Source organism: Pseudomonas sp. KH_040 (assembly GCF_057839305.1).
In genome coordinates this window covers 57,074-172,416 of the sequence record NZ_CM174487.1, presented here as the reverse complement: position 1 = coordinate 172,416, position 115,343 = coordinate 57,074, and the positions used below count along the sequence as shown (strand labels likewise).

89 protein-coding genes, 2 tRNA genes and 4 rRNA genes (2 of these 95 running past the window's edge) are annotated in these 115,343 nt (G+C 59.5%); 55 read left to right on the top strand and 40 right to left on the bottom strand.

The annotated features are described in order from the left end of the window. The 3 genes in view from AC3IUF_RS00745 to AC3IUF_RS00735 are tightly spaced (at most 34 nt apart) and all read right to left on the bottom strand, a layout consistent with a single transcriptional unit that may run on beyond the window. On the bottom strand, positions 1–186 hold the beginning of the coding sequence (locus tag AC3IUF_RS00745) for an HlyD family type I secretion periplasmic adaptor subunit (protein WP_007918311.1). 1,182 nt of this gene lie to the left of the window's left edge; 186 of the gene's 1,368 nt are visible here — the first part of the coding sequence; its start codon is at positions 184–186; the stop codon falls past the left edge of the window. Further along, on the bottom strand, positions 176–2,332 hold the full coding sequence (locus tag AC3IUF_RS00740; protein ID WP_095113879.1) for a type I secretion system permease/ATPase: 2,157 nt from the start codon (positions 2,330–2,332) through the stop codon (positions 176–178). The genes AC3IUF_RS00745 and AC3IUF_RS00740 overlap by 11 nt, the downstream gene beginning before the upstream one ends. A 34-nt stretch (positions 2,333–2,366) precedes the next feature. Next, positions 2,367–3,716, bottom strand: a complete 1,350-nt coding sequence (locus tag AC3IUF_RS00735) for a TolC family outer membrane protein (protein WP_489280081.1) — start codon at positions 3,714–3,716, stop codon at positions 2,367–2,369. Positions 3,717–4,073: 357 nt separating this feature from the next. Between AC3IUF_RS00735 and AC3IUF_RS00730 the strand changes: the two genes are divergently transcribed. Then, positions 4,074–21,212 carry a LapA family giant adhesin gene (locus AC3IUF_RS00730; RefSeq protein WP_489280079.1) on the top strand — a complete coding sequence of 5,713 codons (17,139 nt, stop codon included), beginning with the start codon at positions 4,074–4,076 and terminating at the stop codon, positions 21,210–21,212. 148 nt (positions 21,213–21,360) lie between these two features. Continuing rightward, on the top strand, positions 21,361–21,699 hold the full coding sequence (locus AC3IUF_RS00725) for a hypothetical protein (protein ID WP_007918987.1): 339 nt from the start codon (positions 21,361–21,363) through the stop codon (positions 21,697–21,699). A 280-nt stretch (positions 21,700–21,979) separates the two neighbouring features. Here AC3IUF_RS00725 and lapD read toward each other — a convergent pair whose 3' ends face one another. Beyond that, positions 21,980–23,926 carry a cyclic di-GMP receptor LapD gene (gene lapD, locus AC3IUF_RS00720; RefSeq protein WP_007918985.1) on the bottom strand — a complete coding sequence of 649 codons (1,947 nt, stop codon included), beginning with the start codon at positions 23,924–23,926 and terminating at the stop codon, positions 21,980–21,982. 14 nt (positions 23,927–23,940) lie between these two features. Further along, the gene (gene lapG, locus AC3IUF_RS00715) at positions 23,941–24,633 is read right to left on the bottom strand and encodes a cysteine protease LapG (RefSeq protein ID WP_489280078.1); all 693 of its coding nucleotides are present in this window, start codon (positions 24,631–24,633) and stop codon (positions 23,941–23,943) included. A gap of 196 nt (positions 24,634–24,829) precedes the next feature. Between lapG and AC3IUF_RS00710 the strand changes: the two genes are divergently transcribed. The 5 genes from AC3IUF_RS00710 to AC3IUF_RS00690 all read left to right on the top strand — a co-directional run bounded on the left by AC3IUF_RS00710 (position 24,830) and on the right by AC3IUF_RS00690 (position 31,884). After that, a complete protein-coding gene (locus AC3IUF_RS00710; protein ID WP_007918983.1) occupies positions 24,830–25,540 on the top strand; it encodes a GntR family transcriptional regulator in 711 nt (236 codons plus the stop codon). Positions 25,541–26,289: 749 nt separating this feature from the next. After that, positions 26,290–27,063 carry a DUF3050 domain-containing protein gene (locus AC3IUF_RS00705; RefSeq protein WP_371857972.1) on the top strand — a complete coding sequence of 258 codons (774 nt, stop codon included), beginning with the start codon at positions 26,290–26,292 and terminating at the stop codon, positions 27,061–27,063. Next, positions 27,060–27,989 carry a diiron oxygenase gene (locus tag AC3IUF_RS00700; protein ID WP_007918981.1) on the top strand — a complete coding sequence of 310 codons (930 nt, stop codon included), beginning with the start codon at positions 27,060–27,062 and terminating at the stop codon, positions 27,987–27,989. Before AC3IUF_RS00705 ends, AC3IUF_RS00700 begins: the two co-directional genes overlap by 4 nt. A 13-nt stretch (positions 27,990–28,002) precedes the next feature. Beyond that, positions 28,003–31,395 (top strand): non-ribosomal peptide synthetase, encoded by a 3,393-nt coding sequence (locus tag AC3IUF_RS00695; protein WP_489280076.1) that lies wholly within the window; start codon positions 28,003–28,005, stop codon positions 31,393–31,395. 21 nt (positions 31,396–31,416) lie between these two features. After that, complete coding sequence (locus AC3IUF_RS00690; RefSeq protein ID WP_489280074.1) at positions 31,417–31,884, top strand: SRPBCC family protein; 468 nt, start codon at positions 31,417–31,419, stop codon at positions 31,882–31,884. A gap of 111 nt (positions 31,885–31,995) precedes the next feature. Here AC3IUF_RS00690 and AC3IUF_RS00685 read toward each other — a convergent pair whose 3' ends face one another. Further along, entirely contained in the window at positions 31,996–33,876 is a 1,881-nt protein-coding gene (locus tag AC3IUF_RS00685; protein ID WP_095113874.1) for a methyl-accepting chemotaxis protein, read from the bottom strand. Between the two features lie 304 nt (positions 33,877–34,180). On the opposite strand from AC3IUF_RS00685, the gene AC3IUF_RS00680 reads away from it, so the two are divergent. The 4 genes from AC3IUF_RS00680 to AC3IUF_RS00665 all read left to right on the top strand — a co-directional run bounded on the left by AC3IUF_RS00680 (position 34,181) and on the right by AC3IUF_RS00665 (position 39,532). Then, the gene (locus tag AC3IUF_RS00680; RefSeq protein ID WP_007918975.1) at positions 34,181–34,681 is read left to right on the top strand and encodes a sigma-70 family RNA polymerase sigma factor; all 501 of its coding nucleotides are present in this window, start codon (positions 34,181–34,183) and stop codon (positions 34,679–34,681) included. After that, positions 34,681–35,682 (top strand): FecR domain-containing protein, encoded by a 1,002-nt coding sequence (locus AC3IUF_RS00675; RefSeq protein ID WP_007918973.1) that lies wholly within the window; start codon positions 34,681–34,683, stop codon positions 35,680–35,682. Before AC3IUF_RS00680 ends, AC3IUF_RS00675 begins: the two co-directional genes overlap by 1 nt. Positions 35,683–35,770: 88 nt before the next feature. Further along, entirely contained in the window at positions 35,771–38,275 is a 2,505-nt protein-coding gene (locus AC3IUF_RS00670) for a TonB-dependent siderophore receptor (RefSeq protein WP_489280073.1), read from the top strand. A gap of 78 nt (positions 38,276–38,353) precedes the next feature. Next, positions 38,354–39,532, top strand: a complete 1,179-nt coding sequence (locus AC3IUF_RS00665) for a PepSY-associated TM helix domain-containing protein (RefSeq protein WP_463543926.1) — start codon at positions 38,354–38,356, stop codon at positions 39,530–39,532. Positions 39,533–39,603: 71 nt separating this feature from the next. On the opposite strand, the gene rrf (AC3IUF_RS00660) is transcribed toward AC3IUF_RS00665, so the two are convergent. The 8 genes from rrf (AC3IUF_RS00660) to AC3IUF_RS00625 form a co-directional block, all read right to left on the bottom strand. Next, positions 39,604–39,719 (bottom strand): 5S ribosomal RNA (rrf, locus tag AC3IUF_RS00660). Positions 39,720–39,824: 105 nt separating this feature from the next. Next, a 5S ribosomal RNA gene (gene rrf / locus AC3IUF_RS00655) occupies positions 39,825–39,940 on the bottom strand. A gap of 151 nt (positions 39,941–40,091) precedes the next feature. After that, positions 40,092–42,985 (bottom strand): 23S ribosomal RNA (locus AC3IUF_RS00650). A 247-nt stretch (positions 42,986–43,232) separates the two neighbouring features. Beyond that, a tRNA-Ala gene (locus AC3IUF_RS00645) sits at positions 43,233–43,308 on the bottom strand. A gap of 30 nt (positions 43,309–43,338) precedes the next feature. Further along, positions 43,339–43,415, bottom strand: a tRNA-Ile gene (locus tag AC3IUF_RS00640). Positions 43,416–43,496: 81 nt separating this feature from the next. Beyond that, positions 43,497–45,033, bottom strand: a 16S ribosomal RNA gene (locus AC3IUF_RS00635). The 16S, 23S and 5S rRNA genes sit together here with 2 tRNA genes alongside, the layout of an rRNA operon. Positions 45,034–45,620: 587 nt before the next feature. Next, on the bottom strand, positions 45,621–46,841 hold the full coding sequence (locus AC3IUF_RS00630) for a CaiB/BaiF CoA transferase family protein (protein ID WP_007911642.1): 1,221 nt from the start codon (positions 46,839–46,841) through the stop codon (positions 45,621–45,623). A 13-nt stretch (positions 46,842–46,854) separates the two neighbouring features. After that, on the bottom strand, positions 46,855–48,036 hold the full coding sequence (locus AC3IUF_RS00625) for an acyl-CoA dehydrogenase (protein WP_007911645.1): 1,182 nt from the start codon (positions 48,034–48,036) through the stop codon (positions 46,855–46,857). A 158-nt stretch (positions 48,037–48,194) separates the two neighbouring features. On the opposite strand from AC3IUF_RS00625, the gene AC3IUF_RS00620 reads away from it, so the two are divergent. From AC3IUF_RS00620 to AC3IUF_RS00570, 11 genes are all read left to right on the top strand, one after another. After that, on the top strand, positions 48,195–49,094 hold the full coding sequence (locus tag AC3IUF_RS00620) for a LysR family transcriptional regulator (protein WP_007949773.1): 900 nt from the start codon (positions 48,195–48,197) through the stop codon (positions 49,092–49,094). A 434-nt stretch (positions 49,095–49,528) separates the two neighbouring features. Next, positions 49,529–50,650, top strand: a complete 1,122-nt coding sequence (locus AC3IUF_RS00615) for a Re/Si-specific NAD(P)(+) transhydrogenase subunit alpha (RefSeq protein ID WP_007911649.1) — start codon at positions 49,529–49,531, stop codon at positions 50,648–50,650. A gap of 15 nt (positions 50,651–50,665) precedes the next feature. Continuing rightward, entirely contained in the window at positions 50,666–50,986 is a 321-nt protein-coding gene (locus tag AC3IUF_RS00610; protein WP_003187417.1) for an NAD(P) transhydrogenase subunit alpha part 2, read from the top strand. Further along, entirely contained in the window at positions 50,986–52,419 is a 1,434-nt protein-coding gene (locus AC3IUF_RS00605; RefSeq protein ID WP_008081130.1) for an NAD(P)(+) transhydrogenase (Re/Si-specific) subunit beta, read from the top strand. The genes AC3IUF_RS00610 and AC3IUF_RS00605 overlap by 1 nt, the downstream gene beginning before the upstream one ends. Before the next feature lie 213 nt (positions 52,420–52,632). Beyond that, positions 52,633–54,126 (top strand): succinyl-CoA:acetate CoA-transferase ScpC, encoded by a 1,494-nt coding sequence (gene scpC / locus AC3IUF_RS00600; RefSeq protein ID WP_414894467.1) that lies wholly within the window; start codon positions 52,633–52,635, stop codon positions 54,124–54,126. A gap of 322 nt (positions 54,127–54,448) precedes the next feature. Then, positions 54,449–54,664 (top strand): DUF1127 domain-containing protein, encoded by a 216-nt coding sequence (locus tag AC3IUF_RS00595; protein WP_007911656.1) that lies wholly within the window; start codon positions 54,449–54,451, stop codon positions 54,662–54,664. 257 nt (positions 54,665–54,921) lie between these two features. After that, positions 54,922–55,131 carry a DUF1127 domain-containing protein gene (locus AC3IUF_RS00590; RefSeq protein WP_123375991.1) on the top strand — a complete coding sequence of 70 codons (210 nt, stop codon included), beginning with the start codon at positions 54,922–54,924 and terminating at the stop codon, positions 55,129–55,131. A 135-nt stretch (positions 55,132–55,266) separates the two neighbouring features. Beyond that, the gene (locus tag AC3IUF_RS00585) at positions 55,267–55,584 is read left to right on the top strand and encodes a DUF2388 domain-containing protein (protein ID WP_007911658.1); all 318 of its coding nucleotides are present in this window, start codon (positions 55,267–55,269) and stop codon (positions 55,582–55,584) included. A gap of 107 nt (positions 55,585–55,691) precedes the next feature. Continuing rightward, on the top strand, positions 55,692–56,006 hold the full coding sequence (locus AC3IUF_RS00580; protein ID WP_123375992.1) for a DUF2388 domain-containing protein: 315 nt from the start codon (positions 55,692–55,694) through the stop codon (positions 56,004–56,006). 43 nt (positions 56,007–56,049) lie between these two features. Next, complete coding sequence (locus AC3IUF_RS00575; protein ID WP_122604763.1) at positions 56,050–56,370, top strand: DUF2388 domain-containing protein; 321 nt, start codon at positions 56,050–56,052, stop codon at positions 56,368–56,370. Then, positions 56,367–58,328 (top strand): DUF7844 domain-containing protein, encoded by a 1,962-nt coding sequence (locus AC3IUF_RS00570; protein WP_489280070.1) that lies wholly within the window; start codon positions 56,367–56,369, stop codon positions 58,326–58,328. The genes AC3IUF_RS00575 and AC3IUF_RS00570 overlap by 4 nt, the downstream gene beginning before the upstream one ends. Positions 58,329–58,373: 45 nt before the next feature. On the opposite strand, the gene AC3IUF_RS00565 is transcribed toward AC3IUF_RS00570, so the two are convergent. The 3 genes from AC3IUF_RS00565 to trpB all read right to left on the bottom strand — a co-directional run bounded on the left by AC3IUF_RS00565 (position 58,374) and on the right by trpB (position 60,996). Then, complete coding sequence (locus tag AC3IUF_RS00565; protein ID WP_007911666.1) at positions 58,374–58,829, bottom strand: anti-virulence regulator CigR family protein; 456 nt, start codon at positions 58,827–58,829, stop codon at positions 58,374–58,376. Between the two features lie 122 nt (positions 58,830–58,951). Next, positions 58,952–59,764 carry a tryptophan synthase subunit alpha gene (gene trpA / locus AC3IUF_RS00560; RefSeq protein ID WP_007911667.1) on the bottom strand — a complete coding sequence of 271 codons (813 nt, stop codon included), beginning with the start codon at positions 59,762–59,764 and terminating at the stop codon, positions 58,952–58,954. Beyond that, entirely contained in the window at positions 59,764–60,996 is a 1,233-nt protein-coding gene (gene trpB / locus AC3IUF_RS00555) for a tryptophan synthase subunit beta (RefSeq protein ID WP_038365117.1), read from the bottom strand. Before trpB ends, trpA begins: the two co-directional genes overlap by 1 nt. Positions 60,997–61,110: 114 nt before the next feature. Here trpB and AC3IUF_RS00550 point away from each other — a divergent pair, with 114 nt between their 5' ends. Beyond that, positions 61,111–62,028, top strand: coding sequence for a LysR family transcriptional regulator (locus AC3IUF_RS00550; RefSeq protein ID WP_489280069.1), 918 nt, complete (start codon positions 61,111–61,113; stop codon positions 62,026–62,028). Here the strand turns inward: AC3IUF_RS00550 and AC3IUF_RS00545 are convergent. Beyond that, positions 62,001–62,327, bottom strand: a complete 327-nt coding sequence (locus AC3IUF_RS00545) for an ElaB/YgaM/YqjD family protein (RefSeq protein WP_007911686.1) — start codon at positions 62,325–62,327, stop codon at positions 62,001–62,003. The genes AC3IUF_RS00550 and AC3IUF_RS00545 overlap by 28 nt on opposite strands. 157 nt (positions 62,328–62,484) lie before the next feature. Between AC3IUF_RS00545 and AC3IUF_RS00540 the strand changes: the two genes are divergently transcribed. Then, positions 62,485–62,700 carry a dodecin gene (locus AC3IUF_RS00540; RefSeq protein ID WP_007911688.1) on the top strand — a complete coding sequence of 72 codons (216 nt, stop codon included), beginning with the start codon at positions 62,485–62,487 and terminating at the stop codon, positions 62,698–62,700. 127 nt (positions 62,701–62,827) lie between these two features. Then, positions 62,828–63,052 (top strand): DUF1161 domain-containing protein, encoded by a 225-nt coding sequence (locus tag AC3IUF_RS00535; RefSeq protein ID WP_007911690.1) that lies wholly within the window; start codon positions 62,828–62,830, stop codon positions 63,050–63,052. A gap of 270 nt (positions 63,053–63,322) precedes the next feature. Here the strand turns inward: AC3IUF_RS00535 and AC3IUF_RS00530 are convergent, their stop codons facing one another. Beyond that, positions 63,323–64,324, bottom strand: coding sequence for an LLM class flavin-dependent oxidoreductase (locus AC3IUF_RS00530; RefSeq protein WP_489280068.1), 1,002 nt, complete (start codon positions 64,322–64,324; stop codon positions 63,323–63,325). Between the two features lie 241 nt (positions 64,325–64,565). Here AC3IUF_RS00530 and AC3IUF_RS00525 point away from each other — a divergent pair, with 241 nt between their 5' ends. Together AC3IUF_RS00525 and AC3IUF_RS00520 are read left to right on the top strand one after the other, a co-directional pair. Further along, positions 64,566–64,997 (top strand): OsmC family protein, encoded by a 432-nt coding sequence (locus AC3IUF_RS00525; RefSeq protein ID WP_007911695.1) that lies wholly within the window; start codon positions 64,566–64,568, stop codon positions 64,995–64,997. Between the two features lie 222 nt (positions 64,998–65,219). Next, positions 65,220–65,459: a DUF1161 domain-containing protein gene (locus tag AC3IUF_RS00520; protein WP_099757641.1), complete on the top strand. Its 240-nt coding sequence runs from the start codon at positions 65,220–65,222 to the stop codon at positions 65,457–65,459. 6 nt (positions 65,460–65,465) lie between these two features. On the opposite strand, the gene AC3IUF_RS00515 is transcribed toward AC3IUF_RS00520, so the two are convergent. Both AC3IUF_RS00515 and AC3IUF_RS00510 read right to left on the bottom strand, forming a co-directional pair. Further along, positions 65,466–65,885 (bottom strand): PA0061/PA0062 family lipoprotein, encoded by a 420-nt coding sequence (locus tag AC3IUF_RS00515; protein WP_489280067.1) that lies wholly within the window; start codon positions 65,883–65,885, stop codon positions 65,466–65,468. Between the two features lie 40 nt (positions 65,886–65,925). Continuing rightward, complete coding sequence (locus AC3IUF_RS00510; RefSeq protein ID WP_034152270.1) at positions 65,926–66,348, bottom strand: PA0061/PA0062 family lipoprotein; 423 nt, start codon at positions 66,346–66,348, stop codon at positions 65,926–65,928. 59 nt (positions 66,349–66,407) lie between these two features. Between AC3IUF_RS00510 and AC3IUF_RS00505 the strand changes: the two genes are divergently transcribed. Next, on the top strand, positions 66,408–67,499 hold the full coding sequence (locus tag AC3IUF_RS00505; protein WP_489280066.1) for an aminopeptidase: 1,092 nt from the start codon (positions 66,408–66,410) through the stop codon (positions 67,497–67,499). A 100-nt stretch (positions 67,500–67,599) separates the two neighbouring features. On the opposite strand, the gene AC3IUF_RS00500 is transcribed toward AC3IUF_RS00505, so the two are convergent. Beyond that, positions 67,600–68,250 (bottom strand): HAD family hydrolase, encoded by a 651-nt coding sequence (locus AC3IUF_RS00500; RefSeq protein WP_489280065.1) that lies wholly within the window; start codon positions 68,248–68,250, stop codon positions 67,600–67,602. A 28-nt stretch (positions 68,251–68,278) separates the two neighbouring features. Continuing rightward, positions 68,279–68,824, bottom strand: a complete 546-nt coding sequence (locus AC3IUF_RS00495) for a gamma carbonic anhydrase family protein (RefSeq protein ID WP_007911708.1) — start codon at positions 68,822–68,824, stop codon at positions 68,279–68,281. A gap of 88 nt (positions 68,825–68,912) precedes the next feature. Between AC3IUF_RS00495 and prlC the strand changes: the two genes are divergently transcribed. Together prlC and AC3IUF_RS00485 are read left to right on the top strand one after the other, a co-directional pair. Beyond that, positions 68,913–70,964, top strand: coding sequence for an oligopeptidase A (gene prlC, locus AC3IUF_RS00490; RefSeq protein WP_095113094.1), 2,052 nt, complete (start codon positions 68,913–68,915; stop codon positions 70,962–70,964). After that, positions 70,961–71,248: a YheV family putative zinc ribbon protein gene (locus AC3IUF_RS00485; RefSeq protein WP_007911710.1), complete on the top strand. Its 288-nt coding sequence runs from the start codon at positions 70,961–70,963 to the stop codon at positions 71,246–71,248. Before prlC ends, AC3IUF_RS00485 begins: the two co-directional genes overlap by 4 nt. A 49-nt stretch (positions 71,249–71,297) precedes the next feature. On the opposite strand, the gene AC3IUF_RS00480 is transcribed toward AC3IUF_RS00485, so the two are convergent. Continuing rightward, positions 71,298–71,942 (bottom strand): dual specificity protein phosphatase family protein, encoded by a 645-nt coding sequence (locus AC3IUF_RS00480; protein WP_123376003.1) that lies wholly within the window; start codon positions 71,940–71,942, stop codon positions 71,298–71,300. Positions 71,943–72,246: 304 nt separating this feature from the next. Between AC3IUF_RS00480 and AC3IUF_RS00475 the strand changes: the two genes are divergently transcribed. Genes AC3IUF_RS00475 through AC3IUF_RS00465 form a run of 3 tightly spaced genes read left to right on the top strand, consistent with a single transcriptional unit; the run spans position 72,247 to position 76,094 of the window. After that, complete coding sequence (locus AC3IUF_RS00475) at positions 72,247–72,993, top strand: gluconate 2-dehydrogenase subunit 3 family protein (protein WP_007911712.1); 747 nt, start codon at positions 72,247–72,249, stop codon at positions 72,991–72,993. 2 nt (positions 72,994–72,995) lie between these two features. Beyond that, positions 72,996–74,780 (top strand): GMC family oxidoreductase, encoded by a 1,785-nt coding sequence (locus tag AC3IUF_RS00470; RefSeq protein ID WP_007911713.1) that lies wholly within the window; start codon positions 72,996–72,998, stop codon positions 74,778–74,780. 12 nt (positions 74,781–74,792) lie between these two features. Next, positions 74,793–76,094: a c-type cytochrome gene (locus AC3IUF_RS00465; RefSeq protein WP_489280062.1), complete on the top strand. Its 1,302-nt coding sequence runs from the start codon at positions 74,793–74,795 to the stop codon at positions 76,092–76,094. A gap of 59 nt (positions 76,095–76,153) precedes the next feature. Here the strand turns inward: AC3IUF_RS00465 and AC3IUF_RS00460 are convergent, their stop codons facing one another. Next, on the bottom strand, positions 76,154–76,429 hold the full coding sequence (locus AC3IUF_RS00460; protein ID WP_007911717.1) for a hypothetical protein: 276 nt from the start codon (positions 76,427–76,429) through the stop codon (positions 76,154–76,156). A 206-nt stretch (positions 76,430–76,635) separates the two neighbouring features. After that, on the bottom strand, positions 76,636–76,938 hold the full coding sequence (locus tag AC3IUF_RS00455; RefSeq protein WP_123376007.1) for a hypothetical protein: 303 nt from the start codon (positions 76,936–76,938) through the stop codon (positions 76,636–76,638). A 222-nt stretch (positions 76,939–77,160) separates the two neighbouring features. On the opposite strand from AC3IUF_RS00455, the gene AC3IUF_RS00450 reads away from it, so the two are divergent. The 3 genes from AC3IUF_RS00450 (at position 77,161) to AC3IUF_RS00440 (ending at position 80,803) form a co-directional block, all read left to right on the top strand. Continuing rightward, positions 77,161–78,219, top strand: a complete 1,059-nt coding sequence (locus AC3IUF_RS00450) for a PA0069 family radical SAM protein (protein ID WP_489280060.1) — start codon at positions 77,161–77,163, stop codon at positions 78,217–78,219. 238 nt (positions 78,220–78,457) lie between these two features. Continuing rightward, a complete protein-coding gene (locus tag AC3IUF_RS00445; protein ID WP_007911720.1) occupies positions 78,458–79,186 on the top strand; it encodes a carbonic anhydrase in 729 nt (242 codons plus the stop codon). 90 nt (positions 79,187–79,276) lie between these two features. Then, on the top strand, positions 79,277–80,803 hold the full coding sequence (locus tag AC3IUF_RS00440; protein ID WP_007911721.1) for a SulP family inorganic anion transporter: 1,527 nt from the start codon (positions 79,277–79,279) through the stop codon (positions 80,801–80,803). Positions 80,804–80,939: 136 nt separating this feature from the next. On the opposite strand, the gene AC3IUF_RS00435 is transcribed toward AC3IUF_RS00440, so the two are convergent. After that, positions 80,940–81,590: a hypothetical protein gene (locus tag AC3IUF_RS00435; RefSeq protein WP_007911722.1), complete on the bottom strand. Its 651-nt coding sequence runs from the start codon at positions 81,588–81,590 to the stop codon at positions 80,940–80,942. A gap of 369 nt (positions 81,591–81,959) precedes the next feature. Here AC3IUF_RS00435 and coxB point away from each other — a divergent pair, with 369 nt between their 5' ends. The 4 genes from coxB to AC3IUF_RS00415 all read left to right on the top strand — a co-directional run bounded on the left by coxB (position 81,960) and on the right by AC3IUF_RS00415 (position 86,337). Further along, entirely contained in the window at positions 81,960–83,087 is a 1,128-nt protein-coding gene (gene coxB, locus AC3IUF_RS00430) for a cytochrome c oxidase subunit II (protein WP_414894480.1), read from the top strand. An 82-nt stretch (positions 83,088–83,169) separates the two neighbouring features. Then, positions 83,170–84,756, top strand: coding sequence for a cytochrome c oxidase subunit I (gene ctaD / locus AC3IUF_RS00425; protein ID WP_007911725.1), 1,587 nt, complete (start codon positions 83,170–83,172; stop codon positions 84,754–84,756). A 116-nt stretch (positions 84,757–84,872) separates the two neighbouring features. Next, a complete protein-coding gene (locus AC3IUF_RS00420) occupies positions 84,873–85,424 on the top strand; it encodes a cytochrome c oxidase assembly protein (protein ID WP_007911727.1) in 552 nt (183 codons plus the stop codon). A 25-nt stretch (positions 85,425–85,449) separates the two neighbouring features. Further along, positions 85,450–86,337 carry a cytochrome c oxidase subunit 3 gene (locus AC3IUF_RS00415; protein WP_489280057.1) on the top strand — a complete coding sequence of 296 codons (888 nt, stop codon included), beginning with the start codon at positions 85,450–85,452 and terminating at the stop codon, positions 86,335–86,337. Between the two features lie 9 nt (positions 86,338–86,346). Here the strand turns inward: AC3IUF_RS00415 and AC3IUF_RS00410 are convergent, their stop codons facing one another. Beyond that, on the bottom strand, positions 86,347–86,550 hold the full coding sequence (locus AC3IUF_RS00410; protein WP_007911731.1) for a twin transmembrane helix small protein: 204 nt from the start codon (positions 86,548–86,550) through the stop codon (positions 86,347–86,349). Between the two features lie 71 nt (positions 86,551–86,621). Between AC3IUF_RS00410 and AC3IUF_RS00405 the strand changes: the two genes are divergently transcribed. From AC3IUF_RS00405 to AC3IUF_RS00385, 5 genes are read left to right on the top strand one after another with little or no spacing between them, the layout of a single operon-like run. Then, entirely contained in the window at positions 86,622–87,362 is a 741-nt protein-coding gene (locus AC3IUF_RS00405) for an SURF1 family protein (RefSeq protein ID WP_489280055.1), read from the top strand. Further along, positions 87,328–87,921 (top strand): hypothetical protein, encoded by a 594-nt coding sequence (locus AC3IUF_RS00400; RefSeq protein ID WP_414894482.1) that lies wholly within the window; start codon positions 87,328–87,330, stop codon positions 87,919–87,921. The genes AC3IUF_RS00405 and AC3IUF_RS00400 overlap by 35 nt, the downstream gene beginning before the upstream one ends. Before the next feature lie 10 nt (positions 87,922–87,931). After that, the gene (locus AC3IUF_RS00395) at positions 87,932–89,011 is read left to right on the top strand and encodes a COX15/CtaA family protein (RefSeq protein ID WP_489280054.1); all 1,080 of its coding nucleotides are present in this window, start codon (positions 87,932–87,934) and stop codon (positions 89,009–89,011) included. Then, entirely contained in the window at positions 88,999–89,898 is a 900-nt protein-coding gene (gene cyoE, locus AC3IUF_RS00390) for a heme o synthase (protein WP_038365028.1), read from the top strand. Before AC3IUF_RS00395 ends, cyoE begins: the two co-directional genes overlap by 13 nt. Continuing rightward, positions 89,895–90,530, top strand: a complete 636-nt coding sequence (locus AC3IUF_RS00385) for an SCO family protein (protein ID WP_007911741.1) — start codon at positions 89,895–89,897, stop codon at positions 90,528–90,530. The genes cyoE and AC3IUF_RS00385 overlap by 4 nt, the downstream gene beginning before the upstream one ends. A gap of 289 nt (positions 90,531–90,819) precedes the next feature. Here the strand turns inward: AC3IUF_RS00385 and AC3IUF_RS00380 are convergent, their stop codons facing one another. The 3 genes from AC3IUF_RS00380 to AC3IUF_RS00370 form a co-directional block, all read right to left on the bottom strand. Then, positions 90,820–91,590, bottom strand: a complete 771-nt coding sequence (locus AC3IUF_RS00380; protein ID WP_007911743.1) for a MetQ/NlpA family ABC transporter substrate-binding protein — start codon at positions 91,588–91,590, stop codon at positions 90,820–90,822. 76 nt (positions 91,591–91,666) lie between these two features. After that, positions 91,667–92,377 carry a methionine ABC transporter permease gene (locus AC3IUF_RS00375; protein ID WP_172680176.1) on the bottom strand — a complete coding sequence of 237 codons (711 nt, stop codon included), beginning with the start codon at positions 92,375–92,377 and terminating at the stop codon, positions 91,667–91,669. Positions 92,378–92,382: 5 nt separating this feature from the next. Beyond that, the gene (locus tag AC3IUF_RS00370) at positions 92,383–93,390 is read right to left on the bottom strand and encodes a methionine ABC transporter ATP-binding protein (RefSeq protein WP_007911748.1); all 1,008 of its coding nucleotides are present in this window, start codon (positions 93,388–93,390) and stop codon (positions 92,383–92,385) included. 260 nt (positions 93,391–93,650) lie between these two features. Here AC3IUF_RS00370 and katE point away from each other — a divergent pair, with 260 nt between their 5' ends. Beyond that, complete coding sequence (gene katE / locus AC3IUF_RS00365) at positions 93,651–95,792, top strand: catalase HPII (protein ID WP_123376208.1); 2,142 nt, start codon at positions 93,651–93,653, stop codon at positions 95,790–95,792. Between the two features lie 82 nt (positions 95,793–95,874). Here katE and AC3IUF_RS00360 read toward each other — a convergent pair whose 3' ends face one another. Genes AC3IUF_RS00360 through AC3IUF_RS00345 form a run of 4 tightly spaced genes read right to left on the bottom strand, consistent with a single transcriptional unit; the run spans position 95,875 to position 98,674 of the window. Then, positions 95,875–96,588 carry a PA5502 family lipoprotein gene (locus tag AC3IUF_RS00360; RefSeq protein WP_489280052.1) on the bottom strand — a complete coding sequence of 238 codons (714 nt, stop codon included), beginning with the start codon at positions 96,586–96,588 and terminating at the stop codon, positions 95,875–95,877. Positions 96,589–96,625: 37 nt separating this feature from the next. After that, the gene (gene znuB, locus AC3IUF_RS00355; RefSeq protein WP_489280051.1) at positions 96,626–97,414 is read right to left on the bottom strand and encodes a zinc ABC transporter permease subunit ZnuB; all 789 of its coding nucleotides are present in this window, start codon (positions 97,412–97,414) and stop codon (positions 96,626–96,628) included. After that, positions 97,407–98,192, bottom strand: a complete 786-nt coding sequence (znuC, locus tag AC3IUF_RS00350) for a zinc ABC transporter ATP-binding protein ZnuC (RefSeq protein WP_007911759.1) — start codon at positions 98,190–98,192, stop codon at positions 97,407–97,409. Before znuC ends, znuB begins: the two co-directional genes overlap by 8 nt. Continuing rightward, positions 98,192–98,674 carry a Fur family transcriptional regulator gene (locus AC3IUF_RS00345; RefSeq protein ID WP_007911760.1) on the bottom strand — a complete coding sequence of 161 codons (483 nt, stop codon included), beginning with the start codon at positions 98,672–98,674 and terminating at the stop codon, positions 98,192–98,194. Before AC3IUF_RS00345 ends, znuC begins: the two co-directional genes overlap by 1 nt. A gap of 66 nt (positions 98,675–98,740) precedes the next feature. Between AC3IUF_RS00345 and AC3IUF_RS00340 the strand changes: the two genes are divergently transcribed. Then, on the top strand, positions 98,741–99,661 hold the full coding sequence (locus AC3IUF_RS00340) for a zinc ABC transporter substrate-binding protein ZnuA (RefSeq protein ID WP_095113240.1): 921 nt from the start codon (positions 98,741–98,743) through the stop codon (positions 99,659–99,661). A gap of 56 nt (positions 99,662–99,717) precedes the next feature. On the opposite strand, the gene AC3IUF_RS00335 is transcribed toward AC3IUF_RS00340, so the two are convergent. Further along, positions 99,718–100,671, bottom strand: a complete 954-nt coding sequence (locus AC3IUF_RS00335; protein WP_123376014.1) for a homoserine kinase — start codon at positions 100,669–100,671, stop codon at positions 99,718–99,720. Positions 100,672–100,732: 61 nt separating this feature from the next. Then, positions 100,733–101,029, bottom strand: a complete 297-nt coding sequence (locus AC3IUF_RS00330; RefSeq protein ID WP_008081231.1) for a DUF2782 domain-containing protein — start codon at positions 101,027–101,029, stop codon at positions 100,733–100,735. Between the two features lie 74 nt (positions 101,030–101,103). Between AC3IUF_RS00330 and polA the strand changes: the two genes are divergently transcribed. Beyond that, a complete protein-coding gene (gene polA / locus AC3IUF_RS00325) occupies positions 101,104–103,908 on the top strand; it encodes a DNA polymerase I (RefSeq protein WP_007911765.1) in 2,805 nt (934 codons plus the stop codon). Positions 103,909–104,319: 411 nt separating this feature from the next. On the opposite strand, the gene yihA is transcribed toward polA, so the two are convergent. After that, the gene (yihA, locus tag AC3IUF_RS00320) at positions 104,320–104,961 is read right to left on the bottom strand and encodes a ribosome biogenesis GTP-binding protein YihA/YsxC (protein WP_007911767.1); all 642 of its coding nucleotides are present in this window, start codon (positions 104,959–104,961) and stop codon (positions 104,320–104,322) included. Positions 104,962–105,152: 191 nt separating this feature from the next. On the opposite strand from yihA, the gene AC3IUF_RS00315 reads away from it, so the two are divergent. The 7 genes from AC3IUF_RS00315 (at position 105,153) to AC3IUF_RS00285 (ending at position 112,473) form a co-directional block, all read left to right on the top strand. Next, positions 105,153–105,443: a c-type cytochrome gene (locus AC3IUF_RS00315; RefSeq protein ID WP_038365005.1), complete on the top strand. Its 291-nt coding sequence runs from the start codon at positions 105,153–105,155 to the stop codon at positions 105,441–105,443. A 43-nt stretch (positions 105,444–105,486) separates the two neighbouring features. Beyond that, entirely contained in the window at positions 105,487–106,098 is a 612-nt protein-coding gene (locus AC3IUF_RS00310) for a c-type cytochrome (protein ID WP_095113107.1), read from the top strand. 200 nt (positions 106,099–106,298) lie between these two features. Next, entirely contained in the window at positions 106,299–106,940 is a 642-nt protein-coding gene (locus tag AC3IUF_RS00305) for a thiol:disulfide interchange protein DsbA/DsbL (protein WP_007911777.1), read from the top strand. Positions 106,941–106,954: 14 nt separating this feature from the next. Beyond that, positions 106,955–107,833 (top strand): endonuclease/exonuclease/phosphatase family protein, encoded by an 879-nt coding sequence (locus tag AC3IUF_RS00300; RefSeq protein ID WP_007911779.1) that lies wholly within the window; start codon positions 106,955–106,957, stop codon positions 107,831–107,833. After that, entirely contained in the window at positions 107,830–109,899 is a 2,070-nt protein-coding gene (locus AC3IUF_RS00295) for a GGDEF domain-containing protein (protein WP_489280047.1), read from the top strand. Before AC3IUF_RS00300 ends, AC3IUF_RS00295 begins: the two co-directional genes overlap by 4 nt. A 101-nt stretch (positions 109,900–110,000) precedes the next feature. After that, a complete protein-coding gene (locus AC3IUF_RS00290) occupies positions 110,001–110,783 on the top strand; it encodes an N-acetylmuramoyl-L-alanine amidase (protein WP_007911785.1) in 783 nt (260 codons plus the stop codon). Positions 110,784–110,859: 76 nt separating this feature from the next. After that, positions 110,860–112,473, top strand: a complete 1,614-nt coding sequence (locus tag AC3IUF_RS00285; protein ID WP_489280045.1) for an EAL domain-containing protein — start codon at positions 110,860–110,862, stop codon at positions 112,471–112,473. Here the strand turns inward: AC3IUF_RS00285 and AC3IUF_RS00280 are convergent. Then, complete coding sequence (locus tag AC3IUF_RS00280) at positions 112,470–114,260, bottom strand: ATP-binding protein (RefSeq protein ID WP_007911788.1); 1,791 nt, start codon at positions 114,258–114,260, stop codon at positions 112,470–112,472. The two genes, AC3IUF_RS00285 and AC3IUF_RS00280, sit on opposite strands and share 4 nt — an antisense overlap. Positions 114,261–114,270: 10 nt before the next feature. After that, positions 114,271–115,343, bottom strand: partial view of a sigma-54-dependent response regulator transcription factor AlgB gene (gene algB / locus AC3IUF_RS00275; RefSeq protein ID WP_007911789.1) — the 3' portion only. Its footprint extends 274 nt past the window's final position; 1,073 of the gene's 1,347 nt are visible here — the last part of the coding sequence; the start codon falls outside the window, past its right edge; it ends in the stop codon at positions 114,271–114,273.

The following is a 115,343-nucleotide window of genomic DNA, read 5'->3' as shown; positions in this document are numbered from 1 at the left end:
GGCGAAGTTGGCCCACAGCAGCAGAAAGATAAAGAAGCCGATGATCGCCCAGATGGTCAGGCGCACGACGCGCGGGGCGTCCTCGATCAGCGCTTTGTTGACCTCCGGCAGTGGCTGGCCCTGCAGTGATGCCGAGCCTTTGAAGTAGCGACGGATCGAATCCTTGAAACCCGACTTAAGCAACACTGATCTGCCCCTTCTTCAACGCTTCCATCACGGCGGCTTTCGGGCCATCGGCGAGAATTTGTCCACGGTCGATCACCAGCAGACGATCGACCAGCGACAACAGTGAAGCCCGGTGCGTCACCAGCACCACGGTCTTGTTTTCAATCACCGCGGCGAGGCGTTGCTTGAGGCGTTCTTCACCGGTGTTGTCCATCGCACTGGTCGGCTCGTCCATCAGCAGGATCGGCGGATTGAGCAACAGCGCCCTGGCCAGTGCGACGTTCTGCCGTTGACCACCGGAGAGGTTCTGCCCGCGCTCGCCGACTTGCAGCTCGTAACCTTGTGGATGCAGACGGGCGAATTCGTGGACGCCGGCCAGTTCGGCGGCTTGCAGGACGAGCTCGTCTTCTACATAACGGGCGCCGGAGACGAGGTTGTCACGCAGGGTGCCGGCCAGCAGTTGGATGTCTTGCGGCACGTAGCCAATGTTGTAGCGCAGTTCGCTGACGTCGATCTGACGGATATCCACACCGTCGACCAGCAGCGCGCCGTCGTCCGGCTGATACAGGCCGACCAGCAATTTCGCCAGCGAACTCTTGCCCGAGCCGCTGCGGCCGATGATGCCGATCTTCTCGCCGGGACGAATCACCAGATTGATGTTCTTCAGCGCCGGGTTCTGTTGTTCCGGGTAAGTGAAGCTGAGCTGGCGGCACTCGATCGCGCCTTGCAAAACCTTGCGGCTCAGCGGGCGCTCTTCAAAATTGCGCTCTTGCGGCAACTCCATCATCTGGTCGACCGAGGTCATGGTCACGCGGGCTTGCTGATAACGGGTCAACAGACCCGACAGCGAGGCCAACGGGCTCAGTGCGCGACCGCTGAGCATGTAGCAGGCAATCAGACCGCCCATGCTCAGGTTGCCGGCGATGATCTGGTACACGCCGAAGACGATCATGATCACCCCGGCCAATTGCTGGATCAGCAGGGTGATGTTCATCGCCAGGCCGGAGAGCATTTTCACCCGCAGCTCGAGGCGGCTGAGGGTGCCGATGGTCTGTTCCCACTGGTACTGGCGTTCGCTCTCCGCGTTATTGACCTTCACCGCGTCGAGACCGGCGAGGGTTTCGATCAGGCTCGACTGGCGCTCGGCGCCAAGGGCCATGGTGCGCTCCATGGTCGCCACCAGCGGCTTCTGCAAGGCGTAGCCGATCAGCAGGGCAATCGGGAACGCCAACACCGGAATCCACACCAGATGCCCGCCGAGAATGGCGATGACGATGAAGATCAGGATGGTGAACGGCAGGTCGATCAGGCTGGTCAGGGTCAGCGAGGCGAGGAAGTCGCGCAGGCTCTGAAATTCGTGGATGTTCTGCGCGAAGCTGCCGACTCGCGCCGGACGGTATTTCATCGCCATGCCGACGATGCGCTCGAACAGCGTCGCGGAGATGATCAGGTCGGTTTTCTTCCCGGCCAGATCCAGGCACAGGGCGCGCAGACTCTTGAGGATCAGGTCAAAGATGTAGGCGCCGGTGATGCCCAACGCCAGAACCCACAGGGTCGCTTCGGCCTGGTTCGGCACCACGCGATCGTAGACGTTCATCACGAACAGCGGCGCGGCCATGGCGATGATGTTGATCAGGAAACTCGCGGCAATCGCATCGGCGTACAGCCAGCGCGAACGCTTGAGGGTGTCGCGGAACCACGAGCGCGCACGCGGAATCAGCGTGCCGTGGTTGACGTCGAATTTGTGTTGCGGCTGGGCGAAGAAGACTTTGCCGGTGTAATCGTCGGTCAGCAATTCACGGCTGACAATCGACTCGCCGCCGTCGGTTTCGCTGAGCAGCACCCGGGCTTCATTGTCACCCTGCCAGCCGAGCAGGACGGCGCTGCGGCCATCCTTGAGCAGCAGCAACGCCGGCATGGCGATCGCCGGAATTTCTTCCAGTTTGCGCTGCAATACCCGACCTTGCAGGCCGGCGCGAGCTGCCGCGCGGGGCAGCAACTCGACACTCAGGCGTTGTTTGGGCAGCGGCAGTCCGGTGGTCAGCATCGCCGCGCTGGCGGGCTTCTGGTGCAGCATGCAAAGGGCGAGCAGACCGTCCAGTAACGGATCGTCGTGCAGCGCGCGTGGATCATGACTGAGTTGAACTCGACTGACTTCTGATTCCACGCTCGACACTCTTTGACAGTTGAAAAGGGATAACTCAATTCATCCCAGGCAGCTGGACCTTGGGCTTGACGTCGTTTTGCACAACGGATGCCAACGGTGCGACCACTCCCTGGCTTCTGAGCAACTCGCCCATGGTCGCCTTGATTCGGTACTGAGTAAATAACTGAATGTTTTTGATTTCAGCCAGACGCCGCGAAGCGGTGAACAACTCGTTTTCGCTGTCGAGCAAATCAAGCAGAGTTCGTTCACCGAGGCTGAACTGACGCTGGTAGGCGGTGCGCACCGAGGTGCTGTGATCGACGTATTGCTGCGCGATCGGCACCTGCGCGTTAGCGTTGTTCAAGGCGTTCCAGGCCAGGCCCAGCTCTTCGTTCAACTGACGCAGGGCGTTGTTGCGAATATCCAAAGCCTGGTTCGACAGGTACGACTTGGATTCCAGATCGGCCTTGTTGCTGCCACCGGAATAGAGGTTGAAGCGCATGCGCAGCATGGCTTGCCATTCGTTGTTGTGACCGTTCTGGCCGTCGAGATCGTTGTCGGCGGTGCGACCCAGTTCGGCGTCGAAACGTGGGTAGAAGGTCGACTTGGCGGTTTCGTATTGCTTCTCGGCGGCGGCGATGTCGGACTCGGCCGAACGCAGGATCGGGCTGTTTTCCAGCATCTGCTGGCGGGCTTCATTGAGGTTGGCCGGCATCATCGCCATGAACGGCGCCGGACGCTCGAGCTGATCGGGCATCTGGCCAACGGCGCTGAGGAAGTTGGTTTCCGAGTCGGCGAGGTTGGTCTGCTCGGTGATCAGGTTGTTGCGGGCCTGAGCCATTCGCGCTTCGGCCTGGTCGAGGTCGGCACCGCTGCCGACGCCGCGTTGGGTACGCAGCTGGATCTGGTCGTAGATGCGCTGGTGGCTCTTGAGGTTTTCTTCGGCCAGACGCACGAATTCGCGGCGGGTCAGCACGTCCAGATAGACCTGGGCGACGGTCAGCGCGGTGCGCTCGGAAGTACCGAGCAACGAGTAAGCGCGGGAGTTAACGGTGGCTTGTTGACGCCCGACCTCGCTGGACGTCGCAAAACCGTCAAAGACCATTTGCGAGAGACGTAAACTTGACTCGCTACGATTCAGGGTTTCGTAGTGGTTACCGGAATTGGCGCGGGTGGTGACGCTGTCGGTACCCTCACGGCCATAACCGCCGAGCAGATCGATCTTCGGTAGGTATCCACCTTTTGCCGCTCTTAACTGATAATCCGCAGCCAAACGACTGTTGACCCCTGCCTGGATTTCCGGATGGACATCCAGTGCCTGCTGCATGGCTTCTGGTAAGGATTGTGCTTGTACAAAAGAGGCGGCGAGGGCGAAGGGTACGGCGAAAAGCAGGGGCGAACGCATGATAGGAATTTCCCAGAACTTCTTGTCTTGAATCACAGCAAAACGTGGCGCTGCGTCGGATGATGGCAACCAGATTGACCGTATGTCGGAAAGTTCAAAACAGGAACTGGATCACACGCTGAAGGACAGGTCGCCGCGGAAATATCAATGTGACATTAGTGGGGCGATTGTTTAGGATGGCACCCAGAAGGTCAATAGTTTGGCATAAAGTTAATAGCGAAAGAATCTAGCCAAATTATTGACGAAAAGACGCGTCAAACTTGTTTCGCAAATTTTTAAAGTACGTCCAGACTGAATCGGCGCCCATGCCGTCAGGTCCATGGAAGTCAACTGAACGTGACACCCGGAGAGTCTTCAATGAGCAGTGTTGTTGCCATCGTCAAAAGCATTGTCGGTCAGGTATTCGTGGTGTCCCCAGAGGGCGTGCGTCGCGTACTCGTTGAAGGCGATCGTCTGTTTGTCGGCGACCAGATCGACACCGGCCTCTCCGGCGCCGTGTCGCTTGAATTGGCCGATGGCCGCACCCTTGATCTGGGCCGTGAAACTCAGTGGAGCGCCAACGCGCCCGACTCCAGCACTGATTTGGCCGAAGCCACCGCGCAGGCAGCGCCGTCGGTAGCCGAACTGCAGCAAGCCATCGCCGCCGGTGTCGACCCGACCACCGCGCTGGACGCTACTGCTGCCGGCCCAAGCGCCGCAGGCACGGGCGGTGCTGCCGGTGGCGGTCACAGCTTCGTGATGCTCGATGCCACCGCTGGCCGCGTTGACCCGACCATTGGCTTCCCGACCGCAGGCATCAACGCTGCCGGTCAAGCTGCGCAAAACATTACCGGCGGCCAGACCACCGATACCACCACCAACGCCCTGCGTGATTCGACCCTGAGCCTCAGCGCCACGCCGTCCATCACCGAAGCCGGCGGTGTGCTGGTGTACACCGCGACCCTGACCCAGGCGCCGCTGACCGACTTGACCATCACCCTGTCCAACGGCGCGGTGATCGTGATTCCGGCCGGTGCAACCACCGGCACCGTCAATGTGCCACTGGCGCCGAACGACACCGTTTATAACGACCCGACCCAGATCGACGTGACCGTCACCGGCACCACCGGCGGCAATGGCATCACCGTGACCCCGCCGACCACTCCGGCCACGACCCAGGTCACCGACACCATCGACACCACCACCGTCACCCTGACGGCCGGGCCGAGTGTCACCGAAGGCGGGCAGATCACGTACACCGCGACCCTGACCAACCCGGCGCAAACCCCGGTGACCGTCACCCTGTCGAACGGCTCGACCATCACCATCGGCGCCGGCCAGACCACCGGCACCGTCAACGTGCCGACCCCGGCCAACGACGTCTATAACAACGGCAGCACCGTCACCACCACCATCACCGGTGCGACTGGCGGCAACTTCGAAAACCTGGTGCCGAACCCGACGCCAGCGGTGACCACCATCACCGACTCGATCGACACCACCAACCTGACCCTGACTGCCACCGGCACAGTGGTCGAAGGCGGCCAGATCACCTACACCGCGACCCTGACCAACCCGGCGCAAACCCCGGTGACCGTCACCCTGTCGAACGGTTCGACCATCACCATTGAGGCTGGCCAGACCACCGGCACCGTCAACGTGCCGACGGCGGCCAATGACGTCTACAACAATGGCGGCACTGTCAGCACCACCATTACTGGCGCCAGCGGCGGCAACTTTGAAAACCTGGTGCCAAACACCACGCCAGCCACCACCACGGTTACCGACTCGGTCGACACCACCAGCGTGAGCCTCACCGCTACCGGCACCGTCGTCGAAGGCGGCCAGATCACCTACACCGCGACGCTGACCAACGCAGCGCAAACTCCGGTGACGATCACCCTGTCGAACGGTTCGACCATCACCATTGACGCCGGCAAAACCACCGGCAGCGTCAACGTGCCGACCGCGGCCAACGACGTTTACAACAATGGCAGCACCGTCAGCACCACTATCACCGGCGCTACCGGCGGCAATTTCGAAAACCTGGTGCCGAACACGACGCCAGCGACCACCACCATTACCGACTCGATCGACAACACCAACCTGTCGCTGACGGCCACCGGCACCGTGGCGGAAGGGGGTTCGATCGTTTACACCGCGACCCTGACCAATCCGGCCGGCACGCCGGTAACCGTGACCCTGAGCAACGGCTCGGTGATCACCATCGACGCGGGCAAAACCACTGGCACCGTGACCGTTCCGGCGCCGGCCGATGATGTCTATAAAGACGCAGGCAAAGTCGAAGTCACCATCAAGGATGCGACTGGCGGCAACTTCGAGAATCTGCTGCCGAGCACTGTCCCGGCCGTGACCGAAGTGACCGACACTATCGATACCTCGACCGTGAAACTGACGGCTGATACCTCGGTTGCTGAAGGTGGCACCGTCACCTACACCGCCACCGTTGGCGCCCCGGTGACCGGTTCGCCTGTCGTGGTAACCCTGGCCAACGGTCAGAGCATCACCATTGAAGTCGGTAAAACCACCGGCAGCGTGACCACCACCGCGCCAAATGACGCGTTGACCGGCAACGCACCGCTGACGAATTCGATCACTGGCGTTTCGGGTGGTAATTACGAAGATCTGGTCGCCGACAAGACCCCGGTATCGACCAGCGTTACCGATGTTGCCGACACCACCAACCTGTCGCTGAGCGCAACCGGTTCCGTGGCTGAGGGTGGTTCGATTGTTTACACCGCCACGCTGACCAATCCGGCCGGCACGCCAGTCACCGTGACCCTGAGCAACGGCTCGGTGATCACCATTGAGGCCGGCAAAACAACCGGCACCGTGACTGTTCCGGCACCAGCCGATGACGTTTACAAAGACGCCGGCAAGGTCGAAGTGACCATCAAGGACGCCACCGGCGGCAACTTCGAAAACCTCGTTCCGAGCACCGTTCCGGCCGTCACCGACGTGACCGATACCGTCGATACCACCACCGTCAAACTGACCGCCACCGAGTCGGCGGCTGAAGGTGGCACCGTCACTTACACCGCCACTGTCGGCGCGCCGGTGACCGGCTCGCCTGTGGTCGTGACCCTGGCCAACGGTCAGAACATCACCATCGAAGTCGGCAAAACCACCGGCACCGTGACCACCACTGCACCGAACGATGCGTTGACCGGCCACGCGCCGATCACCAACGCAATCACGGGCGTGAGCGGCGGCAATTACGAAGACCTCGTCGCCGACAAAACCCCGGTCAGCACCACGGTCACCGACACCACTGACACCACCGACCTGACGCTGAGCGCGACGGGCACCGTGGCTGAAGGCGGCCAGATCACTTACACCGCGACCCTGAGCAACCCTGCCGGCACGCCAGTCTCCGTGACCCTGAGCAACGGCTCGGTGATCACCATCGAGGCCGGCAAAACCACTGGCACCGTGACTGTTCCTGCGCCTGCCGATGACGTCTACAAGGACGCCGGCAAAGTCGAAGTGACCATCAAGGACGCCACCGGCGGCAACTTCGAGAACCTCGTTCCGAGCACCGTTCCGGCCGTCACCGACGTGACCGATACCGTCGATACCACTACCGTCAAACTGACCGCCACCGAGTCGGCGGCTGAAGGTGGCACCGTCACTTACACCGCCACTGTCGGCGCGCCGGTGACCGGCTCGCCTGTGGTCGTGACCCTGGCCAACGGTCAGAACATCACCATCGAAGTCGGCAAAACCACCGGCACCGTGACCACCACTGCACCGAACGATGCGTTGACCGGCCACGCGCCGATCACCAACGCAATCACGGGCGTGAGCGGCGGCAATTACGAAGACCTCGTCGCCGACAAAACCCCGGTCAGCACCACGGTCACCGACACCACTGACACCACCGACCTGACGCTGAGCGCGACGGGCAGCGTGGCGGAAGGCGGCCAGATCACTTACACCGCGACCCTGACCAACGCCGCCGGTTCGCCTGTCACCGTGGCCCTGAGCAACGGCTCGGTGATCACCATCGAGGCCGGCAAAACCACTGGCACCGTGACCGTTCCTGCGCCAGCCGATGACGTTTACAAAGACGCCGGCAAAGTCGAAGTGACCATCAAGGACGCCACCGGCGGCAACTTCGAGAACTTGGTGCCAAGCACCACGCCTGCCGTGACCGACGTCACTGATACCATCGACACCTCGACCGTGAAGCTGACGGCCGACACCACTGTGGCTGAAGGTGGCACTGTCACCTACACCGCCACCGTTGGCGCACCAGTCACCGGTTCGCCGGTTGTCGTGACCCTGGCCAACGGCCAGAACATCACCATCGAAGTCGGCAAAACCAGCGGCACCGTGACCACTACCGCGCCAAACGATGCGCTGACTGGCCACGCTCCGCTGACCAATGCGATCACCGACGTTTCCGGCGGCAATTACGAGAACCTCGTTGCCGACAAAACCCCGGTTTCGACCACTGTTACTGACACTGTCGACACCACCAACCTATCGCTGACTGCGACCGGCACCGTGGCGGAAGGGGGTTCGATTGTTTACACCGCGACCCTGACCAACCCGGCCGGCACCCCGGTGACTGTGACCCTGAGCAATGGCTCGGTGATCACCATCGAAGCGGGCAAGACTACCGGCACCGTGACCGTGGCGGCTCCAGCCGATGACGTCTACAAAGACGCCGGCAAGGTCGAAGTCACTATCAAGGATGCTACCGGCGGCAACTTCGAGAATCTGGTTCCGAGCACCACGCCAGCCGTTACCGATGTAACTGACACCATCGATACCTCGACGGTCAAACTGACCGCCACCGAGTCGGCCGCTGAAGGTGGCACCGTCACCTACACCGCCACTGTCGGCGCGCCGGTCACTGGTTCGCCGGTCGTGGTGACCCTGGCCAACGGTCAGAACATCACCATTGAAGTCGGCAAAACCACCGGCACCGTGACCACCATTGCGCCGAACGATGCGCTGACGGGCCACGCTCCTCTGACCAACGCGATCACCGGCGTTTCCGGCGGCAATTACGAAAACCTCGTGGCCGACAAAACCCCGGTCAGCACCACCGTCACCGACACCGTCGATACCACCAACCTGACGCTGAGCGCGACAGGAACCGTAGCTGAAGGCGGCCAGATCACCTACACCGCGACCCTGACCAATGCCGCTGGCAGCCCGGTCACCGTGACCCTGAGCAACGGCTCGGTGATCACCATCGAAGCGGGCAAAACCACCGGCACCGTGACTGTTCCTGCGCCTGCCGATGACGTCTACAAGGACGCCGGCAAAGTCGAAGTCACCATCAAGGACGCTACCGGCGGCAACTTCGAGAACCTGGTCCCGAGCACCACGCCAGCCGTGACCGAAGTCACTGACACCATCGACACCTCGACCGTGAAGCTGACGGCCGACACCACGGTCGCTGAAGGCGGCACCCTCACCTATACCGCCACTGTCGGCGCGCCGGTCACCGGTTCTCCTGTCGTGGTGACCCTGGCCAATGGTCAGAGCATCACCATTGAAGTGGGCAAGACCACCGGCACCGTAACCTTCACCGCGCCGAACGATGCGCTGACCGGTCAGGCCCCGCTGACCAACTCGATCACCGGCGTGAGCGGCGGCAATTACGAAAATCTGGTCGCCGACAAAACCCCGATCACCACCACAGTGACCGACAGCACCGACACCACCAATCTGTCGCTCAGCGCTACCGGTTCCGTGGCCGAGGGCGGTTCGATCATCTACACCGCGACCCTGACCAATGCGGCGGGCTCGCCTGTCACCGTGACCCTGTCGAACGGCTCGGTGATCACCATCGAGACAGGTAAAACCACTGGCACCGTGACCGTTCCGGCGCCGGCCGATGACGTCTACAAAGACGCCGGCAAGGTCGAAGTGACTATCAAGGATGCTACCGGCGGCAACTTCGAGAACCTGGTACCGAGCACTGTGCCGGCCGTGACCGACGTCACTGACACCATCGACACCTCGACGGTCAAACTGACTGCCACCGAGTCAGCGGCTGAAGGTGGCACCGTTACTTACACCGCCACCGTGGGTGCTCCAGTGACGGGTTCTCCGGTTGTAGTGACCCTGGCCAACGGCCAGAACATCACCATCGAGGTCGGCAAAACCAGCGGCACCGTGACCACCACCGCGCCAAACGATGCGCTGACTGGGCACACGCCGCTGACCAACGCGATTACTGATGTGAGCGGCGGTAACTACGAGAATCTGGTCGCCGACAAAACCCCGGTTTCGACCACTGTTACTGACACTGTCGACACCACCAACCTGTCGCTGACGGCGACCGGCACTGTGGCTGAAGGCGGTTCGATCGTTTACACCGCAACACTGACCAACCCGGCCGGCACGCCCGTAACCGTGACCCTGTCGAACGGGTCGGTCATCACCATTGAAGCAGGCAAAACCACCGGTACCGTGACCGTTCCTGCGCCAGCCGATGACGTCTACAAAGACGCCGGCAAGGTCGAAGTGACCATCAAGGACGCCACCGGCGGCAACTTCGAGAACCTCGTTCCGAGCACCACCCCAGCCGTTACCGACGTCTCTGACACCATCGACACCTCGACGGTCAAACTGACCGCCACCGAGTCTGCGGCTGAAGGTGGCACCGTCACCTACACCGCCACGGTCGGCGCGCCAGTCACCGGTTCGCCGGTTGTCGTGACCCTGGCCAATGGTCAGAACATCACCATCGAAGTGGGTAAAACCAGCGGCACCGTGACCACCACCGCGCCGAACGATGCGCTGACTGGCCATGCTCCGTTGACCAACTCGATCACCGGCGTTTCCGGCGGCAACTACGAAAACCTCGTGGCCGACAAAACCCCGGTCAACACCACCGTCACCGACACCGTCGACACCACCAACCTGTCGCTGACCGCGACCGGCTCGGTGAACGAGGGTGGCCAGATCACCTACACCGCGACCCTGACCAATGCTGCTGGCTCGCCAGTCACCGTGACCCTGAGCAACGGCTCGGTGATCACCATTGACGCTGGCAAAACCACTGGCACTGTCACCGTCGACGCACCGAAAGACGACGTCTACAAAGACGCCGGCACCGTTGAAGCGACCATCAAAGGCGCGACCGGTGGCGACTTCGAAAACCTCGTCACCAGCACTACTCCGGCCGTCACCACCGTCAACGACACCATCGACACCTCCACCGTGTCGCTGACCGCCACGGCGAACGTCGCTGAAGGCGAAACCGTGGTCTACACCGCGACCGTGACCGCGCCAGTAACCGGCTCGCCGGTTGTCGTGACCCTGTCCAACGGCCAGACCATCACCATCGCCGTCGGTGAAACCACCGGTTCGGTGAACTTCGTCGCGCCAAACAGCCCACTGGCCGGCGGCAGCTCGCTGAGCGTGACCATCGACGGCGCCACCGGCGGCAATTACGAAAAACTCGCGGTCGACGGCAAGTCCGCCGACACCGTGGTTTCGGACACCACCGACACCACCAACCTGAACCTGACCGCAACCGATTCTGTGGCTGAAGGCGGTTCGATCGTTTACACCGCGACGCTGACCAATCCGGCCGGCACCCCGGTGACCGTGACCCTGTCGAACGGTTCGGTGATCACCATCGAGGCTGGCAAAACTACCGGCACCGTGACCGTTGCGGCACCTGCCGATGACGTCTACAAAGACGCTGGCAAAGTCGAAGTGACGATCAAGGATGCAACGGGCGGTAACTTCGAGAATCTGGTGCCGAGCACCGTACCGGCGGTGACCAATGTCACCGACACCATCGACACCACCACCGTCAAACTCACCGCGACCGAGTCGGCGGCTGAAGGCGGCAGCGTGACTTACACCGCAACCGTCGGCGCGCCAGTCACTGGTTCACCTGTGGTCGTGACCCTGGCTAACGGTCAGACCATCACCATTGGTGTTGGCCAGACCACCGGCACCGCGACCACCACCGCGCCGAATGACGCACTGACCGGCCACGCGCCGATCACCAATGCGATCACCGAGGTGAGCGGCGGCAACTTCGAAAATCTGGTGGCGGACAAGACGCCGGTTTCGACCAATGTCACCGACACCGTCGACACCACCAATCTGTCGCTGACTGCGACCGGCACCGTTGCGGAAGGTGGTTCGATCATCTACACCGCAACCCTGACCAACGCTGCAGGCTCGCCAGTCACGGTGACCCTGTCGAACGGCGCGGTAATCACCATCGAAGCCGGTAAAACCACTGGCACCGTGACCGTTCCAGCTCCGGCCGATGATGTCTACAAAGACGCCGGCAAAGTCGAAGCGACGATTTCGACCGCTACCGGTGGCAACTTCGAAAACCTGGTGCCGAGCACTGTTCCGGCCGTGACCGAAGTCACCGATACCATCGACACCTCGACCGTGAAACTGACGGCGACCGAGACCGCCGCTGAAGGTGGCACCGTCACCTACACCGCCACTGTCGGTGCGCCAGTAACCGGCTCGCCTGTCGTCGTGACGCTGGCCAATGGTCAGAACATCACCATCGAAGTCGGTAAAACCACTGGCACCGTAACCTTCACCGCGCCGAACGATGCGCTGACCGGCCACGCGCCGATCACCAACTCGATCACCAGTGTCACTGGCGGCAACTACGAAAATCTGGTGGCCGACAAGACTCCGGTTTTGACCACGGTCACTGACACCGTCGACACCACCAACCTGTCGCTCAGTGCGACCGGTTCTGTGGCCGAAGGCGGTTCGATCATCTATACCGCGACATTGACCAACGCAGCTGGCTCGCCAGTCACCGTGACTCTGTCGAACGGTGCGGTGATTACCATCGAAGCCGGCAAAACCAGCGGCACCGTGTCTGTTCCAGCGCCAGCCGACGACGTCTACAAAGACGCAGGCAAAGTTGAAGCGACAATCTCGACGGCGACGGGTGGCAATTTCGAAAACCTGGTGCCGAGCACTGTCCCGGCCGTGACCGAAGTTACCGATACCATCGACACCTCGACCGTCAAACTGACGGCTGATACGTCGGTCGCTGAGGGCGGTACCGTCACTTACACGGCGACCGTTGGGGCACCAGTAACCGGTTCACCGGTCACCGTGACGCTGGCCAATGGTCAGAACATCACCATCGAAGTCGGCAAAACCACCGGCACCGTGACCTTCACCGCACCAAATGATGCGTTGACCGGCCATGCGCCACTGACCAACTCGATCACCAACGTGACCGGAGGCAACTACGAAAACCTTGTTGCCGACAAAACTCCGGTCAGCACCACCGTGACCGACACCGTCGACACCACTAACCTGTCGCTCAGCGCCACAGGGACAGTGGCCGAGGGTGGTTCGATTGTTTACACCGCAACGCTGACCAACGCGGCTGGCTCGCCAGTGACCGTGACGCTGAGCAACGGCGCCGTGATCACCATCGAGGCCGGCAAAACCACTGGCACCGTGACCGTTCCAGCCCCGGCCGACGACGTCTACAAAGACGCCGGCACCGTGCAGGCGACGATCAGCAATGCCACCGGTGGTAACTTCGAGAACCTGGTGCCGAGCACGACGCCGGCTGTGACCAGCGTCACCGACACCATCGACACCTCGACCGTAAAACTGACGGCTGATACGTCGGTCGCTGAAGGCGGCACCGTCACTTACACCGCCACTGTGGGCTCTCCAGTTACCGGTTCACCTGTCGTGGTGACTTTGGCCAACGGCCAGAACATCACCATCGAAGTCGGTAAAACCACCGGTACCGTGACCACCGCGGCACCTAACGATGCACTGACCGGTCAGGCACCACTGACCAACTCGATCACCGGTGTAACCGGCGGCAATTACGAAAACCTGGTGGCCGACAAGACCCCGGTTTCGACCACGGTCACCGATACCGTCGACACCACCCACCTGTCGCTGAGCGCGACGGGTTCGGTTGCCGAAGGTGGCTCGATCATCTACACCGCAACATTGACCAACGCCGCTGGCTCACCAGTGACCGTAACCCTGTCGAACGGCGCTGTGATCACCATCGACGCCGGCAAAACCACTGGCACCGTGACGGTTCCAGCGCCAGCGGATGACGTCTACAAAGACGCCGGCACCGTGCAGGCGACCATCAGCAACGCCACCGGTGGTAATTTCGAGAACCTGGTGCCGAGCACGACGCCGGCTGTGACCAGCGTCACCGACACCATCGACACCACCACCGTGAAGTTGACCGCCACTGAGTCGGCAGCTGAAGGCGGCAACGTTGTCTACACCGCTACCGTAGGCGCACCGGTTACCGGCTCGCCAGTTGTCGTGACTTTGGCCAATGGTCAAACCATCACCATCGGCGTCGGCCAGACCACTGGCACCGCCACTACCACCGCACCGAACGATGCGCTGACCGGCCACGCTCCGCTGACCAACGCGATCACCAACGTCACGGGCGGCAACTACGAAAATCTGGTGGCCGACAAAACCCCGGTCAGCACCAACGTGACCGACACCGTCGACACCACCAATCTGTCGCTCAGCGCGACCGGTTCGGTCGCTGAAGGCGGCTCGATCGTTTACACCGCGACCCTGACCAACGCCGCTGGCTCGCCAGTGACCGTCACCTTGTCGAACGGCGCAGTGATCACCATCGACGCCGGTAAAACCACTGGCACCGTGACGGTTCCAGCGCCAGCGGATGACGTCTACAAAGACGCCGGCACCGTGCAGGCGACCATCAGCACCGCCACCGGTGGCAACTTCGAAAATCTGGTGCCGAGCACGACGCCGGCTGTGACCAGCGTCACCGACACCATCGACACCACCACCGTGAAGTTGACCGCCACTGAGTCGGCGGCTGAAGGCGGCAACGTTGTCTACACCGCTACCGTAGGCGCACCGGTTACCGGCTCGCCGGTTGTCGTGACTTTGGCCAATGGTCAAACCATCACCATCGGTGTTGGCCAGACCACGGGCACTGCAACCACCGCAGCGCCAAACGATGCATTGACCGGTCATGCGCCACTGACCAACTCGATCACCAACGTGACCGGCGGCAACTACGAGAACCTTGTTGCCGACAAAACTCCGGTCAGCACCACCGTGACTGACACCGTCGACACCACCAATCTGTCGCTCAGTGCGACCGGTTCGGTCGCTGAAGGTGGCTCGATCATCTACACCGCAACATTGACCAACGCCGCTGGCTCGCCAGTGACCGTCACCTTGTCCAACGGCGCCGTGATCACCATCGACGCCGGCAAAACTACTGGCACCGTGACCGTTCCAGCCCCGGCCGATGACGTCTACAAAGACGCTGGCACCGTGCAGGCGACGATCAGCACCGCCACCGGTGGTAACTTCGAGAACCTGGTGCCGAGCACGACGCCGGCTGTGACCAGCGTCACCGACACCATCGACACCACCACGGTGAAACTGACCGCGACCGCCACTGCCGCTGAAGGCGGCAATGTCGTCTACACCGCAACCGTCGGCGCGCCAGTAACCGGTTCGCCAGTCGTGGTAACCCTGTCGAACGGTCAAACCATCACCATCGGTGTAGGCCAGACTACCGGCACCGCAACCACTACCGCGCCAAACGACGTTTTGACCGGTCATGCACCGCTGACCAACGCGATCACCAACGTGAGCGGCGGTAACTACGAGAACCTCGCGGCTGATAAAACGCCGGTCAGCACTACGGTGACCGACACTGTCGACACCACCAATCTGTCGCTCAGTGCGACCGGTTCGGTCGCTGAAGGCGGCTCGATCGTTTACACCGCGACATTGACCAACGCCGCTGGCTCGCCAGTGACCGTAACCCTGTCCAACGGCGCCGTGATCACCATCGACGCCGGCAAAACCACTGGCACCGTGACTGTTCCAGCGCCAGCGGATGACGTCTACAAAGACGCCGGCACCGTGCAGGCGACGATCAGCACCGCCACCGGTGGCAACTTCGAAAACCTGGTGCCGAGCACCGTACCGGCAGTGACCAACGTCACCGACACCATCGACACCACCACCGTCAAACTGACAGCAACAGAGTCGACAGCAGAAGGTGGCAACGTCACCTACACCGCGACTGTCGGCGCGCCAGTTACCGGTTCGCCGGTTGTCGTGACCCTGGCCAACGGTCAGACCATCACCATTGGCGTCGGCCAGACCACCGGTACCGCGACCACCACGGCGCCAAACGACGCATTGACTAGCCATGCTCCACTGACCAATGCGATCACTGACGTAACAGGTGGCAACTTCGAGAACCTGGTGGCCGACAAGTCCCCGGTATCGACCAATGTCACCGACACCGTAGACACCACCAATCTGTCGCTGAGCGCCACCGGCACCGTGGCCGAAGGCGGCTCGATCGTTTACACCGCAACCTTGACCAACGCCGCTGGCTCGCCAGTGACCGTAACCCTGTCCAACGGCGCCGTGATCACCATCGACGCCGGTAAAACCACTGGCACCGTGACTGTTCCAGCGCCAGCGGATGACGTCTACAAAGACGCCGGCACCGTGCAGGCGACGATCAGCACCGCCACCGGTGGCAACTTCGAAAACCTCGTGCCGAGCACGATTCCAGCCGTGACCAGCGTTACCGACACGATCGACACCACCACCGTAAAACTCACTGCAACCACAACTGCAGCCGAGGGCGGCAACGTTGTCTACACCGCGACTGTCGGCGCGCCAGTCACCGGTTCGCCGGTTGTCGTGACCCTGGCCAACGGTCAGACGATCACCATCGGCGTCGGCCAGACCACCGGTACGGCGACCACCACGGCGCCAAACGACGCATTGACTGGCCATGCGCCGCTGACCAACTCGATCACCAACGTGACGGGCGGTAACTACGAGAACCTCGTGGCTGACAAAACGCCGGTCAGCACGAACGTGACCGACACCGTCGACACCACCAACCTGTCGCTCAGCGCTACCAATTCGGTCGCTGAGGGCGGCTCGATCGTCTACACCGCAACCTTGACCAACGCCGCTGGCTCGCCAGTGACCGTCACCTTGTCCAACGGCGCCGTGATCACCATCGATGCCGGTAAAACCACTGGCACCGTGACCGTTCCAGCCCCGGCTGACGACGTCTACAAGGACGCCGGCACCGTGCAGGCCACGATCAGCAACGCCACCGGTGGCAACTTCGAAAACCTCGTGCCGAGCACGACGCCGGCCGTGACCAGCGTCACGGACACTATCGACACCACCACGGTGAAACTGACCGCGACCGGTACAGCGGCTGAAGGCGGCAACGTCGTCTACACCGCGACCGTAGGCGCACCGGTTACCGGCTCGCCGGTTGTCGTGACCCTGTCGAACGGTCAGACCATCACCATTGGCGTCGGCCAGACCACCGGCACCGCGACCACCACCGCACCGAACGATGCGCTAACCGGTCATGCGCCGCTGACCAACTCGATCACCAACGTGACGGGCGGCAACTACGAGAACCTCGTGGCCGACAAAACCCCGGTCAGCACCACCGTGACCGACACCGTCGACACCACCAACCTGTCGCTGTCCGCGACCGGCACCGTGGCCGAAGGTGGTCAGATCACTTACACCGCGACCCTGACCAATGCCGCAGGCTCGCCAGTCACCGTAACCCTGAGCAACGGCTCGGTAATCACCATCGACGCCGGCAAAACCACCGGCACCGTGACCGTTCCAGCACCAGCTGACGACGTCTACAAAGACGCCGGCACCGTGCAGGCGACCATCACCGGCACCAGCGGCGGCGGCTTCGAAAATCTGGTGACCAACACCACGCCAGCCGTGACCAACGTCACCGACACCATCGACACCACCACCGTCAGCATCACTGGCAGCAGCTCGGTGACCGAAGGCCAGACCGCCAGCTACACGGTCAGCCTGAACCACCCGGCGCAAACCGAAGTGACCCTGAAAATCGTCTACAGCGGTACCGCTGCCGACGGTTCGGACTTCACCGGTGTGTACACCGTGAAGATCCCGGCCGGTGCGAGCAGCGCGCAGTTCAACGTCGCCACCATCGATGACAAGATCACCGAAGGCACCGAGAACTTCGTGGTCAAGATCGATTCAGCCACTGGCGGCAACTTCGAGAACCTCGCGGTCAGCAGCACCAATGGCAGCGTCAGCACGTCGATCATCGACAACGACGCACCGCCGGTCATCGACCTGGATGCCAACAACTCCAGCGGCGCCACCGGTGCCGACTACAAGGTGACCTTTACCGAAAACACCCCGGGCGCGGGTGTGTCGATTGCCGACACCGACATCAGCATCACCGACCCGGACAGCACCATGCTCACCGGCGCCACCGTAATCCTGACCAACCGTCAGGACGGCGATGCGCTGAACCTGGGCAACAGCGTCAACGGCATCACCATCAATGCCAACAGCACCAACGGCACCGTCACGCTGACGCTGTCCGGTAACGCGACGCTGGCTGATTACATGCAGGCCATCAAGAACATCAGCTTCACCAACAGCAGTGAGAATCCGAGCACCGTGCCGCGCATCATCACCGTGACTGTGACCGATGGCGGCAACTACTCCAACACCGCGACCACCACGGTCAACGTGGTGGCGGTCAACGACGCACCGGTTGCTGCACCGAGCAACGTCACCGGCACCGAAGACACCCCGCTGGTGCTCGGCTGGTCGACTTTCGGCGTTACTGACGTCGACAGCCCGGCCGCCAGCCTCGGCATCAAAATTACCCAGCTGCCGGGCGAAGGCAAACTGCAGTACCTGGACGGCTCGACCTGGAAGGACGTCGCCAACAACCAGACCTTCAGCAAGGCTGACATCGACGCGGGCAAGCTGCGCTTCCTGCCGGATGCCAACGAGTCGGGCGTCAACGGTTACGGCGGCAGCGGTCTGGGCAACAACCAGGCTGACTACGCGCAAATCAAGTTCCAGCCAACCGACGGCCAACTGCTGGGCAACACCGGCACCGTGAAGATCGACATCACGCCAGTGGCGGATGCGCCGACCGTGAGCGTGGCCGACAACAGCGTGAAGTCCACCGGGCTGATCAAGGAAGTCTGGACCGGTCTGTCGGGCCTTGGCACCAACGGCAACGGCGCGGATTCGACCACGTTGAAAAACGTCATCGACGGTGCCGGCACTCCGAACACCAGCACCAACGTCAACAACGTGCAGTCCGACGGCAGCGTGACCGCCGGTACCGCGTCGAAAACCTCGGGGCTGATTTATCTGGAAGCCGGCAAGACCTACACCTTCAGCGGCATCGGCGATGACAGCCTGCTGGTGACCATTGGCGGCAAGAGCGTGGCATCGACCACGTGGGGCGCGGGCGGCAACCTCAACGGTTCATTCACCCCGACCACCAGCGGCTATTACACCCTGGACATCTACCACCACAACCAGAGCGGCCCGGGCAGCTACGACGTCAACCTGTCGGTCAACGGCAGCACGCCGATCGACCTGAGCAGCGCTGGCGTACCGATCTACACCGGCGTGCAGGATCTGGTGAATTCGGGCGTGACCGTCTCCGATCTGCACGGCAGCAACGGCGAAGGCTATTACGACGGCTACAAACTCAACACCGGCGCCGAAGGCACCACGGTGAAACTGTCGGCAATCACCACCGCACTGACTGACACCGACGGCTCGGAAACCCTGAGCGTGAAGATCAGCGGCGCGCCAGTCGGCTCGGTGCTCAGCGATGGCGCGGGCCATACCTTCACCGTCACCGCCAGCAGCGGCGACGCCAACGTCACCGGCTGGAACCTCGGCAGCCTGACCGTGACCCCGCCGCCGTACTACAACGGCCAGTTCAACCTGACCGTGACCTCGACCTCCACCGAGATGGTCGGCGGCTCGGCCAGCAGCACCGCGACCATTCCGGTCACCGTGGTGCCGGCGGTCTACAACGCCATTGTCGCCACGTCGGCCGATGACACCGTCAGCGGCACCGATGGCAACGACATCATCGTCGCCGACATCGGTGGCCTGACCGTGGTCCCGGGTACCAACTACAACATCGCCTTCATGGTCGACAGCTCCGGCAGTATGAGCAGCTCGTCGATCAATGCGGCCAAGGATTCGCTGACGTCGGTGTTCAACACCCTCAAGCAGAGCCTGGGCGGCAGCAACTCGGGTACGGTGAACATCTTCCTGGTGGACTTCGATACCCAGGTCAACAAGTCGGTGTCGGTGAACCTCAACGACCCGAATGCGCTGACCCTGCTCAAATCCGTACTCGACTCGATGAGTTCCGGCGGCGGCACCAACTATGAGGACGTGTTCAAAACCACGGCCAACTGGTTCCAGAGTGCCGACGCTGTGGCCAACACCGGGGCGAAAAACCTCACGTACTTCATCACCGACGGCCAGCCGACCTACTACCAGAGCGGCGAGCAGACCAACCCGACGCTGTACGGCAGCGTGAAGTTCGACAGCGTGGTGACCACCAGCAACTACAAGCTGGGCGACACCTTCAGCACCTACATCGACAACACGCATTACCTGAGCATCAACGCCAGCGGTTTTGCCCAGTTGCAGACCTACACCGCCCGTTATGGCTGGAGCACCACCAATCTGGGCACCGTTCACGCGCAGGGCGACGGCACTTACGAGTTGTCGAGTCTGGCCGGTAGCGGCAGCAGCACCACCTCGACCACCACCGACAACTCGACCAGCAGCTTCGCGTTGCTCAGTGGCCTGTCGAATGTCGAGGCCATCGGCCTGAACAGCGGCGTCAGCCTCAACGACCTGAAACCTTACGATTCGGATAAAACGCCGCAGACCAACATTGATCCGAAGGATCTGGCCAACTCGATTATCGGCCACACCGAAGCGACGATGCCGGGCAACGACACCGTCAGCGGTGGCGACGGCAATGACATCCTCTTTGGCGATCTGGTGAGTTTCAACGGCATTGCCGGTGAGGGTTATCAGGCTATGCAGGCGTTCGTTGCCAAGGAAACCGGCGTCGACGTCAGCAAGGTCACCACCAGCAACGTGCACCAATACATCACCGAGCACTATCAGGCGTTCGATGTGTCCGGTGCGCATGATGGCAATGACACGCTGTTGGGTGGCGCGGGCAATGACATCCTCTTCGGCTCGGGCGGCAACGACCTGCTCGATGGCGGCAAAGGCAATGACATCCTGCTCGGCGGCACCGGCAACGACACACTGATCGGTGGTCAGGGCAATGACATCCTCATCGGTGGTTCTGGCGCCGACACCTTTGTCTGGAAGGCGGGCGACACCGGCAACGACGTGATCAAGGACTTCAAGGCCGCCGACGGTGACCGTATCGATCTGCGTGATTTGCTGCAGGGCGAGACTGGCAGCACCATCGACAACTTCCTGAAGATCACCACGGTCGACGGCACGTCGTCGCTGCAAGTCAGCTCGGCGGGCAAGTTCAACTCCGGCGATGCCGCAGCGGCGACCCCGGACGTGACGATCAAACTGGAAGGCAACAACTGGTCGAGTGCCAACATTCACAACCTGATTGCCGGCAGCGACCCGACCATCAAAGTCGACCACAACAACAGCTGATCCGTGAACAAAACGGCCGCCCCAATGGGGCGGCCGTCACGTTTGTGCTGACCGGACCGGTGACGATCGCGTCGCCGCCCCGCATACTCGCGCGCAGTTGGCTATGCTGCTGACAGCATGACGCTGGTTCATTTCTGAGGGATGCTCAATGTTTTACGTGCAACGCGATGCGCAAGGTCTGTTGATTCGCGTGGAAGCCGCGGCCTACGCCGAGGCCACGGAAACGCTGCCGGCCGACAGCCATGAAATCCAGGCCTGGTTCGCCAATGAAGTGGTGGAAACCAGCCTCAAACAGCTCAAGCAGAGCGACTTTGAAATGATTCGGGTACTCGACGACCTGATTCAGGTGCTGACCCAGAAAGGCGTGATCCGCGTCACCGACCTGCCACCGGCGGCCCAGGCCAAACTGATGGACCGGACCCAGGCGCGGGAAGCGTTGGGCGGGTTGAGTCAGTTGATCGATGAGGATGAGGGCGGATTGATCTGATCCCCCCGTAATCAAAAGCCTACCCTCACCCCAGCCCTCTCCCCGAGGGAGAGGGGGCCGACCGAGGTGTCTGGCGTTATAGATCGACCTGAGAAATCGAATCGATTATGGATTCAGCCCCCTCTCCCGGAGGGAGAGCGGCCAACCGAGGTGTCTGGCGCTATAAGTCGATTATGGATTCAGCGGAGCTCTTTCACGTCGGCGTATTACATCAATATCGCACGGTCAGTCCCCTCTCCCTCCGGGAGAGGGCTAGGGTGAGGGTTGCTTTTGCAATGACTCACCGCCAAGGCTTCGGCTCACCCAACAACTGCCCCTGAACCCCATACAAACCCATCTCGCGAATCACCGCCAACTCCCCTTGCGTCTCGACCCGCTCAGCAATCAGCGGCAGATCAATGCTGTGCGCCGCGCGCTGGATAGCCTCGATGAACAGCCGCTTGTCACTCTCCTGATCAATCGCGCGAATGTAGCTGCCATCGATCTTCAGGTACGCCAGCCCCAGCCGCGCCAAATTACCGATCATGCTGAAACGACCACCAAAGCGCTGCAGGCTCAGTGAGAAGCCCAGTTCGCGCAGGCGCCGGGTCAACTGCTCGAGCACCGCTTGTTCCGGCAATTGCTCCTCGCCGATTTCCAGGGTCAGGCGCTCGCCGAGGTTGGAATGTGCGCGCAAAATCTCGAAGACTTTGTTCAACGCCTGCGGATCGGCCAGGGTCGCCGAAGACAGGTTCAGCGCCAGCGAATCTTCATGTTCTTTCATCTGCTCCAGCACGCGCTCAAGCATCAGGCGATCCAGCCGCGCGGTCCAGCCGAAGCGCTCCAGCCATGGCAGAAAACGCCCGGCCGGGATGGTCTGGCCCTGATCATCGAGCAAGCGCGAGAGCACTTTGTAATGCAGCACCAGTTGCGTGTCTGCGGCGGCGACCACCGGCTGGAAATACAGCTCGAAACGTTGCTGACTCAAGGCCTGATCGAGCAAACGATGCCAGGCGTGGTGATCGTCGCCGACATCCGCCGTCAGGCTCTGATCGATGCACGCCCAGTTCTGCTCGCCCTGCCCTTCGGCTTGCGCCAGCGCCTGATCACCGAGGGTCAGCACCTGTTGCGGCGAATCGCCGTGAGTGAAGGGCGCCAGGCCGATCGACGCCACGGCAGCGACGTCGGTCGCGCCGGTGGCGTGCAGACTGCTCAAGGCATTGTCGAGGTTCTGCGCCAGTTGCAGCGCTTCTTCTCGAACCAGCCCCGGCGCCAGCACAGCGAACTCACCGCCACGAATCCGCGTGACAAGGTTCTGGGTTTCCGGGTACTTGGCGCATTCGCGAGACAACTGTTCGCCGACTGCTTTCAACAGTTCATCGGTGCGCTGACCGCCCAGACGCTGGTTGAGCCCGGCCAGATCCTTGACCCGCAACAGCAGTAGATAACCAGAACTGGCCTGCTCCGGATTGCTCACCCGATTGTTCAACTGCATCTCGAAATAACGCCGGTTGGCCAACCCCGTCAGGTTGTCCTGATAAGACTCGGCACGCAGTTTTTCACTGCGCTCGGCCTGCTCCTGAAACAGCGCCTTGAGCTTCTCGACCATCTGGTTCATCGCCTGCACCACGCGACGCAACTCAGGCGTGCGCGGCAATTCAGGCAGGCTGAGAAACTCGCGACGGGCGATGGCGTGAGACTGCTTGACCATGTAATCCAGCGGCTTCAATTGCCGGCGCAGCAGCAATGCCCCGAGCACCGCACTCACTGCGCCGCAGATCAGCAACCAGCCAAGGCTGCCCAACGCGCTCTGCCACAGCTTGGCCACGGCAAACATCGGATGGCTGACCACTTCGACCCGCGCCGCCTGCTCCCAGCCACGGCTGACCAGCGCGTCGCCACCAGCCGGTTCCAGACCGATCAGCTTGACGAACCAGTCCGGCACATTGCTGACCGCCGGAATGCCATTGCGCTCGACGATAGTCTGATCGGTCTTCAGATCGACCACGCGGATGCTCGCGTAATAACCGCTGTCGAAAATCGAACTGACCAGCAACTCGACCATCGCCGGGTCGTCGATATTCGGCGTCAGCGACAAGGCCAGCGCCGTCGCAGCGTCCTGCGCGTGGGAACGCAACTGGTTGACGTACTGGGTGCGCGAGCTCTCCAGACTGACCATGAAGCTGCCGGTGAAGGCGACCACCAGGAACAGACAGATAGCGATCAACAGCTGTTTGAACAAAGACATCTGAGCGCGTGCTCCTAGTTAGTCGTCTCGACCGGGAAACCTTCGGCCTGCATTTTCTTCAAGACATCCTGCCAGCGTGACAGGCGTTTGGTATCACCGACCTTTTTGTTGCCCTTGGCGCCCGGCAAATACAGACCTTCGGCATTGAAAGAGTAGACCGGCAGCAAATCGGTTCGCTGCGATGCCGGCTGGATCGGATCGATGAGGCTGTCGAGCACCAGCGGCATGGCATCGGGGGTGGCATAGTAAGTCAGGACCATGTGCGCGCGGTTCTGGCGCAACGCTTTGACATAGGTGATGCGCAGCTTGTCACTGGAAACGCCGAGATGGCGCAGGCTGAAATACTTGGCGATCGCATAGTCTTCGCAATCGCCAGCGCCCTTCCACAGCGCCTCGATCGGTGTTTCCCAATAGTCGACCTCGTGCCACAGGTCGATGTCTTCGACGTAGCGCACCTGTTTGTTGAAAAACAGGTTCACCACTTTGAGCTTTTCCATCTCGCTAACCTGTTGCTGCGTAGCCAACAGATTCTGCCAGGCATCGATGCGCTGCTGCCCGACACCCAGCGGCCCATAGAGCGCCGTGGCTTTGCGGCTGATCGTGGAAAAATCCCAATCGGCATGCAGACCGCCCAGCATGACGCCGGCCAGCAGCAGTGCGCAGCCTAGCCAGCGCAGTGTCCGGGGGATCGCGAAACGTACCGCCACAGCAGAATTCCGGGGGGCAGGAAGGAAAGCGTTTGATGGTGAAGCTTAGCCCGGCAAAAAACAATGGCACCATGAGATCATCGGCGACACGCTAAACTTCAGTTGGCACCCAATGTTTTACAAGGTTTGACAACCTGTAGAGCAATCACTAGTGTCATTTGGATCCAAATCAGGCCGACATACAGGGTGCGTAGTCGTGACACAGAAGCCCAAACCGCTGCACAGCATTAAAGTCGATGGACCGATTCCTGCGCATCTGGCCCGGTCGGTGATCGAAGAAACCCTGCGCTCGGCAATCCTCGATGGGCGTCTGCCCTGCGGCACGGCGCTGCGCCAGCAGGATCTGGCCGATTTGTTCGGCGTCAGCCGCATGCCGGTGCGCGAAGCCTTGCGCCAGCTCGAAGCTCAGGAACTGCTGAGCGTTACCGCGCATAAAGGCGCAGTGGTTGCGCCGTTGATTCAAGGCGATGCCACCGAAACCTACGAGCTGCGCATCCTCCTCGAATCCGAAGCCATGCGCCAGTCGATTCCGCAGCTGACCTCGGCCGATCACACACGCGCCGCCGGTTACATCGAAGAGCTGGAAGCGCAACACGACTACACGGAAATCGGCCGGCTCAACCGTTTGTTCCACATGGCCCTGTACTGCAAAGCGCCCAATAAACGCTTGCTGCGACTGGTCGAAGACGGACTCAACGAAGAGGAACGTTTTCTGCGTTTCAACCTTGAGGCCATGGGCCTGGGCAAACTGTCCCAGGACGATCACCGGGCAATGCTGCAAGCCGTGCAGGATCGTGACGTTGAACTGTCAATCAAACTCCTCGAGCAGCACCTTAATCGGGGCGTCGAGGTGATTACCCGTTATCTCGCTACCCCCGCCGCGCAAAGCCGCAAAGCCGCTCGCTGAGCGCGCACCTCCCACGAATCACCCGCTTACAAATCCCCAAGCGATCTGCCCGCCCTCAGGTGGGCGGATCCGCGTGCCCGCTCTAACCTCCTCCGCGCCTATCAGTCTGCATTTGCAGCGTGCCGATGACGAATCGGTAATAGCCGTGGCGCTCATTTACCCGCACTCTTGAACGGCCAACCCCATAAAGAACGGGCGACGCGCCGCCCTGACGGCGCAGTCCCCGCACCAGGAACCTACGGAAGGAGCCTTGCCACGGGAAAAAGGAAGTCATGGCGCGGGGTCACGGCCAACTTCCGCCCCTTTTAAATCATTCAATTCTTATTGCTGGAAAGTTGCTTCGAGTGAGGCATTCACTCTTATCGATCAATTTTGGCCGTTATTCGCCGAAAGGAGCAACTACGCCCAAATAAAACTTTACCCACAAGTTTTATCGGAACAACTCAACTTCAAAAAACAGCAAACTTAAAAAAATTAAAAATATACTTGTTAACTACTTTGCCTGTGTATTAGCTTTTCTTCGCCAAGTTTGAACTTCGCCCTTCAACTCGGCGCCAGCCCAATGCCTGCGGTACCTCAGCAGCGCCTTATGGGCAGACATGAAGCCATGTCACAGGTATATCGATCCGCACTTATCCATCAGGAAAGAAGGCTGTCGTCCGTCGACAGAAAACAAGTAAGTCGTCGTTTCATTGATTGCGCAGTTTCCAGAGCAGTTCCATTACATATCAACGATAAAGGACATCATGATGCCCAATAAGAACCAACTCGCCCTGAAGAAAGCCGAACTTAGCATTCACCCGATCTTTTCCGAGATCACCTCGCTAACGGTCTTGCGTCGTTTCATGGAAACCCACGTGTTTGCCGTGTGGGATTTCATGTCGCTGACCAAACGCCTGCAGCAGGAGCTGACGTGCACCCGTTTGCCGTGGTTACCGCCGCGTGACCCTCACGCCGCCCGGTTGATCAACGAGATCGTTCTGGGTGAAGAATCGGATGATCGCCTGACGGAGGGTCATTACAGCCATTTCGAGTTGTACCTGGATGCGATGCGCGAAATCGGCGCGAGTACCACGGCCGTGGAGCGCTTTGTCGCCCTGCAACAGGAAGGGGTGAGCTATGACGTTGCGCTGCAAAGCGTCGAGGTGGATCCGGCCGCTGCGCAATTTGTCCGCGACACCTTGCGTACCGCCCTGCATGCACCAGGACACAGCGTGGCGGCGGCGTTTCTGCACGGTCGCGAGAGTGTGATCCCGACCATGTTCCAGCGCATTCTTGACGACTGGGGCATCGGCATCGAACAGGCACCGACCTTCCGTTACTACCTGGAACGGCACATCGAGGTCGACTCCGAAGACCACGGCCCGGCGGCAGAACACCTGCTCGAACGCCTGGTCGCCGGCGATCCGCAGCGCGAGGCCGAGGTCTACGCCAGCGCCATCGCCGCCGTGGAGAGTCGCATCGCCCTGTGGGACGGCCTGCGCCTGAGCATGCGCGAACCGTTGGCGGAGGTGGCCCAATGAACGCCGCCGACTATCAATCCTTTGCCGACGCCTGGGAGAACCGCGCCACCATCCGCACTCGCCCCCGACGCGTGCTGGAAGACGATGAACGCCTGATCTACCCGCTCAGCCGCCAACCACTGGTGCTCAGTGAAACCTTCCTGCGCGAGTGCCCGCAACAGCGTGATTTCGCCTTGGTGCAGACGCTGTACAAGTTCATCAACGACGTGGTGATTTTCGAAACCGAGATCGTCGACAAGACCGCACGCAGCATCGCCAAGAACCGCTTCGCCGTGGCCTTCCCGTTTGCCTGTCGTTACGACGCGATGACCGTGGTGGTCGATGAGGATTATCACGCGCTGGTGGCGATGGATTTCATGCAGCAAACGGTAGCGATGACCGGCATCGAGCCGATTCAGTTGCCCGATGAGATCGAGTTGAGCCGGGCGATTCCTGCGGCTGTAGCGCTAGCACCGGAGCACCTGCGCAGCGCGGTGGAATTGATCTGCGTGGCCATCGCCGAAAACACCGTGACCGGCGATGTCGCAGCGTTCGCCCGCGATGACACGGTCAAGCCGTCGATCAAAGGTCTGATGGCCGATCACTTGCTCGACGAAGGTCGTCATTCGAGTTTCTGGGCGCGGATGGTGCGTATCTATTGGCACACCGCCAACGCGGCGGATCGCGAAACCATCGCGCAGATTCTGCCGGTGTTCATCGGCCACTACCTGACCAACGACATCCAGAAAGCCTTCGATCTGCGCCTGATCGACGCACTGCCGGTCAGCGAGGCGACGCGCCGTTCGCTCAGGGATGAAATGGCCGGGCTGGCCTTTCCGATCAATCGCCACCATCCGCTGGTGGGCAACATCGTCAAGTTCTTCCACAACAGCTCGCTGCTCGACACGCCCTGCGTGCAGCACGCCTTGCGCGATTACCTGGTTTGACAAGGAGGCCGACATGAAACGTCTCGACATTTTGCTGATTGGCGCCAGCCAGGCCATGACCGACCTGGCGCAGGAACTGGAACAACACGGTCACTCCTTGCAGCGCAGCGGCGTTGCGGCATCGACGGTGGATTTGATCATCGACGATGGCTTCATTGGCGCTGGCGACTTCTGCGCCATCCCGCATCTGCATCTGCGTCTGGGTGTTGGCGTGCAGAGCCTTGGCGGTTTGCCGTCACTCGATTTGCTGTGTTTTCTTGGCTCGTCACTGATCAGCCGCGTGCCGATTGCCGATGAGCCATCGGGAAACGGTCAGGCATTGCGACAGCGGGTGCTGACCCAAGTGGTGGACGAAGTGGCGTTGCTGGTCAGCCGCTTCTCCCGTGACGCTGAGTATCTTCAGCAGGCCGGATCTGTGCCGGCGCCGGATTTCGAGCGGATGGAAAACCTGCTGTTTCTCGACAACCTGGCTTACGTCCATCAGCGCAACGACACCGCGAATGTGGCGCTGCTGAAACAGGCGCAAGTGCCAGTCATCGAGCGTCTGCAACAGAGCTTGATTCGCCACGCCGAACGGCCGGCACTGCACCTTGGCGAACAGTCGCTCAGCTACAGCCAGTTGCACGACTACAGTCGCGCGATTCAACAGCAAATGCTGCCTTTGCTCGAGCAACATCCGCAACCGTGGGTGGTCGGCATCTGCCTGCCGAAAAGCCCGGCGTTGTTCGCATCGATTCTGGCGGTCCTCGGCAGCGGCGCGGTGTATTTGCCGCTGGAGCCGAGTCATCCGTTGCAGCGCCAGCAATACATTCTGCAAAACGCAGGCGCGCTGCTGTTGTTGCATGACGGCGAGCATCCGCTTGGCAAAACCATGGCGGGGCTGGACGTCAGCCGCATCGACAGCGCTGAGGCAGATCTCAGCCAACCTTTGATGCGCCGCCGCCCCGAACTTGATGCAGCGTGCATGGCGCTCTACACCTCGGGCACCACCGGCCATCCGAAGGGTGTGCTGCTCAGCCAGGCCAACCTCGCGCACTTCACCGCGTGGTACGCCGATTACGTGCAGTTGCAGGCAGAAAGTCGAGTCTTGCAGTTCTCGTCGCTAAGCTTCGATTCGTCGCTGATCGACATCTTCCCGACCCTGCTCGAAGGCGCCGAACTGGTGGTGCCCGACGACACGCAACGGCGCGATCCGCTGCAACTGGTCGCGTTGATCCGCCGCCGGCAACTGACCCACGCGTTCCTGCCGCCAGCGCTGTTGAGCATCCTGCCGCTGGAGCAACTGGAAGGCGTGCAAGTGATGACCGGCGGCGACGTCTGCGAGCCGTTCGTCATCGAGCAACTGACCCGTCAGGGCACGCTGCACAACCTTTACGGCCCGACCGAAGCCACGGTGCTGATCACCGCCCGCCGGCTCACACCGGGTGACAGCAACCGCAGCCTCGGCGCGCCGATCGCCAACAGTCAGGTGCTGATCCTCGATGACGATTTGCAACCGGTACCACAGAACACCGTCGGCGAATTGTTTATCGTCGGCCCCGGCGTCTGCCTCGGTTATCTGAACAACCCACAGCAGACTGCCGAGCGTTATCTAACCTTGGATTTGCCGGACGGCCAAACGCTGCGCGCCTACCGCAGCGGCGACATGGCCAAGTGGGGCGAGGACGGTATCGAGCTGTGCGGACGGCGCGACAATCAGGTGAAAATTCGCGGCTTCCGGGTCGAGCCGGAAGAGATCGAACGCTGCCTGCGCGAGAGCCAGTTGTACCGGCAAATCGCAGTGGTGATCGACTCTCAGCGACGGATTCTGGCGTTCCTCGCCCAGCCGCAATCGGACATCGCGCGCGAAACGCTAAAGGCTCACGCCCGGCAGTTTTTGCCCGACTACATGCAACCCGTGGCGTGGTCTGAACTGTCGAGCATGCCGTTCGCCAGCAACGGCAAGGTCGACCGCAAAGCGCTGCTGGAACTGCCGGTGAGCGTGCAGGACAGCGGGCCGAAATGCCTGCCGGCGAATGCCGATGAAGCACTGTTGCTGGAGATCTGGGCGGAATTGCTGGAGCTGCCCACCAGCGATATTTCCACTGACGAAAGCTTCTTCAATCTCGGTGGTCACTCGATTCTGCTGTCGCGAATGTTGCTGCGGCTGCGTGAGGAGTTCGGGCGCAGCATCTCGATCAACCGCTTCATCGAACTGCCGACCATCATCAAACTCGCGACACTGGTGCGCGGCACCGATGACAGCGCGGTGCTCAGCGCTCAAGCCATGGCCGACGCCGAGCGCGCACTGGATATCGAGCCACTGCCGATCAGTCGCATGGGTGATGTGCACAAGGTCATCGTCACCGGGGCCAATAGTTTTGTTGGCGTGCACATCGTCGAGGCGCTGCTCGGCTGGGGCGCCAGCGAAGTGGCGTGTCTGGTGCGCGATGGCGGCGGGCAAACGGCGGCGCAACGCTTTGCCGAGTCACTGCGGGAAAACCGTCTGGAGCATCTGGATCTGAGTCGCGTGCGGGTTTACGCGGCAGATATCACACGCCCGCAACTGGGCCTGGACGACGACGATTATCAGCGCCTCGATCGTGAGTTCGGCGCGTTGGTGCATAACGCCGCCAACGTCAATCACGTACTCGATTACGAGTCCCTGGCGGCAGACAACGTCGAGCCGATTTTTGCGCTGCTGCGTTTGTGCGAAGGGCAGAGCAAAAAGGTTTTCAATTTCGTCTCGACGCTGTCGGCTTCAAGTACGGTCGACGATGCGGGGCGAGTGCTGGAATTGCCTGCCGCGCCTACGCCGCCGATCTACATTCGCAACGGCTACAACCTGTCGAAATGGGTCGGCGAGCGCATCCTCGAACGAGCGCGGGAGCGCGGCGTCCGGGTCAATCTGTACCGCCCCGGCAACATCAGTTTCAACAGCTTGAGCGGCGTTTGTCAGCCGCACAAAAACCGTCTGATGCTGATGCTCAAAGGCTCGATCCAGCTCGGCCAGGTACCGGCGTTCGCGCTGAATTTCGACCTGATGCCGGTGGACTTTCTCGCCCGCTTCATCGCCTTCCACGCCAGCCGTTATTCGCCTGACCGCGCGGTGTTCAATCTGCATAACCCCGAGCCTTTGAGCTGGGACGCCTACGTCGCTTCGTTCCGCGAAACCGGCAGCGAGTTCGCGCTGGTCAGCGTCGCCGACTGGCAGCAGCAACTCGGGCGTGTCGACGCCGACAACGCGCTGTTCGGCGTGCTCGGTTTCTACCTCAACGGCTTTGAAGAAGACATCGGCGACATCTCCCTGATCGGCCACGCCAACGCTGAAGCCGGCGTACAGCAGATGGGCGCTCATTACCCGCAGAAATCCCCGGCGCTGCTGCGTCGCGGCTGCGACTACCTGAAAGAAATCAACTTCATCTGATCCAACAAAAGGAGCAACACCATGAGCACTCTGCAACCCGATACCCTGATCAAAAACCCCCATGGCTGCCACGTTGTGTCTTCGGTAGAAGTGCCGGCGGACGCCGCACAGGTCTGGGCGGTGGTGGGCAACTTCGCCGGTTTCGACCGTTTCATTCCAGCGCTGTCGCACATCGAAACAACCGGCGAGGGCGTGTCTTCGCTGCGCAAAAAATGCTTCAAGGATGGCAACCTCGTGGTCGAGCAACTCAACTCCCGCGATGAACACGCGCGGAGCATGACCTGGACGACGATTTACAACACGTTGGGGGTGGCCAATCTGTGGGCGGCGATGAATGTGGAAGCGCTGGGCACAGGCAAATCCAGGGCAACCTGGACGATCATTGCCGAGCCGGCTTCGGGCGGTGAGGAGGCGTTGCCGGGGTTCAAGGATTTTGTGCAGGGGTTTGCGGATGATGCGATGGAGAATGTGCTGAAGCTGTTTGTCTAAGGCTTCGGCTTTGCGGTGAATGCACCACCGCTTTCGCGAGCAGGCTCGCTCCCACAGGGAAATGCATTCCAAATGTGGGAGCGAGCCTGCTCGCGAAGAACGATAACGCGGTCAGATTTTGAAGCTGTCGACCAATTGCTTCAGACGGTTAGCCTGCTGCGACAACGCATCACAATCCTTCAACGTTTCATTGAGGTTGGCGACGCTCTGCTGGTTCAGCAGGTTGATCTGGTTAACGTCGACGTTGAGGGTTTCCACCACGGCGGTCTGCTCTTCGGTCGCCGCTGCCACCGACTGGTTCATCCCGTCGATTTCGCCGATACGCTGGGTCACGCTGACCAGACGCAAACCGGCCTGGTTGGCCACTTCCACGCTCTGCTCGCTGGACGCCTGACTGGCGTTCATCGTGGTCACCGCTTCGCGCGAACCGATCTGCAACGACGTGATCATCTTGTGGATCTCTTCCGCCGACTCCTGGGTGCGATGGGCGAGGTTACGCACCTCGTCCGCCACCACCGCAAAACCACGCCCGGCTTCACCGGCACGCGCAGCTTCGATCGCCGCGTTGAGCGCCAGCAGGTTGGTCTGTTGCGAGATGCCTTTGATCACATCAAGGATGTGGCCGATGTTGTCGGTGCTGGCATTCAGGGTTTCAATCTGCGTGCACGACAGGCTGATTTTCTGCGACAACTCGGTCATCGCTTGAATCGTCTGCTCGACTACCTGACGACCGTCATCAGCCTGCTCGCTGGCGCCGCTCGCGTGTTGCGAAGCATCGGCGGCGTTGCGCGCGATTTCCTGAGTGGCGGCGCCCAACTCGTTGATCGCGGCAGCCACGCTGTTGGTGCGCGCGCTTTGTTCGTCGGAACCGACGATCGAAGCATTGGACGACGCCATCACGCGCTGCGACAAGTCATGCACATGGCGGGTTGCCGAGGACACTTCGGAAATCGACGCGTGAATCCGTTCAACGAACTGGTTGAATGCGCTGCCCAATTCACCGAATTCGTCTTTGCTCTCAACCACCAGACGACGGGTCAGATCGCCTTCGCCCTGAGCAATGTCCTGCATCGCACGACCCATGGTGGTCAGCGGACGCATCAGGACATTGATCAACAGGCTCAGCAGCAGCGCAATCGCAGCCACAGCAACAAACATCGCGATCAGCGCCGAGGTGCGAAATTGGCTGAGTGCGGCGTAGGCTTTATCGCGATCAATCGACAGACCGATGTACCACTGCGCATTCGGCAGATCGCTCACCGGGGTGAACGACAGAATACGTTCCTGGCCATTGAGCACCACGTTCTGGTTGCCCTTCTCGATGCGCACGCTGGTGTTCGGGTAGATGTCTTTCAGGTTTTTCATGACCTGATCTTTGTCCGGGCTGACGATCACCTGACCGTCGGCGCTGACCAGGAACGCGTGGCCAAGACCACCGAAGTCCACCGAGTTGATGATCTTCACCAGGGTTTCCAGGCTCAGGTCACCACCGACCACGCCAAGCAGCTCGCCGTTCTTTTTCACCGGCATGGCGATGGTTACCACCAACCCGCCAACCGCTGCCATGTACGGCGGCGTCAGCATGGTTTTGTCAGCGACCACGGCTTGTTTGTACCAAGGACGCTGACGCGGGTCGTAGCCGTCCGGCATCTTCGCGTCAGGACGCTGGGTGAACACACCGTTGGCTTGACCGACGTAGGTGAACTGGAAGTTCGAAGTGAACGCTGGTTGATCGACCAGACCCGGGAAGTCCGCGTCCTTGCCCTGATGGGCAACGTTCTGCGCGAGGTTTTCCAGCACCAGAATCCGCCCGCTCATCCAGTTCTGCACGCTGCTGGCGGTCAGGTCACCGGCCTGCTGCACGGAGGACTGAAGGTTCTGGCGAATGGTGTTTCGCTGCAGGTAGTCGTTGTAGAGGGTGAACAGCGCGAACGCCAGGACCACGACGCCCGAGGCGGCCAACAGGATTTTATGGCTGAACTTGAGATTCATTTCATGGGACTTCTTATGCCAAAAGTGGGGATGCGTTCCGGATGCAACATTCCATGTACAGCGCAGGCAGCGTTCTAACGGCTGCTCTGATTTGGTGCACGCATGTCTCACCAGTCTGTCGGCACGTGTCGGAGAAATCTTAGGGTTGAGCGGGAAATGGATGGCGTTTCTGCAGGATTCCCGCCGAACGGCGTGCCAGAGCGTTCGCCCCGATGTTTTTCAGGGTTGATGTTCGGGTGGCAGTTGCAAATTTCGTAACCCTTGATGACAATGCGAGTAATTATCATTTGTGACGTTGGCGTTGATGTCCTCACCTGAGTTTGCAGTACAGGCGCTTTACAGTAGTCATCACGGCTGGCTTAACGCTTGGCTGCGCGCGCGGCTGGGCAATGCGGCAGATGCGGCGGATCTGGCGCAGGACACTTTCCTGCGCCTGCTGCAGCGCACCGAACGCCTCGAACTCAAGTCGCCTCGCGCCTTCCTGCGCACGATTGCACGTGGGTTGGTGATCGATCATTGGCGCCGAGAGGAAATCGAACGTGCCTATCTCGAAACGATCGCCCATTTGCCTGAAGCAGAAACACCGAGTGCCGAAGCCCGGGCGCTGGTGATCGAATTGCTGGAGAGCATCGCGCGCATGCTTGAAGGACTGAAGCCGAAGGTGCGTCAGGCCTTTCTGCTGGCGCAGTGCGAAGGTTTAACCCACAAGCAGATCGCCGAACAGATGGGGCTTTCCCTGCGTTCGGTTGAACGTTACGTCGCCGATGCCCTGTATCACTGCTATGTGCTGCGGTATGAAAGCTGATGCCGGTGGATAACGTCTCAGTCGGTCGCCGCGCCGAGCCTCGACAGCACGTAGTCAAACAAGCCATCCATTGGCTGCTGCGCTTGCGCAACAACCATGGCAACCCGCGGTTGAATCGCCAGTGCGAACAGTGGCGCGCCGAACACCATGAGCACGAACTGGCCTGGCAACGGGTGCAGTCGCTGCAAGCCGAGTTGAGCAATAACCTGCGTGCGGTGCCCGGTGCGCAAGTGGCGTTCAACACCCTGGAAAACAGTGCTCAGGGTCTTGGCCGGCGACAGGCCTTGAAGCTGTTGTCTGGCGCATTGCTGATGGGCTCCGCCGCGTGGCTGGCCAAAGACACGGCCGCGTGGCAGCAATGGAGCGCCGATTACGCTACGGCGACGGGCGAGCGGCGCGGCTTTCAGTTGCCGGATGGCACGCGGATCGAACTGAACACCGCGAGTGCAGTGGATCTGGATTACACCGCACAGCAGCGGCTGATCAAACTGACGCGCGGCGAAATTATTGTCACCTGTGGCGGCTCCGACGAGGGCGCGCCGTCTGATCGGCCGCTGCGGATACAAAACCGTCACGGTACTTATGAACCTTTCGATGCCCGATTCATCCTGCGTCAGGAACATGATTGCACTCGGCTCAGCGTCACCCATGGTCAGGTTGCGATCCGCTCCGGCGGCACTTCGGTGGAAGCATTGGCCGGGCAGAGTTATCTGATCGATCACCATCGGGTTCGCCCTGCACCGCCGCTGGCTATGGATGCTGGCGCTTGGGTCGACGGCTTGATCGTCACGCGCAATATGCGTCTGGGTGATTTTCTCAGCGAAGTCAGCCGTTATCGTCAGGGCTTTCTGAGTTGTGCGTCTGACGTTTCCGAGTTGCGTCTGTCCGGCGTATTCCGCCTGGAAGACACCGACAAGCTGTTGGCGATTCTGCCGCAGACGTTGCCGGTGCAATTGCGCTATCGCACGCGTTGGTGGGTGACGCTGGAGCGCGTTGCCTGAAATTATTTTGGCGGGTTTTCGCTGCAGGTCCGGCTTAGTCAGTAAGCACTTCAATTCAAGCGTTTGCGACTTCCTACGGAAACCTACAATGACTGTCCGCGCCACCTGTAAGAACACTCTGAATTTAACTGCAGAATCGGGCCTGTTGCGCCACGCCGTTCGGGCAGCGCTTTTTTCCACGGTGCTGGGCGTTGGTGTGATGCCCGGTTTGAGCATGGCGGATAATCCAGCGGCCAGTGAACTCAGCCATCGCTACAACATTGCAGCGGGCCCGTTGGGTGAGGCGCTGAATCAATTTGCACGTCAGGCTGGCATCACGTTGTCGACGACCCCGCAGCAAACTCAGGGCCGGCAATCGCCGGGCGTACAGGGTGAATATTCGACCGATCAGGCGTTAAGCCATTTGCTCGGTGGCTCCGGTCTGGAAGCGGTCAGCCAGGATGGCAGCAGCTACGTCCTGCGTCCGCTCGCTGAAACCGAAGCGCTGGCCCTGCCAACCACCGATATCAAAGGTTTCGCCCTCGGCAACGCCTTGGGCAGCATGGATGGCTACAACGCCACGCACAGCCAGATCGCCACCAAGACCAGTACGGCGTTGCTGGAAACCTCGCAAAGCGTATCGGTGGTCACTCGCGAACAAATGGATGACCAAGGCTCGCAGACTGTCTCGCAGGCAATGCGTTACACGCCGGGTGTGCTGACCAATCCGTACGGCGCGACCCATCGCTATGACTATGTGGCGATGCGCGGTTTCAACGACGGCTCGGTCGACAACATCTACCTCGACGGCCTCAAGTCGATGGGTGACAGCGGTACTTACAGCACCATGCAAGTCGATCCGTATTTTCTTGAGCGCGTCGACATTCTCAAGGGACCCTCGTCGGTGCTGTACGGTCGCAGTTCGCCTGGCGGCCTGGTGGCGCTGACCAGCAAAAAACCGCTCTACGAGGCTTACCATCAGGTGCAAGCCACGTTCGGCACGCAGGGGCAGCGCGGGGTCGGTTTTGACTTCAGCGGCCCGGTCGATGACGACAAGCGTATTGCCTATCGTCTGACCGGGTTAACGGATCAGTCCGACACGCAATTCGACCACAACAAAGAAAAACGCTTCGCCCTCGCACCGACGTTGAGTATCGATTTCAGTGAAGACACTTCGCTGACGTTGCAGGCGTATCTGCAACACGATCCGGATGGCGGCTACCACGGCGGTGTACCGGCCGACGGCACCATTCATCAGCGCAATGGCAACCGCATCTCGCCGCATTTCTTCGAAGGCGAACCGGGCGTCGATGGCTATTCCCGTGATCAGCAATCATTCGGTTATCAATTCGAACATCGCTTCAACGACGTCTTCACCGCTCGCCAGAATTTCCGTTACCTTGATTCCAAAGTAAACTTGGATCAGGTCTACGCCTATGGCTGGACCTCGCCGAGCAGCAACGAGCTGAACCGCTATTACACCGGCGGGGATGAGCGTCTGCATGCGTTTATCGTCGACAACATGCTCCAGGCTGAATTTTTCACCGGCGCGACCAAACACACGGTGCTCATGGGCGCCGACTATCAGCGGCGCAAAACCGTGGTCGACTGGACCAGCGGCGGTCTTGCACCGATCAATGCATTCAACCCGGTGTACGGCAACTCGACGGTCGATATGTATGGCGAAACCAGTTACCTGCGGCGTCTGGAGCAGACCGGGGTTTACCTGCAAGACCTGATCGAGATGGACAAGTGGCGCTTCTCGCTGGGCCTGCGTCAGGACTGGGTCGAGACTTCGGACGAAAACCGTATCGCTGAAGCCGGGCGTCCGGTTGACACAGAGATCAATGATCGCCGCACCAAGCTAACTGGCCGTGCGGGTGCGCTGTACCTGTTCGATAACGGACTGGCGCCATACATCAGCTACTCCGAGTCGTTTAACCCGAACTCCTATGCTGACAGCGCCGGCAATCCTTTGGCACCTACCGACGGAACACAGTGGGAAGTCGGTATGAAGTATCAGCCGCCAGGCACTGACAATTTGTTCACCGCGTCGCTGTTCCGCATCGATCAGGAGAATCTGGCGACCAAACTGCCGCAGGAAAACTTCTATCGTGCGGTCGGTGCCGTCCGCTCTCAGGGTCTGGAACTGGAAGCGCACATGCAGTTGACCGATAACCTCAAAGTCCTCGGCAGCTACACCTTCACCGATATCGAATACTCGAAGTCGATGGTCAGCACCTTGAGTACGCCGACAGACGTAATCGAGAACAAGGGCAACTCGCCGACACAGGCCCCGCGTCATATGGCGTCGTTGTGGGCGGACTACAAGTTCGACAACGCGGCACTCGATGGCCTGCGACTCGGCGGCGGCGTGCGTTATGTCGGCTACAGCTGGGCCGATGCGGAAAATACCCTCAAGGTGCCTTCCTACACGCTGTTCGATGCCTCGATTGGCTATGACTTGGGCAAGGTCGGCTTGAAGGGCGTTGATGTTCGTCTGAACGCGAACAACCTGACCAATGAGTCCTACGTCGCTTCCTGCGCAAGCCTGAACTTCTGCTACATGGGCGAAGAGCGCAACGTGGCGGCGACGGTGAGCTACCAGTTCTAAACCTTTCGTCCTGTGCATAAAAAAGCCAGCCTCTGATTTTTCAGGGGCTGGCTTTGTCGTTTCTGTGGGGAAATTCTCATGCGTGCGTTTCTGGTGTTGTTGCATCGCTATATCGGCTTGGCCACCGCAGTTTTTTTGCTGCTTGCCGGGGTCACGGGAAGCATTCTGGCGTTCAATCATGAGCTGGATGAATGGTTGAATCCGCAGTTTTATGCGGCGTCTGCAGTGGGTGAGCGACTGCCGCCCGGTGATTTGGTTGATGCCGTGCAGAGTGCCCATCCAAAGTTGCAGGTCTGGTACATGGAGTACCCGAATGAGGCGGGCCACACCGCGTTGCTTGCGATGGTCCCGCGTAACGATCCGGGGACCGGCCAGCCATTCACTGAGCGTAATCAGGTGTTCTATCTGGATCCGGTGAGTGCTGAGCAAAAGGGCCAGAGGTATTGGGGGGAGTGCTGTTTTCAACGGGAGAATTTTGTCCCGTTCATTCTTGAGTTCCACTACAACCTGACGTTGCCGGGTAATTGGGGATTGTTGTTGATGGGTCTGGTTGCCATTGCCTGGGTGATCGATTGCTTCGTTGCGCTGTGGCTGACATTGCCGCGAGGAAAGCCATTCTGGAAAAAGTGGTCGACCGCCTGGAAGGTGAAGGGTGGGCATGCCTATCGGCTCAACTTCGATCTACATCGTGCTGGGGGGTTGTGGCTGTGGTTGTTGCTCCTGCCGATCGCTGTCAGCAGCGTCGCCATGAACTTGCCGAGCCAGGTATTCAAGCCTGCGGTTTCGTTGTTTTCACCGATTGAACCGAGCGTCTACGAGGCTCGAGGGCGAATGACCCCTTCACAGTTGGGGGTGACGCAATTGAGTTATCAACAGGCGTATGAGAGGGCGTTGCAGGAGGGGAAAAGGTTAGGACTGACAGCGGCGATCGGGGAGTTGTATTACAGCTTTGAGTACAACTTCTACGGCGCTGGTTTTGGACAGCACGACACCGAAGCCCATGGCAAATCCTGGTTGTTCTTTCATGGTACGGACGGGCGATTGTTAGGGCAGGAGATTGCTGGGCAGGGAACGTTGGGAGAGCAATTTTATCGGTTGCAGTTACCGATACATGGAGGACGGATCATTGGAGTTACAGGGCAGGTAATGATCGCGGTGTTAGGTATTTTGATGGCGGGTTTGTCGGGGACTGGCGTCTACATCTGGTGGCGCAAATGGCAGGCTCGACGTATCAGCAAGGCACGTAAAGCTGTTTGATCATTGGTTGTGCAGGTCCTGAAATGACAAAACCCCTGTCTGCGTTAGCAGACAGGGGTTTCGGAATTCAATCTTGACGATGACCTACTCTCACATGGGGAAACCCCACACTACCATCGGCGATGCATCGTTTCACTTCTGAGTTCGGGATGGGATCAGGTGGTTCCAACGCTCTATGGTCGTCAAGAAATTCTGTATCTGGCCCGTCAACACGGTAACAAGCCAGCAAAAACGGTTACTTCTACTAAAACAAAACCCCAACTGCTTTCGCAATTGGGGTTTCGGAATTTAATCTTGACGATGACCTACTCTCACATGGGGAAACCCCACACTACCATCGGCGATGCATCGTTTCACTGCTGAGTTCGGGATGGGATCAGGTGGTTCCAACGCTCTATGGTCGTCAAGAAATTCGGGTACTGAGTCGTGGCCTTGTGGCCTCGCTTCAGCAAATTGGGTATGTGACAGCTGGTGTTTTGTGAGTCTTTCGAACTTTCGGTTCGTTTCGTCTTCACACACCGCAATCTGGTCTCTTCGACGCAAATTGCTTGGGTGTTATATGGTCAAGCCTCACGGGCAATTAGTATTGGTTAGCTCAACGCCTCACAGCGCTTACACACCCAACCTATCAACGTCGTAGTCTTCGACGGCCCTTCAGGGAACTCAAGGTTCCAGTGAGATCTCATCTTGAGGCAAGTTTCCCGCTTAGATGCTTTCAGCGGTTATCTTTCCCGAACATAGCTACCCGGCAATGCCACTGGCGTGACAACCGGAACACCAGAGGTTCGTCCACTCCGGTCCTCTCGTACTAGGAGCAGCCCCTCTCAAATCTCAAACGTCCACGGCAGATAGGGACCGAACTGTCTCACGACGTTCTAAACCCAGCTCGCGTACCACTTTAAATGGCGAACAGCCATACCCTTGGGACCGGCTTCAGCCCCAGGATGTGATGAGCCGACATCGAGGTGCCAAACACCGCCGTCGATATGAACTCTTGGGCGGTATCAGCCTGTTATCCCCGGAGTACCTTTTATCCGTTGAGCGATGGCCCTTCCATACAGAACCACCGGATCACTAAGACCTACTTTCGTACCTGCTCGACGTGTCTGTCTCGCAGTCAAGCGCGCTTTTGCCTTTATACTCTACGACCGATTTCCGACCGGTCTGAGCGCACCTTCGTACTCCTCCGTTACTCTTTAGGAGGAGACCGCCCCAGTCAAACTACCCACCATACACTGTCCTCGATCCGGATAACGGACCTGAGTTAGAACCTCAAAGTTGCCAGGGTGGTATTTCAAGGATGGCTCCACGCGAACTGGCGTCCACGCTTCAAAGCCTCCCACCTATCCTACACAAGCAAATTCAAAGTCCAGTGCAAAGCTATAGTAAAGGTTCACGGGGTCTTTCCGTCTAGCCGCGGATACACTGCATCTTCACAGCGATTTCAATTTCACTGAGTCTCGGGTGGAGACAGCGCCGCCATCGTTACGCCATTCGTGCAGGTCGGAACTTACCCGACAAGGAATTTCGCTACCTTAGGACCGTTATAGTTACGGCCGCCGTTTACCGGGGCTTCGATCAAGAGCTTCGCGTTAGCTAACCCCATCAATTAACCTTCCGGCACCGGGCAGGCGTCACACCCTATACGTCCACTTTCGTGTTTGCAGAGTGCTGTGTTTTTAATAAACAGTCGCAGCGGCCTGGTATCTTCGACCGGCATGAGCTTACGGAGCAAGTCCTTCACCCTCACCGGCGCACCTTCTCCCGAAGTTACGGTGCCATTTTGCCTAGTTCCTTCACCCGAGTTCTCTCAAGCGCCTTGGTATTCTCTACCCAACCACCTGTGTCGGTTTGGGGTACGGTTCCTGGTTACCTGAAGCTTAGAAGCTTTTCTTGGAAGCATGGCATCAACCACTTCGTGTTCTAAAAGAACACTCGTCATCAGCTCTCGGCCTTAAGATCCCGGATTTACCTAAGATCTCAGCCTACCACCTTAAACTTGGACAACCAACGCCAAGCTGGCCTAGCCTTCTCCGTCCCTCCATCGCAATAACCAGAAGTACAGGAATATTAACCTGTTTTCCATCGACTACGCTTTTCAGCCTCGCCTTAGGGACCGACTAACCCTGCGTCGATTAACGTTGCGCAGGAAACCTTGGTCTTTCGGCGTGGGTGTTTTTCACACCCATTGTCGTTACTCATGTCAGCATTCGCACTTCTGATACCTCCAGCAAGCTTCTCAACTCACCTTCACAGGCTTACAGAACGCTCCTCTACCGCATCACCCGAAGGTGATACCCGTAGCTTCGGTGTATGGTTTGAGCCCCGTTACATCTTCCGCGCAGGCCGACTCGACTAGTGAGCTATTACGCTTTCTTTAAAGGGTGGCTGCTTCTAAGCCAACCTCCTAGCTGTCTAAGCCTTCCCACATCGTTTCCCACTTAACCATAACTTTGGGACCTTAGCTGACGGTCTGGGTTGTTTCCCTTTTCACGACGGACGTTAGCACCCGCCGTGTGTCTCCCATGCTCGGCACTTGTAGGTATTCGGAGTTTGCATCGGTTTGGTAAGTCGGGATGACCCCCTAGCCGAAACAGTGCTCTACCCCCTACAGTGATACATGAGGCGCTACCTAAATAGCTTTCGAGGAGAACCAGCTATCTCCGAGCTTGATTAGCCTTTCACTCCGATCCACAGGTCATCCGCTAACTTTTCAACGGTAGTCGGTTCGGTCCTCCAGTTAGTGTTACCCAACCTTCAACCTGCCCATGGATAGATCGCCCGGTTTCGGGTCTATTCCCAGCGACTAGACGCCCTATTAAGACTCGCTTTCGCTACGCCTCCCCTATTCGGTTAAGCTCGCCACTGAAAATAAGTCGCTGACCCATTATACAAAAGGTACGCAGTCACCCAACAAAGTGGGCTCCCACTGCTTGTACGCATACGGTTTCAGGATCTATTTCACTCCCCTCTCCGGGGTTCTTTTCGCCTTTCCCTCACGGTACTAGTTCACTATCGGTCAGTCAGTAGTATTTAGCCTTGGAGGATGGTCCCCCCATATTCAGACAAAGTTTCTCGTGCTCCGTCCTACTCGATTTCATGACTAAGAGATTTTCGCGTACAGGGCTATCACCCACTATGGCCGCACTTTCCAGAGCGTTCCGCTAATCTCAAAGCCACTTAAGGGCTAGTCCCCGTTCGCTCGCCACTACTAAGGGAATCTCGGTTGATTTCTTTTCCTCAGGGTACTTAGATGTTTCAGTTCCCCTGGTTCGCCTCTTGCACCTATGTATTCAGTACAAGATAACCATCTTATGATGGCTGGGTTCCCCCATTCAGACATCTCCGGATCAAAGTCTGTTTGCCGACTCCCCGAAGCTTTTCGCAGGCTACCACGTCTTTCATCGCCTCTGACTGCCAAGGCATCCACCGTATGCGCTTCTTCACTTGACCATATAACCCCAAGCAATCTGGTTATACTGTGAAGACGACATTCGCCGAAAATTCGAATTTCTCAATTAAGAGAACTCACAAATTTTACCTTAGCCTGATCCGTTACCAGTGAAAGTAACGTTCAGTCTATCTTTCTATCACATACCCAAATTTTTAAAGAACGATCTAGTCAAAGACTAGAAATCAACATTCATCATCGCAGCGATGGAATGCTCATTTCTAAGCTTTCAAACTTCAGAAGCAGTAGTGGTGGAGCCAAACGGGATCGAACCGTTGACCTCCTGCGTGCAAGGCAGGCGCTCTCCCAGCTGAGCTATGGCCCCGTATTTCTACAGGCGTTTCCCACACAAAATTGGTGGGTCTGGGCAGATTCGAACTGCCGACCTCACCCTTATCAGGGGTGCGCTCTAACCAACTGAGCTACAGACCCAATTTCGGGCTGCTTCTTTCGTCTTCTTCAATGAATCAAGCAATTCGTGTGGGAACTTATGGAGCAGCTGATGTCGTCGATTAAGGAGGTGATCCAGCCGCAGGTTCCCCTACGGCTACCTTGTTACGACTTCACCCCAGTCATGAATCACACCGTGGTAACCGTCCTCCCGAAGGTTAGACTAGCTACTTCTGGTGCAACCCACTCCCATGGTGTGACGGGCGGTGTGTACAAGGCCCGGGAACGTATTCACCGTGACATTCTGATTCACGATTACTAGCGATTCCGACTTCACGCAGTCGAGTTGCAGACTGCGATCCGGACTACGATCGGTTTTATGGGATTAGCTCCACCTCGCGGCTTGGCAACCCTTTGTACCGACCATTGTAGCACGTGTGTAGCCCAGGCCGTAAGGGCCATGATGACTTGACGTCATCCCCACCTTCCTCCGGTTTGTCACCGGCAGTCTCCTTAGAGTGCCCACCATGACGTGCTGGTAACTAAGGACAAGGGTTGCGCTCGTTACGGGACTTAACCCAACATCTCACGACACGAGCTGACGACAGCCATGCAGCACCTGTCTCAATGTTCCCGAAGGCACCAATCCATCTCTGGAAAGTTCATTGGATGTCAAGGCCTGGTAAGGTTCTTCGCGTTGCTTCGAATTAAACCACATGCTCCACCGCTTGTGCGGGCCCCCGTCAATTCATTTGAGTTTTAACCTTGCGGCCGTACTCCCCAGGCGGTCAACTTAATGCGTTAGCTGCGCCACTAAGAGCTCAAGGCTCCCAACGGCTAGTTGACATCGTTTACGGCGTGGACTACCAGGGTATCTAATCCTGTTTGCTCCCCACGCTTTCGCACCTCAGTGTCAGTATCAGTCCAGGTGGTCGCCTTCGCCACTGGTGTTCCTTCCTATATCTACGCATTTCACCGCTACACAGGAAATTCCACCACCCTCTACCATACTCTAGCTCGACAGTTTTGAATGCAGTTCCCAGGTTGAGCCCGGGGATTTCACATCCAACTTAACGAACCACCTACGCGCGCTTTACGCCCAGTAATTCCGATTAACGCTTGCACCCTCTGTATTACCGCGGCTGCTGGCACAGAGTTAGCCGGTGCTTATTCTGTCGGTAACGTCAAAATTGCAGAGTATTAATCTACAACCCTTCCTCCCAACTTAAAGTGCTTTACAATCCGAAGACCTTCTTCACACACGCGGCATGGCTGGATCAGGCTTTCGCCCATTGTCCAATATTCCCCACTGCTGCCTCCCGTAGGAGTCTGGACCGTGTCTCAGTTCCAGTGTGACTGATCATCCTCTCAGACCAGTTACGGATCGTCGCCTTGGTGAGCCATTACCTCACCAACTAGCTAATCCGACCTAGGCTCATCTGATAGCGCAAGGCCCGAAGGTCCCCTGCTTTCTCCCGTAGGACGTATGCGGTATTAGCGTTCCTTTCGAAACGTTGTCCCCCACTACCAGGTAGATTCCTAGGCATTACTCACCCGTCCGCCGCTGAATCCAGGAGCAAGCTCCTCTCATCCGCTCGACTTGCATGTGTTAGGCCTGCCGCCAGCGTTCAATCTGAGCCATGATCAAACTCTTCAGTTCAAACATCTTTGGGTTTTTAAGAAACCCTAAACTTGGCTCAGCAATCGTTGGTTACATCTTTGATTTCTCGCGGAGTAACTTGTGATGCTGATAATCTTGTTGACTATCAGTCTGACTCCACAAGCACCCACACGAATTGCTTGATTCAATTGTTAAAGAGCGGTTGGTTAAGATCTTTCGTCTCAACCGAGGCGCGCATTCTACAGCAGCCTCATTTGCTGTCAAGTGATTATTTTCAGAAGTTTTCGAAGATTTCCTCAACAACTTCAACCACTTGCGCTTCCGATCTCTCGTCAGCGGGAGGCGAATTCTACAGCGTTACACGCTGCTGTCAACACCTCTTTTTCAACTTCCTTTCGGCTTCGATGAACTGAAGCAACTCACTGCCGAAACCTACATAACTCATTGAATCTCAAGGAGTTTTCCGTTTCGACTGCGCCGGAAGTGGGGCGAATTATAGACATCTGAAATCTGCCGTCAACCGTTAATTTCGCTTTTCTTTCAAACACTTGCAGATTGGTTAAAAAGCGACCAAAGACAGCCATATATAGGTAGAAAACACGATCCCTTCTATATAGAAGGGATCGTCAGAGCACCCCAGCCGACTTCAACTCCGCCACCGCACCTGCGCCCAAACCCAACACACCCTGCAAAACCTCCAGCGTATGCTCGCCTAACAAAGGAGGCGCACGGCGATACTCCACCGGCGTCTGCGACATGCGGATAGGGCTAGCCACCTGCGGCACCATTCCAGCCAACGCGTGCGGCAGCTCTATCGCCAGGCCACGCGCCTTAACCTGTGGATCTTCAAACACCTGCGACAGATCATTGATCGGCCCACACGGCACGCCCGCCTGCTCCAGTTGAGCCACCCATTCGGCGGTAGTCTTGAATACCGTCGCCTGGCGAATCAGCGGAATCAACACCGCCCGATTAGCCACACGCAGCTTATTAGTAGCAAAACGCGGATCGTCAGCCCACTGCGGTTGCCCTGCCACCTCAGCAAACTTGCGGAACTGCCCGTCATTGCCCACGGTAAGAATGAAATCACCGTCGGCCGTAGGAAAGTCCTGATAAGGCACAATGTTCGGATGCGCATTGCCCAGACGCTTGGGCGCATTACCCGTGGTCAAATAATTCATCGCCTGGTTGGCCAGACAAGCCACCTGAACATCCAGCAACGCCATATCAATGTGCTGACCACCACCGTCGTGATCGCGATGAGCCAACGCCGCCAGAATCGCGACCGTCGAATAAAGCCCCGTCAGGATATCCGTCAGCGCCACACCGACCTTCACCGGCCCGGCACCTTCATCACCCTCGGGACGACCGGTCAGGCTCATCAGCCCGCCCAGCCCCTGAATCATGAAGTCATAGCCGGCACGCTTGGCATACGGCCCGGTTTGGCCGAATCCGGTAATCGAGCAATAGATCAGATTCGGATTGATCGCCTTCAACGATTCATAGTCGAGCCCATAAGCCGCTAGCCCACCGACCTTGAAGTTCTCGATAAGGATGTCCGACTTGGCCGCCAGATCGCGCACCAGCTTCTGCCCCTCGGGACGCGTGAAGTCGATGGTTACCGATTGCTTGTTGCGGTTGGCTGACAGGTAATAAGCCGCCTCTGACGTGTTCTCGCCATAAGCGTCCTTAAGGAAGGGCGGTCCCCAGGCGCGAGTGTCGTCACCATTACCAGGGCGCTCGACCTTGATCACCTCGGCGCCAAGGTCGGCGAGTATCTGCCCGGCCCACGGCCCGGCCAACACGCGCGATAAATCCAGTACCCGCAGATGCGACAGCGCGCCCATGGTCGCTCTCCTATTAATAGAACGCCTGCAAGCCGGTTTGTGCACGCCCCAGGATCAGAGCGTGAACGTCGTGAGTGCCTTCATAGGTATTCACCACTTCCAGGTTGACCAGATGACGGGCCACGCCGAACTCGTCGGAGATGCCATTACCACCGAGCATGTCACGAGCCATGCGGGCGATGTCCAGCGACTTGCCGCAGGAGTTGCGCTTCATGATCGAAGTGATCTCGACCGCAGCGGTCCCTTCGTCCTTCATGCGCCCCAGACGCAGGCAGCCTTGCAGGGCCAGGGTGATCTCGGTCTGCATGTCAGCCAGCTTCTTCTGGATCAGCTGAGTAGCGGCCAATGGGCGACCGAACTGCTGACGATCCAGCGTGTACTGGCGAGCGGTGTGCCAGCAGAACTCGGCAGCGCCCAGCGCACCCCAGGAGATACCATAACGCGCAGAATTGAGACAGGTGAACGGGCCTTTCAGGCCGCGCACGTCGGGGAAAATGTTTTCTTCCGGCACGAACACGTTGTCCATGACGATCTCACCGGTGATTGACGCACGCAGACCGACCTTGCCGTGAATCGCCGGAGCGCTCAGACCTTTCCAGCCCTTCTCCAGTACGAAACCACGGATGTCGCCAGCATCGTCTTTAGCCCAGACCACAAACACATCAGCGATCGGGCTGTTGGTGATCCACATCTTCGCGCCGGTCAGGCTGTAGCCGCCTTCGACTTTGCGGGCACGGGTGATCATCGCGCCCGGGTCGGAACCATGGTTTGGCTCGGTCAGGCCGAAGCAGCCGATCCATTCACCGGAAGCCAGTTTCGGCAGGTATTTCTGTTTCTGCGCTTCGGTACCGAATTCGTTGATCGGCACCATTACCAGCGACGACTGCACACTCATCATCGAGCGGTAGCCAGAATCGACACGCTCCACTTCGCGAGCAATCAGCCCATAGCTGACATAGTTGAGGCCGCTGCCACCGTACTGCTCGGGGATGGTCGCACCCAGCAGGCCGACTTCGCCCATTTCGCGGAAGATCGCCGGGTCAGTTTTCTCATGACGGAAAGCTTCGAGGACACGCGGTGCGAGGCTCTGCTGAGCGAACTGCTCGGCGGTGTCGCGGATCATGCGCTCTTCTTCGGTGAGCTGTTGATCCAGCAGCAGGGGATCGATCCAGTTGAAGCTAGCTTTAGCGCCCATGATTGTGTCCTCGCAAATCGGCTGAATTAACGTGGCATTGATCCTAGGCGCGGTTCGCTGTCGCGGCAAACGAGGATTTCGCATTCTGTTGTGCTAATTTCTCACTCCGAAACGTCGTGAAATGCCTTTTATGCGGCGCATTAGTGAGGTTGACGTACATGCGCAGGAAGATCCCCAGCACCACCGCCCTGATCAGCTTCGAGGCCGCCGCACGCCACGAGAGTTTTACCCGCGCTGCCGAAGAACTTTCCCTCACTCAAGGGGCCATTTGCCGACAGATCGCCAGCCTTGAGGAGTTCCTTGGCGTGGAACTGTTCCGACGCTCGCGACGCGGGGTGAAGTTGACCGAGGCGGGGCTTTCATACAGCCGCCGAGTTGCGACGCAACTCGACGCGGTTGAGCGCGACACCCTCTCCGTGATGGGTCAGCAAGGCACCAATGTGATCGAACTCGCGGTGGTGCCGACCTTCGGCACACAGTGGCTACTGCCACGTCTCAAGGATTTCCAGCTCAAGCACCCGGAGGTCACGGTCAACCTGACCAACCGCACCCGGCCCTTTCTGTTTGCCGATACCGAATTCGATGCGGCGATCTACTTTGGCGATGCCGACTGGTCGGGTACCGAATCCCACAGGCTGATGGGCGAAAATCCGATGCCGGTGTGCAGCCCCGCCCTACTCGGTAACAAGACGCACCTCACAGCCGAGGCAATCGCCGAGCTACCGTTGTTGCAGCAGACCACCCGCCCCTATGCCTGGCGTCAGTGGTTCAACTCACAACACCTGAATATCCCCCGGGACATGACAGGCCCGCGCTACGAGCTATTCTCCATGCTCGCCCAGGCCGCCATGCACGACATGGGCATTGCGCTGATTCCACCGTTCCTGATTCAGCGTGAGTTAGCCGAGAAGCGCCTGGTGATTGCCAACCCCCAGGCACTCTCAAGCATCAAGGCCTATTACCTGATGATTCCCGAACGAAAAGTCGAATCAGCGTCATTAAAGGCATTTCGTGACTGGCTGGTAACCCAAGCGCAGAGCTACAGCCTAGAAGGGTAAAGGCTCACAGCGATAGCTAACCCCGTAGTCAGGAAATTCAAAGCCCTACAGATATAAGTATTTGTCGCAATTGCACAGACTGTATCCGAAAGTCGTACAGACGTCCCACAAGCGCCTGAAGACGTGGCTTTGAGCCTTCATTGACGACGCATTGATGCCTATTCACGTCACCGATGAGAAATTTTTCCATAATCGGCCAGAATCCTTGCAAGGCACGGTCTGCAAGGGATTCAGCTAGCCATCTGCGACATTCGGTCACGGCATGACTTGTAGTTAATTTTCCGTCACCCGTCATAATCCCTTGAAGGGCATAAAGTTCGCCTGCAAAATGCCGCGCCCCGCCCTGATTTGGCGGGATCGTGCTGATCGGCCGCCCCAGTCGCACCATCCGTAGTGCATGGGTTTACTCAATAAGATCACGCAGGAGATTTGACGTGCACATTGGTGTTCCTCTCGAAACCCAGACCGGTGAAACACGGGTTGCTGCAACCCCGGAAACCATTAAAAAGCTGATCAGCCAAGGTCATAAGGTCACTGTGCAAACCGGCGCCGGCGTAAAAGCCAGTGTGGTCGACAGTGCCTATGAAGCGGCAGGCGCAACCATTGGCAGTGCCAATGATGCGTTTGGCGCCGAGCTGATTCTCAAGGTGGTCGCCCCGAGCGATGCCGAACTGACGCTGATCAAGCGCGGTACGGTGCTGGTCGGCATGCTCAACCCGTTCAACAACGAAACCATTGCGAAGATGGCCGAGTGCGGCATTACCGCGTTCGCCCTCGAAGCGGCGCCGCGCACATCGCGCGCGCAGAGTCTCGATGTGTTGTCGTCGCAGGCGAACATTGCCGGCTATAAGGCTGTGTTGCTGGCCGCTCACCACTACCCACGCTTCATGCCGATGTTGATGACCGCTGCGGGCACCGTGAAAGCGGCGCGCGTGCTGATTCTTGGCGCGGGCGTGGCCGGGTTGCAGGCGATTGCCACGGCGAAACGCCTGGGTGCGGTGATCGAAGCGTCTGACGTGCGTCCGGCGGTAAAAGAGCAGATCGAATCCCTCGGTGCGAAGTTCGTCGACGTGCCTTACGAGACCGATGAAGAGCGCGAATGCGCCGTCGGTGTCGGTGGTTACGCGCGGCCAATGCCAGCGAGCTGGATGCAGCGTCAGGCCCAGGCTGTGCACGAGCGCGCCAAGCAGGCTGACATCGTCATCACCACCGCGCTGATTCCGGGCCGCAAGGCACCGACCCTGCTGAGCGCGGAGACTGTGGCGCAGATGAAACCGGGCTCGGTGGTCATCGACCTCGCCGCTGCTCAGGGTGGCAACTGCCCGCTGACCGTGGCTGATCAGGTCGTGGTCGAAAATGGCGTGACCATTTGCGGCCCGACCAACCTGGCCGGTGAAGTCGCTGCAGACGCTTCGGCACTGTACGCACGCAACCTGCTGGACTTCCTCAAGCTGGTTTTCACGAAAGAAGGCCAGTTCGACGTCAACCTCGAAGACGACATCGTCGCCGCGTGCCTGATGTGCCGCGACGGCCAAGTCATCCGCAAAAACGCCTAAGCAGGGATTCAGACGATGGAAGAGCTTATCTCCCCCGGTATCTACAACCTGATCATCTTCGTGCTGGCGATTTATGTCGGTTACCACGTGGTCTGGAACGTCACACCTGCGCTGCACACGCCGTTGATGGCGGTAACCAACGCCATTTCGGCGATCGTGATCGTCGGCGCCATGCTCGCTGCTGCACTGACTGTCACGCCGCTGGGCAAAACCATGGGCACCCTCGCCGTGGCACTGGCGGCGGTCAACGTGTTCGGTGGCTTCCTGGTCACCCGCCGCATGCTTGAGATGTTCAAGAAGAAAGCCCCGAAAGTAAAAGAAGAGGCGCCGAAGTAATGAGCATGAATCTCGTCACGACGCTCTACCTGATCGCGTCGATCTGCTTTATCCAGGCCCTCAAAGGCCTGTCGCACCCGACCACCTCACGGCGCGGCAACCTGTTCGGCATGCTCGGCATGGCCTTGGCGATCCTGACCACCGTCGGCCTCATCTATAAGTTGGGTGCTGAGCTGGCCACGGCCGGTATCGGTTACGTGATCGTTGGCCTGCTGGTCGGCGGTACGGCCGGTTCGATCATGGCCAAACGCGTTGAAATGACCAAGATGCCGGAACTGGTCGCCTTCATGCACAGCATGATCGGTCTGGCAGCAGTGTTCATCGCAATTGCCGCTGTTGTTGAGCCGCAGTCGCTGGGCATTGTCAAACAGCTGGGCGACTCGATTCCTGCGGGTAACCGTCTGGAGCTGTTCCTTGGTGCGGCGATCGGTGCAATCACCTTCTCCGGTTCGGTGATTGCGTTCGGCAAGCTGTCGGGCAAGTACAAGTTCCGTCTGTTCCAGGGCGCACCGGTACAGTTCACCGGGCAGCACAAGCTCAACGCAGTGCTGGGTCTGGCAACGCTGGCGCTCGGTCTGACCTTCATGTTCACCGGCAACCTCACCGCGTTCGCGCTGATGCTGGCGCTGGCGTTCGTGATGGGTGTGCTGATCATCATCCCGATCGGCGGCGCCGACATGCCGGTCGTGGTGTCGATGCTCAACAGCTACTCGGGCTGGGCGGCGGCGGGTATCGGTTTCTCGCTGAACAACTCGATGCTGATCATTGCCGGTTCACTGGTGGGTTCGAGCGGTGCGATCCTCTCGTACATCATGTGCAAGGCGATGAACCGTTCCTTCTTTAATGTACTGCTTGGCGGTTTCGGCAATACGGCCGATGCAGGCCCGGCCGGAGCAAAAGAAGCACGTCCGGTTAAATCCGGTTCGGCTGACGACGCGACCTTCCTGCTGACCAACGCCGACACCGTGATCATCGTGCCGGGCTACGGTCTGGCGGTAGCACGTGCGCAACATGCACTGAAAGAACTGACCGAGAAGCTGACCCACCGTGGCGTGACCGTGAAGTACGCGATCCACCCGGTTGCCGGCCGTATGCCAGGGCACATGAACGTTCTGCTCGCCGAGGCCGAAGTGCCTTACGATCAGGTGTTCGAGATGGAAGACATCAACTCCGAGTTCGGCCAGGCCGACGTGGTGCTGGTGCTCGGCGCGAACGACGTGGTCAACCCGGCGGCGAAGAACGATCCGAAATCGCCGATTGCCGGCATGCCGATTCTCGAAGCGTTCAAGGCCAAGACCATCATCGTCAACAAGCGCTCGATGGCCAGCGGTTATGCCGGTCTGGACAACGAACTGTTCTATCTGGACAAAACCATGATGGTCTTCGGCGACGCGAAGAAGGTCATCGAAGACATGGTCAAAGCGGTCGAGTAATCCATCGCTGCTGCACCGAACGCCCCGACTCGTCGGGGCGTTTTTGTTTGCGCAAACGTCGGACAATTTGCCGCGTTGTTGCAGATCCGGTAACGGTGTTTTACTTCAAACCCGCTAAATAGACGCCTCGTTTGCGACCTTGGTAGCGGGACAGGCGCCCGTCAAATTCACTAGACTGCGCATCCTGCTACTCGTTGCCCGAGATAATAATCCATGTACCGTGACCGTATTCGCCTGCCTTCGTTGTTGGATAAAGTGATGAGCGCCGCAGACGCAGCTGCTCTGATTGAAGACGGCATGACCGTCGGCATGAGCGGTTTCACCCGCGCCGGCGAAGCCAAGGCTGTTCCTCACGCACTGGCCGAGCGCGCCAAGATCACGCCGCTGAAGATCAGCCTGATGACCGGCGCCAGCCTCGGCAACGACCTCGACAAGCAACTGACCGAAGCCGGCGTACTCTCGCGGCGCATGCCGTTCCAGGTCGACAGCACCCTGCGCAAGGCAATCAACGCCGGCGAGGTCATGTTCATCGACCAGCATCTGTCGGAAACCGTCGAGCAACTGCGCAACCAGCAACTGAAGCTGCCGGACATCGCGGTCATCGAAGCCGTCGCCATCACCGAACAGGGTCACATCGTGCCGACCACCTCGGTGGGCAACTCGGCGAGCTTCGCAATTTTCGCCAAACAGGTGATTGTCGAGATCAACCTGGCGCACAACGCCAACCTCGAAGGCCTGCACGACATCTATATCCCGACTTACCGCCCGACGCGCACGCCGATCCCGCTGGTAAAAGTCGACGACCGCATCGGCAGCACCGCGATTCCGATCCCGCCGGAGAAGATTGTCGCCATCGTTATCACTCAGCAGGCCGATTCGCCGTCCACCGTGTCATCGCCGGATGTCGACACCAATGCCATCGCCGATCACCTGATCACCTTCTTCAAGCAGGAAGTCGACGCCGGGCGCATGACCAACAAGCTCGGCCCGTTGCAGGCCGGGATCGGCAACATTGCCAACGCGGTGATGTGCGGCCTGATCGATTCGCCGTTCGAAGACCTGACCATGTACTCCGAAGTGCTGCAGGATTCGACCTTCGACCTGATTGATGCCGGCAAGCTGAGCTTTGCTTCGGGCAGCTCGATCACCCTGTCGGAGCGGCGCAACAGCGACGTGTTCGGCAATCTGGAGAAGTACAAGGACAAACTGGTACTGCGGCCGCAGGAGATCTCCAACCACCCGGAGGTGGTGCGCCGCTTGGGCATCATCGGCATCAACACGGCGCTGGAGTTCGACATCTATGGCAACGTCAACTCCACCCACGTCTGCGGCACGCGGATGATGAACGGCATCGGCGGTTCCGGCGACTTCGCGCGCAACGCGCACCTGGCGGTGTTCGTGACCAAGTCGATCGCCAAGGGCGGCGCAATTTCCAGTGTGGTGCCGATGGTCAGCCACGTCGACCACACCGAGCACGACGTTGACATTCTGGTGACCGAAGTGGGTCTTGCCGATTTGCGGGGCCTGGCGCCACGGGAGCGGGCGCGGGTGATCATCGATAACTGTGTACACCCGGACTTCCGTCAGGCGCTGAATGATTACTTCACGGCGGCTTGCGCAATCGGTGGCCACACCCCGCACATCCTGCGGGAAGCGTTGAGCTGGCACATCAACCTGGAAGAAACCGGGCGCATGCTCGCGGTCTGATCCACACAGATAAACCGCCGACGCAAACACAGTTTGCGTCGGCAGAGTTTCTCAAGCCTCCCTCCCTGACAAAAACTGTACTGCTGTACTGGTCATTTCCTACAGACCTTGCCTACCTTTCCGAGTGAATTGAGCAAAAACGCACCACTTAAGTGCGGACAGGTACAGTTTGCTCAATTTTGACCCGTACACCCCCTATAAACAGTTAACTGGTCACTCACAATACAGTTGAACTGTATCTAGAGAGACTTGGCAAACGAGAGGATCATGGGCACCAGTCAAACCACTACCTGATCCCGCCACAAGCGGAAGGATGTCAACCATGGAACGTACACTCAGTTCCGAACTGTTCTTCGAAGACAAAGCTGTAAACACCCAGGCTTCCCTGCCTCTGCGCGTTATCGCCAACCTGATGTTGTGGCAGCGCCGCATCTCCAGCCGCCATCAACTGGCTCGTCTGGATTCGCGTCTGCTGGCTGACGCCGGTATCAGCGAAGCACAACGCTACGAAGAGCTGAGCAAGCCGTTCTGGCGCTAAGTAGCGTCGCTGGCTCTGGTCGTTAGACCCACCGCCAGCAACCCGAATTGAAAAAACGAAACCCGTCGTGGGAAACCACGACGGGTTTTGTCGTTTTCGGGGTGGAAAATCCAGGTACACCTGCTGATACAACAGACAGGTACAGTTTTATTCAATCATCATCTAAACCAGTACAATTTCACTCAAGTGTATCTGCATCTTTGTCTGTCACAGGCTCAACATGACCTTCCGCCTTCTCCGGTGAAAGGAATACGCCCATGAAAGACTTACAGGATGTTTCAGAAACTTCGAGCCTGCCGATTCCTCGCCGCAACGCTCTGCGGCGCTTGTTTGGCGGTCTTTGGGAGTCCCTGGAGCGCGCCAGAACGCGGCGCTTGCTGTTTCAACTCGACAGTCGAGATCTAGCCGATCTAGGCCTCAGCCACGCCGATCGCCTGAATGAACTGGATAAGCCGTTCTGGCGCTAGCATTTTGCCCACTGTGCGAACCTCGCAAAGCAGGCCTAATATCCACGCAGAACGTGGCGAATGTTGTGTCACTGGCGTCTGACTCCTCAGATACCGAGCCACCTCTCTCTACGGTTTATCCAAAGGAGTTACACCATGTCCCGTCTTCGTCTGCTCAGCGCTGCCGCCCTGCTGGCCGTGGCTGCCAACGCCAGCGCCACCAGCTTTATCGTCACCACCGACGCCGTTGTCGGTGCACTGAAGTCTTCGTCCGACGCAACTTCCGACGTCACCTCGTCCTTCCGTGACGACAAAATCGTTCTTGCCGCCCGTGACGACGCTGCCAGCTTCGTGGCCAGCGAGGGCGAGATCCGTGGGGTGAAACTGGAAAGCGCGCTGGATCACATCCGTCATCAGGCGCCACAGCTGCAAGCTACCGACGCGCAGTTGGCTCAAGCCATCCTGACGATCTAAGCGACTGGCACCGTTCGGGACACGCCGGTCGTGTCCCGATGTTTCGGCACTGGCTCTGGCCCGGGCATTGCGCTAGCCTTTTGGCTCGCCAACAGTTACCGAGTCCAATGCGCTTTCTTCCAAATCTGCTGATCCCTTCCTTGTTTACCGCCTGCTGGGCGACGTCCGTCGATGCCTTTGATGCTTTCAATGCGTCGACCCAAGGCACTGTCGTCAGTGGTTACGCCACCAGCATGGTGTCTTCCGCGCCTTTCGACCGTAAACTGCTGCTCGCCGCTCACGATGACGCGGCCGCGTTTGTTGCCAGTGACGGTGAATGGCGAGGCGCTCGTCTGGAATCTGCGCTGCATTACTTGCGCAAAACCCGGCCGAAACTTCATGTCAGCGACCTTGAACTGGCAGAGGCAATTCTCGTCCAATAGTTATCCTGTACCCCCGTTATCCTTGCCCCTTCGGAGTCGTTCCATGCGTAGCCCGCTGATTGCTGCCGCCCTTGGCCTGTTTTTGTTGGCCGACGTGGCCCAGGCGCACACCCTGGTAGCCACCAGTAACATCATCGTTCGTGCCTCCCAGCGCACCATCGATTTCACTTCCGACACCACCACGTCGATTCGCGATTCGAAAATCATCCGCGAAGCCCACGACGACGCTGCCAGTTTCGTCGCTACTAACGGTGATATCCGTGGCGCGCATCTGGAGGCGGCGATCAATACCTTACGCACCCGCGTGCCGGAAGCGCGTGACGCCAGTGATCAGGTGCTCGCCGAAGCCATCCTCGCACTGTGAAGTCACTCGGCACCTGGCTGCTGGCCGGGGCGTTGTTGTTGCTTGGCAACAGCGCCCACGCCGGCCTGCAATTGCAGCTCAAGACCGACGGTCTGAGCCCCGCCCAACAACAGGCCAGCCAGGCGCTGATCGATGAGGCGATGCAAAAGCTGCCGCCGAGCTTTATCGAGCGGCTGGATCGGCGCATCGATGTCGGCTGGACCGACGACATGCCCGCCAACGCCTACGGCCAGGCAACGCTGGTCGCCGAACTCGATCTGAATCGCAAACTGCTCGCCAGCCTTACCGATGGCAGCGCGGCCAAGGAAAAAACCAATCGCCCCCACGGCACTGTGCGTCAGGAACTGCTCGCCACGGTGCTGCATGAAATCACCCACATTTATGATCGCGCGCGCCTGTGGCCGACTGCCGAACGCACGCTGATCCAGCGTTGCACCCGACGCTTCAACAGCGCCGGGCTGATCGGCATACCCGACGAGTGTCGCGGTCAGAACGGCCGGCGCTTCACCCTCAGCGATGACCCGCGCCTGCTCGACCTCGCCGGTTGGCAGCAATACGTCGGCCGTCGGGGTGAACGCGAACAACACAACCGGCAAATCGCGCGTAGCCCGGACCTGTACGAAATCTCCAGCCCCAAGGAGTTCGTCGCGGTCAACATGGAGTATTTCCTCCTCGACCCGAGCTATGCCTGCCGTCGCCCGGCGCTGTATCGCTATTACCAGCAGCACTTCGGCTGGGCGCCGCCAGCCAAGGACGCCTGCAGCAAGACCTTCTCGTTCCTCAATGCCGGCAACGACTTCGCCAAGCAACCCTTGGGGCAGGTCGATCCCGAGCGGGTCTACGCCGTTGACTACCTATTGGCCGAGGCCAATCAGAACTGGGTCAGCCGCTGGGGCCACAGCATGTTGCGCCTGGTGATCTGCGCACCGGGCCGCCCGCGCGGGCCGGATTGCCGACTCGATCTGGACCAGCACCTGGTGTTGTCCTACCGCGCCTTTGTCGGCGATGTACAGCTGTCGAGCTGGGACGGCCTGGTCGGCAAATACCCGTCGCGCCTGTTCGTGCTGCCGCTTGCGCAGGTCATCGACGAATACACCAAGACCGAACTGCGCAGCCTCGCTTCGGTGCCGCTGAACCTGTCCCGCGACGAGATCGAAGGTGTGGTCGAACACGCCGCCGAAATGCACTGGAGCTATGACGGCAACTACTTCTTCCTCTCCAACAACTGTGCGGTGGAAGGCCTGAAGCTGTTGCGCAGCGGCAGCAACAACACACAGTTCGTGGGTCTGGACAGCATCATGCCCAACGGCTTGCTGGAAGTGATGAAAGGCCGTGGTCTGGCGGACACCAGTGTGCTGGATGATCCAAAAGAAGCGCTGCGTCTGGGTTACCGCTTCGACTCGTTCCGCGATCGCTATCAGGCGATGTTCGATGTGTTGAAGAAGCAATTGCCGATCAAGCAGAACACTGTTGAGGAATGGCTTTCGCTGACAGCCGAGGAACGCCGCGAGTGGTTCGAGCGCGCGGATTTGCGTACCAGCGCCGCCCTGCTGCTGTTGGAGCAGGCCAGTTATCGACGACAGTTGCTGCTGGCTCAGGACGAGGTCAAGCAGCGTTACCTCGGTGCGCGTGAGCTGGAAAACGGCGGCATGGACAAGGCCAATGCGACCTTGCAGGAAATCCTCGCCAATAGCGGGTTCCTCAGCCGTCCGGCAGAATTGCTCGACGCCAAGGGCTACGGATTGCCGCAGCCGACCGAGTTCACTCGACTGGAAGCGGAGAGCAGCCAGCGGCAGAAGAAGCTGCTGGCACTGTCCGGCGATCTCGACGCCGAAGTGCGCAAGTTGCTGGAGCCCAAGCGGGCCGCAGAGATTGCCGCCAGCGAGGAGAATGTGAAGCAGATTGGCGCGCATTTGCGCAAATTGCACAAGGCCTCCGGCGGACTGGAGCTGCCCTGAAAAAAAACCGCAGCCATTGGCTGCGGTTTTTTTATTGCCTGCGGATCAATACAAAACGCCATCGAGAATTTCGTAGACGATCCCGGTGCCCACCGCGATCAGCACGATATCGCCCCCCGCCCGACGCCATTCGTAACCCGGATACACCGGCAAACGACCCAACGCGCGACCGTCCAGACGCTCACCGTAATACCCGTGTGGCAACGGCCGGCCACGTTCCAGATGAATCCCCGGAGGCGGCGGTGCACCGCGTACAAAGTAGCCATGATTGTCACGAATGGTCTGACGCACCGGGCCAAAATCGCGCGGCGGCGGACCGCCACGGTGATCGTTTTGCGGGCCACGATGATCATCGCGATGGTCATTACCATGGTTGTCGTACTGGCCCTGCTGCGGGCCGCCGTGGTCGTGATCGTCGCGCGGATCGGCGCTGGCCAGCAGCGGTGTCGCACTGATCATCAGTACGCCCAATCCAGCCATCAGACGTTTCGGCATTTTCATCGGGTCTTTCCTCACGGCACAAACAGCAAAAAGGGATTCAGAACGTGGTTCTGAATCCCTCGGTCTTGCTGGATTAGTCTGTGTCGCGAGACGCTAATTCCTCTGTATCAGGAACTTTACCTTCAGCTGACGCGGGCCTTACGCACGCCTTCGGAGAGTGCCGAGCACAAGCTCAGTACACCGTCGACGGCTTGCGCCGGCGTAGTCGCATTGGCGATGTGATCGATCAACGCCGAGCCCACCACAACACCATCGGCCAGACGCGCAATGGCCGCTGCTTGCTCCGGGGTACGGATGCCGAAACCGATGCTGATCGGCAGATCGGTATGACGACGCAGACGAGTGACCGCCTCTTCGACGTGCTCCAGGGTTGCAGCACCGGCACCGGTCACACCGGCTACCGACACGTAGTACACAAACCCGGAGCTGCCGTTGAGCACCTTTGGCAGACGCGCATCGTCGGTGGTTGGCGTGGTCAGACGGATGAAGTCCAGACCGGCAGCCTGCGCCGGGTCGCACAGCTCGGCATTGTGCTCAGGCGGCATGTCTACGACGATCAGGCCATCGACGCCGGCCTCTTTCGCGTCAGCGATGAAGCGCTCAACGCCATACATGTGGATCGGGTTGAAGTAGCCCATCAGCACCAGCGGCGTATCGCTGTTGCCTTCGCGGAACTCGCGAACCATTTGCAGGGTTTTCAGCAGATTCTGCTTGGCACCCAAGGCACGGATGTTCGCCAGTTGAATTGCCGGGCCGTCGGCCATCGGGTCGGTGAACGGCATGCCCAGCTCGATCACGTCGGCGCCAGCACCCGGCAAGCCTTTAAGGATCGCCAGCGAAGTGTCGTAGTCCGGATCACCGGCGGTGACGAAGGTCACCAGCGCGGCGCGGTTCTGTTCTTTGAGGTCGGCAAAACGCGTTTGCAGGCGGCTCATCAGTGTTTCTCCTGCTTGGACTGTTCCATGTGATGCATGACGGTCTGCATATCTTTGTCGCCCCGGCCGGACAGGTTGACCACCATCAGGTGATCTTTAGGCAGCTTCGGCGCACGTTTGAACACTTCAGCCAAGGCGTGAGCGCTTTCCAGCGCAGGGATGATCCCTTCAAGGCGGCAGCATTTGTGGAACGCATCCAGCGCTTCGTCGTCGGTCACCGAGGTGTATTGAACGCGACCGATGTCATGCAACCACGCGTGCTCAGGGCCAATGCCTGGATAGTCGAGGCCGGCGGAAATCGAGTGGGCGTCGATGATCTGGCCATCGTCGTCCTGCAGCAGGAAAGTCCGGTTACCGTGCAATACACCCGGAACGCCGCCATTCAGGCTGGCCGCGTGCTTGCCGGTTTCGATGCCGTAACCCGCCGCTTCAACGCCGATGATTTCAACGCTCTTGTCGTCGAGGAACGGGTGAAACAGGCCCATGGCGTTGGAACCGCCACCGATGCACGCCACCAGGCTGTCCGGCAGACGACCTTCCTGCGCTTGCAACTGATCGCGGGTTTCCTTGCCGATGACAGCCTGGAAGTCGCGAACCATCGCCGGATAAGGGTGCGGGCCAGCCACGGTGCCGATCAGGTAGAAGGTGTTGTCGACGTTGGTCACCCAGTCACGCAGGGCTTCGTTCATCGCATCTTTCAGAGTACCGGTGCCGGCCACCACCGGAATCACTTCAGCGCCCAGCAGTTTCATGCGGAAGACGTTGGCCTGCTGACGTTCGATGTCAGTGGTGCCCATGTAGATCACGCAATCGAGACCGAAACGTGCCGCTACAGTGGCAGTGGCCACGCCGTGCATGCCGGCGCCGGTCTCGGCGATGATGCGTTTCTTGCCCATGCGTCGCGCCAGCAGGATCTGGCCGATGCAGTTGTTGATCTTGTGCGCGCCGGTGTGGTTCAGCTCTTCGCGCTTGAGATAAATCTTCGCGCCGCCGCAGAACTCGGTCAGGCGCTCGGCGAAATACAGTGGGCTCGGACGTCCGACGTAGTCACGCTGGAAGTAGGCCAATTCTTCTTTGAATGCCGGATCTTCCTTGGCCGCTTCGTATTCGCGGGCCAGATCGAGGATCAACGGCATCAGGGTTTCTGCCACGTAGCGGCCACCGAACGAGCCGAACAGGCCGTTATCGTCCGGGCCGTTACGCAGATCAGAGGTGTTCGAAGTCTGGGTCATGGGTCGCTCCAGGTGAATTCGGGTCAAAAGACAATGACGACCACTCTACCCCTGACCTTCCAGGCTGAAAACCGATAAGATCGCCACAACCTGTCAGGAAAACTCACAGATACCATGAGCCACGACCTTCCCCCGCTGAACGCCTTGCGTGCGTTCGAAGCAACCGCCCGGCTGAACAGTGTCAGCCAAGCCGCCGAACAGCTACACGTCACCCATGGCGCGGTCAGTCGGCAGCTCAAGGTGCTGGAAGAACACCTTGGCGTCAGTCTGTTCGTCAAGGATGGACGCGGCTTGAAACTCACAGATGCCGGCGTGCGTTTGCGTGATGCCAGTGGCGAGGCGTTTGACCGGTTACGCAGTGTGTGTGCCGAGCTGACGCATAGTACCGCCGATGCGCCGTTCGTCTTGGGATGCTCTGGAAGTCTGTTGGCGCGCTGGTTTATTCCGCGCCTGGGGCGATTGAATGCGGATCTGCCGGACTTGCGTCTGCACCTGTCGGCGGGAGAAGGCGATCTTGACCCCCGTCGTCCAGGACTGGATGCCTTGCTGTTATTCGCCGAGCCACCTTGGCCGGCAGACATGCAGGTCTACGAACTCGCCGCAGAACGCATCGGCCCGGTGATGAGTCCGCTGTTCAGCGGCTATCAACGTTTGCAAACCGCGCCAGCCTCGGCACTGCTCAATGAACCGCTGCTGCACACAACTTCTCGCCCACAAGCGTGGCCGAGCTGGGCACAGCAAAGCGACCTCGACGCCAAGGCGTTGAAGCTGGGGCAAGGTTTCGAGCATTTGTATTACTTGCTGGAAGCAGCAGTGGCAGGCCTTGGCGTCGCCATCGCACCGGAGCCGCTGGTGACGGAAGATTTGAAGGCCGGTCGCCTGGTTGCGCCATGGGGCTTCTGTGAAACCCCGGCGCAACTGGCGTTGTGGCTACCCAAGCGCGCCGCAGACGGGCGCGCCCGGCAACTGGCGCAATGGCTCAAGAACGAGCTGCGCCAGAGCGATCACTCGCCGCGCTTGAACAGCAAGTAAGCCGCGAGCAGACCGATTGCACCGACCGCAACACCAGCGGTCGTCCACGGATGTTCCTGCGCGTAATCGCGGGTAGCGATCCCGGTTTCGCGGGTTTTCACTTTAACTTCTTCATAGGCATCGCTGAGCAGATGGCGCGAGTGTTTCAGCGCGCTTTCAGCATTGCTTTTCAGCGCCTTGAGGGTCTTGCGCGACTCGTCCGAAGCGTCATCCTTCAGGCTTTCCAACGACTTGAGCAGACTCTCGATCTCGGCTTCCATGCTTTGCAACGAGGCTTTACGTAAAGAGGTGTTGGCCATGGTGGCTCTCCTGCATTGGTGATGAGTGGCGTGTGTTGGTTGGGACTTCAGCGGTTTGAGAAAGTGCAGAAAATCTGAACTTCGCCTGCACAAAGCCACCGAAATCAACAGTGCAGATTCACTGCTAGTCTCAATTCCACACGCCAAGGAGATCGTTATGAGTGACCATCACACGTACAAGAAAGTCGAGCTGGTCGGTTCGTCCGCCAGCAGCATCGAAGACGCCATCAACAACGCGCTGGCCGAAGCCAACAAGAGCATCAAGCATCTTGAGTGGTTTGAAGTGGTCGACACCCGTGGCCACATCAAGGATGGCAAGGCTGCGCACTTCCAGGTGACGCTGAAAGTCGGCTTCCGCATTGCCAGCAGCTGAGTTTGGTCTAGTCTTCTGAACTTGCGCGCTGGCCGAGTGCCATAGGAATGGCAAAGCGCTACAGGGTGAGTGCATCGGGTGAACGCTCGATGCCCGCCTTTTTTAATCCGACCAGGGAGTGCGACCGATGAAGAAGTTCATGTTGGCAGTAGGTTTGTTGAGCCTTGCGGGTGGTGCGTTTGCTGCCGGTAAGCCATGTGAAGAGCTGAAAAGCGAGATCGCGGCGAAGCTGGATGCCAAGGGCGTTTCCGGGTATTCGCTGGAGATTGTCGATAAGGGCGCAGCGGCTGGCGGCGACGTCGTCGGTACCTGCGAAGGCGGAACCAAGGAAATCGTCTACAAGCGCGGTTGATTGCGCCTGAAATACAAAAAGCCGACGTGAAGGCGTCGGCTTTTTTGTGTCTGAAAGTTTTGTGGTGTGTTTGAGATTGATCCCCCTCACCCCAGCCCTCTCCCCCAGAGGGGCGAGGGGGAAAGGGAGCAGATCGGGGGTTGTTCAGAACCTGAGTACGACTGGAGTTTTCAGGTCGATGTTGGGCGCAAGAACACCTCGGTCAGTCCCCTCTCCCTCCGGGCGGTCCGACGTTTCGGGAGGGCTAGGGTGAGGGTGCCTTTCGGCTTTTCAGCCCGTCATCACCTGCGCCAACAACTCGTAGGAATGCACACGATCAGCGTGTTCGTAGAGATCACTGGTAAAAATCAGCTCATCCGCCTGCGTCTGCTCAATCAGCACTTCAAGTTTGGCGCGAATCTTCTGCGGGCTACCCACCATCGCGAGCCCAAGGAAATCACCCACCGCTTCACGCTCATGCGGCAGCCACAGGCCGTCCATGCTTTTCACCGGCGGACGCTGCACCAGACTCTGCCCACGCATCAACGCGAGAATGCGCTGGTACACCGATGTCGCCAGGTAATCGGCTTGCTCATCGGTGTCCGCTGCCACCAAAGGCACGCCGAGCATCACGTAAGGCTTGTCGAGCACCGCCGACGGCTTGAAGTGATTGCGATAAACGCGGATCGCCTCGTGCATGAAGCGCGGGGCGAAATGCGAGGCGAAGGCGTACGGCAAGCCGCGCTCACCGGCCAGTTGCGCACTGAACAGGCTGGAACCCAGCAACCAGATCGGCACATTGGTGCCGGTGCCCGGCATCGCGATCACGCGCTGATCCGGGGTACGCGGGCCGAGGTAGCGCACCAGTTCGGCGACGTCTTCCGGGAAGTCATCAGCGCTGCCGGAGCGCTCGCGGCGCAGCGCCCGGGCTGTCATCTGATCGGAACCGGGCGCGCGGCCCAGACCGAGATCAATCCGGCCCGGATACAGACTTTCGAGGGTGCCGAACTGCTCGGCGATGACCAGCGGCGCATGGTTGGGCAGCATCACGCCGCCGGAGCCGACACGAATCGTCGACGTACCACCAGCCAGATAGCCGAGCAATACCGACGTCGCAGAACTGGCGATGCCGTCCATGTTGTGGTGTTCGGCCACCCAGAACCGCGTGTAGCCGAATTTCTCGACGTGCTGCGCCAGATCCAGCGAGTTGCGCAACGATTGCGCCGGGCTGCCGTTTTCGCGCACCGGTACCAGATCGAGGGTGGAAAATTTTACGTCGGACAGTTGTTTCATAAACCTGCGTCTCCGAGTGAGGAGGCAGGCTTTTCTTGCAAACGAAAACCTGCCAAATCCATAAGCGTGTTTTGTGCAATGAGGGCATATACCCGAGTTTCAATAGCAGCGATGAAATTTCCTACTAAAAAAGTCAACGATTCAGCCGGGCTGAACTTTGCTGCGGCGTCTATCCTCAGAAGCCTTGCAAGCAAAACCACGACGACGCGGCGTTTCCGCGTCAGATCTTGAGGAGGCAGACATGGCTATCGTGAAGAAAGCATCCGCACATTGGGCAGGCGATCTGAAAACCGGCATTGGCTCGATCTCCACCGAAACCGGTGTCCTCAGAGAGGCGCCTTACGGTTTCAAGGCGCGCTTTGAGGGCGGCAAAGGTACCAACCCGGAGGAACTGATCGGCGCGGCGCATGCCGGCTGCTTCTCTATGGCGTTTTCGATGATTCTCGGCGATGCGGGCCTGAAGGCCGACAGCATTGATACTCAGGCTGAAGTCACCCTCGATCAGGTGGATGGCGGCTTCGCGATCACCGCGGTGAAGCTGATTCTCAAGGCGAAAATCCCGGGGGCGACGCAGGAGCAGTTTGAAGAGCTCAGCAACAAGGCCAAGGAAGGGTGCCCGGTGTCGAAAGTGCTGAATGCGAAGATTACGCTTGAGGCTTCGTTGGTCAGTTGATTCGGTGTTGTCTGATCTGACGCCTTCGCTAGCAGGCTCGCTCCCACCTTGGAACTGTGTGCCACACAAATCCCTGTGGGAGCGAGCCTGCTCGCGAAAGCTGTTTGAAGATCAAACCTGAAGTTGTGAGCGAAGTCAGAACCCTCGCTGTAAAAATATGGTCGAATAAGTGACAGCAGCTTCAGCGCACGCCCGTGCGCGCTGCCTCAGGGAGCTTCACTCATGAAACGTATTGGCTTGGCGATTCTCTGCAGTGCACTGGCCACTTCTGTCATTGCGGCACCCAAAGACTGCGAAGAACTGAAGAACGAAATCGAAGTAAAAATTCAGGCCAACGCCGTGCCGTCTTACACGCTGGAAATCGTCAGCAAGGAAGAGGCCGACAAACACGATGTGGCGATGGTCGTCGGCACCTGCGACAACGGCACCAAAGCGATCATTTATCAGAAGAACGATCGCTGAACCTGACTAGATAATGCAGTTGTAGTCGTAATCCTCGGCGACGATTTCACGCTTGGCGTTATACAGCCGGGCGCTCGGTGTGAACCCCAGCGAACGCCCTTCCAGCACATAACGCTGCCCGGCCTCGAAATGGTCGTAGCGGATGTACAGGTAGCACAGCCGCTCTACGGGGCCAGTCATCAGGGCGCCACCACCGCCAAACACTTCGAAATCAAACCGCACGCGCAATTCGTGGCTGCCCGGCGAGACCTGAAAGTAGCGCCCGTCATTCAGTCGCTGTTTGTCGAGACGCTCGGCCATCAGCACTTTCCCGCCGGGTGTCGGCGTCGAAAAATCGACCCAGGCCATGTGCGGATCGGCCGGGGGCAAAGGCGTCTGACAACCGGCCAAAAGACCGGCAGCGAGCAACAACAGCAACTGGCGCATGATGAATATCCACGGATGTGAATCCTCAGCATAGCGCCGATCAGGTGCGCTGACAGCCTGCCGGTGTGCCTTGACCTACCACTTTGCGCTGCTCGTCATAAAGCTTGGCCCATGGTCGAAAGCCGATACTGCCGGCCTGCAGCTGGTATCGCTGACCGGCATTGAAATCCTTGAATTTCACACTCAACTGGCAATCGCGCCACAGCGGTTCAGCGTCGGGACCGATGTTGGTCGCCTCCACCGGAAATTGATAACGCACTTTCAATTCATGGCTACCGGGCTGCACTTCAAAATAGCGTTTGTCGGCGGTCGCCTGAGTATCAACCTGCAACGCTTGCAGCGCCGTGTCCTGTTGCCGGGCATCGAGATCGATCCAGGCTTGCGAAGGGTCAGGATCGGGCATTCCGAATCCGGCACAACCGGCCAGCGTCAGCAGGCCTCCTGACAGCATCAACATGCGCATAGCGGTGCTCCTTTAGGCGGGATAGTCTTGCGGGCAGACTCTCCGGGGGATTTCTTATTTTGATCAGGCCGTTTCCAAGCCTTGGGTTACTTGATCGCGTTTTTCGGGTTTTGTTTCCGGGTGTGTTGTTTTTGTTGCTCAACGGTTGCGCCAGCGTCAGCTATTACGCTCAGTTGGCCAGCGGTCAGTTGCAATTGCTGCGGGCGCGCGAGCCTGTGGAGCAGGTGATCAACGACCCGAGCCGCGACGCGACACTGCGCGCGCACCTCGCTCAATCGCAGAAGGCCCGCACCTTCGCCAGCGAGCATCTGCACCTGCCGGATAACCAGAGCTATCGTCTTTACGCCGACATCCATCGCCCGTACGTGGTGTGGAATGTGTTCGCCACGCAGGAGTTTTCCCTGACGCCGCAGAATCATTGCTTCCCGATTGCCGGGTGTGTGGCCTATCGCGGCTATTACAGTCAGAGCGCCGCGCGCGGCGAAGCGGCAATCCAGCGATTGCAGGGTATGGACGTATCGATAGGTGGCGTTGAGGCCTATTCGACGCTGGGCTGGTTCAACGACCCGATCCTTAATTCGATGATGGGCTGGGGTGATGAGCGCCTGGCCACGTTGATCTTTCATGAGCTGGCGCATCAGCGCTTTTACGTGAAGGACGACACCGAGTTCAACGAATCCTTCGCCTCGTTTGTCGAGCAGGAAGGCACGCGGCAGTGGCGGGCGTTTCGTGGGTTGCCGGCGGACACCGATTCGCGGCTGAAGCAGCGTGATCAGTTTATTGAGTTGGTACTCGATACCCGCTCACGGCTGGAGAAGCTTTATGCACAGCCATTAGCAGCCGAACAGATGCGCGAACGCAAAGCAGCCGAGTTCGAACGGTTTCGCCGGGACTATCGGGTGAAGCGAGACACCCAGTGGGCCGGGAACAAGCGTTACGACGCTTGGGTGAATGCGCCGCTGAACAATGCGCGATTGCTGCCGTTTGGGCTTTATGACCAGTGGGTGCCGGCGTTTGCGGCGTTGTTCAAAAAGGTCGGGGGGGATTGGATGAGGTTTTATGCGGAGGTGGAGAAGTTAGGGGAGCTGCCGGCCGCTGAGCGCAAAGCGGCGCTGAAAGCGTTGGCAGACTCTCAGACCTTTCGTGGCTGAATTGGCCTCATCGCTGGCAAGCCAGCTCCCACAGGGACAGCGGTGAACCTGAGTACATCACTCACCTGTGGGAGCTGGCTTGCCAGCGATGGCGTACTGATCAGCGCTGCAGAAACGCCTGATGCAACGCGTCCAGCGTTTCAAAGTGATAAGCCGGCGCCTCGGCATTCAACTCTTCAAAACTGCCAAACCCATAACCGACCGCCGCCGCATCCAGGCCATTGCTGCGCGCCCCGATCAGGTCATGCTTACGATCGCCGATCATCAGCGTATTCGCCGGGTCCAGCCCTTCTTCCGCCATCAAGTGCGCAATCAACTCAACCTTGTTGGTGCGCGTGCCGTCCAGCTCGCTGCCATAGATCACCTTGAAGTGCCGGGCGAAATCAAAGTGCCGGGCAATCTCACGGGCAAATTCCCACGGCTTCGAGGTGGCGATGTACAACTGCCGTCCTTGGCCACTGAGGGTTTCCAGCAAGGGCGTCACGCCCTCAAATACGCGGTTTTCATACAGGCCGGTGACCTTGAAGCGTTCGCGATAAAAATTCACCGCCTGCCACGCCTTGGCTTCATCAAAATCGTAAAACTGCATGAACGCCTGCAACAACGGCGGGCCGATGAAGTGCTCGAGTTTGCTCAGATCCGGCTCATCGATACCGAGCTTGGCAAGGGCGAACTGGATGGAACGGGTGATGCCCTCACGCGGGTCGGTCAGGGTGCCATCGAGGTCGAACAGTACGGTCTGGTAATGCATGAGAAATCCTGAGCAGGTGTAAGGCGATTCAGAGCTGGTCGTAGCCTTCGGCCAGATGCAGGTCCTTGAGTTTCACGTAGTTCGCCGCGCTGTAGGTGAAGAAGGCTTTTTCCTTGTCGGTGAGTTCCCGCACCTGTTTTACCGGGCTGCCGACATAAAGGAAGCCACTTTGCAGCCGTTTGCCCGGCGGCACCAGGCTGCCGGCACCGATGATCACATCGTCTTCGACCACCGCGCCATCCATGACAATGCTGCCCATGCCGATCAATACGCGGCTACCGACGGTACAACCATGCAGCATCACTTTATGGGCGATGGTCACGTCATCGCCGATCAGCAGCGGGAAACCGTCCGGATTGAACGGACCGGCATGGGTGATGTGCAGCACGCAACCGTCCTGGACGCTGGTGCGCGCACCGATGCGGATGCGGTGCATGTCGCCGCGGATCACGGTCAACGGCCAGACCGAGCTGTCTTCGCCGATTTCGACGTCGCCGATGACCACTGCCGAGCCATCGACAAACGCGCCCTTGCACAGGCGTGGGGTGTGATTCTGGTACTTGCGAACGGACACGATAATTTCTCTCTCTGTCGCCGATAGCTGCGGTGAATGCCGATTGTAATTAAGATGGGGCAATGTTTCCCCAGCCAAGGTGCCAACCGTGAGCGTGAACAACCCTCTGCTGCAGTCCTACGACCTGCCACCGTTCTCCACGATCCGTGCCGAACACGTCCTGCCAGCCATTGAAACCATCCTGGCCGACAACCGCGCCGCCATCGCCGAAATCCTCAAGACTCAGGTTCAGAACCCAACCTGGGCCGGGCTGGTACTGGCGATGGACGAACTCAATGATCGCCTCGGCGCTGCCTGGAGCCCGGTCAGCCACCTCAACGCCGTGTGCAACAGCGCCGAATTGCGTGAAGCCTACGAGTCGTGCCTGCCGGCCTTGAGCGCCTACTCCACCGAGATGGGCCAGAACCGCGAACTGTTCCAGGCTTATGAAGCGCTGGCCAACAGCCCGGAAGCCGCCGGCTTCGACGTGGCGCAAAAGACTATTCTGGAACACGCCCTGCGTGACTTCCGTCTGTCGGGTATCGACCTGCCGGAAGCCGAGCAAAAGCGCTATGCCGAAGTGCAGAGCAAACTGTCCGAGCTGGGCAGCCGCTTCTCCAATCAACTGCTCGACGCCACGCAGGCGTGGACCAAGCACGTCACCGACGAAGCCGCCCTCGCCGGCCTGACCGATTCGGCCAAGGCGCAGATGGCGGCCGCCGCACAGGCCAAAGGCCTCGATGGCTGGCTGATCACCCTGGAATTCCCGAGCTACTACGCGGTGATGACCTACGCGCAAGACCGCGCACTGCGCGAAGAAGTCTACGCCGCCTACTGCACCCGCGCCTCGGATCAAGGCCCGAACGCCGGTCAGAACGACAATGGCCCGGTGATGGAAGAGATCCTCGACCTGCGTCAGGAGCTGGCCAAGCTGCTGGGTTTCGCCAGCTTCTCCGAGCTGAGCCTGGCGACGAAAATGGCCGAGTCCAGCGATCAGGTGCTGAGCTTCCTGCGTGATCTGGCCAAGCGCAGCAAGCCGTTTGCCGCACAGGATCTGCAACAGCTGCGCGCCTACGCCGCCGAACAGGGCTGCGCAGATCTGCAAAGCTGGGACAGCGGTTTCTACGGCGAGAAACTGCGTGAACAACGCTACAGCGTTGCTCAGGAAACCCTGCGCGCCTACTTCCCGATCGACAAAGTGCTGGGCGGTCTGTTTGCCATCGTTCAGCGCCTGTACGGCATCGAAATCGCCGAGCAGAAAGGCTTCGATACCTGGCACCCGGACGTGCGCCTGTTTGAAATCAAAGAAAACGGCCAGCACGTCGGCCGCTTCTTCTTCGACCTCTATGCCCGCGCCAACAAGCGTGGCGGTGCGTGGATGGACGGCGCCCGTGACCGTCGCCGCACTGTCGACGGCGTGCTGCAAAGCCCGGTGGCCAATCTGGTGTGCAACTTCACCCCGGCCGACAGCGGCAAGCCTGCGCTGCTGACTCACGATGAAGTGACCACGCTGTTCCACGAATTCGGTCATGGTCTGCATCACCTGCTGACCCGCGTTGATCACGCTGGCGTTTCCGGCATCAACGGTGTCGCGTGGGACGCGGTCGAGCTGCCAAGCCAGTTCATGGAAAACTGGTGCTGGGAGCCGGAAGGCCTCGCGCTGATTTCCGGTCACTACGAAAGCGGCGAGCCGCTGCCCCAGGACCTGCTGGAAAAGATGCTCGCGGCGAAGAACTTCCAGTCCGGCCTGATGATGGTCCGTCAGCTGGAATTCTCGCTGTTCGACTTCGAGCTGCACGCCACCCACGGTGACGGCCGCAGCGTGCTGCAAGTGCTCGAAGGCGTGCGTGACGAGGTGTCGGTGATGCGCCCACCGGCCTACAACCGCTTCCCGAACAGTTTTGCGCACATCTTCGCCGGCGGTTATGCGGCGGGTTACTACAGCTACAAGTGGGCTGAAGTGCTCTCGGCCGATGCCTTCTCGAAGTTCGAAGAGGACGGCGTGCTCAACGCTGAAACCGGTCGTGCCTTCCGCGAAGCGATTCTGGCGCGCGGTGGTTCGCAGGCGCCGATGGTGCTGTTCGTCGACTTCCGTGGCCGTGAGCCGTCGATTGACGCACTCTTGCGCCACAGCGGCCTGAGTGAGGACGCGGCAGCATGAGTGAGGCACCTGTGATTACCAAGAAGCGCTTTATCGCCGGGGCGGTCTGCCCGGCGTGCAGCGAGCCGGACAAGTTGATGATGTGGAACGAGGACAGCGTGCCGCACCGTGAATGTGTGGCCTGCGGTTACTCCGACACGCTGAACGAGCAAGGACTTTCGGTACCGAAAGAACTGGGCACGCGGGTCAACACCAGTGCATTGAACAAACCTGCGCCGGACAAGACCGTGCAGGCGGTGCAGTTCTTTCCGAATCCGAAGCTGAAGAAAAAGTCCGAGGACTGAGCTGCGACTGGAAAACCTTCCACGATGCAACGTCGTGGAAGGTCGTGGATTACTTCAGATTGACTGACTGAAACCAGCTCTTCATCGAGCAGGTGGCGAACGCGCTGGTGCTGCAATCACCATTGGCCAGCGCTGTGCGCAGTTTGTCGACATCGGCCTGCATTACATAGCGGACACTGTCGCGAAAGTGCCCACTCTCACCGAAACCGCCTTGGGTCATCTCGCTCAAGGCGTCTTCTTTACTCCAGCCCTGCACCACCACGCGGTACATCGCCGCCATCAGGCCGGTGCGGTCGGAGCCGTGTTTGCAGTGCATCAACACCGGACCCTTGGCTTCGGCAGACTGAATAGCCCGCAGGGTCTTGAGCACGTCGGCGTCGTCAACGTGATTAGTGCGATACGGCAGTTGCACCTGGTTAATGTCCGGCTCGGACAACCAATTACTGTCGGCTTCCGGGAGGAAGTTGATCACCGTGGCGACCTTGAGGTTTTTCAGCAACGGCACGGCGCCGCCATCCGGCAATGCGCTGCGATAGAGCGTCGGCGACATCTGGAACAGGTTGTATTGCACTTCGACCGGTTGCGCCCAATCAGTGGGACGGGCCGTCGCTGTCGCCGCAGCCTGGGCTGGCAGCCAGTGCAACAGCGCGACAAGCGATAAACACAAAGCAGGGAACAAACGCACTCGGGACATGCTGGGGTAACCGTGTCGGGGTTCATCGGTGATAGGAGCCGCAGCTTCGGCGTTGCGCGGTCAAAGCCCTGTGAGGCGCTTGTCAAAGAATTGTGAATGGACACTGTTTCATTCATCGCCACTCAGAAAACCGGTGTTTTTTCCGATGAATCGGTTCATCGAGAAGCTTAGCCTGCTACCATTTGTCACATGATGTTGCAGGCGCGTCCCCTTTTCCTGGGTCAGACCGCTGTTGTCGCGACGAAAAATCCTCAAGCCGCTCGCAGAAGCGGCTGTCCCTTAATGCCTGATGAGGTGCACCACCATGTCTGATGAAAATCGAGACAACCCGCGGCGTGAGTTTTTGCGCAAATCCCTGACCCTGATCCCGGTGGTCACCCTGGCCGGCACCGGTCTGGGCAGCAGCGTGCTGCAAGCGGCGCCCGAAGCCGCACCCACTGCACCCGCGCCGCAACCGGTCCGCGCTGATGCCGGGGTTTATCAGCCGAGCTACTTCACCGCCGAAGAATGGGCATTCATCAATGCCGCCGTCGCGCAATTGATCCCCAACGATGCCCAAGGCCCGGGCGCGCTCGAAGCCGGTGTGCCGGAATACATCGACCGGCAGATGAACACGCCGTACGCCGCCGGTGCCCTTTGGTACATGCAAGGCCCGTTCAATGCCGACGCCGCGCCGGAAATGGGCTGGCAGAGCAAACTGGTGCCCAAAGAGATCTATCGCCTCGGCATTGCCGCCACGGATCAGTGGGCAAAATCCCTCAACGGTAAAGTATTTGCTGAGCAAGACAGCGCTACCCGAGACGATTTGCTCAAGCAACTTGAAGCGGGCAAGCCGCAATTCGATGCGGTGCCGGCGAAGATTTTCTTCAATCTGCTGCTGCAAAACACCAAGGAAGGGTTCTTCTGCGACCCGATCCACGGTGGCAACAAAGGCATGGTCGGCTGGACCATGATCGGCTTCCCCGGCGCCCGCGCCGATTTCATGGATTGGGTGGAACGCAACGAGCAATACCCCTTCCCGGCAGTTTCGATTCGCGGCGAGAGGGCGTAAGCATGGCAACGGTAATGAAGAAGGTTGACGCAGTCATCGTTGGTTTTGGCTGGACCGGCGCGATCATGGCCAAGGAGCTGACCGAAGCGGGTCTCAACGTGCTGGCGCTGGAGCGCGGGCCGATGCAGGACACCTACCCCGACGGCAACTATCCCCAGGTGATCGACGAACTCACCTACAGCGTGCGCAAAAAACTCTTTCAGGACATCTCCAAAGAGACGGTCACTATTCGCCACAGCGTTAACGACATCGCCCTGCCGAACCGCCAGTTGGGCGCGTTTCTGCCCGGCAATGGTGTTGGCGGCGCCGGTCTGCACTGGTCGGGCGTGCACTTTCGCGTCGACCCGATCGAATTGCGCATGCGCAGCCATTACGAAGAGCGCTACGGCAAAAGCTTTATCCCCAAGGACATGACTATCCAGGACTTCGGCGTCAGCTATGAAGAACTGGAGCCGTTCTTCGATTTCGCCGAAAAAGTCTTCGGCACCTCGGGCCAGGCCTGGACCGTGAAGGGCCAACTGGTCGGTCAAGGCAAGGGCGGCAACCCGTACGCACCGGATCGCTCCAACCCGTTTCCGCTGGAGGCGCAGAAGAACACGGTATCCGCACAGCTGTTCGGTAAAGCGGCGACAGAAGTCGGTTACAAACCCTACAACCTGCCGTCCGCGAACACCTCCGGGCCGTACACCAATCCTTACGGTGCGCAGATGGGCCCGTGCAACTTCTGCGGTTTTTGCAGCGGTTATGTCTGCTACATGTACTCCAAGGCTTCGCCAAACGTGAACATTCTGCCGGCGCTGAAACCTTTGCCGAATTTCGAGTTGCGACCTAACTCGCACGTGCTGCGGGTCAACCTAGACAGCACGAAATCCAAAGCCACCGGCGTGACCTACATCGACGGCCAGGGTCGCGAGATCGAGCAACCGGCGGATCTGGTGATTCTCGGCGCGTTCCAGTTGCACAACGTGCGTCTGATGCTGCTCTCCGGCATCGGCAAGCCGTACGACCCGATCAGCGGCGAAGGCGTGGTCGGGCGTAACTTCGCCTACCAGAACATGGCGACCATCAAGGCGTTCTTCGACAAGGACACCCACACCAACAACTTCATCGGCGCCGGCGGCAACGGCGTGGCGCTGGACGACTTCAACGCCGACAACTTTGACCACGGCCCGCACGGCTTTGTCGGCGGCTCGCCGATGTGGGTCAACCAGGCCGGCAGCCGGCCGATTGCCGGCACCTCGAACCCGCCGGGCACCCCGGCCTGGGGCAGTGACTGGAAACGCGCGACCGCTGATTACTACACCCACCAGGTGTCGATGGACGCCCACGGCGCGCATCAGTCTTATCGGGGCAACTACCTTGATCTCGATCCGGTGTACCGCGATGCCTACGGCTTGCCGCTGCTGCGGATGACCTTCGACTGGCAGGAAAACGACATCAAGATGAACCGCTTCATGGTCGAGAAAATGGGCAAGGTCGCCGAAGCGATGGGGCCGAAAGCCATTGCCGTGATCGGCAAGAAAGTCGGCGATCACTTCAACACCGCCTCTTACCAGACCACCCACCTCAACGGCGGCGCGATCATGGGCACCGATCCGAAGAAGAGCGCGCTGAACCGCTACCTGCAGAGTTGGGACGTGCATAACGTCTTCGTTCCGGGTGCCTCGGCGTTCCCGCAAGGCCTGGGTTACAACCCGACCGGTCTGGTTGCCGCACTGACCTACTGGTCGGCGAAGGCAATCCGCGAGCAGTACCTGAAAAACCCCGGCCCGCTGGTTCAGGCTTAAGGAGCGATGACCATGAAAAATCTCGTTATCGCGACCCTGGCGCTGCTCGGCAGTGCCTCCACTCATGCGGCCGACGTTGATCAAAGCTTGATCAAACAGGGCGAATACCTCGCCCGCGCCGGTGACTGCGTGGCCTGCCACACCGCTAAGGGTGGCAAACCGTTCGCCGGTGGCCTGCCAATGGAAACCCCGATCGGCACGATTTACTCGACCAACATCACCCCGGACAAGACCGGCGTCGGAGAATACAGCTTCGAAGACTTCGATCAGGCCGTGCGCCATGGCGTCGCCAAAAACGGCAGTACGTTGTACCCGGCGATGCCGTATCCGTCCTACGCCCGTGTCAGCGAAACCGACATGCAAGCGCTGTACGCCTACTTCATGCACGGCGTAGAACCGGTGGCGCAAGAGAACAAGGCCAGTGATATTCCATGGCCGTTGAGCATGCGCTGGCCGCTGATGGGCTGGCGCTGGATGTTTGCGCCGAAGGTCGAGGACTACAAAACGACAAGTGCCGACCCGGTGATCGACCGCGGTGCCTATCTGGTCGAAGGCCTTGGCCATTGCGGCGCTTGCCATACGCCGCGCGCCCTGACCATGCAGGAAAAATCCCTGAGCGCTGCCGATGGCAGCAACTTCCTCGCCGGCAGTGCGCCGCTGGAAGGCTGGATCGCCAAGAGCCTGCGCGGCGATCACAAGGATGGCCTCGGCAGCTGGAGCGAGGAGCAACTGGTGCAGTTCCTCAAGACCGGTCGCAGCGATCGCAGCGCCGTGTTCGGCGGCATGAGTGATGTGGTCACCCACAGCATGCAATACATGACCGACGCTGATCTGACCGCAATTGCCCGCTACCTCAAGTCGCTGCCGGCCAGTGATCCTAACGATCAGCCGCATCAGTACGACGAGAAAGCGGCGAAAGCCCTATGGAATGGCGATGACAGTCAGCGCGGTGCTTCGGTATACATCGACAACTGCGCGGCGTGCCACCGCACCGATGGCCACGGCTACACCCGGGTGTTCCCGGCGCTGGCGGGTAATCCGGTGCTGCAATCGGAAGACCCGACTTCGTTGATCCACATCGTGCTCAAGGGCGGCACGTTGCCGGCGACGCACACGGCACCGTCGACCTTCACCATGCCGGGCTTCGCCTGGCGCCTGTCGGATCAGGAAGTGGCGGATGTGGTGAGCTTCATCCGTGGCAGTTGGGGTAATAAAGGTGCGCCGGTTAACGCTGAGGATGTGGCCAATCTGCGCAAGAACGATATGCAGACGACTTCCGGGGATGATTTGGGGCAAGTCACCACGCATAAATGACGGATGTGATTGATACGCCCCTGGCACGGTTCGACTTTTCGTGTGGTGTCAGCGGCCGATCAACGCTTGGACTGAAAGCCTTTGAACTGCACGAATGCATCGGCCAACTGCAGATAAAGCTTCTCGTCGTATTTGTCGGTGTCGCCATCGCCGTCAGTATCGATGGCGTCTTCGGAGATCAAGTCATAACGGCCATTGGCCTGCGACGACGAAGCAAAAAGCGAATAGTCGTAATCCATCATTTCGGTCGCGTCTTCACTGTAGTGATAAAACGCGATTTCCGGACTTCCATCTCGATCCATATCCGCAATTTCCAGCAGTATTCTGATAGCCATGGATGAAACCCTTCAGATTGATTGCGTGTTTGAGATTAGGCTTGGCGAGAATTCCGGTCTACTGTCAGAGTTGACAGGGTGTATGCCCAGCCAGCCCTTGACTGATCACCTTCCATTCACAGTGTCTTCTTCTAAAACAATAAAGCCCTGCATGAATTTTCATGCAGGACTTTATTGTTATTTGTTTGCGACTCTTGCACTTTCAATTACGGATTAACGATACTTACATAAGCCTTGGCCAATGCAATCAACTTCGCCTTGTCGTCGTTATCAATATCGCCATCACCGTCTACATCTTTCTTGTTGTTACGAATAGTGAATGTCTTGCCACGGTCGCTGGACACCGCCACCACGTAGATCGAATCGACCAGCCCTTCGGTGGATAGCTCATCTTCAGCGTTCCAGCCCAGTTCCTTGCGGGCCAGTTGCATGGAAACAATAGTATTTGGCTCCGAAGCATTCGGCAGCATCAACTGCAAGAACACACCACGTTGATTGAGATACGACACGAATTAAATCCTTTTTAATTTAGTTACCAGCCAAGTGCCGATAGAAGTAACCAAGACTATATTCGATAACTTGTCGCGACAACGGGGCATATGTATCTCGGATTGTACTTTGCACTTATATATAAACTTTTCCAGTCAGCAAGTTTCCCATCGCTGAACGGTACTGGATCACAGTGGCCCCGCTCATGTACTGTATGCATATACAGATCAGGAGCCTGCCCAATGATCAATCCTCTACCGCCTCGCGGTCGCGGCACCGCCAGCAACCCGCACAACCGCTTCGCGCCGAACCGATCGGTGGCCGAGGATGACGGCTGGTACCAGGAAGTGCCGCTGACTCAAGGCACCGAGGTGATGATCGAAACCGCAAAGAGCATCATCACCCGCAACACATCTCCCGATCTGCCCTTCGACCGCTCGATCAATCCTTATCGCGGCTGCGAGCATGGCTGCATCTATTGCTACGCACGGCCCAGCCATGCCTATTGGGATATGTCGCCCGGGCTGGATTTCGAAACCAGGCTGATCGCCAAGACCAACGCCGCCCAAGTGCTGGAAGAACAGCTCGGAAAGAAAGGCTATCAATGCGCGCCGATCAACCTGGGCTCCAATACCGATCCGTATCAGCCGATCGAGCGCGAACACAAAATCACCCGGCAGACCCTCGAAGTGCTGCTGCGTTATAGGCACCCAGTGACCATCGTCACCAAAGGCTCGCTGATTCTTCGCGATCTAGATCTGCTGACCGAGCTGGCGCAGCAACGTCTGGTGGCGGTGATGATCAGCCTGACCACACTCGATGACGAGCTCAAACGCATCCTCGAACCGCGCGCAGCGGCACCCAAAGCGCGCTTGCGCGCCATTCGGGTCATGCGCGAGGCCGGCATTCCGGTCGGCGTGCTGTGTTCGCCGATGATTCCGATGATCAACGACAGTGAAATCGAAAACCTGCTCAACGAGGCCCACGCAGCCGGTGCGCAAAGCGCGGCATACATGATGCTGCGCCTGCCGCTGGAGGTGGCGCCGTTGTTCGAGGAATGGCTGGCGGCGCACTATCCGCAACGCGCCGCACACGTGCTGAGCCTGATCCGCCAGAGCCGTGGCGGTGAGCTCTACGACAGCCGTTTCGGCGCACGCATGCGCGGCGAAGGGGTGTTCGCCGACCTGCTCGCGCAACGATTTGCCAAAGCCATCAAGCGTCTTGGCATGAATCATCGCGAAGGCTATAACCTCGATTGCACGGCCTTCTGTCCGCCGGGTCGCCAGATGTCGTTGATTTAGCGACAATTGGCCTATGGTTGAGGGGTTGGAATCCTTCCGCCGAAATCACCCAGTCACGGTTTTTGTGACCTGGAACACACGTTCTAGAGCGTTTGATTCAGTTTGAGTTAAGTTTCGGCGGCTACCTTGTTCATCGAGTGACTGACGGGTCGGGATGACCCGGATGTTTTAAACAGCCACTGGCTTCATACCGGAATACATGGGAATGACTCCCCTAATCCGCCAAAGAGGATGAATCATGAGTGACAAGGATAAACAGCCGTTGGCTGCGTCGGCGCAAACCCCTGAAGCGGAATCCGCCGATGCAGCGCTGCGACAGATCGTAGACGGCTTTTTGCATTTTCATCATGAGGTCTTCCCACAGCAGGAAGAGCTCTTCAAGAAACTCGCCACGGCGCAGGCGCCCAAGGCGATGTTCATTACCTGCGCCGACTCGCGCATCGTCCCTGAGCTGATTACCCACAGCTCGCCCGGCGATCTGTTCGTGACCCGTAACGTCGGCAATGTTGTGCCGCCTTATGGGCAGATGAACGGCGGCGTTTCCACCGCCATCGAATACGCGGTACTGGCGCTCGGCGTACAGCACATCATCATCTGCGGCCACTCCGATTGCGGCGCCATGCGTGCAGTGCTCAATCCGGACAGCCTGGAAAAAATGCCGACGGTCAAAGCCTGGCTGCGCCACGCTGAAGTCGCGAAAACCATGGTGCATGAAAACTGTAACTGCGCCGACGAAAAAGAAAGCATGCCGATCCTCACCGAGGAAAACGTCATCGCCCAATTGCAGCACTTGCGTACCCATCCTTCGGTAGCCTCGCGCATGGCGAACGGTCATCTGTTCATCCATGGCTGGGTCTACGACATCGAAACCAGCGAAATCAAAGCTTACGACGCGGATCAGGGCCGTTTCCTGCCGCTCGACGGTAGCCATCCGATTCCGGTGGCGACGCCCAAAGCGCGCTTCTAAATCTTCCTAAACATCTGTGTGGTTTGACGCCGGTCGCTGATTCAGCGACCCGGCCTCGCCATGCCTGAAGAAAACTTCGGGAGAATCGCCATGCGTGCGGCTCAATTGAAAGCGGTGTTGCCACGGGAGCTGCTCGCTTCAGTGGTTGTGTTTCTGGTCGCCCTGCCGCTGTGCATGGGTATTGCTATTGCCTCCGGGCTGCCACCGGCCAAGGGTTTGATCACCGGGATCATCGGCGGTCTGGTGGTCGGTTGGCTGGCGGGCTCGCCGTTGCAAGTCAGCGGGCCGGCGGCGGGGCTGGCGGTATTGGTGTTTGAACTGGTGCGCCAGCACGGCATCGAGATGCTCGGGCCGATTCTGTTGCTTGCCGGTTTTCTGCAACTGGTCGCCGGCCGCTTGAAGCTCGGCTGCTGGTTTCGGGTTACGGCGCCAGCGGTGGTGTACGGGATGCTGGCGGGGATTGGCGTGTTGATCGTGCTGTCACAGGTGCATGTGATGCTCGATGCGTCACCGAAGCCCTCGGGGCTGGATAACCTCACGGCGTTCCCGGCAGCAGTGGCACAAGCGCTGCCGTCGTTTGGCTGGCAGGCGGGTTTGCTCGGACTGTCGACGATTGCAGTGATGTGGTTGTGGGAGAAGTTTCGCCCGCATTCGCTGCGCTTCGTTCCGGGCGCATTGCTCGGTGTCGGTCTGGCAACCGGGGCAAGTCTGTTGCTCGCTTTGCAGGTCAAACGCGTCGAGGTGCCGGCGAATCTGGCGGAGGCCATTGATTGGCTCAAGCCTGCGGACCTGCTTAGCCTGGCCGACCCTACGCTGTTGATCGCCGCGTTCGCCGTGGCATTCATTGCCAGCGCCGAGACGCTGCTCTCCGCTGCTGCGGTGGATCGCATGCACAGCGGCGTGCGATCGGACTTCGACCGTGAACTGTCGGCGCAAGGGGTCGGCAACATGCTCTGCGGTCTGCTCGGTGCGCTGCCGATGACCGGGGTAATCGTGCGCAGTTCGGCCAACGTCCAGGCCGGTGCGACCACGCGTTACTCGACGATCTTCCATGGCCTGTGGCTGCTGGCGTTCGTGTTGTTGCTGTCGAGCGTGCTGCAAAGCATTCCGGTGGCGAGCCTGGCGGGGGTGCTGGTTTACACCGGGTTCAAACTGGTCGATCTCAAAGCGTTTCGAGGGTTGGGACGTTATGGACGGATGCCGATGTTCACCTATGCGGCGACGGCGCTGGCGATCATCTTCACTGACCTGCTGACCGGGGTGTTGATCGGTTTCGGTCTGACGCTGTTGAAACTCGCGTTCAAAGCGTCGCGGTTGAAGATCAGCCTGATCGATCTGCCACAGGATGGTGAGATGGAGTTGCGTCTGGTCGGTGCGGCGACATTCCTCAAGGTGCCGGCGCTGACGCAAGTGCTGGGCAGTATTCCGCAGGGGACGACGGTGCATGTGCCGCTCAATAACCTGAGCTACATCGACCATTCGTGTCTGGAGTTGCTGGAAGAGTGGGGCCGGGCGAATGCGGCGAAGGGCTCGAAGCTGTTGATTGAGTCGCGTGGGTTGAAGCGCAGGCTTGAGGGACGGATTCGAACTACTACCGGTATCGGCGCCGCCGGCTAAATCTTCCCGCCTGAACAAAAACCCTGTGGGAGCTGGCTTGCCAGCGAAGACGGAGTGTCAGTCACTGACAATGCTGACTGATCCACCGCTATCGCTGGCAAGCCAGCTCCCACAGGTATTTGGGTGTCGCTCAGGATTACGCGGCAGGCTGGTCCAGTTCCAGGCCCACACCCAGTCGGCGGCTCATGCACGGCCAGCGTTTCCACGCGGCGCCGGTGTCCGGGCTGCTGAGTTTTTCGCGGTAGGCTTCTACCGATTCCAGCGCAAAACTTTCGTCGTTGAGCATCTCGTCGATCGCGTGATGCACCGCTTCGTCCAGTTGGTTGGCAAATTCCTCACCGATCAATTGGTGAGCAATCAAGTTGGCGACCGTCATGTCCAAGGGGATCAGTGGCTGGCCGAAATGCTTGATGTACAGGTCGTTGACCTCTTCGACAAAACGGTGCGCCAGATAGGCTTCATCCAGCAGGCTATCCAGGCCAACGTGCCCGGCCATGATGGCTGGCGGCTGGAGGAAATACTGCTCGGCGATTTTCAGCACCGGTTTGATCTGCGATTCGATTCCTGCTTCCCTGGCGACTTCATTGGCTGCATCCAGCAGGTCTGGCACTTCATCAATGTAGGCGGCGACAAAACGCGTCAGCACACCGTTGGCGTCGGCTTCCGGCAATTGGATCGCCGGGTGTAAATGAGGCAGCTTGCTCTCCAACTGACGGGTCAGCAGGCCGGTGTCTTTTTCGTGTTGTTGGGCTTTTTGGATCTGCTCGCGCAATGCGGCGGTGTTCATGAAAACTCCAGGAAACAAGGCAATGAAATAGGGAAGACATAAGTTAGCTGGCTTACGAAAAATGCTAAGACGCATTTGTCATAATTATTTCATCCTTGATGCGCCTGCGTTATATCGGTTTGCCACCACTCGTCTGCATCCTTCTCCATTCGTGCCCTTGAACGCAAGTACCGGCTGTTTCAGTTGATTTACGTGTGCACATTGCAATTTCCCGTCGCTGTCTATACTCGCCAGTGAATGGAGTTAGCTGATGACGCCCGACTGCACCCGCAGCAAGGCCCGGCGATTCAAGTTCGTAGTCTGATGCAGCCGCTCCCTTGCCGCAGGCGAAAGCCGGCGGGATAACAAGAACGATAAGGGGAACCCGCAATGATGCGACATCCACACGTCTGGATGGGCCTCCTGTTGTGGTCGATTTTCAGTCCCGCGCATGCCGCATGGACTGTGAATATGGCGCCTGGAGCGACTGAAATCAGTCACGCAGTATTCGACCTGCACATGACCATATTCTGGATCTGTGTGGTGATCGGGATCATCGTCTTCGGCGCCATGTTCTGGTCGATGATGGTGCACCGCCGTTCTACCGGGCAGGTCGCCGCAAAATTCCACGAAAGCACCACCGTCGAAATTCTCTGGACCGTCGTACCGTTCCTGATTCTGGTAGCGATGGCCGTGCCGGCGACCGCCACCCTGATCAAGATGTACGACACCAGTGAGCCGGATATCGATATCCAGATCACCGGTTATCAGTGGAAGTGGCACTACAAATACCTGGGTCAGGATGTCGAGTTCTTCAGCAATCTGGCCACCCCCGCCGAGCAGATCCACAACAAGGAAACCAAGGGCGAGCACTACTTGCTCGAGGTCGACAAGCCATTGGTGCTGCCGACCGGTGCCAAAGTGCGCTTCCTTGTGACTTCTGCCGACGTTATTCACTCCTGGTGGGTACCGGCCTTTGCGGTGAAACGCGATGCGATTCCGGGGTTCGTCAACGAGGCGTGGACGCGCATCGACAAGCCCGGCATCTACCGTGGTCAATGCGCCGAACTGTGCGGCAAGGATCACGGCTTCATGCCGATCGTGGTCGAGGTCAAGGACAAGGCCGACTACGACAAGTGGCTCGCCGAGCGCAAAGCCGAAGCCGCGCAGCTTAAAGAGCTGACCAGCAAGGATTGGACCCTCGACGAACTCAAGGAACGCGGCGACAAGGTCTACCACAGCACCTGCGTTGCCTGTCACCAGGCCGAAGGCCAGGGCCTGCCACCGATGTTCCCGGCGCTCAAAGGCTCGAAAATCGCCACCGGCCCGATCAAGGATCACCTGAGTATTGTCTTCCACGGCAAGCCCGGTACCGCCATGGCGGCGTTCGGCAAGCAGCTGTCGGAAGTCGATATCGCAGCGGTCGTGACCTACGAACGTAACGCCTGGGGCAACAACAAAGGCGACATGGTCACGCCAAAAGAAGTGCTGGAGCTGAAACAGGCGGAAAGCAAATGAGCCGGTCTATCGCGTACTTCGTGAACCGGCCGGGGCAACGCGCCCCGGCCCGCCCCGTCCACTCACGTAAAGGAGACCGGCCATGAGCGCTGTCATTGATGACCATGGTCATGCCGACCACGCCCACGGCCCCGCCAAAGGCCTGATGCGCTGGGTGCTGACCACCAACCACAAGGACATCGGCACGCTGTACCTGTGGTTTGCGTTCTCCATGTTCCTGCTCGGCGGCACGTTCGCGATGGTGATTCGCGCCGAACTGTTCCAGCCCGGATTGCAGATCGTCGAACCGGCGTTCTTCAACCAGATGACCACCATGCACGGTCTGGTGATGGTCTTCGGTGCGGTGATGCCGGCCTTCGTCGGCCTCGCCAACTGGATGATCCCGTTGATGATCGGCGCGCCGGACATGGCCCTGCCACGGATGAACAACTTCAGCTTCTGGCTGCTGCCGGCGGCGTTCCTGATCCTGGTGTCGACCCTGTTCACCCCCGGTGGCGGGCCGAACTTTGGCTGGACGTTCTACGCGCCGCTGTCGACGACCTACGCGCCGGAAAGCGTGACGTTCTTCATCTTCGCCATCCACTTGATGGGGATCAGTTCGATCATGGGCGCGATCAACGTGGTCGCGACCATCCTCAACCTGCGCGCCCCCGGCATGACCCTGATGAAAATGCCGCTGTTCGTCTGGACCTGGCTGATCACCGCGTTCCTGCTGATCGCGGTAATGCCGGTGCTGGCCGGGTGCGTGACGATGATGCTGATGGACATCCACTTCGGCACCAGTTTTTTCAGTGCTGCCGGTGGCGGTGACCCGGTGCTGTTCCAGCATGTGTTCTGGTTCTTCGGCCATCCCGAGGTGTACATCATGATCCTGCCGGCCTTCGGCGCGGTCAGCTCGATCATCCCGACCTTCTCGCGCAAGCCGCTGTTCGGCTATACCTCGATGGTCTACGCCACGGCGAGCATTGCGTTCCTGTCGTTCATTGTCTGGGCGCACCACATGTTCGTGGTCGGCATTCCGCTGGTGGGCGAGCTGTTCTTCATGTACGCGACGCTGCTGATCGCGGTGCCGACCGGGGTGAAGGTGTTCAACTGGGCCAGCACCATGTGGCAAGGCTCGCTGACCTTCGAAACGCCGATGCTGTTTGCCGTGGCTTTCGTGATCCTGTTCTCCATCGGCGGTTTCTCCGGACTGATGCTGGCCATCGCCCCGGCGGACTTCCAGTATCAGGACACCTACTTTGTGGTCGCGCACTTCCACTACGTGCTGGTGCCCGGGGCGATCTTCGGGATCTTCGCCTCGACCTACTACTGGCTGCCGAAATGGACCGGCCACATGTATGACGAAACCCTCGGCAAGCTGCATTTCTGGCTGTCGTTTGTCGGCATGAACCTGACCTTCTTCCCGATGCACTTCGTCGGTCTTGCGGGAATGCCGCGACGGATTCCGGACTACAACCTGCAGTTCGCCGACTTCAACATGGTCTCCTCGATTGGCGCGTTCATGTTCGGCGCCACGCAGATCTTCTTCCTGTTCATCGTGATCAAGACCATTCGCGGCGGTCCGCCAGCACCGGCCAAGCCTTGGGATGGTGCGGAAGGTCTGGAGTGGAGCGTGCCGTCACCGGCGCCTTATCACACCTTCACCACACCGCCGGAAGTGAAATGAAACGCCTGACTTTTGTAGGAGTGAGCCTGCTCGCGATGGCGGTGTGTCAGGCACACCGCGGTGGACCCATCGCGAGCAGGCTCACTCCTACAGGGTTTGGTGGGGAGGCATGAACCATGGCTGACTCGATCTCGCTGAAAAAACTCGTCACCCGTCTGCTCGGGGTGGTGGTGGCGATGTTTGTCTTCGGCTTTGCCCTGGTGCCGATCTACGACGTGATGTGCAAAGCCTTCGGCATCAATGGCAAGACCGGTGGGCAGTACGAGGGTGAGCAGGTGGTCGACACTTCCCGCCAGGTGCGCGTGCAATTCCTGTCGACCAACAACGTCGACATGCCGTGGGACTTTTATCCCAAGCATGACGAACTCACTGCCAACCCCGGCGCGGTCAACGAGATGATCTTCATCGCGCGCAATCCCACCGACAAACCGATGAGTGCGCAAGCCGTGCCGAGCATCGCGCCGAGCAACGCGGCGGCGTATTTCCACAAGACCGAATGCTTTTGTTTTACCCAGCAGGTGCTGCAACCCGGTCAGCAGATCGAGATGCCGGTGCGCTTCATTGTTGACCGCGACATGCCCAAGGATGTGAAGCACCTGACGCTGTCCTACACGCTGTTCGATATCACCGCCCGACATCCGCCGGTGGCTGTAAACACTGGCGGTTGAGCGTGCCCGATAAGGAGAACAATAAATGGCAACTCATGAGCACTATTACGTACCGGCCCAGAGCAAATGGCCGATCATCGCCACTTTCGGCATGGCCATTACCGTGTACGGCCTGGCCGTCTGGTTCAACGATCTGAAGGCGACGCGTCCGGAATCCCACGGCCCGTACATCTTTTTCATTGGCAGCCTGTTGCTGGCGTACATGCTGTTCGGCTGGTTCGGTACGGTGATCAAGGAAAGCCGCGCAGGGCTCTACAGCGCGCAGCTGGATCGCTCGTTCCGCTGGGGCATGAGTTGGTTCATCTTCTCTGAAGTGATGTTCTTCGTCGCCTTCTTCGGTGCGCTGTTTTATGTGCGCCACGTCTCCGGGCCGGCGCTCGGCGGTGAAGGCACCAAAGGCATCGCCCATATGCTGTGGCCGAACTTTCAGTTCACCTGGCCGCTACTGCACACGCCGGACCCGAAACTGTTCCCGCCGCCCAAGGACGTCATCAGCCCGTGGGGCCTGCCGCTGATCAACACGATCCTGCTGGTCAGCTCCAGCGTGACCATCACCATCGCCCACCATGCCTTGAAGAAGGGCCATCGCGGCGCGCTGAAAATCTGGCTGGCGATCACCGTGCTGCTCGGCTGCGCGTTTCTCGGTTTCCAGGCTGAGGAATACATTCACGCCTATCACGAACTGGGGCTGACCCTCGGCTCGGGCATTTATGGCGCGACGTTCTTCATGCTCACCGGTTTCCACGGTGCCCACGTGACCATCGGCACGATCATTCTGTTCGTGATGCTGATGCGCATCATGAAGGGCCACTTCGACAACGAGCACCAGTTCGGTTTCGAAGCGGCGAGCTGGTATTGGCACTTCGTCGACGTGGTGTGGATCGGTCTGTTTATCTTCGTCTACGTACTCTGAGGATCAGCACTACCAAGGCGCATGCGATACCAGTTGGCCGCTGTAGAAACCCCAGGCGATCAAGCCGACGGTGGCAGCGGCCAATGCCACCCGAACACTCAAGGCGATGACCAGGCGATTCGAGCTGCTGTCGTCCTTGACCAGGAAAAACAGGCCGCTGAACAGGCTGATCACCGTGGCAATCAGCATCAGGACGATGGCTGTTTTGAGCATGGGAAGAACTCCGGGGGACAGGCGATGCAGTTGAGTATAGCGATCGCAACGACTGACTTTGTGGCGCAGCCATGAAGCGTTTTCGCCCGGGCGTGATACCGACTGTGGTGGTGGCGTTGCTGCTGCCGCTGCTGGTGTCGCTGGGCTTCTGGCAACTGAGCCGGGGCGCGGAGAAAACCGCCCTGCTCGCCAGTTACGCCGAACGCCGCGCGGCCGAACCGATGGCCAGCACTGAGTTGCTGAACAGCGCCGATCCGGCCTATCGCCGCGTGCATCTGCACGGTCAGTTCGATGCCGGGCACAGCTTGTTGCTGGATAACCGCCAGCGGAATGGCAAGGTTGGCGTCGAGTTGCTGCAACCGTTTCAGGATCAACGCAGCGGTCTGTGGCTGCTGGTCAATCGCGGCTGGTTGCCGTGGCCGGATCGCCGCGTGCCGCCACAATTCACTACGCCCACTGAAGCGTTGAATGTCGATGCCTGGGTCTACGTCGCCCCCGGCGCTACTTTCCAGTTGCACGCCGATCCGGTCAGCAGCACCTGGCCGCAAACCATCACTGCCGTCGAACCCACCAACCTGTGGAAAACCCTGGATCGCGACGGCTTCGCCTACGAATTACGCGCCGAACCCGGCCCGGCCAGCTACGAGGCCGATTGGCCGGTGGTTGCCATGGGCCCGGAAAAACACCTCGGTTACGCCGTGCAGTGGTTCGCCATGGCCACCGCCCTGCTCGGCCTCTACGTCTATTTGGGCTTGCACAACGCAAAGGAGAACCACCATGGGAACGGCCATGAATCCACCCAGCATGTCTGAGGCGAAACCTGCCGCCACCCGTCGGCGCGGACGCATTCAATTGCTGCTGATTGTGCTCGGCGTGATCGGGCCGATGGTGCTCGCCACGGGTATGTACAAATTGCAGTTCTGGGTACCGGAAGGTCGCAGCTATCACGGCGAACTGATCGGCAACGGCCAGACCCGCGCCGACCTCGGCGTGCAGGCCAACGAGGAGCGCTGGCAGATCCTGGTCACCGCGCCGAAGGATTGCGCGGTGGATTGCCAGCAACTGGTGTATCTGGCGCGGCAGATTCAGATCGGCCTCGGTCGTGATGCTGGCCGCGCCAGCCACGCTCTCGCCGTTGCGCAACCGGTCAGCACTGATTACGACGCCAAGCTGACCCGCGAATATCCACAGCTGCAACGCTACCCGCTGGACGCTGGTGTGTTCAGCAAAGCGACTGGCGACAAAGCCACGCCGCAACTGTGGATCATCGACCCGCACGGCAACCTCGTGCTGCGTTACGAGCCGAATGTGAAGGGCAAGGATCTGCTCAACGACCTGCGTCATCTGCTGAAACTGTCGAACATCGGATAAGGGCATCGTCATGGCCAAACCTGGATTTCGCCTCGCGCTGTTTGCCACCCTTCTGGCCCTGATTGTGGTGCTGCTCGGCGCCTATACGCGCCTAACCCACGCCGGCCTCGGCTGTCCGGACTGGCCAGGCTGCTACGGCTTTATCAGCGTGCCGAAAAGCGAAGCCCAACTGGCCCATGCCGAACTGCATTACCCGGACTCGCCGGTGGAGGCGCACAAGGGCTGGAACGAGATGATCCACCGCTACTTTGCCGGCACCCTCGGCCTGCTGATTTCGATACTGGCCGGGCGCGCCTGGGTCAATCGTCGTCATCCGGGGCAACCGCTGAAGCTGCCGCTGTTCCTGCTGGCGGTGGTGTTTGCGCAAGCGGCGTTCGGCATGTGGACGGTGACGCTCAAACTCTGGCCGCAAGTGGTCACCGGACATTTGCTCGGCGGTTTTGCGACGTTGAGTTTGCTGTTTTTGCTGACGTTGAGACTGTCCGGCGTGCTACCGGCGCTGACCGTGCCCAAGCGTTTGCAGTATTGGGCGACAGCGGGATTGTTGTTGGTGATTGGTCAGATTGCGCTGGGTGGCTGGGTCAGCTCCAACTACGCGGCAGTGGCGTGCATCGACTTTCCGACCTGCCATGGGCAATGGCTGCCGCCGGCGGATTTCGCCAATGGTTTTCACCTGACCCAACACATCGGCCCGAACTATCTCGGTGGGCAACTCGACAGTGATGCGCGCACGGCGATTCACCTGACTCATCGTATTGGTGCGCTGTTGGTGACGTTGGTGCTGCTCGGTCTGGCCTGGCAACTGAAAGTGGTCGGCATGACGCGGCTGGCCGGCCTCGTGCTGATCGCCCTCGCCGCACAGATCACCCTCGGCATCAGCAACGTGTTGTTCCATCTGCCGCTGCCGGTGGCGGTTGCGCATAACGCCGGCGGTGCGGCGCTGTTGCTGACCATGGTGCTGGTCAATTACCACGCGCGCACCAGTCTGGTTCGGGTCAAACAACCGGTGCTCGCGCGCTGGCGCTTGAACCCGCGTAAACACGCGGCCGCGCCCATCACTATTAAAGGAGAAACGCCGTGGCGATTCTGATTGGCGAACGCCCGCATCAGGCGATCTGGCGTGATTATCTGGAACTGACCAAACCGAAAGTCGTGGTGCTGATGTTGATCACCTCGCTGGTCGGCATGTTCCTCGCGACCCGCGCCGGGGTGCCGTGGACGGTACTGGTGTTCGGTAATCTGGGCATTGCGTTGTGTGCCGGTGGCGCGGCGGCGGTCAACCATGTGGTGGATCGGCGCATCGATGCGGTGATGGCGCGCACGCACAAACGGCCGCTGGCTGAAGGCCGGGTTTCGCCGGCGGCGGCGCTGACGTTTGCGTTAGTGCTGGCGCTGCTCGGTCAGGCCTTGTTGCTGACGTTCACCAATCCGCTGACGGCTTGGCTGACCCTGGCTTCGCTGCTTGGTTATGCAGTGATCTACACCGGTTTCCTCAAACGCGCGACGCCGCAGAACATCGTCATCGGTGGTCTCGCCGGCGCCGCCCCACCACTGCTCGGCTGGACGGCTGCCACCGGTCACGTCAGCGCCGAACCGTTGTTGCTGGTGCTGATCATCTTCGCCTGGACCCCGCCGCACTTCTGGGCGCTGGCGATCCATCGCAAAGAGGAATATGCCAAGGCTGACATCCCGATGCTGCCGGTCACCCACGGCGAGCACTACACCAAGGTGCACATTCTGCTCTACACCTTCGCTCTGCTGGCGGTGAGTCTGCTGCCGTACGTGATCCACATGAGCGGTGTGCTCTACCTGATTTGCGCGCTCGCCCTCGGTGCAAGGTTTCTGCAATGGGCCGTGGTGCTGTACCGTGGCACTCGGCCGCACGCGGCGATCAACACCTTCAAGTACTCTATCTGGTACTTGTTTCTGCTGTTCATCGCCCTGCTCGTAGACCACTACTTACTGTTGAACCTATGACTCGAACCCAGAAAACCGTCTTCATCCTCGTCGCCGTGATCGCGCTGATCCTGGGACTTACCGTCAACAAAGTGCTGAGCGGCAAGGGCCAGGGCGACCCGACTGCGTTGATCGACGCCGGCATTATTCTGCTGCCGCAGAGCCGCAATCTGCCGGACGTGACGATGACCGATCAGGACGGCAAGCCGGTGGCGATCAACGAGCTCAAAGGTAAGTGGAGTCTGCTGTTTTTCGGCTACACCTTCTGCCCGGACATCTGCCCGACCACCCTCGCCCAGTTGCGGCAAATCAAAAGTGAACTGCCCAAGGACGCTGTGGACAAGTTGCAGATCGTGCTGGTCAGCGTTGACCCGAACCGCGATAACCCGAAGCAGTTGAAACAGTACCTGGGTTACTTTGATCCGCAGTTTGTCGGCCTGACGCCGACCTCGATCGAAGAGCTGCAGAAGGTCGCGAATGCGGTGAGTATTCCGTTTATTCCGGCGGATACCAGTAAGCCGAATTACACCGTCGACCATAGCGGCAATCTGGCGGTGATCGGGCCGGATGGTACGCAGCGCGGGTTTATTCGAGCGCCGTTGAACAACGCCAAACTGGTCGCGCAGTTGCCGGTGATGCTTAACCGCAAATAAAAGCTGAAGAGCGAAAAGCCCCTCACCCTAGCCCTCCCGAAACGTCGGACCGCCCAGAGGGAGAGGGGACTGATTGGGGGATATTGGGGAGCCACACCGAATTGGCCGTCCTGCTTTGAATCCATAATCGCCAAGACCTTTCAGGTCGATGTAGAACGCAAGACACCTCGATCGGCCCCCTCTCCTTCGGGAGAGGGCTGGGGTGAGGGGCAGCTTCACATCAGGTCCAAAGCCAAACACAAAAAAGGGGACGCTCATAGCGTCCCCTTTTTCGTTGCAGCGATCTAAATCAGAACGCCGGCAATACCGCGCCTTTGTACTTCTCGGTAATGAATTTCTTCACTTCCGGGCTGTGCAGCGCAGCGGCCAGTTTCTGCATGGCGTCGCTGTCCTTGTTGTCCGCGCGGGACACAAGGATGTTCACGTACGGCGAATCGTTACCTTCAATCACCAGCGCATCCTTGGACGGATCGAGCTTGGCTTCCAGCGCGTAGTTGGTGTTGATCAGCGCCAGATCGACCTGGGTCAGCACGCGCGGGATGGTCGCGGCTTCCAGTTCACGGATCTTCAGGTCTTTCGGGTTGGTCGCGATGTCTTTGACGGTCGACAGGATGTTGGTCGGATCCTTCAGCGTGATCACGCCAGCCTTGGCCAGCAGCAACAGGGCACGGCCGCCGTTGGTGGCGTCGTTCGGGATCACCACGTTGGCACCGCTTGGCAGATCCTTCAGATCCTTGAGCTTGCTCGAGTAAGCGCCCAGCGGTTCCAGGTGCACACCGGTCACGGCGACCAGGTTAGTACCCTTGGCCTTGTTGAACTCATCGAGGTACGGCTGGTGCTGGAAGAAGTTGGCGTCCAGGCGTTTTTCCGCGACCTGTACGTTCGGCTGAATGTAGTCGGTGAAGACCTTGACCTTCAGCTCCACGCCTTCTTTGGCCAGCGCCGGTTTCACGAACTCGAGGATTTCTGCGTGCGGCACCGGAGTGGCGGCAACGGTCAGGGTTTCGGCGTGGGCCGAGAATGCTGCAACGGCAGCGAAAGCAGCGATCAGTTTTTTCATTCAGCTAACTCCTTATGAGGCGCCCGTCTGGCGCCTGCCAGCGAATGGCCGGCTCATCTGTTCAATACAAAACCGCTTATTTGCGCGAGAAATGCACGACCAAACGGTCGCCCACCATCTGCAGCACTTGCACCAGAATCAGCAGCAACACCACGGTGACGATCATCACGTCAGTCTGGAAACGCTGGTAGCCGAAACGGATCGCCAGGTCACCCAGACCACCGGCGCCGACCACACCGGCCATTGCCGTGTAGGAAACCAGTGTAATCGCCGTCACCGTAATCGCTGCATAGATGCCCGGACGGGCCTCTGGCAACAACGCGTTGAGAATGATCTGCCGCGTGGTCGCGCCCATGGCCTGGGTCGCTTCGATGATGCCGCGATCGACTTCACGCAGCGCGGTTTCCACCAGACGCGCGAAGAACGGCGTGGCACCCACCACCAGCGGCGGAATCGCACCGGCCACGCCCAGCGACGTGCCAGTGATCAGCACGGTGAGCGGGATCATCACGATCAACAGAATAATGAACGGCAGCGAACGCAGGATGTTCACTGCCAACGACATGATCGCGTAGAGAACGCGGTTTTCCAGCAACTGGCGCGGGCTGCAGAGAAACAGCAGCACGCCCAGCGGCAGGCCGAGCAACACGGTGAACAGCAGCGAGCCGCCGAGCATCATCATGGTGTCGTTGGTCGCCAGGCCGATTTCCAGCCAGTCGATGTTCTGGAAGAACAGCTTGATGGCTTCTATCGCAGCGTCGTAATTCTTGATTGCAGCGTCGAACATTTCCATTAACGCAGCACCTCCATGTGGACATCAGCGGCGGTGAAGCGGGCGAAGGCCGCTTCCATGTCGCCACCGGTGACGGCCAGGGTCAATTGCCCGTAGGGGATGTCTTTGATGCGGTCGATACGACCGGCGAGGATGCTGTAGTCGACCCCGGTTTCCCGGGCGACAGTACCGAGCAAAGGCGCGTAGGTCGCTTCGCCCTGGAAGGTCAGACGGACGATACGGCCCGGCACGTGCGCGAAATCATCACGCTGCTCGCCTTCATCGACCTGCTCGTCTTCCTGAACAAAACGCTTGGTGGTCGGGTGCTGCGGATGCAGGAACACATCGGCCACCGAACCTTGCTCGACGATCACGCCAGCGTCCATCACCGCCACTTGATCGCAGACGCGACGAATCACGTCCATCTCGTGGGTAATCAGGACGATGGTCAGTTTCAGCTCGCGGTTGATCTCGGCCAGCAGTTGCAGCACCGAGGCCGTGGTCTGTGGGTCGAGGGCACTGGTGGCCTCGTCGCACAGCAGAATTTTCGGCTTGGTCGCCAGGGCGCGGGCGATGCCGACGCGCTGCTTCTGGCCGCCGGACAATTGCGCCGGGTACTTTTTGGCGTGGTCGGACAAACCGACGCGCGCCAGCAGTTCAGCCACACGCTGATTGATCTCGCTGGTCGATAATTCACCGGCCAGGGTCAGCGGCAACGCAACGTTGTCGGCGACGGTCTTGGAGGCCAACAGGTTGAAGTGCTGGAAGATCATCCCGACTTGCTGACGGAAACGGCGCAGGCCTTTGGCGTCGAGCGCGGTGACTTCTTCACCGTCGACGAAGATCTTGCCGCCGCTGGAATCTTCCAAGCGATTGATCAGACGCAGCAGAGTACTTTTTCCCGCACCGGAATGGCCGATCAGGCCGTAGACCTGACCGTTCTCAATCGAGAGACTGGTCGGGTGCAGCGCGGGAATGTCCTTACCGGCGACGCGGTAAGTCTTGTGGACGTTTTGAAACTCGATCACGTAGCGAACCTTGTGGGGCGCGTTAGAAAAGGATCAGCGGTTAGCCGGGCGCGCATTTTAGCCTGTCCGTATAGAGGTTCTTAGCATTTATTTCGCAATTAACCTTCGATTTGGCAATAACAAGATCAAAGGTCATAAAAAAGGAACGTCCAAAGCAGCCCATCAGTCACTAAGTAAGCGACTTGAAAACCCTGGGCGCCGTGCCCGGGAACCACTCAAGAGTCCCCGGCGAGCATCGGGGTCAACCGAGGAGTTTACGACTGATGAGCAAGAAGCCTACGACCGATAAAAGCCAGATGGCCGGAACCGATGCCCCGGATCGCGCCAACACCAACGCCAAACTCGACAGCCTGGAGAAGTTTCGCTCCGACGCCACCGGCCAGGCACTGCGCACCAACCAGGGCGTGAAGATCGCCGACAACCAGAACACCCTCAAGGCCGGCCCGCGCGGGCCATCGCTGCTTGAAGACTTCATCATGCGTGAAAAAATCACGCACTTTGACCACGAACGCATCCCGGAGCGCATCGTCCACGCGCGCGGCACTGGCGCGCATGGTTTCTTTCAGGCTTACGAGAACCATTCGACGCTGACCAAGGCCGGTTTCCTACAGGATCCGGGGAAAAAGACGCCGGTGTTTGTGCGCTTTTCCACGGTGCAGGGCCCGCGCGGTTCCGGCGATACCGTACGCGACGTGCGCGGCTTCGCGGTGAAGTTCTTCACCGATGAAGGCAACTTCGACCTGGTCGGCAACAACATGCCGGTCTTCTTCATTCAGGACGCGATCAAGTTTCCCGACTTCGTCCACGCAGTGAAACCCGAGCCGCACAATGAAATCCCTACCGGTGGCTCTGCCCACGATACCTTCTGGGACTTCGTCTCGCTGGTGCCGGAATCGGCGCACATGGTCATCTGGGCGATGTCCGACCGGGCGATCCCGAAAAGCCTGCGCAGCATGCAAGGCTTCGGCGTGCACACCTTCCGCCTGATCAACGCAGAGGGCAAATCACGCTTCGTCAAATTCCACTGGCGCCCTACTGCCGGCACTTGCTCACTGGTGTGGGACGAGGCGCAAAAGCTCGCCGGTAAAGACACCGACTACCACCGTCGCGACCTCTGGGAAGCGATCGAGATGGGCGACTATCCGGAATGGGAACTCGGCGTGCAGATCATCGAGGAGGAAAACGAGCACGACTTCGATTTCGACATCCTCGACCCGACCAAGCTGATCCCCGAAGAAATCGTGCCGATCACGCCGCTGGGCAAAATGACCCTGAACCGCAACCCGGACAACTTCTTCGCCGAGACCGAGCAGGTCGCGTTCTGCCCTGGCCACATCGTGCCGGGCATCGACTTCTCCAATGACCCGTTGCTGCAAGGTCGGCTGTTTTCCTACACCGATACGCAAATCAGCCGACTCGGCGGGCCGAACTTTCACGAGCTGCCGATCAACCGCCCGGTCGCGCCGTTCCACAATGGCCAGCGCGATGCGCAACACCGCACGGTGATCGACAAGGGCCGCGCCTCTTATGAGCCAAACTCGATTGATGGTGGCTGGCCGAAAGAAACGCCGCCGGCCGCGCAGGACGGTGGGTTCGAAAGTTATCCAGAGCGCATCGATGCGAACAAGATCCGCCAGCGCAGCGAATCGTTCAGTGATCACTTCTCCCAGGCAACATTGTTCTTCAACAGCATGAGCGATCACGAGAAGGAGCACATCATTGCCGCTTACAGCTTCGAGCTGGGCAAGGTTGAGCGCGAGTTCATCCGTGCGCGAGAAGTGAACGAGATTCTGGCCAACATCGATCTGGAACTGGCCAAGCGTGTGGCGGCCAACCTGGGTCTGCCGGCACCGAGCAAAGGTACGGTGGATGTGCGCAAGGTGTCGTTCGATCACTCGCCGTCATTGAGCCAGGCTAATTTGCTGCCAGAGAACATCAAAACCCGAAAAGTCGCAATTCTTGCTGCGAACGGCGTTGATGGTGCAGCGATTGATGCGATGAAGAAGGCATTGGCGGCTGAAGGTGCGCACGCGAAATTGCTCGGCCCGACTTCGGCGCCGGTGAAAACCGCGGACGGCAAAATGTTGCCTGTGGATGCTTCGATGGAAGGAATGCCATCAGTAATCTTCGATGCGGTTTTCGTGCCGGGTGGCGCGGCGTCGGTCAAGGCATTGAGCGGCGACGGTGTGGCATTGCATTACCTGCTGGAGGCCTACAAGCATTTGAAGGCGATTGCGTTGCATGGAGAGGCCAAGCAATTGCAGGATCTGCTGAAGCTGGAGGCGGATGCCGGGTTGTTGCAAGGCAAGGATGTGCCGGCGTTGACCAAGCCTTTCTTTGCGGCAATCGGGCAGCATCGGGTTTGGGATCGTGAGCCTAAGGCGAAAGCGATTCCAGCTTAAAAAGCAAAAGATCGCAGCCTTCGGCAGCTCCTACAGGGTGTACCTCAATCCCATGTAGGAGCTGCCGCAGGCAGCGATCTTTTTACGGTTTACGCGGACTCAAAACCATCTGCGCCGGCACCGTGCGCACGGTCTGCTTCTCAATCTTCAGATCAAAATCCGGATTCAATTTCTTGACCCGCTTGCTCAGCAACGTCGCCAACCAAGGATAGTCATTGGTGCGTGGCGCCTGAATCGTCACCCCACACTCATAATTCACCACATCAGCGGCGATCGCATCGAGTTGGCGACGAAGTTTGTGGCTATCGGTGATATTCAACGCAACCGTGGTGCTCTCGGCCGTCGGATCGATCACTTTGGCTTTCGGCTTGGCTTCGGCTGCCAACAGCGCCGCTTCAGCCTTTTCCAGTTCAGCCTTGCGCGCCTCGGTAATGGCGCCATTGACGCCACCGGTCAGCGCCGGGGCTTTCGGCATCAGCGCGCGGGCACGGCTCAACGCTGTGGCGGCCGCATTCACATCACCCTTCTGCAGCACGATCTGGCTGCGACGCAGATACGCTTCGGCAAGCTGCCGCTGGTATTGCTCAAGGGATTGATCGTTGGGGGTTTCTTTCTGCAAAGCAGCCAATTGATCTTCGGCAGTGGCCAGTTCGCTGCTGGCCAGGCTTTGCTCCAGCTGTGCGATGGCCGTAGCCCGCGCATCGGGGACTTCGGCCACCGGCGGCGTGCTTTGGCAGGCGCCGAGCAGCACTGAAAATGCGACAAGGAGCAGATAACGGGAGGCGAACGGCTTCATTCCTGCGACTCTCTATTTGCGCAAAAAGCGGCCAAGTCTACACCCCACGACGGGGCAGAACAAAACTCAACAGAAACAGTGCGGCCGCCGTCACAACGATTGACGGCCCGGCCGGGGTGTCCTTGAACCACGACAGCGCCAGCCCGCCACACACCGCGAGCATGCCCAGCAGGCTCGCGCCCAGTGCCATCTGCTCCGGCGAACGGGCGTGACGTTGTGCCGCAGCCGCCGGAATGATCAGCAGTGAAGTAATCAGCAACACACCGACGATTTTCATCGCCACCGCAATCACCACCGCAATCAACAGCATCAGCGCCATGCGCAGGCCAGCCACCGGCAGGCCTTCGACCTTGGCCAGTTCTTCGTGCACGGTGATCGCCAGCAATGGCCGCCACAGCGTCACCAGCAACACCAGCACCGCCGCGCTGCCGCCGAGGATCCACGCCAGATCGGTCGAGCTGATCGCCAGCAGGTCGCCGAACAGATAGGCCATCAGGTCAATCCGCACTTCATGCATGAAGCTTAGTACCACCAGGCCGAGAGAGAGCGTGCTCGGTGCGAGAATTCCCAAAAGCGTGTCAGACGCCAGCGGTTGACGCTGTTGCAGCGTGACCAGCAGCACCGCCAGCAGCAGGCATCCGACCGTCACTGCGACCGTCGGGCTGACATCCAGCAGAAAGCCCAACGCCACGCCGAGCAGCGCCGCGTGGGACAAGGTGTCGCCGAAATACGCCATGCGGCGCCAGACCACAAACGAACCCAACGGACCTGCAACGATCGCCAACGCCAGACCTGCAAGCAGGGCATACAACAGAAAATCAGCCATGCTTGCAGTTGTCTCCGTGAACGTGAGGTTGGCCAATAACCGGCCCTTTGACCACCGAACCGTGCAGGTCGTGAGCGTGGTCGTGATGGTGGTGATAAACCGCCAGGCTCTGCGCGTTCTTGCCGAACAGCTCGACGAACGCCGGATCGCCGCTGACCTGCTCGGGATGCCCGGAACAGCAAACATGACGGTTGAGGCAGACCACCTGGTCGGTGGTGCTCATCACCAGATGCAGATCGTGGGACACCATCAACACGCCGCAGCCATGGCGATCGCGCAGACGGGTGATCAGGCTGTACAGCTCGGCCTGGCCAGCGACATCGACGCCTTGCACCGGCTCATCAAGCACCAGCAGTTCCGGTTCGCGCAGCAGCGCCCGAGCGAGTAGTACGCGCTGCATTTCGCCGCCGGAAACGCTTTGCACCGGGCTATCGATAACGTGTTCGGCGCCGACTTCTTTCAACGCGGCCAGCGCACGCGGACGGTCAACGCCCGGCACCAGGCGCAGAAAGCGCAGCACCGAAAGTGGCAGTGTCGGATCGACGTGGAGTTTTTGCGGCATATAACCGACGCGCAGCTTCGGCTTGCGCCAGACGCTGCCGCTGTCCGGCTTCAACAGGCCCAGCACAGCACGCACCAGCGTGGTCTTGCCGGCGCCATTGGGGCCGATCAGGGTGACGATCTGCCCCGGTTCGACGCTCAGCTCAATGTTGTCCAGCACAGCCTGCCCGGCAAACGTGACGGCGACCTGCTCCAGACGGATCAGCGCATTGCTCATCAAGCCCCCTGGCAACCGGAGCACAGACCGACGACTTCGACGGTTTGCGCCTCGACGATGAAACCGACGTCCTTGGCGCTGTTGATGATCGCGTCGCTGATCACTTTTTGCTCAAGTTCAATGGCAGCGTGGCAATCGCGGCAAATCAGGAACTGGCCCTGATGCGCATGCTCCGGGTGCACGCAGCCAACGAAGGCGTTCAGCGAAGAAATACGATGCACGAGGCCGTTTTCCAAAAGGAAATCCAGCGCGCGGTACACGGTCGGCGGCGCGGCGCGGCGGCCGTCCTGCTCGCTGAGCACGGCGAGAATGTCGTAGGCGCCCAGCGGCTTGTGGCTTTGCCACACCAATTCCAGCACCCGGCGGCGCAACGCGGTCAGGCGCAAGCCTTTCTGGGCGCACAAGGTATCGGCCTCGGACAAAGCGCTGTGCACGCAATGAGAGTGGTCGTGGGGACGGCTGGCAATCGGTGTAATAGGCATGGGCGGCGACGAGTTTTGATAGAGACGTTATTATGTTACCCGTTCTCGCCTCCTTGAGTGGTCATCGTGTCCCGACTTTTTTCTGTTTTTGTGGCTTTTGTCGCCAGTTTTCTGCTGATCGGTTCGGCTCAGGCCGAGGTCAAAGTCCTCACCAGCATCAAACCGTTGCAGCTGATTGCAGCGGCCGTGCAGGACGGGGTAGCGATTCCCGAAGTGCTGCTGCCGCCGGGTGCTTCGCCACACAATTACGCGCTGCGACCATCCGACGTACGGAAGGTGCAATCGGTGGATCTGCTCTACTGGATCGGCCCGGACATGGAAGGTTTCCTGCCGCGCGTGCTGAATGGCCGGACACTGCCGAGCGTCGCCGTGCAGGACTTGCCGGGGATGCATCTGCGCCGTTTCGCTGAAGACAGCCATTCCCACGCCGAAGAGGCTGACGAGCATGATCACGATCATCGTCCCGGCACGCTGGATGCGCATTTGTGGCTATCGCCGGTGAACGCGCGGGTGATTGCCGACAAGATGGCCGCCGACCTCAGCGCCGTCGACCCGGCTAACGCCGAGCGTTATCAGAGCAATGCCAAGGCGTTTGATGAGCGTCTGGATGCACTGGATCAGCGTTTGAAGAAGCGTCTGGCCAGTGTTGAAGGCAAGCCTTACTTCGTCTTCCACGAGGCGTTTGATTATTTTGAAGAGGCTTACGGCCTGAAGCATGCCGGTGTGTTCAGCGTGGCTGCCGAAGTGCAGCCGGGCGCGCAACATGTCGCGGCGATGCGCAAGCGCTTGCAGGAAGTGGGCAAGACTTGTGTGTTCAGTGAACCGCCGTTGCGTCCGCGTTTGGCCGAAACATTGGTGGCTGGCCTGCCGGTGAAACTGGCTGAGCTGGATGCGTTGGGCGGGTACACCCCGGCGACGGCTCAGGGCTATGAGCAGGTGTTGGAAAAGTTGGGCAATGATTTGGCGGGATGCCTGGAATCTCTGTAACCCCATAGAAAAAGATCGTCCGAAGGCTCGGGCCGCGTTCGGACGATCTTTTGATCTTAAAGGGCGAAAGGCAACGGTGTGTGCACCTGCTGCCGCTGCGCCAAGCGCTGCTCAAACTCCTTGGGATCGTGAATCAACACGTCCTGCCCGGCAAACTGCTCCGCCGCGATCAACCGCGACAGCCAGAACCGCACACAGGCCACGCGCAACATCGTCGGCCACAACTCAGCCTCCGCCGCCGTGAACGGGCGCAACGCTGCATAAGCGCCAAGGAATGCGCGAGCACGCGGGCCATCGACCAAACCGTCCTCGTCCGAACACCAGTCGTTCAAGGCAATCGCCACGTCATAGAGCATCGGCCCCGAGCAGGCGTTGTAAAAATCGATCAGCCCGGTCAGGTGCGTGCCTTCAAACATCGCGTTGTCGCGAAACAGGTCGGCGTGAATGTTCGCCCGAGGCAGCGCGAGGATCTTGTCTTTACGCTCGGTGATTTCATCCAGGGCCTTCTGCAGCAAGGCACGCGGCTCATCGCTCAGGTGCGAGAGCAACTCGCTGCCCTCCTCCTGCATCCAGTCCAGGCCCCGATCGGTCTTGCGCTTGATCATGCGCTCGCCTTGGGTCGCCAGGTGCAGGTGCGCCTGCAACTCGCCAACCTGCGCGCAATGCTGAGCATTGGCGACCTTGATGTGCTTGCCGGACAGGCGCGGTTGCAGCAGCGCCGGTTTGCCTTTCAGCTCACGCAGCGCCACGCCGTCGGTGGTGCGCAGTGCGTACGGCACTGGCAAGTCGGCTTCGTGGAGCACGTCGAGCAGGTCGATGAAGAACGGCATCTCCTGCACCGGGCCGCGTTCGACCAGGGTCAGGACAAACTCGCCCTGCTCCAGGCTGATAAAGAAGTTGGTGTTTTCGCTGCCGGCGGCGATCCCCTGGAAATCAAGCAGACGGCCAAGCCCGTAAGGGGCGAGAAAGGTTTCCAGCTCGGGCCGAGCCAGGGGAGTGAACACAGACATGGTTAAAAACTGCTCAGTTCAGGCGTCGCGGTCAGGCGACGCCGATTAAAAGTCGGGAATCTTACTTCCAGGTAAAGATTTCCCACGACGGAATCAGCATATCCGGCTGGTCGGAGCGAATGTAGTTCGCGTCCGTGCCATCGGCGCGCACCAGGAAATAAGGTTTGCCACCCTTTGGCGTGACCTTGATCGCATAGACGAAGCCACTGCGACTGTATTCCTGGATGACCTTGTCACCTTCAGTGTGCGTGTTGATCGTAACTTCCGGCTCCGAAGCGGGCGCATCATCCGCCGCCATCGCGGCCAACGGTGAGGCAGCAATCAGACCGACCAGCAGCAAGCGATTTAACGTACGCATGATAACCTTGTCCCTTTGTCGTCAACGGTCCCGCTATTCTAGCGCCGGACCCGCCGAAAAGGTTGATCCTGCTCATGAGCCAAGCCCCCCTCGTCCTGGTGGACGGTTCGTCTTACCTGTATCGCGCGTTTCACGCGCTGCCACCACTGACCACCTCCAAAGGCCTGCCGACCGGTGCGGTCAAAGGCGTGTTGAACATGCTCAAGAGTCTGCGCAAGCAGTACCCGGACAGCCCGTTCGCCGTGGTGTTCGACGCCAAGGGTGGGACATTTCGCGATGAGATGTACGCCGAATACAAAGCCAACCGCCCAAGCATGCCCGATGATATGCGCGTGCAGATCGAGCCGCTGCACCAGAGCGTGATCGCCCTCGGTTTCCCGCTGCTGTGCGTGGAAGGCGTCGAGGCCGACGACGTGATCGGCACCCTCGCCCGCAGCAGCGCGGCGGCGGATCGTCCGGTGATCATCTCCACCGGCGACAAGGACATGGCGCAATTGGTCGACGGCCACATTACCTTGGTCAACACCATGTCCGGTAGTTCGATGGACGTGGAAGGCGTGAAGGAGAAATTCGGCGTCGCACCGGAGCAGATCATCGATTATCTGGCGCTGATGGGCGATTCGTCCGACAACATTCCGGGTGTGCCGGGCATTGGCCCGAAGACCGCTTCCGGCTTGCTGGTCGGGGTCAACGGCGGCCTTACCGAGCTGTACGCCAATCTCGACATCGTTCCGAGCCTGCCGATTCGCGGCGCGAAAACCCTGCCGGCCAAGCTCGAAGAGCACAAGGAGATGGCGTTCCTCTCCTATCAACTGGCGACCATCAAGGTCGACGTGCCGCTGGACGTCGAACTCGACGATCTGCAAATGGGCGCGGAAGACCCGGCCAAGCTCTACGAGCTGTACTCGCTGCTGGAATTCAAGAGCTGGATCAACGATCTGGATCGCGACGCCAAGCGTCTGGAGCTGAGCGCGGCCAGCGAGCCTGCACCGGCCGGCGATCTGTTCAGCGCGCCAGCAGCAGAAGCGCCTGCTGCTCCGACCGAAGCCGCGTATGAAACCATCCTCGATCAGGCGCGTTTCGACGTCTGGCTGGAAAAACTGAAGAACGCCAAACTGTTCGCCTTCGATACTGAAACCACCGGCATCGACGCGCAACAAGCGCAACTGGTCGGCCTGTCGTTCGCCGTGCAGGCCAACGAAGCCGCGTACATTCCGCTGACCCACTCCTACATCGGCGTGCCGGAGCAACTGGATCGCGACACCGTACTGCGCGCACTCAAGCCGATTCTGGAAGATCCGAGCAAGCTCAAGGTCGGCCAGCACGCCAAGTTCGATATGAATATTCTGGCCAACTGCGCCATCGGTGGTGATCAGAGCCAAGGCATCACCGTGCGCGGCATCGCCTTCGACACGATGCTTGAGTCCTACGTGCTCAATTCCACCGCGACCCGCCACGACATGGACAGCCTCGCGCAGAAGTACCTCGATCACACCACCGTAAGCTTCCAGGACATCGCCGGCAAAGGCGCCAAGCAGCTGACCTTCGACCAGATCGCCCTGGAGCAGGCCGGCCCTTACGCCGCCGAAGACGCCGACATCACCTTGCGTCTGCACCAGACGTTGTTCGAAAAACTCAGCGCGATCCCGAGTCTGGCCAGCGTCCTGACCGACATCGAAATTCCGCTGGTGCCGGTGCTGGCGCGCATCGAACGCCAAGGCGCGTTCGTTGACGCTGAGCTGCTCGGCATCCAGAGCATCGAGCTGGGCAACAAAATGGTTGCGCTGGAGCGCGAAGCGTTCGAAATCGCCGGGGAAGAATTCAACCTTGGCTCGCCGAAACAACTGGGCGTGATTCTCTACGAGAAACTTGGTCTTCCGGTGCTGAAGAAGACCGCCAAGGGTCAGCCGTCCACTGCTGAAGAAGTGTTGGCGAAGCTCGCTGAAGACGATCACCGCTTGCCGAAGGTGCTGATGGAGCACCGCTCGATGAGCAAGCTGAAAAGCACTTACACCGATCGCTTGCCGGAGCAGATCAACCCGCGCACCGGGCGTATTCACACCTCATATCATCAGGCTGTGGCGTCGACCGGGCGCTTGTCCTCCAGCGATCCGAACCTGCAGAACATCCCGGTACGCACCGCTGAAGGCCGCCGTATCCGCCAAGCGTTCGTCGCGCCAAAAGGCTACAAACTGCTGGCGGCAGACTATTCGCAGATCGAGCTGCGAATCATGGCGCACCTGTCCAAGGACGAAGGCCTGATGAACGCCTTCCGCAACAACCTGGACGTGCACACCGCCACCGCTGCCGAAGTGTTCAAGGTCGAACTCAACGAAGTGACCTCCGACCAGCGCCGTGGCGCCAAGGCGATCAACTTCGGTCTGATCTACGGCATGGGCGCACAGAAGCTCGGCAAGGACATCGGCGTCGACACCAAGACTGCCAAGGCTTACATCGACACCTACTTCGCCCGTTATCCGGGGGTTCGCGAGTACATGGAGCGCACCCGCGCGCAGGCGGCGGATCAGGGTTATGTCGAAACCTTCTTCGGTCGTCGCCTGTATCTGCCGGAAATCAACTCGAACAAGCCGCAGGAACGCGCCGCCGCCGAACGTACGGCGATCAACGCGCCGATGCAGGGCACGGCCGCCGACATCATCAAGAAAGCCATGGTGGCAGTGGATAACTGGCTGGCGACGTCCGGGCTGGACGCCAGAGTCATTCTGCAGGTGCACGATGAACTGGTACTGGAGGTTCGCGAGGATCTGGTCGAACAAGTCAGTGCCGAGATCCGCGTACACATGAGCGAAGCGGCGAAACTGGATGTACCGCTGCTGGTCGAAGTGGGTGTGGGCAACAATTGGGATGAGGCTCACTGAGCCTTTTGAACACGGTTTGCCGCGACCTGTTGTCGCGGCAATGCCGGTAAAACCTGCTTATTTCAAAAAGCGCTTGGGATTATTCCAAAGCTTTTTGAAAAAAATCTGAACTAATCTGGAAGGTCACTACTCAGAGTTACTGAATGGCTGGTGAAGCCCTTCGATGCTCCTATGTTGTGTTAAGTGTTGGCAGATATCTGAACCCCGCCCTAGCGGTTCGGAACTTAAACCCCGGAACTTCTCCCTCCCCAATGAAGTCCGGGGCTTTTTTTGCCCGAAAATTGGCTGTGGCACGCTCAGACTGCGTTGAAAGCACAGCTAAAAATGCTCATTTAGGTACCCTAAACTCCGCTTTTTAGCTGTGCTTTCGCCTTGCCTGAGCGCACCACAGCCAATTTTCTAATCCCTGTTTTACTCAGCCGCCTCGGCGCCTTTGTCTGCCAGTTCCATCCAGCCGGCCAGTACAGTGTAGGCCTCTTCCAGGCCCATGCGTTTTGGCGCGGAGAACAGCTGGATGGTGACCAGATCGCCCCAACCCTTGCGAATTTCCGACTGCACTTTGAGCAGGGTGTTCTTGGCTGCGCCGTAGGTCAGCTTGTCGGCCTTGGTCAGCAGGATGTGCATCGGCATGCCGGCGGCAACGGCCCAGTCGAGCATCAGCAGGTCGAAGTCGGTCATTGGATGACGGATATCCATCATCAGAATCAAACCCTTCAAACTCTCGCGGCCACCGAGGTAAGCCTCAAGGTGACGCTGCCAGTGCATCTTCAGCGGGATCGGTACTTTTGCGTAACCGTAGCCCGGCAGGTCGACCAGACGGCGATCTTCGTCTAGCTTGAAGAAGTTCAACAGCTGTGTGCGACCCGGAGTTTTCGAGGTGCGCGCCAGGCTGGCGTGAGTCAGGGTGTTCAGTGCGCTGGATTTGCCGGCGTTGGAACGACCGGCGAACGCCACTTCGAAGCCTTCGTCGTCAGGGCATTGATCGACTTTGGCGGCACTGAGCATGAACGTGGACTGTTGGCACAGGCCGAGGATGGGATTCTTGAGTTGCATGGGATTTCCGATGTGGGCGGCGCCGGGATTGGGCGCGGAACGCGGTGTCGCTTCCGTTTCAGTGACGCCAGTATATAATGCCGCAGATTTTGTGTGTGCTTTGTCCCAGCGTAGGATGAAGTTCACGAGAGCGACAGACCTTGATTGCGCATTAGAACGCAGAACGCTCTCAACCCTGAAAAGGTCGTTTTATGACGAAATGGCTGCTGGCTGCCGGAGTCTTGATGCCGCTTTACAGCGCACAGGCTACACAGGATCCGGAAGCTGTGTACAACCGTGTTTGTGGTGCCTGTCATTCCGGCCAACTACCCATGGCGCCCAAAAGAGGCGATCAGGAAGCTTGGACGCCGAGGTTGGCGAAAGGTATGGGGACGCTGGTGCAACACGTGACCCAGGGTTTCAAGGCGATGCCGCCGCGTGGTTTGTGCATGGACTGCAGTGCCGAGGATTACCAAGCCATCATCCTGTGGATGAGCGAGTAAACCCGGTCCATAACTTAACCCTTAGCCGTAGTTGGATTAGCTGATGAACAAATTGATCGTGAGTCTGCTGTTGACCGTGGGAATTTCAGGCTTCGCCCATGCTGCCGGTGATGCCGCAGCGGGCCAGGCAAAAGCCGCTGTATGTGGAGCCTGCCATGGCCCGGACGGTAACAGCATGGCGCCAAACTTTCCGAAACTGGCCGGTCAAGGTGAACGCTACCTGACCAAGCAGCTGCACGACATCAAGTCGGGCAAGCGCACCGTTCTGGAAATGACCGGCCTGCTGACCAATCTGAGTGATCAGGACCTGGCGGACATCGCCGCCTACTTCGCCAGCCAGAAAGGCAGCGTCGGCGCCGCCGATCCGAAGATCGTCGCGCGCGGTGAAGCGCTGTTCCGTGGCGGCAACCTGGCCAAGGGCCTGCCAGCCTGCACCGGCTGCCACTCGCCGAACGGTGCCGGCAACGCCGCTGCCGGCTTCCCGCATCTGGGTGGCCAACACGCTCAATACATCACCAAGCAGCTCACCGACTTCCGCAAGGAAGAAGGCGGCCGCACCAACGACGGCGACACCATGACCATGCAGACCATCGCCAAACGCCTGAGCGACGAAGACATCGCTGCGGTCTCCAGCTACATTCAAGGTCTGCACTAAGGCCTACGGATCGAGCGCTGCAGGCGATGGACATCTCCTGCAACGTTAACGCTCGATTAATCCGTCGCAGCAAGTATAAAAAGGGTGGCTTTGGCCGCCCTTTTTTGTGGCCGCTGCCGTTACACTACAGAACTCATGCCCGCCAGGATCTGTCTGAAAACAGGTCGCGCGAGGCGACCCAAATTGTCCAGGAGTAAAGCATGCGTAATCTGATCATCAGCGCCGCTCTCGTCGCTGCCAGCCTGTTCGGCGTGACCGCTCAAGCCGCCGAAGCCCCAGCCGCCCCTTACGTGGAACTGGCCAACCCGGTACCGGTTGCAGAGCCTGGCAAGATCGAAGTGGTCGAGCTGTTCTGGTACGGCTGCCCGCATTGCTACGCCTTTGAGCCCGTGATCAACCCTTGGGTTGAGAAACTGCCGTCCGACGTCAACTTCGTGCGTATTCCTGCCATGTTCGGCGGCCCATGGGACGCTCACGGCCAGATGTTCCTGACCCTGGAAGCCATGGGTGTCGAGCACAAGGTTCACGCTGCGGTATTCAACGCAATTCAGAAAGAACACAAGAAGCTGACCGATCCACAGGATATGGCTGACTTCCTTGCGACCCAGGGTGTCGACAAGGACAAGTTCCTGGCCACCTTCAACTCGTTCGCTATCAAGGGTCAGATCGTCAAAGCTCGCGAACTGGCCAAGAAGTATGAGATCACTGGCGTACCTACCATGATCGTCAACGGCAAGTACCGTTTCGACATCGGCTCTGCCGGTGGTGCCGAGCAAGCGCTGAAACTGGCTGACCAACTGGTCGCCAAAGAGCGAGCGGCAACCAAGGCTGCTGCCAACTAAGCGCGGCAACCGCCATGCGCCGCTGGAAGTCCGAACGCATCGTTGGCCTGCATGATCCGCAGGTCAATGAGCATCACCTGGAGTCAACGGGCCTGCCCGCAGACCAGCGTCTGCGTTTGCTCAGTTTCAATATCCAGGTCGGCATCAGCACCGAGCGCTATCGGCATTACCTGACCCGCAGCTGGCAGCACCTGCTGCCGCACAACGGACGCTCAGGCAATCTGCAAAAAATCGGTGACTTGCTCGGCGACTTCGATCTGGTCGCCCTGCAGGAAGCTGATGGCGGCAGCCTGCGTTCGGGCTACGTCAATCAGGTCGAACACCTGGCCCAACTCGGCGCCTTCCCCTACTGGTATCAACAGCTCAATCGCAACCTCGGCCGACTCGCTCAGCACAGCAATGGCGTGCTCAGTCGTCTGAAACCGTCGGCGATCGAGGATCACCCGCTGCCCGGACCGAAAGGTCGCGGGGCGATTCTGCTGCGTTTCGGCGAAGGCCCGGAAGCGCTGGTGGTAGTGATGATGCACCTGGCTCTTGGCGCGCGAACGCGCAGCCTGCAACTGGCCTATATTCGTGAGCTGATCGGTGGCTATAAACACCAGGTGTTGATGGGTGACATGAACACCCATGCCAGCGATCTGCTACAACATTCTCCGTTACGCGATCTCGGCCTGCTGGCCCCGCAGGTGGAAGCGACATTCCCCAGCTGGCGTCCTCAGCGTTGCCTTGATCATATTTTGCTCAGCCCGACCCTGACCCTGGAAAAGGTCGAAGTGCTGGCACAACCGATTTCCGATCACCTGCCGGTCGCGGTAGAGATTCGTCTGCCGGGTTCGCTCACGGCCGATGCATTGCCCGCGTTGAGTCCTGCCCCTCGCGGAACCCCTGAATGAGCGACGACGCCCAGCGCTGGAAAGAGAAGTACCTCAAAAGCATCGAACAACAGGACAAACTCGAACGCCGCTGGGCCGCGAGGCTCGACTTGCTGCGTCGCGGCCTGGTGCGCAGCACGCTGGCGGCCGAAGGTACCGATAAAGTCGTCGATCAGTGCATGAAAGAGATGCGCGACGTGGTGCGCACCGACGACATGGACGCCGGCCTCGCCGCCCTCCTGCCGCGCCTGGAAAAAGCCGTGCTCGATTCCGAGCAGCGCCGCGAAACCCGCATCGATCAAGTCAGTACCGCGCTGACATCGCTGGTCACTCAGTTGCAGGCTTTGCCGTTGCCGCGTGAAGTCGCTCAGCCACTGAAGAAATTTGCCAAACAACTGGATAGCCGCGTCGGTTCGGCGCGGGAAATGCCATTGCTGCTGAGTGAACTCAGCGGCCTGCAGGGCAAGGCACTGAGTCAGTTGGACACCCCGCCAGAGCCGGGGCGACCAGGTCTGCTGCAGCGTTTGTTCGGAAGCCGCGACAGCGAAGAAGCCCCAGCGACAGAATCACCCGCGCCGCTTCAAGCCGCGCCGCCGCTGCAACCGCTTGCCGCACCGTCACCCGCACCAGAAACCGCACAGCCCGCCCCTGTCGCATCGATTGAACCTGTGATGGCAACTGCTGCCATCGAAGCAATTGCGCCTGTCGAAACAACAATGCCGGACGCCCAGAATCAACCGGAATCGGCAGAAGTGGTTACCTTCGTGCCACCCTCGGTCGGCAGCGAAGGCAGCAGTGACCCGAGCGAACCTCAAGCAGAGCGCTTTGAACCCGAGCCTGTTTTCACCCAGGCTGCCGCTCAGACTCCAATCACGCCTACCGCCATCAATCCTGATGAGCTGATTCACCCCGGTGATCCATCGCCACTGATCCTCGACAGCCTGCCGCTGCCCGAACCCATCGCGCAGGCGTTGGCCGCCATTGATCCGGAGCAATCCGAACACGACATCCTGTTCGCCCTGCCTGATACCCCGGAGCCGTCTTACAGCTCCGTGGCCAAGCACATCGAAGACACCCTGATCGGCCTCCTCGACGACCTGACCCTGCCGGAGCGCCACCGCCCGCAAGCCGAAGCCATGCGTGAAAGGCTGAAACATGGCTTGAACTGGTACGAACTGATACCGATCCTCGACGATCTCGCGACGTTGATGCTGGCGATCACCGACAGCGGCCAGCACGAATTCGAAGCGTACCTGCAGCAACTCAACGAACGCCTCGAAGCGTTCCAGAGCAATCTGCAAGCTGCCAGTGAAGGCCATGCCGACAACAGCTCAGCGGCGCGGGCCATGGATACGCAGATCCGCGAGCAAGTCGACGGCTTGCAGACCAGCGTTCAGGAAGCCGCCGATCTGGATGACCTCAAGCAAGTGTTGGAGAACCATCTCGAAGGCTTGATCGGCACCATGGATCAGCACCAGAAGCAGCGCGACGCCCGCGAGCAGGAAGTGGCTGCGCGGCTCAAAGGTCTGTCCGAGCGCGTGGCGCATATGGAGCAGGAAGCCCAGGGATTCCGTGAGCACCTCGAAGAACAGCGCCAGAAAGCCTTGATCGACCCACTCACCGGCTTGCCCAATCGCGCTGCGTGGAGCGAGCGCCTCGAGCATGAAATCAAGCAGTGGCAGCAGCACGGCAACACCCTGAGCCTGGCCATGCTCGACCTTGATCACTTCAAACGGATCAATGACAACTACGGCCATCTGGCCGGCGACAAGGTGCTGAAGATTATTGCCACGGTGCTGCGCAAACGCCTGCGCGGATCTGATTTCATTGCCCGATTCGGTGGTGAGGAGTTCGTCTTGCTGCTGCCGGCCACCCCGCCTGCGGTCGGCGCCAAGCTTCTGGAAACGCTGCGCGCAGCGATCGAAGCCTGCCCTTTCCACTTCAAGGGCGAGCGAGTGACGATCACCATTTCCATGGGGCTGGCAACATTTCGTGCTGGAGAACACAGCGATCTGGTGCTGAAAAGAGCCGATCAGGCGCTTTATCGCGCTAAAAATGCAGGCCGTAATCGGGTCGAGCTGGGCTGAGCAAATTGTTCCATTTTGTTTAAATCCGCCCACTGACCGTCGAGACGCAAGGCAGTACGTTACACTGTTGCATTACTGTCTTGCGTGTACTGCCTTCTGCCATGAAATTCTTTGCCCTCCTCGCTTCGTTGCTCGTTCTGGCCGGTTGTGCCAGTGGCCCGCGCTACAACACCAGCCACCCTTCGGCCAATTACGACAGCCGCATTCAGTTTGTGGTCGTGCATTACACGTCGGCCTCGCTGGAGCGCTCGCTGCAGTTGCTGACCCACGGCGAAGTCAGCAGCCATTACCTGATCGGCGACGACAATAGCGGTACGGTCTACAAACTCATGGATGAGAATCAACGCGCCTGGCACGCCGGCGAAAGCCAATGGCAGGGGCGTACCTGGCTCAACTCCAGCTCGATCGGCATTGAAATCGTCAACCCGGGTTTCAAGGACACGCCGAGCGGGCGTCTGTGGTATCCGTACAGCGAGGCGCAGATCCAATCGTTGATCGCCCTGCTCAAAGACATCAGCAAACGCAACGGCATCAGCCCGCGACACATTATCGGTCACAGCGACATCGCACCCTTGCGCAAACTTGATCCGGGGCCACTGTTCCCGTGGAAACGCCTCGCTGCTGAAGGGTTGGGCGTCTGGCCGAATGAACAGGCGGTAGCGCGCCAGCAAATGCTGTTCAACAGCAGTGAACTGCCGAGTATCAGTTGGTTCCAGGCACAACTGGCGCACCTGGGTTATGACACGCCGCAGACTGGTGAACTGGACGTCGCCACGCGCCACGTCCTTGCAGCGTTCCAGATGCACTTCCGCCCTTCGCGCTTCGACGGCACGCCGGATGCGCAAACGGCGGCACTATTGCTGGTGCTCAATCAGACAAAATAATGACGCCCGCCCGACGGTCAGGGCGAAATTGCAATCAGCAGCTATAACTCATTGGTAATTCTTCGGATATTCCTTGATGGCTGCTACCCGAGAGACGTTGCGTAGCTGGTTTTATCGCCCCTGGTTTTTGGCGATGATCGCGGCTGTCCTCAGTGCCAGCCTGCTGATCGCCGGCGGAATGTTCGTGGCGATGCGCCAGGTCGAGCAAAGCGAAAGCCAGCAAATGAACGCACAAGGCGAGCGGTTCCTCGCCCGCCTCGAACAATTGTTCGGCCAGTTGCGTGAAAGTCTCGATGATCTTGAAGCGCAGCCATTGCGCAGTTGTGACGATGAAATGATCGCCACCCTGCAGCAGGTCACCTTCAACTATCGCTTCGTGTATGAAGCAGCTTATATGGACGCTTCGCGGACCTGCTCGAACCGTCCGCGCCAGGAAGGCCTGTCAGTGGTTCGCGCGCCGGATATCAAAGGCCCGACTTACAGTTATTGGCTGAACACCACCACCGAACCCGATGAAAACCGTGCAGCGCTGATGCTCGGACGCGGCAATTTCCGCGTGGCCACCTCGCGCGGGCATCTGACCGACATGGTCGATCTGTCGCCCGGCAGCAGCCTGCTAGTGGTGCTCGATCACGGCACCCGGGCCATCCCGGTGCTCGGCATGGCGCAAGACTGGCCACCCACGGAACACTGGCCACCAAAGAGTCGCGATGCCCTGCAAGTCACGCAGACCCGGCTGATCTACCGCATGCCCACGAATAATCCGGAGTATCAGTTGGTGCTGATCACACCCAGAACCAGCATGCACATCCCGGCTATCTGGTGGTGGATGATTCCGGCGTGCGTGCTGCTTGGCGCCTTTTCCGGTTTCTTCGTTTTCCTGCTGGTGCGCCAGCGCCAGTCACTGGACGCCGAACTGCACGGCGCGATCCGGCGCGGCGAGTTGCAGGTGCTCTATCAGCCGATCTTCGATCTCGACAGCCGCAACTGCGTCGGCGCCGAGGCGCTGCTACGCTGGCGTCGCCCGGACGGCACGCTGACCAGTCCCGACCTGTTTATCCCCATGGCGGAAAACACCGGACAAATCCGCCAGATGACCGACTTTGTTCTGCAGCGCTTGCTGGAGCAACTGGGCCAGTTGCTGCGCGCCAATCCGCAGCTGTATATCTCGGTCAACCTTGCAGCCTGTGACGTGATGGTGCCGCGCATTGGCCAGGTCATGGCGCGGCTGCTCACGCTCCATCGCGTCGCCGCGCGGCAGATTGCCTTCGAAGTTACCGAGCGCGGTTTGATTGATGTGGTGGTGGCGCGGGAAAACCTGCAAGCCTTGCGCGATGTCGGCCATCAAGTATTGATCGATGACTTCGGCACCGGCTATTGCAGCCTCGCCTATCTGCAGACCTTGCCGGTCGATTGCCTGAAAATCGACAAAGCATTTATCGATGCACTGGGCCATGACGCAGCGAGCAGCGGCGTCGCCCCGCACATCATTCACATGGCCCAGGCGCTGGATCTGAAGGTGATTGCCGAAGGCATCGAGCTGGAATCGCAGGCTGAGTTGCTCAGCAGCGAAGGCGTGAAATTCGGCCAGGGCTGGTTGTTCGCCCATGCGCTCAGCGCGGTGCAGTTCATCGAACTGATCACCCGTGGCCGACGCCTTGCCGGACGGCGAATGGACGATGAAGCCTAGACCGTCAGCGCCATATAAAACTGCGTACCTTGCCCCGGTCGCGAGTAAACGCCCATGCGTCCGCCATGCAGCTGGACGATTTCCTTGCACAGCGCCAAGCCCAGACCGGCACCACCCTTCTTGCGCCCTACCTGTACGAACGGTTCGAAGATCCGTCCTTGCTGACCGTAGGCAATGCCTTCGCCGTTGTCTTCAACACTGATGATCACTCGCTCGCCGTGCCGGCGTGCCTGCAAGCGGATCTGACCGTTGCGGGCGGTATGGCGCAGGGCGTTGTCGATCAGGTTATCCAGCACGCGATCGAGTTGCGCCTGATCGGCCTGCAAACGTGGCAACGGCCCCTGCACCTCGACATTCAGGGCGATGCCCTTGGCTGCCGCCGAATCGGCAAAGCGTAGTTGCGCCTGCTCCAGCAAGTCTTCGATGGAGCATGGTGCCAGGGTGAGTTTCTGCAGGCCATTCTGATAACGCGAGAAGTTGAGCAAGTCATTGATCAACTGCATCAGGCGCTGCATTTCCTCATTCACGGTGTCGAGCAGATCGGCCTCTCGCGACTCCGCGGGATACTTCGCCCGTTCGCGGAACAGGCCGAACGCCATGTGCATGCCGGTGACGGGGGTGCGCAGCTCATGGGAAGCGCGCAAGACGAACTCGCTGCGCACCCGTTCGAAGGCGCGTTGCTCGGTGACATCGTGCAGCACCATCACCGCGCCGAGGATATGTCCCTGGGTGTGGCTGACCGGGGTCAGGCTGTAGGTCAGCAGGCGGGATTCGCCGTCGACCTCGATGCTCAAGTCTTCCGGCGCGCGCTCCAGGGAGCCGCCGCGCAGCACCAGTTGCAGCTGCGCATCCAGCTCTGGTCGCTCCAGCGCCGTGCCCAACCCTTGGCCGAGACGATCATCTTCCCAGCCCAATTGTCGCTGGGCCACTGGGTTGAGGTGCTCCAGATGCCCTTGGCGGTCGATCATCAGCAAGCCGTCATCGATGCTGTCGAGCACCGCTTGCAAGCGTTGCTGACCGGCGAGCAGTTCATCAACGTTGGTCGCCTGGTGCTCGCGAAGCGCCTCGGCCATCAGGCCAAAGCGTTTGGTCAGCAGGTTCATTTCCATCGCCGAGGAAATCGGCAGGGTCACTTCAAAATTGCCCTGGCCGATATTGTCTGCGGCTTTCGCCAGCGCCTCGATCGGCGCGCCGAAACGCCGAGCAATGCCGTGGGCCGTGATAAAACCGATGATCAGCACCGCCAGCCCGACAAAGCCAAGCAGACCCGCAATCAACAAGGCACGGTCGCGCGCCTCACGCTGTACCGCGTTGATGTTGTCCAGTGCATGCTTGTGTTCGGTGATCAGTCCGTTGCGCAGTGTGTTGAAGCGCTCTCGAAAGTCGGCGCTGCTGCTCATCGAGCTGGCCGGGTCACGCGACAAATCGAACGCTTCCAGAAAGCTCAGATAATCCGCTTTTGCCCGACTGAAGCCATATAGCCGGCCATCGCCCTCTTGCTCTTGGGCGATGCCTTGGTCCAGTAACTCGAAGTAATGCTGTTTCGACGCTTCGAACGCCACCGGATCAGGCTTTTCCGCCAGCATGATGATCAGTTGATCACCCAGCGTCTGGCGCAGCTTGAGACCCAGATCGAGGGTGACGAAGTTGCTGCGCACCAACGCCTCTTGCGTTCCCGCCATCTGCATCACGCTGACCAGCCCGAGCAGCAGCCCGAGCAAGGCCACGGTGATGAGCGCGGAAATACTCAAGAACAAACGGGTCCGCAACTTCATCGCCAGTTTCATCGCCGGGCGCTCACAGGTTGTACTGCTTGCGCTTGCGATACAGGGTCGAAGCGTCGATGCCGAGGGTTTTTGCCGCTTGATCCAGCGTGCCGGCGGTGGCGAGGACCGCGCCGATGTGGGCTTTCTCCAATTCGTCGAGGCTCAATGCCGCACCGACTCGAGGGGCGTTGTTGACCGGTTGTTCGGCCATGCCGAGGTGGCTGATTTCCACACGCTCCTGCGGGCAGATGATGCTTGCCCGCTCAACCACGTTACGCAGCTCGCGAATGTTGCCCGGCCAACGGTAGCCCAACAGTGCCTCGCGAGCCTCGTCGCTGAAGCCCCGTGCCGGGCGCGCATACTCTTTGACGAAACGCGCGAGAAAGCGATCGGCCAAGGTCAGAATGTCCTCGGCGCGCTCGCGCAAGGGCGGCAGATGCAGGGTGATGACATTCAGACGATAGAGCAGGTCTTCGCGGAAACGCCCGTCTCGGACCATGTCTTCGAGGTTGAGGTTGGTTGCCGCCAGAATACGCACATCGGCGCGACGGGTGACCGGATCGCCCACCCGCTCATATTCCTTGTCCTGAATGAAACGCAGCAACTTGGGTTGCAAAGTGAGCGGAAAATCGCCGATCTCATCGAGAAACAGCGTACCGCCGTCGGCCTGATTGACTCGACCCAAGGTGCTCTCGCTAGCACCGGTAAATGCGCCGCGACTGTGACCGAACAGCTCGCTTTCCATCAATTCCGCCGTCAGCGACGGGCAGTTGATGGTCACGCAGGATTTCTTCTCGCGCTTGCTCCAGCCATGAATCGCTCGGGCCAGTTCCCCTTTACCGGTGCCGGACTCGCCGAGGATAAGAATGTTGGCGTCGGTGCCGGCGACCTGGCGTGCTGTTTCCAGTACCACTTTCATTGCCGGGCTGTGGGAGTCGAGACCGTCCTTCGGTTTGCGAATCTCGCCTTCGAGAGCTTCCAGGCGCGCTGACAGTTGGCGCACTTCCAGCTGTTTGGCGGTGGCCAGACGCAACTGATCCGGGCTGCACGGTTTCACCAGATAGTCCGCCGCGCCTGCCTGGATCGCATCGACGGCGGTATCGA

Excerpts from the sequence above, each read along its gene's own strand:
- AC3IUF_RS00735 (WP_489280081.1), bottom strand. The coding sequence starts at position 3,716 with ATGCGTTCGCCCCTGCTTTTCGCCGTACCCTTCGCCCTCGCCGCCTCT.
- AC3IUF_RS00730 (WP_489280079.1), top strand. The coding sequence starts at position 4,074 with ATGAGCAGTGTTGTTGCCATCGTCAAAAGCATTGTCGGTCAGGTATTC.
- AC3IUF_RS00725 (WP_007918987.1), top strand. The coding sequence starts at position 21,361 with ATGTTTTACGTGCAACGCGATGCGCAAGGTCTGTTGATTCGCGTGGAA.
- lapD (WP_007918985.1), bottom strand. The coding sequence starts at position 23,926 with ATGTCTTTGTTCAAACAGCTGTTGATCGCTATCTGTCTGTTCCTGGTG.
- AC3IUF_RS00705 (WP_371857972.1), top strand. The coding sequence starts at position 26,290 with ATGCCCAATAAGAACCAACTCGCCCTGAAGAAAGCCGAACTTAGCATT.
- AC3IUF_RS00700 (WP_007918981.1), top strand. The coding sequence starts at position 27,060 with ATGAACGCCGCCGACTATCAATCCTTTGCCGACGCCTGGGAGAACCGC.
- AC3IUF_RS00695 (WP_489280076.1), top strand. The coding sequence starts at position 28,003 with ATGAAACGTCTCGACATTTTGCTGATTGGCGCCAGCCAGGCCATGACC.
- AC3IUF_RS00690 (WP_489280074.1), top strand. The coding sequence starts at position 31,417 with ATGAGCACTCTGCAACCCGATACCCTGATCAAAAACCCCCATGGCTGC.
- AC3IUF_RS00685 (WP_095113874.1), bottom strand. The coding sequence starts at position 33,876 with ATGAATCTCAAGTTCAGCCATAAAATCCTGTTGGCCGCCTCGGGCGTC.
- AC3IUF_RS00680 (WP_007918975.1), top strand. The coding sequence starts at position 34,181 with ATGTCCTCACCTGAGTTTGCAGTACAGGCGCTTTACAGTAGTCATCAC.
- AC3IUF_RS00675 (WP_007918973.1), top strand. The coding sequence starts at position 34,681 with ATGCCGGTGGATAACGTCTCAGTCGGTCGCCGCGCCGAGCCTCGACAG.
- AC3IUF_RS00670 (WP_489280073.1), top strand. The coding sequence starts at position 35,771 with ATGACTGTCCGCGCCACCTGTAAGAACACTCTGAATTTAACTGCAGAA.
- AC3IUF_RS00665 (WP_463543926.1), top strand. The coding sequence starts at position 38,354 with ATGCGTGCGTTTCTGGTGTTGTTGCATCGCTATATCGGCTTGGCCACC.
- AC3IUF_RS00630 (WP_007911642.1), bottom strand. The coding sequence starts at position 46,841 with ATGGGCGCGCTGTCGCATCTGCGGGTACTGGATTTATCGCGCGTGTTG.
- AC3IUF_RS00625 (WP_007911645.1), bottom strand. The coding sequence starts at position 48,036 with ATGGGCGCTAAAGCTAGCTTCAACTGGATCGATCCCCTGCTGCTGGAT.
- AC3IUF_RS00620 (WP_007949773.1), top strand. The coding sequence starts at position 48,195 with ATGCGCAGGAAGATCCCCAGCACCACCGCCCTGATCAGCTTCGAGGCC.
- AC3IUF_RS00610 (WP_003187417.1), top strand. The coding sequence starts at position 50,666 with ATGGAAGAGCTTATCTCCCCCGGTATCTACAACCTGATCATCTTCGTG.
- AC3IUF_RS00605 (WP_008081130.1), top strand. The coding sequence starts at position 50,986 with ATGAGCATGAATCTCGTCACGACGCTCTACCTGATCGCGTCGATCTGC.
- scpC (WP_414894467.1), top strand. The coding sequence starts at position 52,633 with ATGTACCGTGACCGTATTCGCCTGCCTTCGTTGTTGGATAAAGTGATG.
- AC3IUF_RS00595 (WP_007911656.1), top strand. The coding sequence starts at position 54,449 with ATGGAACGTACACTCAGTTCCGAACTGTTCTTCGAAGACAAAGCTGTA.
- AC3IUF_RS00590 (WP_123375991.1), top strand. The coding sequence starts at position 54,922 with ATGAAAGACTTACAGGATGTTTCAGAAACTTCGAGCCTGCCGATTCCT.
- AC3IUF_RS00585 (WP_007911658.1), top strand. The coding sequence starts at position 55,267 with ATGTCCCGTCTTCGTCTGCTCAGCGCTGCCGCCCTGCTGGCCGTGGCT.
- AC3IUF_RS00580 (WP_123375992.1), top strand. The coding sequence starts at position 55,692 with ATGCGCTTTCTTCCAAATCTGCTGATCCCTTCCTTGTTTACCGCCTGC.
- AC3IUF_RS00575 (WP_122604763.1), top strand. The coding sequence starts at position 56,050 with ATGCGTAGCCCGCTGATTGCTGCCGCCCTTGGCCTGTTTTTGTTGGCC.
- AC3IUF_RS00565 (WP_007911666.1), bottom strand. The coding sequence starts at position 58,829 with ATGAAAATGCCGAAACGTCTGATGGCTGGATTGGGCGTACTGATGATC.
- trpA (WP_007911667.1), bottom strand. The coding sequence starts at position 59,764 with ATGAGCCGCCTGCAAACGCGTTTTGCCGACCTCAAAGAACAGAACCGC.
- trpB (WP_038365117.1), bottom strand. The coding sequence starts at position 60,996 with ATGACCCAGACTTCGAACACCTCTGATCTGCGTAACGGCCCGGACGAT.
- AC3IUF_RS00550 (WP_489280069.1), top strand. The coding sequence starts at position 61,111 with ATGAGCCACGACCTTCCCCCGCTGAACGCCTTGCGTGCGTTCGAAGCA.
- AC3IUF_RS00545 (WP_007911686.1), bottom strand. The coding sequence starts at position 62,327 with ATGGCCAACACCTCTTTACGTAAAGCCTCGTTGCAAAGCATGGAAGCC.
- AC3IUF_RS00540 (WP_007911688.1), top strand. The coding sequence starts at position 62,485 with ATGAGTGACCATCACACGTACAAGAAAGTCGAGCTGGTCGGTTCGTCC.
- AC3IUF_RS00535 (WP_007911690.1), top strand. The coding sequence starts at position 62,828 with ATGAAGAAGTTCATGTTGGCAGTAGGTTTGTTGAGCCTTGCGGGTGGT.
- AC3IUF_RS00530 (WP_489280068.1), bottom strand. The coding sequence starts at position 64,324 with ATGAAACAACTGTCCGACGTAAAATTTTCCACCCTCGATCTGGTACCG.
- AC3IUF_RS00525 (WP_007911695.1), top strand. The coding sequence starts at position 64,566 with ATGGCTATCGTGAAGAAAGCATCCGCACATTGGGCAGGCGATCTGAAA.
- AC3IUF_RS00520 (WP_099757641.1), top strand. The coding sequence starts at position 65,220 with ATGAAACGTATTGGCTTGGCGATTCTCTGCAGTGCACTGGCCACTTCT.
- AC3IUF_RS00515 (WP_489280067.1), bottom strand. The coding sequence starts at position 65,885 with ATGCGCCAGTTGCTGTTGTTGCTCGCTGCCGGTCTTTTGGCCGGTTGT.
- AC3IUF_RS00510 (WP_034152270.1), bottom strand. The coding sequence starts at position 66,348 with ATGCGCATGTTGATGCTGTCAGGAGGCCTGCTGACGCTGGCCGGTTGT.
- AC3IUF_RS00500 (WP_489280065.1), bottom strand. The coding sequence starts at position 68,250 with ATGCATTACCAGACCGTACTGTTCGACCTCGATGGCACCCTGACCGAC.
- AC3IUF_RS00485 (WP_007911710.1), top strand. The coding sequence starts at position 70,961 with ATGAGTGAGGCACCTGTGATTACCAAGAAGCGCTTTATCGCCGGGGCG.
- AC3IUF_RS00480 (WP_123376003.1), bottom strand. The coding sequence starts at position 71,942 with ATGTCCCGAGTGCGTTTGTTCCCTGCTTTGTGTTTATCGCTTGTCGCG.
- AC3IUF_RS00475 (WP_007911712.1), top strand. The coding sequence starts at position 72,247 with ATGTCTGATGAAAATCGAGACAACCCGCGGCGTGAGTTTTTGCGCAAA.
- AC3IUF_RS00470 (WP_007911713.1), top strand. The coding sequence starts at position 72,996 with ATGGCAACGGTAATGAAGAAGGTTGACGCAGTCATCGTTGGTTTTGGC.
- AC3IUF_RS00465 (WP_489280062.1), top strand. The coding sequence starts at position 74,793 with ATGAAAAATCTCGTTATCGCGACCCTGGCGCTGCTCGGCAGTGCCTCC.
- AC3IUF_RS00460 (WP_007911717.1), bottom strand. The coding sequence starts at position 76,429 with ATGGCTATCAGAATACTGCTGGAAATTGCGGATATGGATCGAGATGGA.
- AC3IUF_RS00450 (WP_489280060.1), top strand. The coding sequence starts at position 77,161 with ATGATCAATCCTCTACCGCCTCGCGGTCGCGGCACCGCCAGCAACCCG.
- AC3IUF_RS00445 (WP_007911720.1), top strand. The coding sequence starts at position 78,458 with ATGAGTGACAAGGATAAACAGCCGTTGGCTGCGTCGGCGCAAACCCCT.
- AC3IUF_RS00440 (WP_007911721.1), top strand. The coding sequence starts at position 79,277 with ATGCGTGCGGCTCAATTGAAAGCGGTGTTGCCACGGGAGCTGCTCGCT.
- AC3IUF_RS00435 (WP_007911722.1), bottom strand. The coding sequence starts at position 81,590 with ATGAACACCGCCGCATTGCGCGAGCAGATCCAAAAAGCCCAACAACAC.
- coxB (WP_414894480.1), top strand. The coding sequence starts at position 81,960 with ATGATGCGACATCCACACGTCTGGATGGGCCTCCTGTTGTGGTCGATT.
- ctaD (WP_007911725.1), top strand. The coding sequence starts at position 83,170 with ATGAGCGCTGTCATTGATGACCATGGTCATGCCGACCACGCCCACGGC.
- AC3IUF_RS00420 (WP_007911727.1), top strand. The coding sequence starts at position 84,873 with ATGGCTGACTCGATCTCGCTGAAAAAACTCGTCACCCGTCTGCTCGGG.
- AC3IUF_RS00415 (WP_489280057.1), top strand. The coding sequence starts at position 85,450 with ATGGCAACTCATGAGCACTATTACGTACCGGCCCAGAGCAAATGGCCG.
- AC3IUF_RS00410 (WP_007911731.1), bottom strand. The coding sequence starts at position 86,550 with ATGCTCAAAACAGCCATCGTCCTGATGCTGATTGCCACGGTGATCAGC.
- AC3IUF_RS00405 (WP_489280055.1), top strand. The coding sequence starts at position 86,622 with ATGAAGCGTTTTCGCCCGGGCGTGATACCGACTGTGGTGGTGGCGTTG.
- AC3IUF_RS00400 (WP_414894482.1), top strand. The coding sequence starts at position 87,328 with ATGGGAACGGCCATGAATCCACCCAGCATGTCTGAGGCGAAACCTGCC.
- AC3IUF_RS00395 (WP_489280054.1), top strand. The coding sequence starts at position 87,932 with ATGGCCAAACCTGGATTTCGCCTCGCGCTGTTTGCCACCCTTCTGGCC.
- AC3IUF_RS00385 (WP_007911741.1), top strand. The coding sequence starts at position 89,895 with ATGACTCGAACCCAGAAAACCGTCTTCATCCTCGTCGCCGTGATCGCG.
- AC3IUF_RS00380 (WP_007911743.1), bottom strand. The coding sequence starts at position 91,590 with ATGAAAAAACTGATCGCTGCTTTCGCTGCCGTTGCAGCATTCTCGGCC.
- AC3IUF_RS00375 (WP_172680176.1), bottom strand. The coding sequence starts at position 92,377 with ATGTTCGACGCTGCAATCAAGAATTACGACGCTGCGATAGAAGCCATC.
- AC3IUF_RS00360 (WP_489280052.1), bottom strand. The coding sequence starts at position 96,588 with ATGAAGCCGTTCGCCTCCCGTTATCTGCTCCTTGTCGCATTTTCAGTG.
- znuB (WP_489280051.1), bottom strand. The coding sequence starts at position 97,414 with ATGGCTGATTTTCTGTTGTATGCCCTGCTTGCAGGTCTGGCGTTGGCG.
- znuC (WP_007911759.1), bottom strand. The coding sequence starts at position 98,192 with ATGAGCAATGCGCTGATCCGTCTGGAGCAGGTCGCCGTCACGTTTGCC.
- AC3IUF_RS00345 (WP_007911760.1), bottom strand. The coding sequence starts at position 98,674 with ATGCCTATTACACCGATTGCCAGCCGTCCCCACGACCACTCTCATTGC.
- AC3IUF_RS00335 (WP_123376014.1), bottom strand. The coding sequence starts at position 100,671 with ATGTCTGTGTTCACTCCCCTGGCTCGGCCCGAGCTGGAAACCTTTCTC.
- AC3IUF_RS00330 (WP_008081231.1), bottom strand. The coding sequence starts at position 101,029 with ATGCGTACGTTAAATCGCTTGCTGCTGGTCGGTCTGATTGCTGCCTCA.
- polA (WP_007911765.1), top strand. The coding sequence starts at position 101,104 with ATGAGCCAAGCCCCCCTCGTCCTGGTGGACGGTTCGTCTTACCTGTAT.
- yihA (WP_007911767.1), bottom strand. The coding sequence starts at position 104,961 with ATGCAACTCAAGAATCCCATCCTCGGCCTGTGCCAACAGTCCACGTTC.
- AC3IUF_RS00315 (WP_038365005.1), top strand. The coding sequence starts at position 105,153 with ATGACGAAATGGCTGCTGGCTGCCGGAGTCTTGATGCCGCTTTACAGC.
- AC3IUF_RS00310 (WP_095113107.1), top strand. The coding sequence starts at position 105,487 with ATGAACAAATTGATCGTGAGTCTGCTGTTGACCGTGGGAATTTCAGGC.
- AC3IUF_RS00305 (WP_007911777.1), top strand. The coding sequence starts at position 106,299 with ATGCGTAATCTGATCATCAGCGCCGCTCTCGTCGCTGCCAGCCTGTTC.
- AC3IUF_RS00300 (WP_007911779.1), top strand. The coding sequence starts at position 106,955 with ATGCGCCGCTGGAAGTCCGAACGCATCGTTGGCCTGCATGATCCGCAG.
- AC3IUF_RS00295 (WP_489280047.1), top strand. The coding sequence starts at position 107,830 with ATGAGCGACGACGCCCAGCGCTGGAAAGAGAAGTACCTCAAAAGCATC.
- AC3IUF_RS00290 (WP_007911785.1), top strand. The coding sequence starts at position 110,001 with ATGAAATTCTTTGCCCTCCTCGCTTCGTTGCTCGTTCTGGCCGGTTGT.
- AC3IUF_RS00285 (WP_489280045.1), top strand. The coding sequence starts at position 110,860 with ATGGCTGCTACCCGAGAGACGTTGCGTAGCTGGTTTTATCGCCCCTGG.
- AC3IUF_RS00280 (WP_007911788.1), bottom strand. The coding sequence starts at position 114,260 with ATGAAACTGGCGATGAAGTTGCGGACCCGTTTGTTCTTGAGTATTTCC.